Annotated in this window: 88 protein-coding genes, 1 other RNA gene and 3 pseudogenes; 47 read left to right on the forward strand and 45 right to left on the reverse strand. The window is 72.6% G+C overall.

The window, feature by feature from the left end; all coding sequences use genetic code 11:
• The coding region (locus JNW98_RS05960) for an AfsR/SARP family transcriptional regulator (protein WP_223767015.1) at positions 1 to 435 on the reverse strand (435 nt) is incomplete at its 3' end.
• A 127-nt stretch (positions 436 to 562) separates the two neighbouring features.
• On the opposite strand from JNW98_RS05960, the gene JNW98_RS05965 reads away from it, so the two are divergent.
• Positions 563 to 1384, forward strand: coding sequence for a site-2 protease family protein (locus tag JNW98_RS05965; protein ID WP_223767016.1), 822 nt, complete (start codon positions 563 to 565; stop codon positions 1382 to 1384).
• A 22-nt stretch (positions 1385 to 1406) separates the two neighbouring features.
• Here the strand turns inward: JNW98_RS05965 and JNW98_RS05970 are convergent, their stop codons facing one another.
• A complete protein-coding gene (locus JNW98_RS05970) occupies positions 1407 to 1604 on the reverse strand; it encodes a hypothetical protein (protein WP_223767017.1) in 198 nt (65 codons plus the stop codon).
• A 176-nt stretch (positions 1605 to 1780) separates the two neighbouring features.
• Positions 1781 to 2497: an NADPH-dependent F420 reductase gene (gene npdG, locus JNW98_RS05975; RefSeq protein ID WP_223767018.1), complete on the reverse strand. Its 717-nt coding sequence runs from the start codon at positions 2495 to 2497 to the stop codon at positions 1781 to 1783.
• 131 nt (positions 2498 to 2628) lie between these two features.
• Here npdG and JNW98_RS05980 point away from each other — a divergent pair.
• Positions 2629 to 3249 (forward strand): annotated as a pseudogene (locus JNW98_RS05980) (hypothetical protein); the annotation flags it as partial.
• 515 nt (positions 3250 to 3764) lie between these two features.
• Complete coding sequence (locus JNW98_RS05985) at positions 3765 to 5126, forward strand: MFS transporter (protein ID WP_372459172.1); 1362 nt, start codon at positions 3765 to 3767, stop codon at positions 5124 to 5126.
• 54 nt (positions 5127 to 5180) lie between these two features.
• Here the strand turns inward: JNW98_RS05985 and JNW98_RS05990 are convergent, their stop codons facing one another.
• Complete coding sequence (locus tag JNW98_RS05990) at positions 5181 to 5597, reverse strand: SRPBCC family protein (RefSeq protein ID WP_223767019.1); 417 nt, start codon at positions 5595 to 5597, stop codon at positions 5181 to 5183.
• A gap of 105 nt (positions 5598 to 5702) precedes the next feature.
• Positions 5703 to 5933 carry a hypothetical protein gene (locus JNW98_RS05995; RefSeq protein ID WP_223767020.1) on the reverse strand — a complete coding sequence of 77 codons (231 nt, stop codon included), beginning with the start codon at positions 5931 to 5933 and terminating at the stop codon, positions 5703 to 5705.
• Between the two features lie 74 nt (positions 5934 to 6007).
• Between JNW98_RS05995 and map the strand changes: the two genes are divergently transcribed.
• Both map and JNW98_RS06005 read left to right on the forward strand, forming a co-directional pair.
• Entirely contained in the window at positions 6008 to 6865 is an 858-nt protein-coding gene (gene map, locus JNW98_RS06000; protein ID WP_223767021.1) for a type I methionyl aminopeptidase, read from the forward strand.
• A 235-nt stretch (positions 6866 to 7100) separates the two neighbouring features.
• On the forward strand, positions 7101 to 7772 hold the full coding sequence (locus JNW98_RS06005; RefSeq protein ID WP_223767022.1) for a biliverdin-producing heme oxygenase: 672 nt from the start codon (positions 7101 to 7103) through the stop codon (positions 7770 to 7772).
• Between the two features lie 39 nt (positions 7773 to 7811).
• Here the strand turns inward: JNW98_RS06005 and JNW98_RS06010 are convergent, their stop codons facing one another.
• Complete coding sequence (locus JNW98_RS06010; protein ID WP_223767023.1) at positions 7812 to 8381, reverse strand: PH domain-containing protein; 570 nt, start codon at positions 8379 to 8381, stop codon at positions 7812 to 7814.
• Positions 8382 to 8846: 465 nt separating this feature from the next.
• Between JNW98_RS06010 and JNW98_RS06015 the strand changes: the two genes are divergently transcribed.
• Positions 8847 to 9956, forward strand: a complete 1110-nt coding sequence (locus JNW98_RS06015; protein ID WP_223767024.1) for a PucR family transcriptional regulator — start codon at positions 8847 to 8849, stop codon at positions 9954 to 9956.
• A 53-nt stretch (positions 9957 to 10009) separates the two neighbouring features.
• Positions 10010 to 10390 carry a MerR family transcriptional regulator gene (locus tag JNW98_RS06020; protein ID WP_223767025.1) on the forward strand — a complete coding sequence of 127 codons (381 nt, stop codon included), beginning with the start codon at positions 10010 to 10012 and terminating at the stop codon, positions 10388 to 10390.
• 28 nt (positions 10391 to 10418) lie between these two features.
• Here JNW98_RS06020 and JNW98_RS06025 read toward each other — a convergent pair whose 3' ends face one another.
• Positions 10419 to 11081 (reverse strand): PhzF family phenazine biosynthesis protein, encoded by a 663-nt coding sequence (locus JNW98_RS06025; protein ID WP_223767026.1) that lies wholly within the window; start codon positions 11079 to 11081, stop codon positions 10419 to 10421.
• Positions 11082 to 11308: 227 nt separating this feature from the next.
• Here JNW98_RS06025 and JNW98_RS06030 point away from each other — a divergent pair, with 227 nt between their 5' ends.
• The 5 genes from JNW98_RS06030 to JNW98_RS06050 all read left to right on the forward strand — a co-directional run bounded on the left by JNW98_RS06030 (position 11309) and on the right by JNW98_RS06050 (position 14891).
• Positions 11309 to 11446 carry a lasso RiPP family leader peptide-containing protein gene (locus JNW98_RS06030; protein WP_223767027.1) on the forward strand — a complete coding sequence of 46 codons (138 nt, stop codon included), beginning with the start codon at positions 11309 to 11311 and terminating at the stop codon, positions 11444 to 11446.
• 142 nt (positions 11447 to 11588) lie between these two features.
• A complete protein-coding gene (locus JNW98_RS06035; RefSeq protein WP_504754401.1) occupies positions 11589 to 13490 on the forward strand; it encodes a lasso peptide isopeptide bond-forming cyclase in 1902 nt (633 codons plus the stop codon).
• Between the two features lie 3 nt (positions 13491 to 13493).
• Positions 13494 to 13760, forward strand: a complete 267-nt coding sequence (locus tag JNW98_RS06040; RefSeq protein ID WP_223767028.1) for a lasso peptide biosynthesis PqqD family chaperone — start codon at positions 13494 to 13496, stop codon at positions 13758 to 13760.
• A complete protein-coding gene (locus JNW98_RS06045; RefSeq protein ID WP_372459173.1) occupies positions 13757 to 14191 on the forward strand; it encodes a lasso peptide biosynthesis B2 protein in 435 nt (144 codons plus the stop codon). The genes JNW98_RS06040 and JNW98_RS06045 overlap by 4 nt, the downstream gene beginning before the upstream one ends.
• A 43-nt stretch (positions 14192 to 14234) precedes the next feature.
• Positions 14235 to 14891 carry a DUF6875 domain-containing protein gene (locus JNW98_RS06050; protein ID WP_223767029.1) on the forward strand — a complete coding sequence of 219 codons (657 nt, stop codon included), beginning with the start codon at positions 14235 to 14237 and terminating at the stop codon, positions 14889 to 14891.
• 49 nt (positions 14892 to 14940) lie between these two features.
• On the opposite strand, the gene JNW98_RS06055 is transcribed toward JNW98_RS06050, so the two are convergent.
• Positions 14941 to 15882 (reverse strand): oxidoreductase, encoded by a 942-nt coding sequence (locus JNW98_RS06055; protein WP_223767030.1) that lies wholly within the window; start codon positions 15880 to 15882, stop codon positions 14941 to 14943.
• 83 nt (positions 15883 to 15965) lie between these two features.
• Between JNW98_RS06055 and JNW98_RS06060 the strand changes: the two genes are divergently transcribed.
• Entirely contained in the window at positions 15966 to 16604 is a 639-nt protein-coding gene (locus JNW98_RS06060; protein ID WP_223767031.1) for an acyl-CoA-like ligand-binding transcription factor, read from the forward strand.
• Between the two features lie 56 nt (positions 16605 to 16660).
• On the opposite strand, the pseudogene JNW98_RS36825 reads toward JNW98_RS06060, so the two are convergent.
• Positions 16661 to 16873, reverse strand: a pseudogene (locus JNW98_RS36825) (DUF6255 family natural product biosynthesis protein); the annotation flags it as partial.
• A complete protein-coding gene (locus tag JNW98_RS06070; RefSeq protein ID WP_223767032.1) occupies positions 16870 to 17682 on the reverse strand; it encodes an ATP-binding protein in 813 nt (270 codons plus the stop codon). The gene JNW98_RS06070 and the pseudogene JNW98_RS36825, both read right to left, overlap by 4 nt.
• 198 nt (positions 17683 to 17880) lie before the next feature.
• Here JNW98_RS06070 and JNW98_RS06075 point away from each other — a divergent pair, with 198 nt between their 5' ends.
• Positions 17881 to 18735, forward strand: a complete 855-nt coding sequence (locus JNW98_RS06075) for a helix-turn-helix domain-containing protein (RefSeq protein ID WP_223767033.1) — start codon at positions 17881 to 17883, stop codon at positions 18733 to 18735.
• Positions 18732 to 18953, forward strand: a complete 222-nt coding sequence (locus JNW98_RS06080; protein WP_223767034.1) for a DUF397 domain-containing protein — start codon at positions 18732 to 18734, stop codon at positions 18951 to 18953. Before JNW98_RS06075 ends, JNW98_RS06080 begins: the two co-directional genes overlap by 4 nt.
• A 206-nt stretch (positions 18954 to 19159) precedes the next feature.
• Here JNW98_RS06080 and JNW98_RS06090 read toward each other — a convergent pair whose 3' ends face one another.
• Positions 19160 to 19507 (reverse strand): hypothetical protein, encoded by a 348-nt coding sequence (locus tag JNW98_RS06090; protein ID WP_223767091.1) that lies wholly within the window; start codon positions 19505 to 19507, stop codon positions 19160 to 19162.
• Positions 19508 to 19787: 280 nt separating this feature from the next.
• Here JNW98_RS06090 and JNW98_RS06095 point away from each other — a divergent pair, with 280 nt between their 5' ends.
• On the forward strand, positions 19788 to 20345 hold the full coding sequence (locus tag JNW98_RS06095; RefSeq protein WP_223767035.1) for an SMI1/KNR4 family protein: 558 nt from the start codon (positions 19788 to 19790) through the stop codon (positions 20343 to 20345).
• 4 nt (positions 20346 to 20349) lie between these two features.
• On the opposite strand, the gene JNW98_RS06100 is transcribed toward JNW98_RS06095, so the two are convergent.
• Positions 20350 to 21018 (reverse strand): hypothetical protein, encoded by a 669-nt coding sequence (locus tag JNW98_RS06100; protein WP_372459174.1) that lies wholly within the window; start codon positions 21016 to 21018, stop codon positions 20350 to 20352.
• A gap of 55 nt (positions 21019 to 21073) precedes the next feature.
• Between JNW98_RS06100 and JNW98_RS06105 the strand changes: the two genes are divergently transcribed.
• Positions 21074 to 21463: a hypothetical protein gene (locus JNW98_RS06105; protein ID WP_223767097.1), complete on the forward strand. Its 390-nt coding sequence runs from the start codon at positions 21074 to 21076 to the stop codon at positions 21461 to 21463.
• 69 nt (positions 21464 to 21532) lie between these two features.
• Here the strand turns inward: JNW98_RS06105 and JNW98_RS06110 are convergent.
• The 3 genes and pseudogenes from JNW98_RS06110 to JNW98_RS06120 all read right to left on the reverse strand — a co-directional run.
• A pseudogene (locus tag JNW98_RS06110) lies at positions 21533 to 21757 on the reverse strand (helix-turn-helix domain-containing protein); the annotation flags it as partial.
• A gap of 39 nt (positions 21758 to 21796) precedes the next feature.
• Entirely contained in the window at positions 21797 to 22228 is a 432-nt protein-coding gene (locus JNW98_RS06115) for a DUF7878 domain-containing protein (protein ID WP_223767036.1), read from the reverse strand.
• A gap of 274 nt (positions 22229 to 22502) precedes the next feature.
• The gene (locus JNW98_RS06120; RefSeq protein ID WP_223767037.1) at positions 22503 to 22880 is read right to left on the reverse strand and encodes a VOC family protein; all 378 of its coding nucleotides are present in this window, start codon (positions 22878 to 22880) and stop codon (positions 22503 to 22505) included.
• A 33-nt stretch (positions 22881 to 22913) separates the two neighbouring features.
• Here JNW98_RS06120 and JNW98_RS06125 point away from each other — a divergent pair, with 33 nt between their 5' ends.
• On the forward strand, positions 22914 to 23744 hold the full coding sequence (locus JNW98_RS06125) for a S1 family peptidase (RefSeq protein WP_223767038.1): 831 nt from the start codon (positions 22914 to 22916) through the stop codon (positions 23742 to 23744).
• A 106-nt stretch (positions 23745 to 23850) separates the two neighbouring features.
• On the opposite strand, the gene JNW98_RS06130 is transcribed toward JNW98_RS06125, so the two are convergent.
• The 6 genes from JNW98_RS06130 to JNW98_RS06155 all read right to left on the reverse strand — a co-directional run bounded on the left by JNW98_RS06130 (position 23851) and on the right by JNW98_RS06155 (position 30191).
• Positions 23851 to 25197, reverse strand: coding sequence for an FG-GAP-like repeat-containing protein (locus JNW98_RS06130; RefSeq protein ID WP_223767039.1), 1347 nt, complete (start codon positions 25195 to 25197; stop codon positions 23851 to 23853).
• Between the two features lie 269 nt (positions 25198 to 25466).
• The gene (locus JNW98_RS06135) at positions 25467 to 26216 is read right to left on the reverse strand and encodes a dienelactone hydrolase family protein (protein ID WP_223767040.1); all 750 of its coding nucleotides are present in this window, start codon (positions 26214 to 26216) and stop codon (positions 25467 to 25469) included.
• Between the two features lie 138 nt (positions 26217 to 26354).
• On the reverse strand, positions 26355 to 27263 hold the full coding sequence (locus JNW98_RS06140; RefSeq protein ID WP_223767041.1) for a LysR family transcriptional regulator: 909 nt from the start codon (positions 27261 to 27263) through the stop codon (positions 26355 to 26357).
• Positions 27264 to 27273: 10 nt separating this feature from the next.
• A complete protein-coding gene (locus tag JNW98_RS06145) occupies positions 27274 to 28488 on the reverse strand; it encodes an MFS transporter (protein WP_223767042.1) in 1215 nt (404 codons plus the stop codon).
• A gap of 338 nt (positions 28489 to 28826) precedes the next feature.
• Positions 28827 to 29627, reverse strand: coding sequence for a HEAT repeat domain-containing protein (locus JNW98_RS06150; protein ID WP_223767043.1), 801 nt, complete (start codon positions 29625 to 29627; stop codon positions 28827 to 28829).
• A gap of 6 nt (positions 29628 to 29633) precedes the next feature.
• On the reverse strand, positions 29634 to 30191 hold the full coding sequence (locus tag JNW98_RS06155) for a DUF6924 domain-containing protein (protein WP_223767044.1): 558 nt from the start codon (positions 30189 to 30191) through the stop codon (positions 29634 to 29636).
• 335 nt (positions 30192 to 30526) lie between these two features.
• Between JNW98_RS06155 and JNW98_RS06160 the strand changes: the two genes are divergently transcribed.
• The 3 genes from JNW98_RS06160 to JNW98_RS06170 all read left to right on the forward strand — a co-directional run bounded on the left by JNW98_RS06160 (position 30527) and on the right by JNW98_RS06170 (position 33077).
• On the forward strand, positions 30527 to 31561 hold the full coding sequence (locus JNW98_RS06160) for an alpha/beta hydrolase (protein WP_223767045.1): 1035 nt from the start codon (positions 30527 to 30529) through the stop codon (positions 31559 to 31561).
• 172 nt (positions 31562 to 31733) lie between these two features.
• Positions 31734 to 32192 (forward strand): hypothetical protein, encoded by a 459-nt coding sequence (locus tag JNW98_RS06165; protein WP_223767046.1) that lies wholly within the window; start codon positions 31734 to 31736, stop codon positions 32190 to 32192.
• Between the two features lie 105 nt (positions 32193 to 32297).
• Positions 32298 to 33077, forward strand: a complete 780-nt coding sequence (locus tag JNW98_RS06170; protein WP_223767047.1) for a serine hydrolase — start codon at positions 32298 to 32300, stop codon at positions 33075 to 33077.
• On the opposite strand, the gene JNW98_RS06175 is transcribed toward JNW98_RS06170, so the two are convergent.
• The 6 genes from JNW98_RS06175 to JNW98_RS06200 all read right to left on the reverse strand — a co-directional run bounded on the left by JNW98_RS06175 (position 33029) and on the right by JNW98_RS06200 (position 41569).
• Positions 33029 to 34150, reverse strand: coding sequence for an aminotransferase class I/II-fold pyridoxal phosphate-dependent enzyme (locus tag JNW98_RS06175; RefSeq protein ID WP_223767048.1), 1122 nt, complete (start codon positions 34148 to 34150; stop codon positions 33029 to 33031). The two genes, JNW98_RS06170 and JNW98_RS06175, sit on opposite strands and share 49 nt — an antisense overlap.
• A 302-nt stretch (positions 34151 to 34452) precedes the next feature.
• Positions 34453 to 34806 carry a beta/gamma crystallin domain-containing protein gene (locus JNW98_RS06180; protein WP_223767049.1) on the reverse strand — a complete coding sequence of 118 codons (354 nt, stop codon included), beginning with the start codon at positions 34804 to 34806 and terminating at the stop codon, positions 34453 to 34455.
• A gap of 495 nt (positions 34807 to 35301) precedes the next feature.
• Complete coding sequence (locus JNW98_RS06185) at positions 35302 to 35673, reverse strand: hypothetical protein (RefSeq protein ID WP_223767050.1); 372 nt, start codon at positions 35671 to 35673, stop codon at positions 35302 to 35304.
• A gap of 364 nt (positions 35674 to 36037) precedes the next feature.
• Positions 36038 to 38134 carry an alkyl/aryl-sulfatase gene (locus JNW98_RS06190; protein ID WP_223767051.1) on the reverse strand — a complete coding sequence of 699 codons (2097 nt, stop codon included), beginning with the start codon at positions 38132 to 38134 and terminating at the stop codon, positions 36038 to 36040.
• A 409-nt stretch (positions 38135 to 38543) separates the two neighbouring features.
• Entirely contained in the window at positions 38544 to 39374 is an 831-nt protein-coding gene (nadE, locus tag JNW98_RS06195; RefSeq protein WP_308015499.1) for an NAD(+) synthase, read from the reverse strand.
• 128 nt (positions 39375 to 39502) lie between these two features.
• Positions 39503 to 41569, reverse strand: coding sequence for an HtaA domain-containing protein (locus tag JNW98_RS06200; RefSeq protein ID WP_223767052.1), 2067 nt, complete (start codon positions 41567 to 41569; stop codon positions 39503 to 39505).
• A gap of 544 nt (positions 41570 to 42113) precedes the next feature.
• Between JNW98_RS06200 and efeO the strand changes: the two genes are divergently transcribed.
• From efeO to JNW98_RS06220, 4 genes are read left to right on the forward strand one after another with little or no spacing between them, the layout of a single operon-like run.
• Positions 42114 to 43250 (forward strand): iron uptake system protein EfeO, encoded by a 1137-nt coding sequence (efeO, locus tag JNW98_RS06205; RefSeq protein ID WP_223767053.1) that lies wholly within the window; start codon positions 42114 to 42116, stop codon positions 43248 to 43250.
• Positions 43251 to 43263: 13 nt separating this feature from the next.
• Entirely contained in the window at positions 43264 to 44580 is a 1317-nt protein-coding gene (gene efeB / locus JNW98_RS06210) for an iron uptake transporter deferrochelatase/peroxidase subunit (protein WP_223767054.1), read from the forward strand.
• 27 nt (positions 44581 to 44607) lie between these two features.
• Entirely contained in the window at positions 44608 to 45699 is a 1092-nt protein-coding gene (gene efeU / locus JNW98_RS06215) for an iron uptake transporter permease EfeU (protein WP_223767055.1), read from the forward strand.
• Positions 45605 to 46573: an SCO2278 family lipoprotein gene (locus JNW98_RS06220; protein ID WP_504754414.1), complete on the forward strand. Its 969-nt coding sequence runs from the start codon at positions 45605 to 45607 to the stop codon at positions 46571 to 46573. The genes efeU and JNW98_RS06220 overlap by 95 nt, the downstream gene beginning before the upstream one ends.
• 38 nt (positions 46574 to 46611) lie before the next feature.
• Here JNW98_RS06220 and JNW98_RS06225 read toward each other — a convergent pair whose 3' ends face one another.
• Both JNW98_RS06225 and JNW98_RS06230 read right to left on the reverse strand, forming a co-directional pair.
• Positions 46612 to 47343: a bifunctional DNA primase/polymerase gene (locus JNW98_RS06225; protein WP_004938886.1), complete on the reverse strand. Its 732-nt coding sequence runs from the start codon at positions 47341 to 47343 to the stop codon at positions 46612 to 46614.
• A gap of 140 nt (positions 47344 to 47483) precedes the next feature.
• The gene (locus tag JNW98_RS06230) at positions 47484 to 48092 is read right to left on the reverse strand and encodes a TetR/AcrR family transcriptional regulator (protein WP_223767057.1); all 609 of its coding nucleotides are present in this window, start codon (positions 48090 to 48092) and stop codon (positions 47484 to 47486) included.
• Between the two features lie 149 nt (positions 48093 to 48241).
• Between JNW98_RS06230 and JNW98_RS06235 the strand changes: the two genes are divergently transcribed.
• Together JNW98_RS06235 and ddaH are read left to right on the forward strand one after the other, a co-directional pair.
• A complete protein-coding gene (locus tag JNW98_RS06235; protein WP_223767058.1) occupies positions 48242 to 48418 on the forward strand; it encodes a DUF6243 family protein in 177 nt (58 codons plus the stop codon).
• Positions 48419 to 48531: 113 nt separating this feature from the next.
• Positions 48532 to 49356 carry a dimethylargininase gene (ddaH, locus tag JNW98_RS06240; RefSeq protein ID WP_372459175.1) on the forward strand — a complete coding sequence of 275 codons (825 nt, stop codon included), beginning with the start codon at positions 48532 to 48534 and terminating at the stop codon, positions 49354 to 49356.
• Between the two features lie 512 nt (positions 49357 to 49868).
• Here the strand turns inward: ddaH and JNW98_RS06245 are convergent.
• From JNW98_RS06245 to JNW98_RS06255, 3 genes are all read right to left on the reverse strand, one after another.
• Positions 49869 to 51524, reverse strand: coding sequence for a TROVE domain-containing protein (locus JNW98_RS06245; protein WP_223767059.1), 1656 nt, complete (start codon positions 51522 to 51524; stop codon positions 49869 to 49871).
• Between the two features lie 312 nt (positions 51525 to 51836).
• Complete coding sequence (locus JNW98_RS06250; RefSeq protein WP_223767060.1) at positions 51837 to 52874, reverse strand: small ribosomal subunit Rsm22 family protein; 1038 nt, start codon at positions 52872 to 52874, stop codon at positions 51837 to 51839.
• 820 nt (positions 52875 to 53694) lie between these two features.
• Positions 53695 to 55035 carry a multidrug effflux MFS transporter gene (locus JNW98_RS06255; RefSeq protein ID WP_223767061.1) on the reverse strand — a complete coding sequence of 447 codons (1341 nt, stop codon included), beginning with the start codon at positions 55033 to 55035 and terminating at the stop codon, positions 53695 to 53697.
• 202 nt (positions 55036 to 55237) lie between these two features.
• Here JNW98_RS06255 and JNW98_RS06260 point away from each other — a divergent pair, with 202 nt between their 5' ends.
• The 3 genes from JNW98_RS06260 (at position 55238) to JNW98_RS06270 (ending at position 57657) form a co-directional block, all read left to right on the forward strand.
• Positions 55238 to 55879 carry a hypothetical protein gene (locus tag JNW98_RS06260; protein ID WP_223767062.1) on the forward strand — a complete coding sequence of 214 codons (642 nt, stop codon included), beginning with the start codon at positions 55238 to 55240 and terminating at the stop codon, positions 55877 to 55879.
• Between the two features lie 177 nt (positions 55880 to 56056).
• Entirely contained in the window at positions 56057 to 56461 is a 405-nt protein-coding gene (locus JNW98_RS06265) for a hypothetical protein (RefSeq protein ID WP_223767063.1), read from the forward strand.
• 287 nt (positions 56462 to 56748) lie between these two features.
• Positions 56749 to 57657 carry a PhzF family phenazine biosynthesis protein gene (locus JNW98_RS06270; protein WP_223767094.1) on the forward strand — a complete coding sequence of 303 codons (909 nt, stop codon included), beginning with the start codon at positions 56749 to 56751 and terminating at the stop codon, positions 57655 to 57657.
• 229 nt (positions 57658 to 57886) lie between these two features.
• Here the strand turns inward: JNW98_RS06270 and JNW98_RS06275 are convergent, their stop codons facing one another.
• On the reverse strand, positions 57887 to 58180 hold the full coding sequence (locus JNW98_RS06275) for a DUF1330 domain-containing protein (RefSeq protein WP_223767064.1): 294 nt from the start codon (positions 58178 to 58180) through the stop codon (positions 57887 to 57889).
• A gap of 145 nt (positions 58181 to 58325) precedes the next feature.
• A complete protein-coding gene (locus tag JNW98_RS06280) occupies positions 58326 to 59312 on the reverse strand; it encodes a CPBP family intramembrane glutamic endopeptidase (protein WP_223767065.1) in 987 nt (328 codons plus the stop codon).
• A gap of 117 nt (positions 59313 to 59429) precedes the next feature.
• Between JNW98_RS06280 and JNW98_RS06285 the strand changes: the two genes are divergently transcribed.
• Positions 59430 to 59900, forward strand: a complete 471-nt coding sequence (locus tag JNW98_RS06285) for a DUF3592 domain-containing protein (protein WP_223767066.1) — start codon at positions 59430 to 59432, stop codon at positions 59898 to 59900.
• A 24-nt stretch (positions 59901 to 59924) separates the two neighbouring features.
• On the opposite strand, the gene JNW98_RS06290 is transcribed toward JNW98_RS06285, so the two are convergent.
• Positions 59925 to 60938, reverse strand: coding sequence for a zinc-dependent alcohol dehydrogenase family protein (locus JNW98_RS06290; RefSeq protein WP_223767067.1), 1014 nt, complete (start codon positions 60936 to 60938; stop codon positions 59925 to 59927).
• Between the two features lie 142 nt (positions 60939 to 61080).
• Here JNW98_RS06290 and JNW98_RS06295 point away from each other — a divergent pair, with 142 nt between their 5' ends.
• The gene (locus JNW98_RS06295; RefSeq protein WP_223767068.1) at positions 61081 to 61818 is read left to right on the forward strand and encodes a TetR/AcrR family transcriptional regulator; all 738 of its coding nucleotides are present in this window, start codon (positions 61081 to 61083) and stop codon (positions 61816 to 61818) included.
• A 212-nt stretch (positions 61819 to 62030) separates the two neighbouring features.
• Here the strand turns inward: JNW98_RS06295 and JNW98_RS06300 are convergent, their stop codons facing one another.
• Positions 62031 to 63470 (reverse strand): MFS transporter, encoded by a 1440-nt coding sequence (locus tag JNW98_RS06300; RefSeq protein ID WP_223767069.1) that lies wholly within the window; start codon positions 63468 to 63470, stop codon positions 62031 to 62033.
• Positions 63471 to 63544: 74 nt separating this feature from the next.
• Between JNW98_RS06300 and JNW98_RS06305 the strand changes: the two genes are divergently transcribed.
• The gene (locus JNW98_RS06305) at positions 63545 to 64129 is read left to right on the forward strand and encodes a winged helix-turn-helix transcriptional regulator (RefSeq protein WP_223767070.1); all 585 of its coding nucleotides are present in this window, start codon (positions 63545 to 63547) and stop codon (positions 64127 to 64129) included.
• Positions 64130 to 64168: 39 nt separating this feature from the next.
• Here the strand turns inward: JNW98_RS06305 and JNW98_RS06310 are convergent, their stop codons facing one another.
• Entirely contained in the window at positions 64169 to 64603 is a 435-nt protein-coding gene (locus tag JNW98_RS06310; protein ID WP_223767071.1) for a phosphatase domain-containing protein, read from the reverse strand.
• Positions 64604 to 65740: 1137 nt separating this feature from the next.
• On the opposite strand from JNW98_RS06310, the gene JNW98_RS06315 reads away from it, so the two are divergent.
• A complete protein-coding gene (locus JNW98_RS06315; protein ID WP_223767072.1) occupies positions 65741 to 66307 on the forward strand; it encodes a CbrC family protein in 567 nt (188 codons plus the stop codon).
• A gap of 276 nt (positions 66308 to 66583) precedes the next feature.
• Here the strand turns inward: JNW98_RS06315 and JNW98_RS06320 are convergent, their stop codons facing one another.
• Both JNW98_RS06320 and JNW98_RS36070 read right to left on the reverse strand, forming a co-directional pair.
• Positions 66584 to 70930 (reverse strand): hypothetical protein, encoded by a 4347-nt coding sequence (locus tag JNW98_RS06320; RefSeq protein WP_223767073.1) that lies wholly within the window; start codon positions 70928 to 70930, stop codon positions 66584 to 66586.
• A 4-nt stretch (positions 70931 to 70934) separates the two neighbouring features.
• Positions 70935 to 74984, reverse strand: coding sequence for a hypothetical protein (locus JNW98_RS36070; protein WP_263420468.1), 4050 nt, complete (start codon positions 74982 to 74984; stop codon positions 70935 to 70937).
• A 246-nt stretch (positions 74985 to 75230) separates the two neighbouring features.
• Here JNW98_RS36070 and JNW98_RS06330 point away from each other — a divergent pair, with 246 nt between their 5' ends.
• A complete protein-coding gene (locus JNW98_RS06330) occupies positions 75231 to 75578 on the forward strand; it encodes a hypothetical protein (RefSeq protein ID WP_223767074.1) in 348 nt (115 codons plus the stop codon).
• Positions 75579 to 75599: 21 nt separating this feature from the next.
• Here JNW98_RS06330 and JNW98_RS06335 read toward each other — a convergent pair whose 3' ends face one another.
• A complete protein-coding gene (locus JNW98_RS06335) occupies positions 75600 to 75905 on the reverse strand; it encodes a VOC family protein (protein WP_372459176.1) in 306 nt (101 codons plus the stop codon).
• A 158-nt stretch (positions 75906 to 76063) separates the two neighbouring features.
• The gene (yaaA, locus tag JNW98_RS06340; RefSeq protein ID WP_223767075.1) at positions 76064 to 76861 is read right to left on the reverse strand and encodes a peroxide stress protein YaaA; all 798 of its coding nucleotides are present in this window, start codon (positions 76859 to 76861) and stop codon (positions 76064 to 76066) included.
• Positions 76862 to 76976: 115 nt separating this feature from the next.
• On the opposite strand from yaaA, the gene JNW98_RS06345 reads away from it, so the two are divergent.
• The 11 genes from JNW98_RS06345 (at position 76977) to JNW98_RS06395 (ending at position 83380) form a co-directional block, all read left to right on the forward strand.
• Complete coding sequence (locus JNW98_RS06345; RefSeq protein ID WP_223767076.1) at positions 76977 to 78443, forward strand: RNB domain-containing ribonuclease; 1467 nt, start codon at positions 76977 to 76979, stop codon at positions 78441 to 78443.
• A gap of 55 nt (positions 78444 to 78498) precedes the next feature.
• An RNA gene (gene rnpB / locus JNW98_RS06350) (RNase P RNA component class A) lies at positions 78499 to 78902 on the forward strand.
• Between the two features lie 140 nt (positions 78903 to 79042).
• Entirely contained in the window at positions 79043 to 79591 is a 549-nt protein-coding gene (locus JNW98_RS06355; protein WP_223767077.1) for a DUF6879 family protein, read from the forward strand.
• 121 nt (positions 79592 to 79712) lie between these two features.
• Complete coding sequence (locus JNW98_RS06360) at positions 79713 to 79865, forward strand: hypothetical protein (RefSeq protein WP_223767078.1); 153 nt, start codon at positions 79713 to 79715, stop codon at positions 79863 to 79865.
• Entirely contained in the window at positions 79852 to 80361 is a 510-nt protein-coding gene (locus JNW98_RS06365; RefSeq protein WP_223767079.1) for a DUF6879 family protein, read from the forward strand. Before JNW98_RS06360 ends, JNW98_RS06365 begins: the two co-directional genes overlap by 14 nt.
• Before the next feature lie 197 nt (positions 80362 to 80558).
• A complete protein-coding gene (locus JNW98_RS06370; RefSeq protein ID WP_223767080.1) occupies positions 80559 to 80870 on the forward strand; it encodes a hypothetical protein in 312 nt (103 codons plus the stop codon).
• Positions 80794 to 81324 carry a DUF6879 family protein gene (locus JNW98_RS06375; RefSeq protein ID WP_223767081.1) on the forward strand — a complete coding sequence of 177 codons (531 nt, stop codon included), beginning with the start codon at positions 80794 to 80796 and terminating at the stop codon, positions 81322 to 81324. Before JNW98_RS06370 ends, JNW98_RS06375 begins: the two co-directional genes overlap by 77 nt.
• Before the next feature lie 28 nt (positions 81325 to 81352).
• On the forward strand, positions 81353 to 82201 hold the full coding sequence (locus tag JNW98_RS06380; RefSeq protein WP_223767082.1) for a helix-turn-helix domain-containing protein: 849 nt from the start codon (positions 81353 to 81355) through the stop codon (positions 82199 to 82201).
• A 62-nt stretch (positions 82202 to 82263) separates the two neighbouring features.
• A complete protein-coding gene (locus JNW98_RS06385; protein WP_223767098.1) occupies positions 82264 to 82677 on the forward strand; it encodes a hypothetical protein in 414 nt (137 codons plus the stop codon).
• A complete protein-coding gene (locus JNW98_RS06390) occupies positions 82587 to 82811 on the forward strand; it encodes a DUF397 domain-containing protein (protein WP_223767083.1) in 225 nt (74 codons plus the stop codon). Before JNW98_RS06385 ends, JNW98_RS06390 begins: the two co-directional genes overlap by 91 nt.
• A gap of 92 nt (positions 82812 to 82903) precedes the next feature.
• Positions 82904 to 83380: a hypothetical protein gene (locus tag JNW98_RS06395; RefSeq protein ID WP_223767084.1), complete on the forward strand. Its 477-nt coding sequence runs from the start codon at positions 82904 to 82906 to the stop codon at positions 83378 to 83380.
• Between the two features lie 215 nt (positions 83381 to 83595).
• Here JNW98_RS06395 and JNW98_RS06400 read toward each other — a convergent pair whose 3' ends face one another.
• A complete protein-coding gene (locus JNW98_RS06400) occupies positions 83596 to 84405 on the reverse strand; it encodes an alpha/beta fold hydrolase (RefSeq protein WP_223767085.1) in 810 nt (269 codons plus the stop codon).
• 150 nt (positions 84406 to 84555) lie between these two features.
• Here JNW98_RS06400 and JNW98_RS06405 point away from each other — a divergent pair, with 150 nt between their 5' ends.
• A complete protein-coding gene (locus tag JNW98_RS06405; protein ID WP_223767086.1) occupies positions 84556 to 85023 on the forward strand; it encodes a hypothetical protein in 468 nt (155 codons plus the stop codon).
• Between the two features lie 39 nt (positions 85024 to 85062).
• On the opposite strand, the gene JNW98_RS06410 is transcribed toward JNW98_RS06405, so the two are convergent.
• From JNW98_RS06410 to JNW98_RS06420, 3 genes are read right to left on the reverse strand one after another with little or no spacing between them, the layout of a single operon-like run.
• The gene (locus tag JNW98_RS06410) at positions 85063 to 86253 is read right to left on the reverse strand and encodes a bifunctional RNase H/acid phosphatase (protein ID WP_223767087.1); all 1191 of its coding nucleotides are present in this window, start codon (positions 86251 to 86253) and stop codon (positions 85063 to 85065) included.
• An 11-nt stretch (positions 86254 to 86264) separates the two neighbouring features.
• The gene (locus JNW98_RS06415; protein ID WP_223767096.1) at positions 86265 to 87008 is read right to left on the reverse strand and encodes a zinc ribbon domain-containing protein; all 744 of its coding nucleotides are present in this window, start codon (positions 87006 to 87008) and stop codon (positions 86265 to 86267) included.
• Between the two features lie 13 nt (positions 87009 to 87021).
• Positions 87022 to 87876, reverse strand: a complete 855-nt coding sequence (locus JNW98_RS06420) for a Nif3-like dinuclear metal center hexameric protein (RefSeq protein WP_223767088.1) — start codon at positions 87874 to 87876, stop codon at positions 87022 to 87024.
• Positions 87877 to 88038: the final 162 nt, after the last annotated feature.

Raw genomic sequence — 88038 nt, forward strand, 5'->3', positions numbered from 1 at the left:
GGCGAGCGCCTCGTGGCCGGGCAGGTCGGACAGGGCGGGCCCGCGCCACAGCGCGAGCGCGTCCTCCAGCAGCCCGGCCGCCTTCACCGGGTCGCCGTCGGCGAGCGACCGCTCGCCCTCGTCGGCGAGCCGCTGGAAGCGGTGCAGGTCGACGTCGTCGGGCCGGGCGTCCAGCCGGTAGCCGCCCGCCACCGACTCGACCGCGCCGGTGCCGAGCGCCCGCCGCAGCCGCGCGACGAGCGCCTGGAGCGCCCCCGGCGCGTCGGCCGGCGGCTCGTCGCCCCAGACGAGGTCGATGAGCGTGCCGGAGGCGTGCCCCCGCCCCGGGTGGAGGGCGAGCGCCGCGAGCAGCGCGCGCAGCCGCGCGCCGCCGAGGGCGACGGGCCGCCCGTCGTCGGTATGGGCCTGGGTGGTGCCGAGGATGCCGTAACGCACCGGGTCATTGTCCCCGCTCGGGCTCCGCGGGCGTTACGACTTTCCGGCGCGACCAAGTACCGTCCTGCCGGTACCCCCCGCGCCGGAGCCTCCGGCCACCCGACGCAGACCTCTGGAGCGCAGAGCCATGGCATCCGACGCGACGCACGCCGAGCGGCGCGTGAGCCCCGTCTTCCTCGCCCTCGTCGCCGTGATGGCGGTGTCGATGTGGGCGGTGTGGACCGACTACGCGGCGAGCCCCGGCTTCGCCGTGTTCCTGTTCGTCGTCTCCGGCTGGGTCGTCTCGCTCTGCCTCCACGAGTACGCGCACGCGCGCACCGCCCTGCACGGCGGCGACATCACCGTCGGGGCGAAGGGGTACCTCACCCTCAACCCGCTCAAGTACACGCACGCCGTGCTGAGCATCGTCCTCCCCGTGATCTTCGTGATCATGGGCGGGATCGGCCTCCCCGGCGGCGCGGTCTTCATCGAGCGGCACCGCGTCCGCGGCCGCTGGAAGCACAGCCTGATCTCGGCGGCAGGACCGCTGACGAACGTCCTGTTCGCGGTCGTCTGCGCGGCGCCGTTCTGGCTGGGCGCGCTCGACGGCGTCCCGACCGCCTTCCGCTACGCCCTGGCCTTCATGGTGCTGCTCCAGGTCTCGGCGGCGCTCCTCAACCTGCTGCCCATCCCGGGCCTGGACGGCTACGGGATCGTGGAGCCCTGGCTGTCGCCGGGGGTGCGCCGGCAGGTGGAGCCGTTCGCGCCGTTCGGGTTCCTGGCGCTGTTCGGATTCCTGATGATCCCGGAGGTCGGAAACGCCTTTCGTGACCTGGTCTACGACGTGATGCAGGTACTGAACGTCGACGCGTTCGACGCGGCGTGGGGACGGCGGCTGTTCGAGTTCTGGGACGCCCCGGGCTGCGTGCCGCCCGCGGACAACCCTTGGGCCTGCTACCTGGGCGGCTGACCAGCGGCCCCGCCCGGCCGCCTCACTCCGCGGCGGCCGCCGCCCGCTCCGCCTCGCGGTCCATCTTCTGCTTGCGGATGTAGAACCAGCCCATGTTGAAGGCCACACCCGCCAGCAGGATCCAGACGGCGCCGATCCAGCTGCCCCGCGTGAACGAGACGACGGCCGCGGCCACCGCGAGGACGCAGACGGTGAGGGCGTAGAGGGCGAGGCGGGGCATGGGGAACGGCTCCTGTCCGGGGACGGGGAACGTGAACGGTGATCCGGCGCGAGTGCGTACGATCCCGGTCATTGTCCCCCATGCCCCTCGGCGGCCCCACGGCCGCCCCGCGCCTCCACGGCCACCCCGCCCCCCGCGGGCACCCGCCCGCCAGCGGGACCCGGCGGACCCGGCGATCAGACGTCCGTGACCCGCAGCCCCGCGTGCGCCTTGTAGCGCCGGTTGACCGAGATCAGGTTGGCGACCAGCGACTCCACCTGGTGCGCGTTGCGCAGCCGCCCCGCGAAGACGCCGCGCATCCCCGGGATGCGGGCGGCCAGCGCCTGGACGATGTCGGTGTCGGCCCGCTTCTCGCCGAGCACCATCACGTCCGTGTCGATCTCCTCGATCGCCGGGTCGGACAGCAGGACGGCGGACAGGTGGTGGAAGGCGGCCGTCACCCGGGAGTCCGGCAGCAGGGCGGCGGCCTGCTGGGCGGCGCTGCCCTCCTCCGGCTTCAGCGCGTAGGCGCCCTGCTTGTCGAAGCCGAGCGGGTTCACGCAGTCGATCACGAGCTTCCCGGCGAGTTCCTCGCGCAGCGCCTCCAGCGTCTTGCCGTGGCCCTCCCACGGCACCGCGACGATCACCACGTCGCTGCGCCGGGCGCACTCGGCGTTGTCAGCGCCCTCGACGCCGAGCCCCAGTTCGGCGGCGGCGGTCTCGGCGCGCTCGGCGGCGCGGGAGCCGATGATCACGCGCTGGCCGGCCTTGGCCAGCCGGTAGGCGAGGCCGCGCCCCTGGTCACCGGTGCCGCCAAGGACGCCGACCACCAGGTCGGAGACGTCCGGAAGGTCCCAAGGGTCCTTGGCCGCGGGCTTTGTTGTGGCAGCGGAAGTGTCAGCGGAAGTCGTCATGACAGCGATACTGTCACGCCCGTCGCGGGCCGCGGCGGGCACCGCCAGGCGCGGGAGAGCCGGGGCACGAACGGGTGAGCCGGGCCGCTTCCCCGTTTTTCACCCGGTTCGTCGCGGCAGGATGGTGAGCCATGGACGCTGTGCGTGTCGCGCTGTTGCGCGAAGTACTCGCCGGGACCGACTGGTTGCGGGACACGCGCCGTTTCGCGAGAACGCTGCGCCGGTCGGCACGGGCGCACGGCGGGGGCCTGCTGCTCGTCGGGACGGCGGAGTACGAACCCTGGCACCTGGCGGCGCACCTGGACGAGGAGGCGGCCCGCGCCGGCCGCCCCGAGCTGCACCCCACGCTCGTCCGCCACCGGGTGCCGCCGGGCGCCCCGGCGCATCTGGCGACGGGCCTGGACCGGCTGGATCGGCTGAACCGTGCCGGTGGCGCCGGGCGCGGCCGGACGCTGCTGGTGGTGGTCCCGCAGGGCGGGCCGCCGCCCGGGGAGTCGCTGCTGGAGCGGGTGGACGGCGTACGGCGCGGTGGGGCGACGGTCCTCGCGCTGGACGGCGGTTCCCCCGGCGAGGGAGGCCGGGAGGTGCGCGCCCTCGCGCACGAGGTGCTGGCGGCACCCGCCTCGGCCGGGCTGGACCTGGACACGGTCCAGCACCTGGTCAGCGCGGCCGCGGGCGAGGACGTACCGCCCGGGCGCCGCTTCCGCGACGGACTCTCCCGGCTGGCCGCCCAGCTCTCGGCGGCTCCCCCGGAGCCCTGCCCGGACGCGGGGTATCCGGGTGAGCTGACCCCGCACGCGGCGTATCCGGGCGAGCCGAACCTGGGCGCGGCGTATCCGGACGCGGCGTACCCGGGCGAACCGTATTCGCCACAGCCGTCCCCGAGACAGCCGCGCCCAGACCAGCCACACCCCCGGGATCCCTGGTGACCGGGCTCGCGCGGCGCCTCCGGGCGCGTAAGGCGCCTCCCCGGCACTCGGCCCGCTCCTCGTCCCCGTCGGCGGGCCCCGGCTCCCGCGTGAGAACGGTCACGCACCGCCGCCGCGTCACCCACCACGCCCGCGGCCGCCCTCCTGGGCAGCGGAGCTCAGCCGCCCACCGCAAACTCCCGTCCCATCGTGGGCTTTTCGCGACATTCCGCGACTTCACCCACCTTCACCCCTTCCATCCGCTCCGTCCCCTGCGCTCCTTCTGGCGCTCCCGGCCCGCGAGGCAGCAGAGGAAAAACGTTTGCTCGTACCACTACGGCCACGGACCATGGACCCCCGTGACCGAGCTCGACCCTTCCACTCCCTCTCCCGAACCCCCCGCCGCGGCACCCGCCACGCCCTCCACCGCGGGCCGGCTGCGGGCCCTCCTGCCCGACCTGACCCCGTGGCGCTCCTCGCGCGACTTCCGGCGGATGTGGATGGCGGGGCTCGTCACCGTCTTCGGCAGCTTCCTGACCTTCGTGGCCCTCCCGGTGCAGCTCAAGGAGCTCACCGGCTCGACGCTCGCCGTCGGCGCGATCGGCGCGGTGGAACTCGTCCCGCTGATCGTCTTCGGCCTCTGGGGCGGCGCCCTCGCGGACGCCCTCGACCGCCGCAAGCTGATCCTCTGGACCGAGGCGGGACTCGGCGTGCTGAGCGGCCTGCTGCTGCTCAACACCCTGCTGCCGCACCCGCTCGTCTGGCCGCTGTACCTGGTCGCCGGCCTGGTCAGCGCGCTCACCGGGCTCCAGCGCCCGGCCCTGCAGTCGATCGTGCCGCGTATCGTCGCGCACGAGCAACTCCCCGCCGCCATCGCCCTGAACACCATGCGCTGGCAGGTCGGCGCCATCGCGGGACCGTCGCTCGCGGGCGTGATAATCGCCTTCGGCGGCCTCCAGTGGGCCTACGCCCTGGACGTCGCCTCGTACGCGGTCTCGGTCCTGTTCACCATCGGCCTGGCCGCCTCCCCGCCCGCGCGCGACGCGGAGAAGCCGTCGATGCGCGGCATCCTGGAGGGCGCCCGCTACGCCTGGAGCCGCAAGGAACTCCTCGGCACCTACGCCATCGACATGGCGGCGATGTTCTTCGCCTTCCCCAACGCGGTCTTCCCGTTCCTCGCCGACGACCTGCACGCCCGCTGGGCGCTCGGCCTGATGTACGCGGCGCCCGCGATCGGTTCGCTGCTGGTCAGCCTGACCAGCGGCTGGGTCTCGCACGTCCACCGGCACGGCCGGATGGTCGTCGGCGCGGCGCTCGCGTGGGGCGCGGCGATGGCGCTGGCGGGCTGGATGGGCAACATCTGGCTGGTGCTGGCGATGCTGGCGCTGGCCGGCGCGGCGGACACGGTCAGCGGCCTGTTCCGCTCGGCCATGTGGGACCAGACCATCCCCGACGAACTGCGCGGCCGGCTCGCGGGCATCGAGCTGCTCTCGTACTCGGTGGGCCCGCAGCTCGGCCAGGTCCGCGCCGGCGGCATGGCCGCCCTCACCAACGTCCGCGCCTCGATCTGGGCGGGCGGCCTGGCCTGCGTCGCCTCGGTCGGCCTGCTGGCCCTGGCGCTGCCCAAGCTGATCTCCTACGACCAGCGCACCGACGAACACGCGGTCCGCATGCGCGAACGCCGGGCGGCGCGGCCCACGGAGGTCGCGGAGGCTGCGTAGCGACCGGGGCGGGGCCGGGGGACCCCCGGCCCCCGCCCCGGCCCCGCCCTCGCGCTACGCGGACTCCAGCAGCCCCTTCAGCCTCTCCAGATCGGCGACGACCATCCCCGCGTCCCGCTCGAACTCCGCGTCGCTCATCCCCTCCTGCCGCCGCAGGGTGAACACCACCTCGCAGGCCGCCTTCCCGTCGGCGATCACGCGCACCGGGTTGTAAACGGTCTCGCCCGACGGCAGCGTCACGTCGTGGTCGAGCACGCCCCAGGGGTTGCGCGGCGCGAAGTCGACCACGACCCGTCCCATCGGCGAGGACTCGGCCACCCACCGGCCGTCGCCGGTCCTCTCGATCGTCTCCCCCAGGCCGAGGGCCCACGCGGGCAGGTGGGCCGGGTCCGAGGCGTAGGTGTAGACGTCGTCGGCGGTGCGCTCGATACGGATGCCGATGTGGCGCGATTCCCTGTCGTTGCTGTTCATGGCGGCGACGCTAGCCGCCGGCCGCCGCCGTTCTCTTGAACGAATCGGACCTCCCCCGAAAGCCCCCCCCCGGAAGCCCCCGGAAGCCCCTGGATGCCCCTCCCCCTACGCCTCCCCGCCCTCGCCGCCCCGCCCGTCGTTCCAGCGCGGGTCCTGCCGCCACTCCTCCTCGCGCTCCCGCGCCGTCTCCATGGCGTGCGACGCCTCCTCGCGGGAGGCGTACGGGCCGAAGCGGTCGGCGGCGCGGCACTGCGGGCCCTCCTCGACCGTCTTGTGCTCCAGGCAGTAGTACCACTCGCCCGGTTTGCCCGTCGTGCGCCTCTTGAACAGGGCCATGTCTCCTCCTTCGCAGGTCCTCCGCGACCTCTCGCCCCCATGCTCCCCGACCGGCCGTGACTACACTCGCAGGCATGTCTGGCCAGTCACTTCTCGTCCCCGGGAAACTCTCTCCCGCCCGCCCCGTACCCGCGTCGATCCCGCGCCCCGAGTACGTCGGCAAGGAAGCGCCCACCCCGTACGCAGGACCCGAGGTCCAGGACGCCGAAACGATCGAGCGGATGCGGATCGCGGGCCGCATCGCCGCGCAGGCGATGGAGGAGGCGGCCAAGCACATCGCGCCCGGCGTGACCACGGACGAGCTCGACCGGGTCGCGCACGAGTTCATGTGCGACCACGGCGCCTACCCCTCGACGCTCGGCTACCGCGGTTTCCCCAAGTCCCTCTGCTCCTCGGTGAACGAGGTCATCTGCCACGGCATCCCCGACTCGACGGTGCTGCGCGACGGCGACATCGTCAACCTCGACGTGACGGCCTACATCGGCGGCGTGCACGGCGACAACAACGCGACGTACCTCTGCGGCGACGTGGACGAGGAGTCCCGCCTGCTCGTGGAGCGCACCCGCGAGGCGCTGAACCGGGCGATCAAGGCGGTCAAGCCCGGCCGCCGGATCAACATCATCGGCCGCGTCATCGAGTCGTACGCCAAGCGCTTCGGCTACGGCGTGGTCCGGGACTTCACTGGCCACGGCATCAACTCGTCCTTCCACTCCGGCCTGATCGTCCCGCACTACGACAGCCCGCACCACGACACCCTGATCCAGCCCGGGATGACGTTCACCATCGAGCCGATGCTGACGCTGGGCACGTACGAGTACGACATGTGGGACGACGGCTGGACGGTCGTCACCAAGGACCGGAAGCGGACGGCGCAGTTCGAGCACACACTGGTGGTGACGGACACGGGCGCGGAGATCCTCACCCTCCCGTAGACCGACCAGGACGACCAGGACGGCCAGGAGGGCCAGGACGACCAGGACGACCAGGACGGCCCCTCCCGCGGGAGCGGCGACGGCGGTATCGTCTTTCCGACAGTGCGTCGGGAAAACGATTGACTTAGGTAAGCCTAACCACAGACAATCGGCTCACGGGACGCTTCGGCGCCTCGTGGACCGGTTGTTCGTCGCTCGCCCGTCGCTCCCGTCCCCTCGTCACCGGAGGTCCGCCGTGGACTCGCCCGACACGAACCCGCTCACCCCGTTCTCGACGCTGATCCGCACGGCCTCCCACGCACAGCACACCGAGGCCGAGAACTCGTCGTTCATGAGCGACCTGCTCGGCGGCCGGCTCGGCATCACCGCCTACCGCCGCTACACCGAGCAGCTCTGGTTCGTCTACCGGGCCCTGGAGGCCGCCGCCCCGCTCCTCGCCGAGGACCCCGTCGCCGGCCCCTTCCTCCACCCCGAGCTGGCCCGCACCGGGCAGCTCGAACGCGACCTCGCGCACCTGGGCGGCCCCGAGTGGCGTACCGGGCTGGCGGCCCTGCCCGCCACCGAGGCGTACGCCGCCCGGATCGAGGAGTGCGCCCGCGACTGGCCCGCCGGCTACGTCGCCCACCACTACACCCGCTACCTCGGCGACCTCTCCGGCGGCCAGGCCATCCGCGGCACCGCCGAGAAGACCTGGGGCTTCGAGCGCAAGGGCGACGGCGTCCGCTTCTACGTCTTCGAGGGCATCGGCAACCCCGCGGCCTTCAAGCGGCGGTACCGCGAACTGCTGGACGCGCTGCCGCTGGACGACCTGGAGAAACAGCAGGTCGTCGCGGAGTGCCGGCGCGCCTTCGCGTTCAACACGGCGGTGTTCCGACAGCTCGGCGAGGAGTTCCCGCTGAGTGCGTGAGGGGGGCGCCGGACGGCGGACGGCGGGCGCCGGCCGGTCTCAGCTCCCCAGCAGGACGACGACAAGCCCGACGACCACCAGCACGGCCCCCAGGATCATCCCGAACACCCTGGGCGTCACCCGGTCCCGCCACCGCAGCGGCGGCCGGCCCCGGTCGGCCGGACCCGTGGCGGACTCCCACCAGTTGACGACCTGCCGGTAGGCCACGTCGAAGTCGGGGGCGGGGTAGAAGTAACTGTGGTGAAGGCCGTGCAGGGTACGGCGACGCCCGTCCGCGAGCGTGACCCGGACCGCGCGGGTCTTCTCCGCCCCCACCCCGATCTCGCGCACGTCGATCCACCGGATCTCGTGCCAGGGATAGGTCCGGCCGCGCCCGAGCCCCGACGAGGTGGTGATGCCCGCCGACCCGACCACCGTCCGGCACCGGCGCGCATAGAGGACCGCGAAGACGATGAGCACGGCCGTCCCGGCGAGCGCCCAGCGGAAGCCCACTGCGCCCGCCTGTCGCTCGAGTGCCGCCAGTTCGCCGGTGAAGATCAGCAGGATGACCACAAGGCGCCCCCCGCTCGGGCGGTACCTGTCCTTGCCCCGGAAGATCAGCTCGTTCATCGCACGCACACCCCGCCTCGGCTCCGAGGACGCCCGTTTCCCGGCCGGGAGCGTGCGGACGAATGGCCGAGGCCGGACACGTTCATGGGTGCTTCTTTCTTGCGGTCGTGCGAGCGCGGTCGCGCTTTCCTGAGCGGCAACCGGCCGCCGACGGCGGCGGGCCGGTGAGCGGGCGGAGACCGGCGGCCGGGCCTTGGTGCCCGGCCCCGGCTCATTGCCGGGACCGGGCACCAAGGTCACCCCGTTTCCCCCCCGGCCGATGGTGACCTGCGACGACGTCGAAACGCACTGCCGGAACCCGGCAATCTTCAAGCCCCGTTCGCTGCCGCACCCGCCCCCACTTCGACGGAGCCCGGCGTTCCGGGACCCGGGCCGCCAGGGCCCCGAGGAGCGTCTGTCACCCTGATCCTTCGACCGGGCGCGTCAGGGAATCGTCAGGGACGCGCCAAGAAAGCGGGAGGGGACGTGACACGGGAGGCATCACCCGGCACATGGGAGGAAACACCCGACCACTACGTGACGGGCTACGCCGACATCCTCCTCGAAGCCTCGGCCACCGGCCGCCGGCTCCGCCGGGAGGAGCTGGACTCCCGGCGCGCGCTGGGCGAACGCGCCGCGCGCGGCCCGTACGGGTTGCGGACGCTGATCGGCGCGCACCTCTCCGCCACCCGCGCCCTCACCTCCGCCCTCCCTCTCACCACCGGAAGCCGTGACGCGCGGGCCGTCATGGACGGCGTCCTCGCCGCGACGGAGCAGGCCGTGGACGCGTTCGCCGACGGCTACGAGCGGGCGCGGCGCCTCGCCGTCCGCCAGGAGGAGGCGGCCCGCCGCGAGTTCATCGACGACCTGCTGCACGGGCGCGGCGACCTGGGCAGGCTGGCGGAGCGCGCCGAGCACGTCGGGCTGCGCCTCGCCCACACCCAGGCGGTCGCCGTGGCGGCCGGCCCCGAGCCGTTCGGCGATCTGCACCGCGCCGCGCGACAGGTGGAGGCCGCCCTCGGCGCGCGTTTCGACGAGCACCGCGTTCTGCTGGCGACGAAGTCCGGCCGGCTGGTCTGCGTGGCCCCGGGCGAGGGGCGCGACCTCGTCGACTTCTTCGCCGAGCGCGCCCTCGAAGCGGCGGGCGGCCGCGGCCGCGTGGCCGTCGGCCGTCCCCAGCCGGGCCCGGGCGGCGTCGCCCGCTCGTACGAGGAGGCCCTCAACGCCCTCGACCTGGCCGAGCGGATGGCCCTGCCAGGACCCGTGCTGCGCGCCGAGGACCTGCTGGTCTTCCCGGTCCTCACCCGGGACCGGCAGGCGATGGCCGACCTCGTCCGGTCCACGCTCGGCCCGCTCCGGCAGGCGCGCGGCGGTGCCGAGCCGTTGCTGGAGACGCTGAGCGTCTACTTCGACGCGGGCTGTACGGCCGCCGAGGCGGCCCGCCGGCTCTCCCTGAGCGTGCGCGCCCTCACGTACCGCCTGGAGCGCGTCCACCGCTACACCGGCACCGACCCGGCCGACCCGCTGCACCGGTACACCCTCCAGACGGCGGTCATCGGGGCACGGCTGCTGGGCTGGCCGGAGCAGGAAGTCTGAGCACGGCCGCGGCCGTTACGGGAAACGTGCAGACCGACCACAAGGGGGATCACATGCGCATCGGAGAGCTGGCGGAACGCACGGGCACGTCCCGCCGCCTGTTGCGTTACTACGAGGAGCAGGGGCTGATCGCCGCCGGCCGGTCCGCGAACGGCTACCGCGAGTACGACGAACGCTTCGTGGACCGCGTCCTCCAGATCAGAGGACTGCTCGACGCCGGGCTCCCGACCCGCATCATCAAGCAGATCCTCCCCTGCCTCGACAAACCGCGGAACATCTACTTCTCCGACGCCACCCCGGAGATGCTCGGCACGCTGGAGCGGGAGCGGGACCGCATGTCGGCCCGCATCCAGTGCCTGGAGCGGAACCGGGACGCGATAGCGGAGTACCTGGACGCCGTACGCGGCGGCCACCCGGACGAGGCGGCAGCCTGACAGGCCCCTCTCCGAGCCCGACCGTCCGTCACACCACCCGCTCCTCCACGACCTCGGCCCGCCCGCCGACCTCGATCGTCCCGTCCGGCAGCGGCCGCGTCACGATCCGCGACCCGACGCCCTGCCGGATGTCCAGGGCGCGGCCGAGTTCGGCGGTGAGGACGAGGGCGGCGGCGCCCGTCGCCTCGTCCTCCGCGATGGCGTCGCCCCGGCGCGGGAAGGCCCGGGCCCGTACCCGGCCCGCCGCCTCGTCCTCCCAGGCCCAGGCGTAGAGCCAGCCCTCGCCGGGCGGCGGCGCGGGCAGCGCGTCGACCTCCGCCACGGAGGCGTACCGCTCCATGCGCCGGCCCGAAGCCCACTCGGGCCGGCCGGCGATCCGGATGACGTCCCCGTCGCGGCGCACCGGCACCTCGCCGGCGGGCGGCCGCAGCACGTCCACGTCCGGGAGCAGCGAGGCGACGCCGATGAGGGGGTGCCCGGCGAACGGCAACACGACGCTGGGCGTGCGGATGTCGACGACCCCGCGCTCCGCGTCGTCGACGAACACCGTCTCACTGAAGCCGAGTTCGGCGGCGAGCGCCTGCCGCCGCTCCGCACCGGGGACGGACGCTCCGTCGAGAACGACGCCGAGCGGGTTCCCGCCCGCACCGTCGGGACCACGGAAAACGCTCAGTATGTGAATGCGAATCATTTCCCTATTCAACGACACCGCGTGACCGCCGGAATGACGCACACCACATACCGAGCGTTTTCTTGCACCTCCGTTTACCGCCTCGCGCATATGCCGCCCAGCCACTCCACCGCCATTCCGGCATTCCGCCCCGCCCGCGGTGCGACGCAGGTCACAGGAGGCCGCCGGGGCCGGTGCTACCTTCCGTCACCGCTACTCAATTACCCATGCAAACAGGGGAGGTTGTCATGAACGAGCAGTCCGAGCAGACGCAGGCGCCCGCGGAGTACATTCCGCCGACGCTGGTCGAGGTGGGCGAGTTCTCCGAGGACACGCTGGGCTCCAGCGGCCGGTCGCCCGACTGGTTCTTCAACTACAACTGGTAGGTCGTGGTACGGAGTCGGGCGTCCGCGCGAGCGGAGCCCGGCTCCTCCGACCCTCCCGGGGGACAACAGGGACAACAGGGATGACGGAGACGACAAGGACGACGGGGACAACAGGGACGACGGGGACGACGGGGACGACGTAATGACAGACACGACGGCCGGATTCACGGTCCTGCCGGACACCGCCGGCGGCGCGGCGGTCCGCCCGCTCGTGCCGTTCGCGGACGCCCGGGTCCTCACCCACGCCTCCGGACGCCCGTGGCTGGTCGGCCGGTGGCACGACGACGTGCTGGTCGCCGCGGCGGGCGGCGTGCGCCTGGCGGTCTTCGGCTCCACACCAGCCGACGCCGCCCGGCTGGAACGCGTCGCCGCCGCCCTCACCCGCCCCGCCGACCTCGACCGCCACCTGCCCGCGCTGCTGGGCTCCTGCCACGTCCTGGCGTCGGTGAACGGCGGCGTCCGCTCCCAGGGCAGCCACTCCGGCCTCCGCCGCCTCTTCCGCACCCGCGTCGACGGGATACCCGTCGCCGCCGACCGCTCCGACGTCCTCGCCGCCATGACCGGGAGCGGGGTGGACGAGGAGACGCTCGCCCTGCGCGTCGCCTGCGGCCTCCAGGTGCCCTACCCGGCGAACGCGCGCAGCGCCTGGTCCGGCGTGCACGCGCTCGCCCCGGACCACTGCCTGCTGTGGGACGGCGACCGGGAACGCGAGACGGTCTGGTGGCGCGCGCCCGAGCCGGACCACTCGCTCCGCGACGGGATCCCGGCGGTACGCGACGCCCTGACCGCCGTGGTCGACCGGCGGCCGCCGCACGCGGGCCGGCTGAGCACCGACCTGTCCGGCGGCCTGGACTCCACGTCCCTCGCCTTCCTCGCCGCCCGGCACACCCCCGGCCTGCTGACCTTCCGCTGGGCCGAGGCCGAGGCGGGCAACGACGACACCGTCTACGCCGGCCGCGCCGCCCGGCTGCTCGACCGCGCCGAGCACCTGGTCGTCCCGCAGCACGAACTCCCCGCCGTCTTCGCGGAGCCCGGCACCGCGGTCTCCGCCGAGGAGCCCATCTCGCTGACCCGGGCGACCGCCCGGATCCGCCGGAGCGCCCGGCTTCTCGCCGACCACGGCGCCCGCCGCCACCTGGCCGGGCACGGCGGCGACGAGCTCTTCTCCCCCACCCCCGCCTACCTGCACGACCTCATGCGCACCCGGCCGCTGGCCGCCCTCAAGCACGTCCGGGCGTACTGCGCGCTCACCCGCTGGCCGCTGCGGGCGACGCTCGCCGAGGTCGCCGACCCCGGGGCGCACGACGCGTGGTGGCGTGCCCAGGCGGACGAACTGACCGCGCCCCGGCCGTCCCAGCGGCGCCCGGTGCTGGGCTGGGGGCTCGGCCCCATGCGGGCGGCGCCCTGGACGACGGCCGACGGCACCGACCTGGCCCGTACGCTGCTGCGCCGCACCGCCGACCGCGCCCGGCCCCTCGCCGGCGGCCTGGCCGCCCACTCCCTCCTCCTCATGGTCCGCTCCAACACGTCGGGTTACCGGCTGCTGTCCCGGATGTACGCCGAGGCGGGCGTCGCGCTGGACATGCCCTACCTGGACGACACCGTCGTCGACGCCGTGCTCCGGGTGCCGGTGCACGAGCATGCCGGGCCCTGGCGGTACAAGCCCCTGCTGGCCGACGCGATGCGCGGCGTCGTGCCGGATCCGATCCGGACGCGGTCGACGAAGGGCGAGTTCGGCGAGGACGTCCGCCGCGGCCTGCGGGCCAACCTGCCCGCGATCCTGGACCTGTTCGACGGCTCCGAGCTGGCGGCCCGCGGCCTGATCGACCCCGCGGAGCTCCGGCGGCAGCTCGCGCTCCCGCAGCAGGACACCACGCTGCCGCAGGCGCTGGAGAACCTGATCGGCTGCGAGACGTGGTTGCGGGCTGCGGCCGGCGCGGCCACCGGCAGCACAACACCGGCGTGCACAGCCACGTACAGCACCGCCACGTACAGCACCGCGCCGACCCCCGACCGCACCGGCACCGCACCCCGGAAGGGCTGAACCATGCGCATGCGCCTCCACCCCGACGTCTCCATGACCGACACCGACGACGGCACCGTCCTGCTGCACCAGCGCACCGGCCGCTACTGGCAGCTCAACACCACCGGCAGCCACGTCCTCCACCGCCTGCTGGACGGGGACACCCCCGAGGCCGTCGCCGCCGGCCTCGCCGCCACCCACGGCATCCCCGAGGAGCGGGCCGCGGCCGACGTCGACGCCGTGCTCGGCCGGCTGGCCGCCGCCCGGCTGACGGTGGCGGCGGGCTCGTGAGCCAGACCATGGCCCTGGCCGAGCGGCACCGGCTCCCCCTGATCCGGCGCGCCCTGCCGCTCCTGGCCGTCGGGGCCGCGCGGCCGCTCGCCCGGCTCTCCCCCGCGCGGCTGCGCGCCGTCCTGGAGTTCGCGCGCCGCGGGGCGGCACCGGCCCGCGCCGCGCAGGCGGCGGCCGCGCGCGAGGAGGTCGTGGCGGTGAGCATGCGCTGCGCGGGCCAGAACTGCCTCCAGCGCTCCATCGCCACCGCGCTGCTGTGCAGCGCCCGCGGCGTCTGGCCCACCTGGTGCACCGGCGTGCGCACCCACCCCTTCGCCGCCCACGCCTGGGTCGAGGCCGAGGGCCGGCCGGTCGGCGAGCCGTACCCGGAGGGGTACTACAAGCCGCTGCTGACCGTCCCGCCCGCCCGCGCGGCCGGTCGGCGGGCCTGACCCCGTGCCTCAGCCCTTGGAGCCCCTGGGAGGTGCCCCTTACATGACGACGACCGCGCACACCGACGAGCACGAACCGGTCGATACGCCACCCGGCGCTGCCGCCCCGGGCCTCCGCCTCGTCGAGGCCCGGACCCCCGCCCCGACGACGGTGGACGTCACGGCGTACGTGGACGCGATGTCCGCCCACTGCCCGTACCTCGCGCCGTCCGTGGAGCGGGAGTTGACCCACTGGACGATGTACGAGGCCGCCGGGGACGCGGCGGACGTCGAGGCGGCGGTGTTCGAGGCCGGGGTGCTGTCCGCGGAGTGGCTGCGGACCCAGGCCGACCGCCGGCAGGCCACCCTGATGTGCGAGAACATCGTGGTCTCCGGGGTCGGCCGGGAGCTGCTGGCCTGGCCGCACTGGGCCCTGAAGAACCTCTACACCCCCGTCGGGGTCATGTTCGGCAAGTTCCCGGTGGGCGACCAGATCGCCGACCACCACGGCCGCGTCATCCCCGAACCCCCGGTCTCGTTCCTGGCCGTCCGCTTCGTCGTCCGCGCCCGCGACCCCCTCTTCCTCAGCCGCACCCCGGACCTCGCCGACGCCGTCGCGAAGGCGGAGGACGACGGGCGGGACGTCTTCGAGGCACTCTCCCTCTCCCGGGAGTGGAAGGACGTCAAGCTGTGGGCACGGGAGCGGCTGCCGAAGGAGTGAGCGGCGCCCCGGGGCCCCGGGCGCCCGCCCGGCGCGCCGCCGCCACCGGTCACACCGCGGCCGGGAACGCGTACCGCACGTCCGTCGCCCGTTCCGACAGCTCCCACAGGCGGCGGCCGGTGGCGGAGTCGGCGGCGGCGGGGGCGAGGACGACCTCCTTCGGGTCACCGCGCAGTTCGCCCGCGCCGGAAGGCCCGATGAACAGGCCGCCCTCCAGCCCCGGTTCCGTGGCGGCGTACAGCTGCGGCAGTGCGCCCTGCTTGGGCCGCTGGGCGAGGAGCGCGTTGCCGACGCGGCCGAGGAGAAAGCGCTGTAGCGCGCTCGACGACTTCATCTGCAGGCCGCTGGCCGTGTAGCCGGGGTGCGCGAGCAGGCTGCGTACCGGGCTGCCGGCGTCGGTCAGCCGGCGGTGCAGCTCCCGGCCGAAGACCGCGTTGGCGAACTTCGACTGGTTGTAGGCGCCCATCGGCGAGTACCGGCGCTCGCCGGTGAGGTCGTCGAAGTCCAGGCCCGCCTTGCGGTGGTTGACCGAGCTGACCGTGACGACGCGCGGGTCGCGCCCGGCGGCCAGCAGGTCGAGCAGCAGCCCGGTGAGCGCGAAGTGGCCGAGGTGGTTGCAGGCGAACTGCCGCTCGTGCCCCCACGGGGTCAGCTCGCGGGGCAGCGCCATCACCCCGGCGTTGTTGACGAGCACGTCGAGGTGGGCGTGGTCGGCCCGCACGCCGTCGGCGAAGGCTTGGACCGAGTCGGGGTCGGCCAGGTCCAGGTGACGTACCTCGGGCTCCGCGCCCGGCCGCCCGGCGGCGGCGTCGACGGCCGCCTGATGCCCCTTCTCCACGTCCCGGACGGCCAGGATCACGTGCCCGCCCCGGCGGACGAGCGCCCGGGTGGTCGCGAGGCCCAGCCCGCTGTTGGCTCCGGTGACGACGAACACCCGGCCGTCGAGCTCCGGGATCCGGTCGGCGGTCCACTGCCGCTGCTCCTTTGTCATGAGACACACGCTGCCGCGCATGTCACTCGGTGTCAAGATGTCACCGAGTGACGCGTGCGGCACCCGGCCGGTACGATGACGCCGTGAGCCCCGACCCTGCACCCACACCCGCGCCGGCCACCCCCGCCGCCCTCAGCCTCGCCGAGCGCAAACGCCGGCTCGTCTCGGACGAACTGTCGGAGGCGGCGCTTCAGTTGCTGGCCACCAAGGGGTTCGACGCGGTGACGGTGGACGAGATCGGGGCCGCCGCCGGCGTGTCGAAACGGACGTTCTTCCGCTACTTCGCGTCCAAGGAGGACGTCGTCGTCCGCTTCCTGGCCGACATGGGCACCGGCATCCACGCCGAGCTCACCGCCCGCCCGGCCGGCGAGCCCCCGTCCACGGCCCTCCGGCACGCCGTCTGGGTACCGGTCGCCGCCTGCGCGGGTCACTCGGAACGAGCGTTGCGCGTGGTGCAGTTGATCCTGCGCACCCCCGCCCTGCTGGCCCGCTTCCTGGAGCGGCAGGCCGAGTGGCGCGACCACCTCGCCGCCGAACTCGGCCGCCGCCACGGCCTCGACCCCGAGATCGACCTCTATCCCCGCATGGCCGCCGGAATGGCCCTCACCGCTTTCGACGCCGTCCTGAGGCGCTGGAGCGACAGCGAGGGCGCGGAGGATCCCGCGGACCTCCTGGACCGTGCGTTCGCGCTGATCACCCCGGCCCTCGACGCCGTCGGCTGAGCCGCAGGCAGCCAGAACTCGGCCCGACTGCGCCCCCAGCGGCTCAGGTGGCGCACGGTACGGGCGATGACGGTGGCCGCGGCGCGGTCCGCCCGCACGGCGTCTTCCGGAGACGACTCGACGACGGGCGGCAGCTCACGGGGCCGCAGAGCGCCGTAGTCGGTGAACCGACGGGTGCCACACACCCGACACCGCTCCTGGCCACCCGCCGCCTCCCACCCGTCGAGATGCCGGCAATGCCCGACGAGCCTTCCGACGGTCCGCTTCATGATGCCACCGGCCCCGGGCAGCGAAAGGCGCGGCTGCGGCTGGGGCAGGCGAGCAGCATGAGGCGGACGATCCGCCCGTCGAGGGTCGACCACTGCAAGGGCAACTTGCGCAGGCCGTGGTCGAGTTCCCCTTGCGCGTACCCGACGAGCGAGCGCGCCGGGATCCGCGCCACCGGCCGATCGTCGGCCAGCCGCGCCTCCAGCCAGGCGACGCACGCGGCGATGTCGGCGAGCTGACCGGCGTGGAGGGAGGCGGGTTTGCGCACCCATGCGGCGGAGGCGTCGTTGACGGCGGGCGGCTTGGAGGAGTCGGGGTCGGTCTCCTCACCCCGCGTGGGGAGACCGGACCCGGCCCAATAGAAGGCGTGCCAGTGCGACGCGTCCCGCTCGACGCCCAACGACAACCGGCCGAAGACGACCTTCCCCCCGCCGGGTGACCGCTCCGCACCCCACGCACCACCGGTGAGCCGGTCGACGATCAGCAACCCCCGACCCTCCTCACACTCCCGCACCCCGTACGCCGACGGCCACTTCACCGCCGACAACACCGACGACCCGTCCCGCACCCGCACGTGCAACACCCCGTCCCCCACCCGCAACGCGAGCCCGCACTCCCCCTCCCCCACGTGCTTCACCACGTTCGCGAGCAGTTCACCGACGACCACCAACGCGTCGTCCACCACGCCCTCCTCCAGCCCCCACCAGCGCAGTTGCAACCGCACGAAACTGCGCACCTGCGGCAGCTTCGTCGGCGAGGGGACGAGGGCGAGCGACATCTCAAGCTTCATGTCGTGCACGGAGAGGGTCATCGCAGCTCCAAGCGCGGGCAGCGCAACGCACCAGGGCAGAGGCGGACTTCGGGTCACGCCGCGAGTGCGCTGTGTGATGGTGGCGATACTGGACCCTCCGACTTCCCTTAGGCAACTATTCCTACGACGTAGTTCACGAACGAGTGAGTTGGCATATGACAGCTGTGCGCATCCCGACAGGTGGGCCATCATGCAGCCATGCCTCAGAGCGACATGCCCACCATGCGGAGTAAGCGCCTCGGCAACGAGCTGCGACGCCTGCGCCGGGCCCAGGAGCTGACCGTCTCGGAAGTGGCCGACCGCCTGGAGTGCGGCCAGCCCAAGATCTCCCAGATCGAGAACGGCAAGCGCGGCATCAGACCGATCGACCTGACCATCCTGCTCGACCTGTACGGGGTCACCGACGAGAGCCACCGTCGAAGCCTCAAGCAGCTGGCGAAGGACATCCACAAGGTCGACTGGTGGACCTCACAGGGCCCGCTCCTGCACGGGGCATTGAAGGACTACCTCACGCTGGAGGCGGATTCGGAACTTGTCCGGGAGTACGAGCCGTCCGTCATCCCGGGCCTCCTTCAGACAGAGGCATACATGCGGCGACTCTTCACCGCCGTGAAGCCGGCCGACCAAGTCGAGCCCCTCGTGCAGGCACGAATGAGGCGGAAGGAACTGCTGGACAACCACCCCGGGTTCCGCCTGAACGTCGTGATCGACGAGCCCACGTTGCACCGCATCCCCGGCCCCCGCACGGAGGCGAGCGAACAGCTTCGCTACCTCATCGAGGCGGGGCGGCGCCCGAACGTCATGCTCCAAGTACTGCCCCTCAAGGCACGCCTACCTATCGACCAGTACGTCCCGTTCAGCCTGTTTCGCTTCAGGGGCGAGGCAGCGATCGATGTGGTCTGGCTGGAGCACACGAGCGGCGGTACGCTACTTGAACAAGTGTGCGACGTGCAGGTCTACATGCAGGTTTGGTCGGTGTTCACAGCCGCAGCTCTCTCCCCCTCGGCTTCCCGCTCGTTTATCGGGGAGCTCATCAAGGAAAATAGATCATGATACCCAGGCCGCCGATTCCGCTTCCCCCTCGGGAGGAAACTCGCTGGACGGTCAGCAGTTACAGCGGGCGGGACAACAACTGCGTTGAAATCGGCGAACCCTCGTCGCGAACGCAGGCCGTCCGCGACACGAAGGACGCCGCCCGCAGGACCACGCTGACCTTTCCCGCCGCCTCGTGGCAACCCTTTCTTGAAGCGATCGCGCGCGAGACGCTGTAAAGACCGCTTCGACGGGCCAGACGAAGCCCTCGGCCGCTCGCGCGGCGGGCTGACGACGAAAACCCATCGCGCCCCGGCCGGCGGGCGACACCCCCGCACCCGGCCCAACCACCTGAGTGGTGACAAGGATGCGCCGACAGGCGCTCGAAGCGGCGCCCGGCCGTGACAACCGGACAGTCAGACGCCGCTTCCCGTCCGCGTCAGCCTCAGGAGAAGATGACTGACCGAAGCTTCAGACGCTCGCTTCCGTACCCGGTGTGCGGGCGCAGGGTGAACGAGTCTCCTGTGCAGTTCGGCTCGGTGAACACCTTCGCGTATGCGTCGGTCCGGTTGCGCGGGGAATGGGCCGGGGAGCTGGAAGCAGGGTCAGCGACTTCCGGGAGGGTGATGCACTCCCGACTGTCCGGGTCGTCCACAACCGCGACTTGAGGACGGCCGTCGAGACCGCTGTACGTGTACTGAAACTGCCCGTCCGCGGCGGAGGCGGAGGCAGGAACGCTCAGGACCAGGAAGAGGGCGCCCAAGGAGGCGACAGCAGTATCACGCAGACGCATGGCGATGTTGTCCTTTGCCTTCGTGAGTGACAAGTGCGAAAGCACTCTCTCCTCCGGCCATGTCATCCACGCAGTCGTCGTCTGCCAAATCGATTCGCCCTCACCCGTACGAGCGCTCCGTCATCTTCAGCCGGCTCCAGCCCGTTCCGGTGCGCATTCCGCACCACCCGTACCGGACGGATCCACGACGCGCGCGCAGCCATGAAGCAGTGACCCGTCGGAGCCGCGGTGCGCCAAGGTGCGGCGGAGCGGGCCCGGACGTCGTTGCTACGGTCGGCGGGTGGAGAGCTGGGACGAGGGCGGTGTGCGGGCTCGGATACGGGACATGGCCGCACGGGACCCGGGGCGGGCGCACTTCGGGGCGGATACGCACCGGTACGAGCTGGCGCCGGCGCTGCCGGAGGCCGAGATCGGGGCGTTCGAAGAAGTCCACGGCATCGAACTCCCGGCGGAGTACCGGTCCTTCGTCGCAGAGGTGGGCAACGGGCCCGCCGGGCCCGGCCACGGGTTGATGCCGTTGACCGCGCCGCGCCCGGAGGCCCACGAGGACTGGGCGGTAGACGACGAGTGGGAAGCAGACCGGCTGCCCGGCCGACTCGCCCAGCCGTTCCTCCTCACCGAACCGCTGCCCGGCCGGATCGGCGCACCGACCGGTGAGCTGACCGGTGAGCTGACCGGGGGCACGCTCATGCTGGCCGAAGAGGGCTGCGGCATCTACAGCAGGCTGATCCTGAACGGCCCTCGGAGGGGCGAGGTCTGGCGGATCGACCCGGACTGGGGCGGCTTCGTCCCGGTGAGCCCCTGTTTTCGCACCTGGTACACGGAATGGGCGCGGTAGGTGCTCAGCCACTCACTGGCGCCGGCGCCCGATGACGGCGGCCTCGACCAGGGCCGGACCGACGTCTCCCGGCTGCGCCGGCCGTTCTGCCGTCCCTTCGGCCACGGCGAGAGCGGGCACCAAGGGGTGCTGGGGCGGCTGCGGCCGGCCGCGTTCGAAGACGGTTGCTCGTTGCGGGTGGCCGGAGTTCAGGCGGGCGGTGGTGTGGTCGCGGTGAGGCGTCCGGTGCGGGCCAGGGCGTGGACGGCGCCGGCACAGCCGACGCCGGTGGCGGTGAGCGTCGTCCAGACCAGCCATGGGCGCGGTGGGCGGTGGCGAGGTCCCAGAGGGCGCCGGTGGCCAGGTTGCCGAGGGTGATGCCCAGGCCCGCGACAGTGTTGTAGAGCCCGTAGTGGGTGGCGACCCAGCGGCCGCCGGCGAGGGCGACGACGGTGTCCATCTCCAGCGGGTAGATCACCGCGGAGGCCGCGGCGAGCAGGGCGACGGCCGCCGCGAGTGCGCCGAGTTGGGCCGTGGTGCGCCAGGCGCCGCCGGAGGTGGGGACGAGGGTGAGGGGCAGGAAGGCGGCGCCCATCGTGGCCAGCCCGCGGACCAGTGCCTGCGGGGAGGACCAGCGGGCGCGGGCCCAGGAGGTGAGCTTCAGCTGGCCGGCCACCGCCACGGCCGCGGACATTGGACTGGCTGCGCACCGGGGCCCCGGCGGCGGCCGGTCGCTACCCTCGTTCGGTGTGACCACGTCTTCCTGGTACGTCTTCGTCGAAGAGGATGCTAAGGCATGGGATCGTGTCGAGGGAGTGGACCTCTACCTGCATCGCTGGCAGTTGGTGGTCAGTGAGCACATCGACGGTGGAAGGGAAGCCGCCGAGGTACGGGCGGAAGAACTTGCCTCTGCTCACGTACCGGCCTACATCGCCAGGTTTTTGAACCCGGGAGGCCGGCCTCAGCGGAGCGTGTTCCGTATGGTCGACGGCTCTTGGTTGGTCCAGGTGAAGCTCCGGTGGGACGAGACGCATTTCCGCGTGCACGTTGGCCGGTTGACGCTTACCGAAGAGGAAATCGAAGGAGAGGAGCCCTCTCCGCCGGAGAAGAAGCGACTCAAGTGGATCTTTCGGCGGTGACACCGGACCACAGGCAGGTGTGAAAGGTGGTGGCCATAAAGGCCGCCTCGCGACGTTGTGGATAGGTGCCCCGAACAGCGGACCGAGCTGGTATAGCGTCAAGTCGGCGCACCAGTAAGTCGCGATCAACAGGATCTGGCCCTCCAGCGGAAGGCTCCATGGCCGGCCCATTGCCGGACCACGTCCGCTCCCTCACGGCGTAGGGCAGTCACCAGCTTGCGGAAACAGCGAGGGCTCAGCCCGGTGAAATGGAGCTATCCACGACGGTCCAGGCGCGGTGATCACACCAACCACACCCTGATCATTCACCCGGTCGGCCAGGCCGGAACAACGTCAGGGCTCCGGGATGAAGGCGGGATCCACGCCCATCGCGGCAATGCCCTCGCGCACGGAGCGATCGAACTGCTTGATCTCTGCTACGAGAACGTCCCAGGCGACAGGTGAGGTCCAGAAGTCCGGTGTCAAGTTGGAGCCCACTCGCCAGCCCCCATCGGAGAGCACGATGCGGATCAACCCCTCCTCCGCCTGCATCGAGTCGAGCTCGAAGTCTTCATGGCCGGCAGCCGGGCTCCGGAGCCAGAGCGCCAGGTGGTACGCCAGCTCGGCCACGGGGAACGCCCCCTCTGACCACACCTCCCGCGCCTGCTCCCAGATGGACAGCTCTGCGTCGATATCGAGGAGCAGCACCGCCGGGCGCGCCTCCTGCGAGGTAAGACCGCGCCGCGGCATGTCCGACAGCCCGAAGTTCCGACAGACGAACCGCACCGTCTGACCTCCATGAGATCTGAGGCCCTCTGACTGTCCAGGCCGCCCGAATACACACAAATCTACCGACCGGCACTCAGGCGTCCCGCTGAGTCCCCGATCAACGGGACGACTCGCAGGCCCAGTTGCCGGCTCCCATTCTGTCAGCCGCTGTAAGACGTTTCCCTCTCCCCCGGTAACACTGGTCCGTTTCATCGCCGGAAGCATTCCGGGAAATCCTGTCCGTGCCAGTCAGGCGGGGCAGCACAGCGTGACTGCCCCGAGGGCAGATGGCTCACCACGAGTGCGGCGGCTTCCGCGGGCGTCGCGACCTCAGGCGGAGGGAGCCGGGGGGCGGCGGCCACTCCGGCCGGGCGTCGAACATCATCACCGCGGGATCGCTGATCCGTACCTCCGCGTGGGCGATGGCGCCGTCCTCGCCCGCAAGGCACGCAAGCTCCTCCGCGCCGAAGGCCCACTTCATGTAGTCGATGAGCCGTGCCATGTCGCGCGAGACGGGCCGGCCGGAGAGCGTGCCCTCCTCCACCGAGCCGCGCCCGGCGCAAGGCCGCCCGATAGCGCGTTCCTCCAGGTCGTTCCGGGGGCTGGCCCCACCACCGATCGTCCTGATGCCCGGATGGTCCGGGAGACCCCGAATGGCGAGGCTGATCACCTACGGATCCAGCAAGCAAAAGGGGAACCCTCTGTGTTCAGCGACAAGCGGCCGCGCCGCCGTACCGTCCGGACCGCCGCCGTCGGCGCCCTCGTCGCGGCCGCCTGCGCGTCGGCGATGGCCACGGCCGGCAGCGCCGGGGCCATCGTCAACGGGTCGGATGCCACCGAGAGATACCCGTTCATGGCGGTCGTCCCGATGGCAGCGCCGGACCAGGGTCTGCTGGACGCGAACTGCGGGGCGTCGCTGGTCGACCGGCAGTGGGTGCTGACGGCGGCGCACTGCGTGCAGGGCGAGGCCATCAAGCTGGACGGAACCGTGCGGGTCGGCGGCGAGCACCGCAAGAGCGGCGGGACGGTCCGGAGGATCGACCGGACGTTCGTGCACCCCGGGTACGTGAACGGCGACAACAAGGTCGCCAACAAGAACGACATCGCGCTGATCCGCCTGGACCGCCCGGTCACCCGGCAGCAGCCGATAAGGATCGCCAAGCAGGCGGGCCCGCCCGGCACGCCGACCCGGCTCCTGGGCTTCGGGACGGTCGTCGACGGGGAGTTCACGTTCCCGGACCGGCTCCAGGAGCTGGACACCCGTAGGGGCGCGCCGTCCGAGTGCGCGCCGGGCTACGCGGACCGGACGCGGCTGTGCACGGTCAGCACGGTCCCCAAGGCGATGGCGTGCCACGGGGACTCGGGCGGACCGCAGATCCAGCGGGACCGGAACGGCCGTTGGGAACTGATCGGCGTCACCTCGGGCCCGGGTGTCCCGGACGTGCCGTGCACAGAGGGCCCCGGCCTGTACATTAACGCGCCCGCGTACGCGGACTGGATCGCCAGGACGACGAGGACGCACGGCGCCTCGTAGATCAGCTGGGGGGAGCCGGGCGGAGGCCGCCTGCCTGCCTGACGATAGGGCCGGGCCGGGGCCGCTGGACTGTGCCGACCCGGCCGGCCCGTCGAGCGCGCTGGGATCAGCGGGCTCCGAACATCAAGGTGAAGGTCGCCGCGCGGTTGCCGTAGGAATCCACGTAACGACCGGCACCCGGACCCGCATCCTTGAACTTGGGGTTGAGAATGGCGGCGCGATGCGCGTTACCGGCGTAGCCGTTCGCGGGGTCGTGGTTCATCCACCAGTGGACCGCGACCTTGGGGGTGCCAAAGGTCCATCCAGCAGGCACGAAATTCTGGCCGTTGCTCGGGCCGCCACCGTTCTGAGTGTTCTCCGCCGTCAGGGTAGGACCGTAGCCCGACTTGGCGAAGCGATCCTCCGGCCAGGCGTATCCCGCTCGGGAGTCCCAGTGGGCGCATACCAGCGGAGGGTTGTGCGACGGGCAGGATCGATCCGGGCCGGTCGCCCAGTTGTCGGAGTGCGCCCGCGCCTGGGGAGCGAGCTGGCCGTTGTAGCAGAGCGCCGCCAGACCACGCTGCGTACGCTCCGCGTTCACGAGGTAGAGCAGCGCGTGCTCGGCGTTGACGACGTCGGCGTCGGACTGGGGAACCTTGTCGGCATAGCCGGCGTACCGCTCTTCCGCCTTCTGGCAATCCGCACGCCCGGACGTGTCGCCACGTCCAGACGTGTCGCCGTTGGCCCAGGACGCGGCGACGTCGTTCTTCCCGTCGCCGTTGAAGTCCCCGGCGGCCCACTTGGTCGAATTCATCCAGCCACCCGCGTTCGTGGCCCAGTGAGTGCGCTTGAAACCCGAACCGGTCGACAGACTCACCGTGATCGTATTCGAACCGCCGTTGTTCCAGACAGTGGCCAGATCCGCCTTCCCGTCACCGTTGAAATCCCCGGCAACCCACGGAGTCCCGTCAATCCACCCACCATCCCGGTCACTCCACTGCGTCCACCCCGGAAACCGAGAACCATCAGACAGATAAACCGCAGTGGACAGGTTACCGCCGTTGTTCCAGGACGCGGCGAGGTCACTCTTCCCGTCACCGTTGAAATCCCCCGCGGCCCACTTGGTCGTATCCATAAAGCCACCCGCGTTCGTGGCCCAGTGAGTGCGCTTGAAACCCGAACCGGTCGACAGGCTCACCGTGATCGTATTCGAACCGCCGTTGTTCCAGACAGTGGCCAGATCCGCCTTCCCGTCACCGTTGAAATCCCCGGCAACCCACGGAGTCCCGTCAATCCACCCACCATCCCGGTCACTCCACTGCGTCCACCCCGGAAACCGAGAACCATCAGACAGATAAACCGCAGTGGACAGGTTGGCGTCCGAAGTGGCGGGCGGCGTACGGCCGAGCACAAGGGCTAGGGCGACTACCGACAGCACGAGCACAGCCGTGCCCCACGTTCGAAGCTTCAGCATAAGCTCACCTGCCGCGGTAATACGCGATCTGGGATCCGGGATCTGCAATCTGGGATCTGGGATCTGGGTCATCCGGCAGTAATCGGAATGGTCGATGACCAGTAATGCCAGGATCAGCGCCGGCGACTCTCCGTACGTCTGTAAGTAAACGGCAGACCGGTCCGTCACGCCACAGCAGCAACAGGGGGGCAGCGGCCACGCCCGAAGCGTGTCTCAGGTCATGGGCCTGCCGGAGCAGGCCCATGACCGTCAGGCGAACCGGTCCGACATCACCGGATCACGTTCGGCAGCAGGTGCCGGGCGAGGAATCTGCCCGCTTCGTCGCCCGCGAACCGCGGAACGCCTGTGTGCCCGCCCATGTTGGCGTGCAGCGTCTTCTCCTCGGAGCCGAAGGCGTCGAACAGGTCCAGGGACGCCTGCCGGTCGTTGCCCTCGTCGTCCCACTGCAACAGGACGTGCAGCGGGATGGTGACCTGGCGGGCCTCCTCGAAGATGACGCGGGGGATGTAACTCCCGGCGTACAGAACCGCGGCCGAGATGCGCGGCTCGACCGCCGCCAGCCGGGTGCCGATGGAGATCACTCCTCCCGAGTACCCGACGGGGCCGCCGATCCCGGGCAGCGTGAGGAGAGCGTCCAGTGCGGTCCGCCATTCCGGGACCGTCTTCTCGACCAGCGGGAGGACGAGGGCGTCGATGATCTCGTCACCGACCGGCTCGCCGGCCTGCAGGACCCGGCGCAGGTCGGCGCGGGCCTGGTCGAGGGCGGGCCAGACCGGCCGGTCACCGCTGCCGGGGAGTTCGATGGTGGCCGAGGCGAAGCCGTCCGCCGCGGCATGCCGGGCCCGGGCCAGCAGCCGGGGGTACACCTTGCGGAGCCCGAGAGGAGGGGGGCTCAACAGGATCAGCGGCGCCGGCGCGGAGGCGGATTCGGGCGTCCACAAGATGCCGGGAATGCCGCCGAGGGTGAACTCGCGCTCGATGACGCCGTCGTCAAGGCGCTGTTCGGAAGTGAAATGCATGGTCGTGCCTTTCGGGAGTGCACGGAATGGCGCTCCCGGACGACGACCTATCGCCCGACCGTGACCCCAGAGGAGAGCACCCACGTCGTTACGTTCACGGGTACCACCTCCTCGGTCTTTCGCACGGTCACCGGAAGATTAGCAGACCGGTGAGGTCAACCTCCGCGCCGCGACCGGCCGTCCGCCGCCTGCCGCGCCGTCGTCGGCCGGGCCTTGGCGCAGGAGGCGTCCGAAGGTCGCCGCGTGGGGGTGGGGGTCGGTGCGGGGATAGGCGTAGGTGAGGACGGCGGGCGGGCAGCCAGTGAGCGGGAGGTACAGGACGTCCGGGTCGGGGTGCTGGGCGGCCACCGACACAGGGAGCACGCCGACTCCGCGCCGGGCGGCGACGGCGTGGAGGTAGTCCTCGATGGTGGCGGTCTCCGCGCCGATCTCGGGGGTGGCGTCGGCCGGCCAGTCCCGCGGGGTGAGCGTGCCGCTCACGGTGTTGACGACGAGGCAGCGGTGTCCGAGGTCACGCCAGGTGACGCGGTCGCGGACGGCCAGGGTGGAGGTGCGGGCGACCGCCGCGATGTGCGGCTCCCGCAGGATCTCGGTGGTGACCAGGCGCGGATCGCGGACGGTCCCCCAGAGCAGGGCCGCGTCGGCCGAACCGTCGCGAAGTCCGGCGGTGCTGTCGTCTCGGCGCACGGTCTCCACGAGGACGTGGTGCCGCTCCTCCAGGGTGGCCGACGCTCGGCGGCCGCGCTGGAGGGGGAAGCCCCACGCGTAGCCGAGGCGTAGCGAGGACTGCGGCTCGGGGGGCCGGAGGGCCGCTTCCAGCTGGGGCAGCAGGAGTTGGAGATCGGCTCGCAGCCGGGTCCCGTCCGCGGTGAGGCGGGGGTGACGGGTGCTGCGGTCCACCAGGGTCCGGCCCGTGAGCCCCTCCAGACGCTGGATGTGCCGGGTGAGGGTGGGCTGGGAGATGCCGAGGCGGTCGGCGGCCCAGGTGAAGTGCTGCTCCTCGGCCAGGACGAGGAAACACCGCAGGTGATGCAGACCGATTTCCATGGGCACCAAACTAACCAGTCGCCGTTGCCGTCCCGGCCCGCCGTACGGCACCGCGCACCACGGTCAGGTGCAGGACCAGGGCGAGCAGGGTGAGTGCGGCCGTGTAGTACGGCAGGGAGCCCGGGGCCACGCCGAGGCCGAGCGCCACGCCGCCGAGCGCGGACCCGAGGCCGCTGCCGAGGTAGACGGCGGAGCTGTTGAGCGAGACGGCGACCGTGGCCTGTTCGGGCTGGGCCGCGATGAGCTGGTGCTGCTGGGGAACCTGGATGGCCCATCCGGCCGCGCCCCAGACCACGAGCGGGACGGCGGCCAGCGCCACGGCGGTGTGGGCGGCGACGGGCAGGACGGACTGGGCGGCCACGACGAGGGCCAGGATCCAGGCGACCGCGGCGAAGGGCCGGCCGGTGCGGTCCACGACGCGGCCGATCAGGAGGCTGCCGATGATGCCGCCCGCGCCCCAGGCCCACATCGCCCAGACCGTCCGGTCGGTGTGCGCGGCGTCGGCGATGAACTCGGCGAGGTAGGTGTACAGACCGAGGCTGGCGACGCCGCCGAGCAGCGAGACGGAGACGATGCCGGCGACCCGGCCGCCGGCGAGGGCGCGCACGCGCTGCCGCAGCGGCGGCGGCGGGCTCACCGCGACCCGCGGCAGCCGCGCGATCCCGGTCAGGGCGACGACGCCCAGCGCGGTGATCAGCCACAGCGTGCCGCGCCACCCCAGGTGCGAGGCGAGCAGCATGCCGGCCGGGACGCCGATGACGGTGCCGATGCTCAGACCGCCCATGACGGTGGCGAGCGCGCGGCCGCGCCGTTCCGGGGCGGTCAGGCCCGCGGCCGTGGCGGCGGCGACGGGCGAGTACACGCCCGCGCCGACGCCCGCGACCGCGCGGGCGATCAGGAGGACCCACAGACTGGTCGCGACGGCGGTCAGGGCGTTGCCGACGGTGAAGACCACCAGCGCCACACCGAGCACCACCTTCGCCGGCCGCGCGGCCAGGAGGGTGGCGAACACCGGCCCGCCCAGCGCGTAGCAGAGCGTGAAGACGGTGACCATCTGCCCGGCCGACGACGCCGAGATGCGCAGGTCCGCCGAGACCAGGGGCAGCAGTCCGGCCATGACGTAGGCGTCCACGCCCAGCGCGAACGTGCCCAGTGCCAGCAGCGGGATGAACGTGCCGCGAGTACCGCCCTTTTCCGGGGCGGCTGTTGTCCGTGTGCCGCTCATCCGAGGCGCTCCGGCCGTACGGCGGACTCCCCGACGCCCTTCGGCGAACATGACCTTCGGTGCGGAATGGCGGACGTCAATCCCGCCGTGCCGAACGTCTCCGCCGGATGAATTCCGTGCATTCCCCCGCCTTGCAGCAGACCGACATGCGCCGCGTACTCGAGCGCACGTAATACGTGAACGCGGGAATTACATACAGGGGGAATCGCCCCCGCAAGCCGACCGGCTGCATGTGTGATGCGTCTTCTGTATGCCCACAGGTCACCGGAGTTGACGGCGGCCGATGAGATGTCGGCCACACCACCGGTGGCGGTTTCTTCGGAGGGGGAATCGGGCGGTCACTCCGGATCGCGGACCGCTTCCACCGCCTCCCGCACGTCCGGATGCGGATCACCGGCGAGGCCGTCCAGCAGCTCGGTGACGCCCGGGGTGGTCCAACGGGCGACCGCCCACACCAAGTCCTCCCGCACTCCGGGGTCGGGGTGGGCGGCGAGCCGGCTCAGCTCGGCGAGCGGGCCACGCCGGCGCATGCCGAACCAGTGCAGCGCCTCCCGCAGCGCGGCCGGGTCCCCGGGGTCGCCGGCCGCGACCCGGGCGAGCAACACCCCGACGGGCGGCGGCGGACCGTCCAGCGGATGCGGCAGCCGCTCGCGCAGGCGCCGCGCTCCGTACCCGCCGCGCACGCGGCAGCCGAAGCAGGTGCAGGGGCGCGTACCGTGCGCGTCCGGCAGGTACCGCCAGCCCACCACCTGCGGCGCGGTGCGGACCCGGTGCACTTCACGCGGCCGGATCGCCCGCGGGACGAACACCTCCCACCCGCGCGGGTCCTCCAGCGCCGCGATCCGCCGCACGGCCTCCGCCGCGGAGACGGTGGCCTGAGTCCCCCGCGCCCGGTCGCCGTAGCGCCCGACCAGCACGTCCTGGGCGTCGTCGAGCCGTACGTGGACCGCCACCAGCCCGCCCCGGCTGCCGAACCGGGCCAGTTCGCGCAGCCATTGGTGGGTGAGCGTGTACGACGGCAGCACGGGGAAGCAGTACACGCCCCGCGCGCCGCCCTGCCCGTGCCCGGCCGCCCGGATCCCGGACCGCCGGACGCGCGGCGCGTTCGCCGCCGAGGTCAGGTGCACGAACATCGCCATGGCAGGTCAGCCGGCGCCCTCGTCCCCGAGATCCATCTGCCGGAACTCCTCGTACACGGCGGTCCCCGGCCCCGCCGCGTGCACCTCGCATTCCGACCAGTCGGCCCCGCTGAACTCGCGGAAGAACAGGTTGGCGATGCTGTCGTTCATCTCGACCCCGGCCACCTGCAGGGCCGGCACGCGGAACGGCTCCTCACGAGGCGACGGCCCGTCGCCCGCGTCAGCCACATGGAGGTCGATGCCGAGCAGCGGGAGATCCGGGGCGGCGAAGGTCTCCGCGTCGGCCAGGTAGAGGTGGTCGTACGGCAGGTCGTGGCCGGTACCGGGGGCGGCGGCGAGCACCTCCTCCGGCAGCAGGCCCCGGTACTCCTCCTGGTCGACCGGGAGGACGTACGCGACGGCGTGGTCGTAGTCGGCGACGTCCTCCGAGCCCTCCTCGAAGGCGACGGGCGTCTCCAGGGCCTCCGCCAGACGATCCCAGCCGGCAGGGTCGGTGAAGTCGGTCCGGAGGACGGGAGCGACGTCCACGCGGGGCAGGCGTATCGGTCGACGAGCGTGGTCCATGCTGTGAACTCTAGTGCCGGGCACTGACAGCACCCGTGGGCGCCGGGCCAGGCCCCGGCCCGCCGGACGACGAGGGACCGGGTCGCCGCTCGCCGAGTCCCGCGAGTCTGCGCGCGAGCGTGGCCCGCTCCGGTTCGTTGCCCGCGCCTTCCGCCGAGGTGTTCCGAGGCGTCCGTGGCAGGTCTCCGGCCTGGGGCATGTCGTCCTCTCCAGTGGTGTGGTTGGCTACGTCGCATGGGTCTCAGGCAAGCGCCACCACCCCGCGCGGGTGGTCGGCCGAGTGGTTCCGACGGTGGTGCCACGTGGTGTCCCGCCGTCCGGCCGGGAGCCGGGACATGAGCGCCCGTCGCGCGTCGCCGGAACCGCGCGGTGTCCCGCCGCGGGAGGCGTCGGCTCACCTCATCGATCCCGAACTGGCCGCGGTCCTCGCCTCCTTCGGCGAGGCACGGGAGCCGGTCACCCCCGAGAACCTCGCGGAGTGGCAGCGGCGGGACGCCGCGGCCCGTCCGAGGCCGACGGCCGGGAGCCTCCGCGCCGACGGCCTCTTCGAGGTGACGGAACTGTCCGTACCGGGACCGCGCAACGGCCCGGACGTCACCCTCGTGAGCGCGCGGCCCTCCGGGCGGACCGGGCCGCTGCCACTGCTGTACTACCTGCACGGCGGCGGGATGTTCGCGGGCAACGCGTGGTCCGTGCTCCCGCGCCTCCTCCGGGACTGGGCGCTTCCGCTCGAGCTGGCGGTGATCTCGGCCGAGTACCGGCTGGCGCCCGGGGCGCGCTATCCGGAGCCGCTGGAGGACTGCTACGCGGGGCTCGTCTGGGCCGCCGCCCACGCGGACGAGCTGGGCGTCGATGCGGAGCGCGTCGTCATCGGCGGCAAGAGCGCCGGCGGCGGGCTCGCCGCGGCCCTGGCCCTGCTGACCCGCGACCGCGGCGGCCCCCGGCCGCTGGGCCAGCTCCTGCTGTGCCCGATGCTCGACGACCGCGCCGACACCTTCTCCAGCCGGCACCTGTCGGTTCCGGGGGCGCTGGACCGTACCACCAACACCACCGCCTGGCAGGCGTACCTGGGCGACCGCCACGGCGACGCGGACCTCCCTCCCTACGCGGCCGCCGCCCGCGCCACCGACCTCTCCGGTCTCCCCCCGGCCTACATCGACGTCGGATCGGCCGAGATGTTCCGCGACGAGTGCGTGGCCTACGCGAACGGGATCTGGCAGGCCGGCGGCCAAGCCGAACTACATGTCTGGCCCGGGGGTTACCACGGGTTCGACACTTTGGCACCGCAGGCGGCCCTCAGCCGCGACGCCCGCGGCGCCCGTACCCGCTGGCTCCGCCGTCTGCTCACCCGGCCCGGCCCTACCACGTAGCCATGCTCTGTGGCGGATCAAAGCGTCTCATTCGCACTCATTATCGATGAATCTTCGCCATACGGGATTTGGCGGCATACCGCCCTACGCATCGGCGCAATCCGCCGGAAGGGTGGAGAGCACGCGCCGGCGGCCCGTCGGCGGCGGAAGCGTGAGAGAGGACGTGCCCCGCATGGCCCCGATCCCGGTCAAGCCCGGTAAGTACAAGATCCACGCTCATATCATCGGCCCGACGTCCCTGTTGACGGCTACCGAGTACGCCGTGAAGTACGGCGCTCCGGTCATCACCGACCGCCTCAACCCGCTCCCGCTCGAACAGGACTGGATCATCGACGTCGCCGAGCACGAGGTCGTCGGGTCGCCCTACGTGATCCACCTGGCGTACCACCCGGCCGCGGGGCTCGTCGTTCCCGAGGACAAGCTCTACGTGAACAGCGTCCCGCGCGGCGAATGGGCGAAGTTCACTTTCGAGCGGGTGATCGGCGGGATCAAGATCCTCTCCGACAAGGGTCTCGCCCTGCGTGCCGGGCACCGGGGCGCGCAGATCGCCCTCGTACCGCCCCAGCCGGAGTTCCAGGAGACCTGGACCCTGGAATACGCGGGCCCGATCCCGCAGGAGCCGCAGGAGTAGGGGCAGGAGAAGCCGGGAACGCGGGGCGGCCGGGACGGCCGCCCCGCGTCGCCGGATCCGCCGGAACGGCCGCCCGCCGGGCGCCGCGCGCCTTAGAGTCGGAGGGTGCTGTCCGTAGTCGTGGCGCCCAAGGGGCGTCCTCCCGTCGTCGTACGCAACCCCGACGTCCCGCATGACGCCGCGAGCACAATGAAGGTGGCCGTGCTGGCGGCTCTCCACCGGAGCGGGGCGGACCTGGACAAGCCGGTTCCGGTGGTCAACCGCTTCGTCTCCGTGACGGGCACCGACACGTTCGCCAACGACCGTTCCTACGACAGCGATCCGGAGCCCTGGGAGTCGCTGGGCGGCACGGTGCCGCTGCGCCGGCTCGCCGAGCGCATGATCACGCACTCCTCCAACCTGGCCACCAACCTCTGCCTTGCGGAGGTCGGCCACGAGGCCGTGGCCGAGGTGTGGCGGCAGGCGGGCGCGACGGGCAGCGGATGTCCGCGCGGTATCGAGGACCACCCCGGCAGCGCGGCCGGCTTCCGCAACCGGGTCACCGCCGGCGACCTGGTCAGGCTGCTGGAATCGCTGGAGCCGGAGTCGCTCGCCCTGCTGGAGGGCAACGTGCACCGCGTGGACCTGGCGGCCGGCCTGCCACCGGGGACGCGGCTGGCCTGCAAGAACGGCTGGTTCCCCGGCGTGCGGAACAGTGCCGCCGTCGTCTACCCGCACGACGCCGGGCCGTACACGATCGCCGTCTGCTACACCGGGCCCCTGGCCAACGGCGAGGACGTGGACGATCCCGCCGCCCGGCTGCTGGCCCGGCTCTCGGCGCGGGTCTGGGCGGCGCGTCACGCCTTCACGGGCCGGCCGGCCGCCGGCCGCCGTCCCATGGACTGACCGGCCGCGGTGATCAGCGCCGCCACCCCGGAGCGATTGAGCAGGTTGATCCTGACGTACCCGGGGTGGCCGTCGAGTTCGAAGTACTTCCCGTCCATCGCCAGGAACCAGCGGTGCGGCACCCGCGGCCGGGCGAACAGGAAGAAGCCGGTCTCCGCCGGCATCCGCGCGCTCAGCGCGCCGCTGCCCGCCAACGCCTCGTGGCGGTCGCGGACATGCCGTATCAGGGCGCCGTTGCCCTCGCCGAGCATGAGGTCGGCCGCGCGGTGGGCGAAGAGGCGGTCGGAGACGGCCACATCACCATGCAGGTTCATGTGCAACTCGGCCAGTTCCTCGCGCAGGTGGCCCGGTACCAGCAGGTGCGCACAGCGATATCCGTGGATCGACAGGTACTTGGTGGGGCACACCATGCGCAGGGTGAGGTCACCGGGCAGTCGGGCCGCCGACTCCTCGCCGCGCTCCCCGTCCCAGCGCAGGTACTGGAAGGTCCCGTCGACGAAGACGAGGGAGCCCGTCTCCTCCTGCCAGTCCCCGATCGCCTTCAGTACCGCAGACGGAACTCTTCTGCCCGCGTACCAGACGGGATCGGTCAGAACGAGCACGGTCCGCTCATCGGGCAGCCGCAGGTCGAAGTCCGGCTGGTAGGCGTGGCCTCGGGCGACCGGGACGGGTTCGATGCCCATGCGCCGGAAGAGGTAGGCGAGCTTGTAATACACCGGCGGGACGTAGTGGATCCGCCGCCGTCCCGTCAGCAGCAGCCAGGTGGCGAAGGTGCCGAGCAGGCTGCTGGAACCCCCGCCCGGCAGCACGTTGCGCGGCGCGCAGTCGACCCCGTCGTACCGCTGGTGCATCGCGGCGATTTTCGTCCGCAGCCGGACGTCCTCGTCCAGTCCTGAGTAGCGGGTAATGTCCGCCAGCCGCCCGGGAGCGGTGTCGGCCAGCTCCCCGAGGAACTCCTCCACGAACGGATGTCCGCCGTTGTAGTCGGAGACGAAGACCCGGGCGCCCGGCTGCCGCCGCTCGGCCTCGATCAGTTCGTGCCAGTCGAGCATCCGGAACAGTGACGGCGTCACAGGCACCCTCGCTAGCGCGGGCCGAAACGATGGTCTCGTCCCACAGTGTTCCGGGCGCACGGGCGTCCCGGCAACAGGGCCCCGCCTCACAGCGCTCAGCGCGTGCGCCGGGGCGCGGCCGAGTACGCCGGGGCGCGGCCCTCCGGCGGTCCATGCGCGACCCGGCCGATGCCGGACACGCCGGGAAAAGGCATGGCCGGCATCAGGGAAAGACGAGAGCGCATTGGCGTTTCATAACGCCCGGGGAGAATTGACCGCCCGCTGGTAATACCGCCGGGAAGGGCGATGGTGGCGCCGCTTCGTCAGAGGATTTCGATGGCGTTGACCTTCGGCGGCCGGTTCGGGAAGCTGATCTCGTGCCAGCGCTCGATTTTCACCGAGTCTCCGTTGGCGTCGTAGTAGATGAGGTCGTTGTTCCCGGTGGAGATCTTGTCGACCCACCAGCCGCCGAAGTTCATCTTCCCGCGGTTCGCGTAGCAGTCCACGCTCTGCTTGCCGCCGCTGTGGGACCAGATCTTCAGGAAGTTCTCCCCGCCGCGGCAGCCGACATGGTCGATGGCGTAGGCGTTGCCGGTGGGGATGACCGCGGTGAACGCGGCGGCCGCGGCGAAGGCCACGGCGAGGGAAGACACGGACTTTTTTGTTTTCGACAGCACGGGTTCTCCTTCATTCGAATGTCGAACCGGATTTCGTCGACGGCCGCAAAGGGCCGCAGCGTGCCGGACGAGTGTGTTCGCACGGCCTTCGGCAAGGCCCTTGCGCCCTCTCGTCTCGCGCTCGCATAACGACGGTCTCCCGTGATGCCTGTACACAGCAAGCTTCTATTCGTTCACTGACCGGAATACCCCCCTCCGATGTCCGGATCGAGCCCCTGTGGGGCAGTTGACCGGGATGGTCCGCGCACGAGGGCGCCCGCGACGACCGGGCCGTGACGGGAGTACGGAACGCGCGTGACGCGTCCGGTACGACGGCCGGGGCCCGCCTCCCGGACAACCGGCGGACAGGGACCGGAGAGCGGTTCGCCGCGCTCCCCGGCTCTTCGACGCGTCGGCGTTCCGCTACTTCGACCGGGTCGGGACCGGCGAGGGGCCGGCGCCGATTCGGGGCGAGGGCGAGGGCGCGGTGACCCCGGCGCCGGTTCCGCGGTCCGGTTACTTCAGCGCCGCGTCGACGGTGGTCGACAGGCCGGAAGTGGCGGACTGGGCCGCGCTGTTCGCCGTGTCCTTGACGCTGGTCACCGCCCCCGGCTCGGACGCCGGCGCCAAGGGCGGCTGCGCGCCGGCCGACGCCTCCGACGCCGCCGAACCGCCGGACGCCTTGGGATCGTACTGGTAGGTGTCGGTCACCTTGTGCTCCTGGGTGAGCCTCCCCGGCGCCGGCGAGATCACCAGCACGGGGTATCCGTCGTCACCGTGGTGATGGTGATGACGGTGATGGTCGTCGGCCAGGGCGGCGGGCGCCAGGCCCAGCACCGCGGAACCGGCCGCGGCGGCCAACAGTGCGGCCAGGAGACGACTGCGCATCGATGCCATGACGTTCACTCCCACTCGTCCACTCCCACTCGTCCACTCCCACTCGTCCACTCCCACTCGTCGAGGACTCACCGGCTGCCGTGCACGACGCGGGACCGAAAGCCGGGCCGGCGGCGCGGCCCGGAGCACGGGCCGGCACACGGCAGGCCGGGGGCACCGGGGGAACGGACTGCCCGAAAGGCCGGGCGCACAGCGGGCGAACGCCGGTCCACCCCCACACAGCACCCGCGTCAACGGCAGGAACACACCGAGCATGGCATTCCCCTGGCGACGGGCACAGGTGCCAGTGGCGCGCGGAACAGCGCCCGGCGCCTTGTCATCTCGTAGGAGGAATCCAGGGTGCCGGGCGGTGCGATCAGGCCCCGGTCCGCCGCCGGGGGGTGACGATCGGGAAGACCGGGTCGGGGAAGGTGAGGTAGCCGAAGACCGTGTCCACGGCCGCCTTGTCGTCCACCTCGATGGCTCCTTCGGTGACCAACTGGTCGAAGGTGTGCGGGAAGCGCGGGCCGGCTAGGGCGAGTTGGTTCAGGGTCGCGCGGGTGAGGCGGATGGTGGCGGTGGGCTTGCCCGCGAGGGGGTCGGTGCCGTCGACGTAGATGAGAGCGCCGTTCCGGAGGGTCGTGGTGCAGACGTGCTCCGGCTCGGTGCCGTCCTTCACTTCGGCCGAAGCGGTCTCGGAGCGGACGGCCCAGCGCAGGACGATCGGACCGGACTGCTCGGCCGCGGCCTTCGGGCCGTCGACGCTCTTGGCCAGGGCGGCGAAGAACTGGTCGAGACTCATGCTGCGGACGAGGTCGGATGCGCCGTGGACGACCGGCTTCTGCGGGCCGTCCAGCACCTCCCAGGCACCGGTGAGGTAGAAGTTGCGCCAGGTGCCGTTCTCCGCGCCGTATCCGAGCTGGGTGAACGTCTGGGCCTGTAGCTCCCTGGCCTCCGACAGGGTCGTCTCGTCGATCTCGAAGCCGTCCGCGCCGGTCGCGAAGATGACGTGGTTGAGCAGCTCCGCGGCCCACCGGTACTGCGGCGGATCGGCCCGCAGCGCCTCCCGCGCCTGGGTCACGACGGCCTCGGGGCCGCCGATGGCGGCGACGTACCGGGCGCCGGCCTCGGCGGGCGGCAGGGCCCACAGGTGGGCGGGGTTGCCGTCGAACCAGCCGATGTACCGCTGGTAGACCGCCTTCAGGTTGTGGCTGAGCGAGCCGTAGTAGCCCTGGTCGTACCAGTGTCCGGCCAGCCCGGCGGGAAGCTCCCGCAGCTCCTCGGCGATCTCGGTGGGGGTGAGGCCGGCGTCGATCAGGCGCAGCGCCTGGTCGTTGAGGTAGGCGTACATGTCGCGCTGGTTGCCGAGGAATTCGAGGATGTTCGCGTTGCCCCAGCGCGGCCAGTGGTGGGAGGCGAACTCCACCTCGGTGTGCTCGCCGAAGGTCCGGATCGCCTCGGTGAGGTACGCCGACCAGGCGTGCGGGTCGCGGACCTGGGCACCGCGCAGGCTGAGGATGTTGTGCATGGTGTGGGTGGCGTTCTCCGCCATGCACAGGGCGCGCAGCTCGGGGAAGTAGAAGTTCATCTCCGCCGGGGCCTCGGTGCCCGGGGTGAGCTGGAAGACCACCGGGACGCCGTCGATGGTGAGCGCGTACAGGCCGGGCCGCCACGGGATCACGTACTGCGGCGACCAGTCCTGTTCGGGCACCGGCCGGATCTCCGGGCCGCCGACGTAGTGGCGCGGCGGGATCAGCGTGACCTCGCCGGTGGAGATGGTCAGACCGAGGCCGGAACCGACCTGCCCGTACGGGTCCTTGTCCAGCTGGGCGGCGTACATGTACTCCGACCGGCGCGCCATCGCCGGGCCGGCGAACACGTTCTCGCTGATCGCGTGCTCCAGGAAGCCGGCGGGCGCGTAGACGTCCAGGCCGGCGGGCACCTCGTCGTTCTTCTCGGCGAACAGGCCCCGGGATCCGCCGAAGTGATCGACGTGGCTGTGCGTGTAGATGATGGCGCTGACCGGCCTCCGGTCGTCGGTGGCGTTCCGGTACAGCTCCAGCGCGTACTGTGCCGTCTCGTACGAGGCGAGCGGGTCGATGACGATCAGGCCGGTGTCGCCGGTGACGATCGTCATGTTGGACAGGTCGTAGCCGCGCACCTGGTAGACGGCACGGCTGCCCGCCTGCGTGACATGGAACAGTCCGGCGAGGGCCGTCAGTTGCCCCTGCCGCCACAGGCTCGGGTTCACCGAGGCGGGCCGGCCGTCCGAGTCGCCCTCCCTCAAGAAGTCGTAACCGGCGAAGTCCCAGGCCACACGCTCGCCGTCCTTGGTCGGGACGGCTGGCAGGTGCGGAGTTGCGAGGAGGCCGCGCTGGGCGTCGGCGAAGTCGTCGGACGGTGGGACGGTGACGGGGGCGCGGTTCTTCTCCGTGATGAACGGAGACGGTTCGATCGGCTGCCTGTCGGGCATGGACGTGCCTCCTTGAGCTCTTGCGGACGAACGCGCACGGCATCGCGGGCCACGGGATGGTGCGTGACCCGGGCCGGACGTCGATCAACGCTATGAAGTGCCGGGAGCCGGTCACAAGGAACCGATCAAGCCACATTGGCGACGGACTGTGCACGATCGGCACCGAAGAGTGAGGCGGTCTCGCAACGTCCGCCCGCTCGTGGGGTACGCGGCCGTCGGCCGGGCGGGCCGGCCGTTCGGGGGCCGGTCAACCGCCGGCCGGTCGTTCGTCCGTGCCGTCGTCGGGGGCGGCGTCCTGCGCCGAGGGGTGCCCACGGGCATCCCTCAGGGGATGCGCCTTGAGGGGGTGGACCTTAAGGGGTGCGGCTTAAGGGGTGCGGCTTAAGGGGTGCGGCTTAAGGGATTCCCCTCAGGGGGCGTACGGCAGTTGGCGCTTGTGGTCGGTGAGGCGGTAGCGGCGGACGATCGTCTCGAAGGCGCGCTCCTCGACCGGCTTGACCTCCAGGAAGTCGTCGATCTGGTCGTACGTGACGCCGAGCGCGTCCTCGTCGGCCTTGCCCGGGTCGAGGGTCTCCAGGTCGGCCGTGGGCGTCTTCCACACCAGCTCGGCGGGGGCGCCCAGGGCGTCGGCGACGGCGCGCACCCGGCGCTTGGTGAGGCCGGTCAGCGGGACGAGGTCGGCGGCGCCGTCGCCGTACTTGGTGAAGAAGCCGGAGACCGCCTCGGCGGCGTGGTCCGTGCCGACGACCAGGCCCTCGTGCGCGCCGGCCACCGCGTACTGGGCGATCATGCGCTGCCGGGCCTTGATGTTGCCGTGCACGAAGTCCTGGTGGTGGGCGTCGCGGAAGCGGGTGCCGGCGGCGAGCGCAGCCTCCAGGGCGGCGTCGCTCGCGGGCTTCACGTCCACGGTCAGCACGTGGTCGGCGCGGATGAAGGAGAGGGCGAGCTGGGCGTCGTGCTCGTCGGCCTGAACGCCGTAGGGCAGCCGCATCGCGTAGAAGTGCGCCTCGTGGCCGGCGGCCCGGGCCCGCTCGACCGCGAGCTGGCAGAGCCGGCCCGCGGTGGTGGAGTCGACGCCTCCGCTGATGCCGAGGACGAGGGAGCGCAGACCGGTGGAGGTCAGCCGCCCGGCGAGGAAGGCCACCCGGCGCTCGATCTCCCGCTCGGCGTCGAAGTCCTCGGTGACCTGGAGGTCCCGGGCTATCTCCTGCTGGAGGGCGATGGACGCCGGCTCGCTCACGTCTGCTCCTTGGTGCGTGCGGTTCCGCGTGGTGCTGTCCCGCCAGCCTACCCAGCGGGCGCACGGGCCCCGGGGCCCTGTCCCCGCCGCCGGGCGGCGACGGGGACAGGGCGTGGCGGGAGCCGGGGTCAGCCGGCCAGCTTCGCCGACTTGCGGCGCGCGGTCCACACCGCCGCACCGCCCGCGAGGACGAGCGCCGCGGCGCTGCCGACGAGCGGGCCGGTGGGGGTGTCGGAGCCGGTGTGGGCGAGGGTGTCGTCCGTACCGGAGCCGGTGCCCGTACCCGTACCGGACGAGCCGCCGGTGCCGGTCGTCCCGGTGCCGGTGCTCGGCGAGCCGCTGCCGTCGGTGTTGGTGCCGGTGGAGTCGTCGTCGAGCTTGGCGTCCTTGTTGACCGCGATCTTCGCGGTCACCGGGTCGAGGCCGTCGCCCTGCTGGAACTGGCCGCTCTGGAGCTCCAGCGCCTCCTTCCCTTCCTTCGTGAGGGCGGTCTGCACCATGTTCAGCGTGACGACGCCGTTGACGGGCTTGAGCGAGTCCTCGTACAGCGTCAGGTCGGCCAGCGCTATCTCCTTGCCGGACAGCTGGGGGGCGGCCTTCTCGTCGGTCTTCTTGGTGACCTGGGCCAGCAGCTGTCCCTTGGTCCCGTCAGCCTTGATCCGGAACTTCGAGAGGGTCAGCTCCACCTTCTTGGCGTTCGCGGGGTGTGCGGTGAAGCGCACCGTGCCGTTGAAGGTGGCGTCGAGCTTGGGCTTGTCCCCGCCGCCGTAGCTGCCCGACGCCTTAGTGAAGCGGAAGCCGGTGCTCTGCTGCTGGGCGCCGTCCGAGACCTCGAACTTCCCGTTGAGCTTCGTGCTGATGTCGGTGCGGAAGGACTCCTTGACGCCCCAGTCCAGGCGGCCGTCGTAGATCGTGGAGTCCGCGGCCAGCTCCTTGGGCGACTCGGAGGGGCTGCCGGTGGTGCCGGGAGTCTCCGTGCCGCCCGTGGTGCCGGTGCTTCCCGTGGTCCCGGGGGACGCGCTGGAGCCGCCGGTGCCCTCGGTGCCGCCCTTCGGGTCGCCGGTCACGGGGATGAGCGACTCGTCCTCCGGGCCCGTGACCTTGCCGTCCTCCACGCCCTTGTCTTCCGCGCCCTTGTCCTCCGCGCCCTTGTCCTCCGACTCGGGCTCGGGCTTGGGCTCCTCGGAGTCCTTCGGCTTGGGCTCCGGCGCGGGGGTTTCCTTCTGCTCCGGATCCGGCTTCGGCTCAGGCTTCGGCTTCTCGGGGTCCGCCGGCTTCGGCGCGGGGGCGGGCTTCTTGTCGGGATCGGGCTTGGGCTTGGGTTCAGGCTTGGGCTCGGGGGCCGGGATCGGGGCGCCCTGGTGCACCGAGAGCGAGAGGGCGTCGAGAGAAGCCCCGGCCTTGACGAGCGAATGGCCCTTGTACGTGAACGCCTTGGCGCCCTCCGCCGTCAGGGTCACCGGCACCTTGGTGAGCGACGGGACGTCGTTCTTGCTGTCGTTCTTGGTGCCGTCCTTGGCGTCGGGCTTCTCCGCGGACTTCTCCGCCGACTTCTCGTCGGACTTGGATCCGTCCTTGGCCTTGCCCTTGCCCTTGTCCTCGGCCTTGGCCTTGTCGCCGTCCTTGGCCTCGGACTTGGCGTCCTTGGTGTCCTTGCCGTCCTTCCCCTCCTTGCCCTTCTCCCCCGCGAGGTCAAGTGTGGCGAGCGTGACGTCGTCGCGCGTCTTGCCGGACTTCGTGACGTCGGCGGTGACACGGCCCTTCTCGCCCTCGCCGATCACCTTGAGGTCGCTGAACTTCAGGTCCAGCCCCCAGTGCTTCTTCTTCCCCTCTCCCTTGGCGTGGCCCAGGAAGCGCACGCTCCCCTTGAAGGCCGTGGTGAAGGAGTGCTTCTCGCGGTCGTAGCTGCCCTTGCCGCCGGAGAAGGTGAAGGCGCCGTTGTCGTCGGCCTGCTCGGCGCCGTCGGCGACCCGGATGCTGCCGTCGGCCTTGTCGCCGGTCACGTACTGGCGGAACGATTCCTTGATGCCCCAGGTGAGGGCGCCGTCCTTGAGCTGGAACCCGGTCGGCGACTTGGCTGCCGCGTCCGGCTCCTCACCGGCGGCTCGGGCGGGCAGGGTGAGCACGGTGGCCCCGAGGGCGATCGCCGTGGCGACGGCGGCGGTGAACGCCGTCCGTCTCTGAGTTACGGCCATGTGTCAACTCTCCTTAGGGGTAGTGCGGCCGGTGCCTGCCGGCACATGAAAGGTAGTCAGTCGAATGGATGCGCGGAAAGCGGAAAAGGGTCCCTCGCACGGCACATGAGACGTCACACGAGTTGCCGTCCGTTCCGTGCGCACCGCCGGACGACCGCACACGGCCCGCCCGGGCCTTGCCGCCCGCGTGGCCGCGAAGTGGCCGGAATGGCCGGATCCATCCCCCTCCCCCGGGTGCACTTCCGATCAACACCCAAAGCACCCCCGGGGTACCCCCGGAGCACCCCCGGCTACCCCCCGACCACCCACCACCCCGCCGTGACGCAAGAGGCAGGACAGGCTCAAGTGATCAAGAAAACGGGTTGGACGAGATTTTGCCGCGTGAGAGCAGGATCACGTGCACTTTGGGGAACGACTCAGGCAAGGCTCAGATAAGTTAGGTCGGCCTTATTAGAGGTGTCTTTTCAGCCACATCGCCTCCCTTTGTGACGGAGATGTGATGAAAAGGCAGGTATTCCGACTTCCAAGCCCGCCTGGAGCCCCTATGCGAGCCTTCCGCTCCTCCGCTGTCACCGTCGTCGCCGCGGCGGCGGCCCTGGCCGTCGTGTCCGGTTGCGCTGAGAAGTCGGACGCCGGCGACGACGACGTGATCCGCGTGACCGCCTCGGACGACAAGTGCGAGGTTTCGAAGACCTCGTTCCCCGCCGGCGACGTGAAGATCAAGGTCCACAACAAGGGCTCCAAGGTCACCGAGGTGTACGTCTACGCCGCGGACGACCGGATCGTCACCGAGCGGGAGAACATCGGCCCGGACTTCAAGACCGAGATCACCGCGACGATCAAGAAGCCCGGCTCCTACGAAATCGCCTGCAAGCCGGGGATGAAGGGCGACGGAATCCGCCAGAAGATCACCGTCACCGGCGGCGACGGCAAGGAGAAGAAGACCGACCCGGCGCTCGACAAGGCCGTCGCGGAGTACCGCAAGTACGCCCAGGAGCAGGCCGACGCGACCATCCCGCTCGCGCAGAAGTTCGCCGACGCCGTCAAGGCGGGCGACCTCGACGCGGCGAAGAAGGCGTACGCCCCGTCCCGCCTCGGCTGGGAGCGGACCGAGCCGGTCGCCGAGTCCTTCGGCGACATCGACCCCAAGGTCGACGTCCGCGAGGACGGCCTGGAGAAGGGCCAGAAGTGGACCGGCTGGCACAAGCTGGAGAAGTCGCTCTGGGACGGCAAGAAGATCACTGACGAGGACAAGGCCCTCGCCGACCAGCTGATGAAGGACCTCGTCGACTGGCAGAAGCGGGTCGGCAAGGCCGACATCACCGCCACCAGCATGGCCAACGGCGCCAAGGAGCTGCTCGACGAGGTGGCCACCGGCAAGGTCACCGGCGAGGAGGAGCGCTACAGCCACACCGACCTGGACGACTTCCAGGCCAACGTGGAGGGCGCCGAGAAGTCGTACGAGCTGCTGAAGCCCGTCGCGGCCAAGAACGACGCCGCGCTCGTCAAGGAGCTCGACAAGCAGTTCGGCGACCTGAAGAAGCTGCTCGGCGACTACCGCGACGGCGACTCCTTCAAGGCGTACGACTCCGTCGGCAAGGACGACCGCAAGAAGCTGTCGGACGCCGTCAACGCCCTCGCCGAGCCGCTGTCCAAGCTCGCCGGCGCCGTCGCGAAGTAACCGGGGGCAGACGATGACCGACGCGATCGACACCAAGGCAGAAGACCGCCCCGAGGAGCCGGCGGGCGACGGCACGGACGAGAAGCGCACCGGCCGGAAGCCGTCCCGCCGCACCCTGCTCGGCTGGGGCGGCGCCGGGCTGGCGTTCGGCGCCGCCGCGGCCGGCGGCACGGCCGCGGCCCTGCGGCTCGACGACGACGCCGCGCCGGCCGCCGCCGAGGGCGAGGCCGTCCCGTTCTACGGCCCCCACCAGGCCGGCATCGCCACGCCCGTCCAGGACCGGCTGCACTTCGCCGCCTTCGACGTGCGCACGGACGACCGCGAGCAGCTGATCAAGCTGCTGAAGGAGTGGACGGCCGCCGCCGCCCGGATGACCGCGGGCCACGAGGTCGGCGAGGGCGCGATCAGCGAGAACGACGAGCTGCCGCCGGACGACACCGGCGAGGCCCTGGGCCTCAAGCCGTCGCGGCTGACGCTCACGTTCGGCGTCGGGCCGACCCTGTTCGAGAAGGACGGCAAGGACCGGTTCGGCCTCAAGGGCCGCCGCCCCAAGGCCCTGATCGACCTGCCGACGTTCCCCGGCGACAACCTGGACGCGGCCCGCAGCGGCGGCGACCTCTGCGTCCAGGCGTGCGCGGACGACCCGCAGGTCGCGGTGCACGCGATCCGCAACCTGGCCCGCATCGGCATGGGCCGGGTGGCGATCCGCTGGTCGCAGCTGGGCTTCGGCAAGACCTCGTCGACCACGCCGGACGCCATGACGCCGCGCAACATGATGGGCTTCAAGGACGGCACCCGGAACATCGCGGGCACCGAGACCGACCGGCTCGACAAGTTCGTGTGGGTCGGCGAGAAGGACGGCGACGGCTGGATGGCCGGCGGCTCGTACCTCGTCGCCCGGCGCATCCGGATGCACATCGAGACCTGGGACCGGACCTCGCTCAAGGAGCAGGAGGACGTCTTCGGCCGCGACAAGGCCGAGGGCGCGCCGCTGGGCAAGCGCAAGGAGCGCGAGGAGCCCAACCTGCGGGTGATGAAGCCGGACGCGCACGTCCGCCTCGCCCACCCCGACAGCAACGCGGGGGCGACGATCCTGCGCCGCGGCTACTCCTTCACGGACGGCACCGACGGCCTGGGCCGGCTCGACGCCGGACTGTTCTTCATCGCCTACCAGCGCGACGTCCGGGACGGCTTCGTGCCGATCCAGACCCGACTGTCGCGTTCGGACGCCCTCAACGAGTACATCCAGCACGTGGGTTCGGCCGTCTTCGCCGTCCCGCCGGGCGTCCGCGACAAGGACGACTGGTGGGGCCGGGCGCTGTTCGGCTGACGGCCCCGCACAAGAAGGAGGCGCCGCGTGTTCGGCAACTACCTGATCGGCCTGCGCGAGGGGCTGGAGGCCAGCCTGGTCGTCTGCATCCTCGTCGCCTACCTGGTCAAGAGCGGCCGCAGGGACGCCCTGCGGCCGGTCTGGCTCGGCATCGCCGCGGCCGTGCTGCTCAGCATGGGCTTCGGGGCCGTGCTCCAGTACGGCTCGCGGACCATGACGTTCGAGGCGCAGGAGATGCTGGGCGGCTCGCTGTCCGTCATCGCCGTGGGCCTGGTGACGTGGATGGTCTTCTGGATGCGGCGCACCGCGCGGCACCTGAAGCGGGAGCTGCACGGCAAGCTGGACGCGGCGCTGGCGATGGGCACCACCGCGCTGGTGGTGACGGCGTTCCTGGCGGTGGGCCGGGAGGGGCTGGAGACCGCGCTGTTCATCTGGACGGCGGTGCAGGCCACCGACGACGGGGTGCGGCCGCTGGTCGGCGCGCTGCTCGGGCTGCTGACCGCGGTGGTGCTGGGCTGGCTGTTCTACCGGGGCGCCCTGAGGATCAACCTGGCGAAATTCTTCACCTGGACCGGCGCCATGCTGATCGTGGTGGCCGCGGGCGTGCTCGCGTACGGCTTCCACGACCTCCAGGAGGCCGACGTCCTGCCGGGGCTGAACGCGAAGGCGTTCGACGTCAGTGAGCAGGTGCCGGTCGACAGCTGGTACGGGACGCTGCTGAAGGGCGTCTTCAACTTCCAGCCGGATCCGACGAAGCTGCAGGTGTGGGTGTGGGCGCTGTATCTGGTGCCGACCCTGCTGCTGTTCTTCCGGCCGTCCCGTCCCGGTAGTGTGGCGCCGTCCCGAGCAGCCACCGCAGCCACCGCAGGCAGCGCAGCCACCGAGGAGGCCAACGCCGATGCGACGTCGGACGCGTCCGCGTCTTCCGCGGCTCCCGCGTCTTCTGCGGCTCCCGCGTCTTCTGCGGCTCCCGCGTCTTCTGCGGCTCCCGCGTCTTCTGCGGCTACCGCCGTGGCCGGCTCGGCTGGTCCCGCTGCTCCTGCTGCCGGCGCTGCTGACGACCGGCTGCATGACGGTGCACGGCGAGCGGGAGATCGTCCCGGCGGTGGACAAGGCTGAGGCCGCCAAGGTCCTCGGCGACTTCACCGCCGGCTACACCAAGGCCTACCGCGCGCTCGACCCGGCCCTCGTGGACCGGGTCGAGACCGGCGCCCTCGCCGAGATCGGCCGCGCCGACGTGACCGCGCAGCGCAAGCTGCTGCCCAAGGGCAACCCGGGCTATCCCGCGCTGGAACTGCGGGACGCCCGGTTCGCCATTCCCAAGTCGGCCGGCTGGCCCAAGTTCTTCGTCGCCGACACCCTCAGCAACCGGGACAGGAACCGGTGGCTGGTGGTGTTCACGTGTGACAGCGCCAAGGACCCGTGGAAGGCCGCCTACCTGACGCTGCACGCGCCGGGCACGGTCCCGGCGTTCCGGACGGACGGGGACGGCTGGGCGGAGGCCGTGCCGGCGCGGGCCGACGAGCCGTCCGGACTGGCGCTGGACCCTGACGCGGTCAGCGGCGCGTACACCGGCTTCCTGCGGACGGGGAAGGGCGACGCCTTCGCCCCCGACCTCGCCACCACCCAGCTGCGGGCCGACCGCGCCAAGCTCGCGCGGACGCCCACGTTCTGGACGGACTGGATCGACACCCCCGAGCGGTCGCCCGGCTTCCCGCCGCTGGCCCTGCGCACGGCCGACGGCGGCGCGGTCGTCTTCTTCACCGCCCACCACCGCGAGAAGCGGACCATGGCGAAGGGCGTGCGCCCCGCCGTCACCGAGCAGCGGACGAAGTCGCTGCTGACGGGGCGGCTCTCGACGGCGATCACGTACACGCGGGTGTCGGAGTCGGCGGTGCGGGTGCCGGCGAAGAGGGAGCGGGTGAAGGGGGCGGCGTCCCGGGTGAGGTTCCTGAACCGGATCGAGTCGCTGATAGCGGCGAAGGGCGAGTAAGGGAGCGCGGAGGCCGTCAGCGGCGAGCGCGGAGGCCGTCAGCGTCCGATGGGCCAGGCCGCGTGGTGCTCGTGGTCCGGCCGGTCGCCCGCGTACTGCGCGCACGCGTCCGTCAGCGTCTCCAGCAGCGTCAGCGGATCCGGCAGCGGCCGTTCCGGACCCAGCAGCCAGGCCACGTACGCGTCGTCGCCGGGAAGGCGGGAGGGCGGCAGGAGGACGTAGCTGCCGCGGCAGTGCCAGCGCAGCCCGGGGTGCTCGTCGAGGGTCTCGGGGTGGCAGTCGAGCTCGCAGGGCCACCACTCGTCCTCGTCGTCCGGGGTGCCGCGGGTGGCGGTGAAGAAGAGCATGCGGTCGGGGGCGACGGTGGCGACGGGGCCGACCTCGACGCCGGCGGCCGTGAGCCGGTCCAGCGCCTTGCGGCCGGCCTCGGCGGGGACGTCCAGGACGTCGTGGGCCATGCCGGTGGCGGTGACGAAGTTGGCCTCGGGCTGGGCCCGGAGCCATTTGGCGACCTTCTCCGGGTCGGTGGTGGCGAGGGTCTGCCAGGCGAAGGAGACGGGATGTCGCCCCGGGGTGGGACAGCCGATGCGTTCGCACGAACACCCGTAGCCGGAGGGGTGGGCGGCCGGGGCCAGGGGGAACCCGGCGGCGGCCGCGGCCAGGAGCAGTTCCTCGCGGGCGGCACCGGTGGCCGCCCCCGCACCCGTATCGCCGCCCGCTCCGCTCCTGGGGCGGCGCAGCCACTGGGAGAATCTGCTCTTGCGTTCCATCTATCCCCTCACTTCGACCGCGGTCTCCGCTCAATGCTGCCACCATCCGGCGCCCGGCGTGACCGTCGGGCGCATCCGGGGGTGTGACACGGACCGCTCCCGCGGCTCGGCGGGTGGGCGAGCCGGGCTGAGCACGGGGCTCAGGGCCGCGGGGCGAGTCCGCGCAGGGTGATCTCGACGACGGCGTCGGCGTAGGCGTGGGTGAGGGGCTGGGTCCGCAGCATCCAGCGGTGGGCGAGCGGGCCGACGAGCAGTTCCAGGGCGATGCGCGGGTCCACGTCCGGGTCGGCCTGTCCGGCCTCCTGGGCGGCGCGCAGCCGGGTGACGTACAGCTGGAGCTGCGGTTCGAGGACCGCCCTGGTGAACTGCGCGCAGAGGTCGGGGTTGACGACGCTCTCGGCGGCGAGGGCGCGCGAAGGCGCGTCGTAGCGCGGACTGTTGAGTTCGTCGACGGTGGCGCGGAGGACGAGCTTGAGGTCGGCCTCCAGGTCGCCCGTGTCGGGGAGCTCGGTGTGGCCCTCGGCGGCGTCCTCGCCGAGGGCGACGAAGGCGTCGAGGAGGACGGCGGCCTTGGAGGGCCACCAGCGGTAGATCGTCTGCTTGCCGACGCCGGCGCGGGCGGCGATGGCCTCGATGGTGAGCCGCTGGTAGCCGGTCTCGCCGGTGAGTTCGAGGGCGGCTTCCAGGATCGCGCGACGGGAACGCTCGCTGCGACGGTTGGCGTCGGGCGGGGTCTTGGTAGTGGCCATGGGGGCAGGGTAGCGGTTGAGTGAGGCGAGACGTTTCGTCTCGTTGGGGGTTGACGGGGCGGGGTGCGGCATGGCCTAATAACGGAGTCATCGCGAGACGAGACGTCTCGTCTCAAGCAAGTGCGAGACACCGACGGAAGGAGCCCGACATGACCCGGGGAAACGGCGGAATGCTCGGCGTGGGCGGAACCCGCAGCAACCTCTCGCGCAAGGCGCTGCGCGGCGGCGGGTCCGGCGGGGCCGGCCGGGGCGCCGACCCCCTCGCGCAGAAGCGGGAGCTGCTGCGCGCGTTGCGGGAAGGACGGGGCGGTACCACGGGGGCGTGACGCCCCGTGCGTAAACCACCCGTACGGTTCATGCGCGATCGCCGCCCAGCGTGGACGATTTGGGCACGTACGCTCGTCGCGTACGTGCCCAACACCACCGTGAGGAGCGCGACTTGCGTACCGCAGCACCACGGGCGGCGAGTCCCCGCCGTTATCTGATGTGCCCGCCCGCCCACTTCAAGGTCACCTACTCGATCAACCCGTGGATGGACCCGGCCAAGCCGGTCGATCTGCCGCTCGCCCTCACGCAGTGGGAAACCCTCCGCGACCGCTACCGCGCCCTCGGCCACACCGTGGAGGAGCTCGAACCCCGCCCGGACCTCCCCGACATGGTGTACGCGGCGAACGGCGCCACCGTCGTCGAGGGCCGCGTCCTCGGCGCCCGCTTCGCCCACCCGCAGCGCGCCGCCGAGGCGGCGGTGCACGCGGAGTGGTTCCGCTCGCACGGCTACTCCGTCGTCCGCGAGCCCGAGCACATCAACGAGGGCGAGGGCGACTTCGCCGTCACCGACTCCTGGCTGCTCGCCGGCCGCGGCTTCCGCAGCAGTCCCCTCTCGCACCCCGAGGCACAGGAGTTCTTCGGCCGTCCCGTCATCGGCCTGGACCTGATCGACCCCCGCTACTACCACCTCGACACGGCCCTCTGCGTCCTCGACGCGGCCGCCGACGAGATCATGTACTACCCCGGCGCCTTCTCCCCCGGCAGCCGGGCCGTCCTGGAACGCCTCTTCCCCGACGCGCTCGTCGCCGACGCGGAGGACGCGGCGGCGCTCGGCCTCAACGCGGTCAGCGACGGCCGCCACGTCCTCCTCCCCCAGGCGGCCGTCGGCCTCTTCGGCCCGCTCCGGGAGCGCGGCTTCGAGCCGATCGGCATGGACCTGGGCGAGCTGCTGAAGGGTGGCGGCAGCGTGAAGTGCTGCACGCAGGAGCTGCGTTGACGCGCTGACCGGGGGCCTTCCGGGTGCTGCCGGTCGGGCCGGGGCGCGGCGGACGCGGCGGACGCGGCAGCGGAACCGGGCGCCGGTACCGGCCGGACCGGTTGGGGGTACGGGCATGGGGCCGCTCGGGCAGGTGGACCGCCCGGAGCGTCGGGCGGGCGCCGACGTCCGGGTGGCTCCGCCGGGTGACACGCCCGTGCGGGCGGCGGCAGGGTCCGGATCCCCGCCAGGGCGAACCGGAACGCGAACACGGCGAGGACGATCATCACGGCCGGCGCTCCCGGGCGGTGGCGGAACCGGGTCCCCTGGCCTGACCGGCGTTCCGGCGGGCCGCCTCCGGCCTTCGGCGGGCCGTCTCCGGCGCTCCGGCCCGAGCGTGGGCGTGGGCGTGGGGGACGCCCCGTCGGCCACCGCCCGGCGGCCGGTTTCCCCGCCGGCCCCCCGGCAACTCCGGGCCGCCGCGCGTCCACCCTGCACGCCGGCCGGTTCGTGCCGTCGCGGTACGCGCCCCCCTACCCCGGAACGGCAGCCGGTTCACCGCCCGGTGGGGCCGGATCGACGGCAGCCCACGGCCAGGCCGTCTCTCTCCCGGCCTCGATGAGGCCGACCATGCGGAACGCGGCGTCCGTGAGGCCGCCGAAGGTGTGGCGGTGGGGGCCGGTGGGACCGTGGGCGGGCTGGTAGCCCGCCAGGTTCCAGGTGTAGACGGGGACGTCGGCGGGGATCGCCTCGGTCGGCCCGCCGGGGCCGTAGGGGGCGTAGGAGGGGGAGATCTGCTCGTCGGTGACGATCAGGACGCGGTCGTGGTGGCCGCGGAAGTGGGCCCGCACCGCCTTCGCGGTGTGGGTGCCGCCGAGGCGGTGGAACCGTTTCAGCACGTCGAGCACCGGCTCGCCCGGCGCGAACGGCACCTCTCCGCTCCCCCAGCCGAACTCCACCAGGTCCGCCCGCTCGGAGCGCAGGGCAAGGGCGGTGCCGAACACGGCCGCCGCGTCCGCCCGGGTCAGCTTGGACCGCTCGGAGACCGTGTCCCAGAACATCGAGTCGGACCGGTCCACCAGGATCAGCGTCCGGCCGGGCAGCGACGGGACGTTGGCCAGGGAGTGGCCCAGCGCCCGTTCCAGCGCGTCCGCCCAGCGCGGCGACGGCGCGTGCCGGTGGGCGGCCAGGTAGCGGAAGGGGAACTGCCGGGACCGGGCGACCTCGGAGGCGTCCGAGAGCCGTTCCGCGACCCGGGCGGCGACGTCGTCCGGGACCCCCGCCTCGTCGAAGTTGCGCAGGTTCCGCAGCAGCGCCATCGGGCCCATCGAGGGGATCACGGCCTCCCAGACGGCGGCGTCCAGCGGGCCGCCGAGCCAGCCGGCCAGCGCCTCCCACGTCATGCCCGCCGCGGCGAGCCGCTCGGCGCCGTCCGGCCCGGTCACCAGCGCCCGCCGCTCGTCCGCGGGCGTCTCAGCGAGCGCGCGGTGGGCGGTCAGCAGCCGGTCGGAGGCCGGCGGAACGGACTGTTCCGGGTGGTGGCGGCGGTCCAGGGCGTACCGGAAGAGGTCGCCCTGCCAGGGCTTGGCCGGGTCGGGCGCGGCGTGCACGAGGTTGAGGACGTCGCCGAAGCGGAACGCCTTGGACGCGGTGTCGTACTTGAGCACCGACCGGGACGTGTACAGCCGGCGGACGGCGTCGGCGACGCCCCGCTTCACGGGCTGCGGAACGTTCCGCCCGTACGCCGCGGTCCAGTAGGCGAGCAGCTCGCCGGGCTCGTCGGCGCGTTGCAGCACCGAGTCGATCACGGACCGGTTGGACGGGCCGTCCTGCGCTCCGGCTTCGAGGCGGGCCCGTACGTACGCGGCGGCGCCGACCAGGGACGCCGTCCGCAGGTTGCCCTCGCCGCGCAGCCAGCGCAGCAGGCCGGCCGTCCACGCGGGGTCCCGGACGGCGAGTTCCCCGACGAGGCGGGTGTAGCGGCCGTCCCGCTCCTCGCCGCTCTCGTAAAAGGTGTTCTGGGAGACGAAGTTTGCGACCGCGAGGAGGAAGAGCTCCTCGCGCGGCTCCCGGACGAAGGCCGGGCCGCCCTCGTACGTACGGAGACCCGGGACGGCGGGACCGTGGTGTGTCCGTGGTGGGGGCTGGGAGCGGGCGGCCGCCGCCGCGATGTGCGGGGCCACGAGCATCTCGGGCCAGTGCTTGGAGACGCGCGGGGTGTGACGAGGCAGTGAATCCCCCCGGATTCAAAGGGTGGAGCGCAGGAATACGGAGGCGCCCGCGCCTGCCGAGATCAGAGAGGGCCGCGGCGTCACTTGGTTTCGGAAGGAAGTAGCCGCGGCCGAGCGCATCGGAGGCGCGGTCGCGTGGCCACCGTACAAGGGCGGCCGGGCTGCGGACCAGCGAATATCCCGGGCCCGGCTCCGCCCGGCCAGCCCCGGCTCCCGCCCCTCCCGGTCCCGGCCCTCGCCCTTCCCGGGTCGGCCGCCGCCCCTCCCGGGTCAGCCCTCGCCGTCCTCCGGCGGCCACGCGTCGCCCCAGTCCGCGTCGCGCGCGGCGCGGTAGAGGTCGCCGTGGCGCTTGGTGACCGTCTCGCGGCGCAGCCCCTCGTCGCGGGTGCACAGCTCCAGGAGGACCTGCCCCTTGCGGATCTGCGGGCGGCGGACGACGCGGGCGCGGGCGCCGGAGAGGCCGCTCGGGCCGTCCGTGCCGTCGCCGGTCCGCACGGCGGCGACGTACGAGAACTTCTCGTCCTCGTACGCCAGCGAACCGCCCTTGACCTGCCGGTGCAGGGAGGAGCGGCTGACGCGGGCGGAGAAGTGGCACCAGTCCGCGCCCGGCACTATCGGGCAGGCGGCGCTGTGCGGGCAGGGGGCGACGACCTCGAAGCCCGCCGCGATCAGCCGGTCGCGGGCCTCGATCACCCGGCGGTAACCCTCCGGGGTGCCCGGTTCGACGATCAGCGCGGCGCGGGCGCGGGCGGCCTGGTCGACGACGGACCGCCGGGCGTCGTCGGTGAGTTCGCCGAGGACGTAGGAGACGGTGACGAGGTCGGTGCCGTCGGGGACGGCCGGGCCGCCGCCGATGACCTGCCGCTGCCAGCGCGCGGCGCGCAGCGCGGGCGAGGCGGCGGTGCCGGCGAGCTCGGCGCCGAGGGCGAGGGCGGGTTCCGCCCAGTCCAGGACGGTGGTCCGGTGCTCCCCCGCCGGCCACGCCGCCGCGACGGCCCAGGTCGCCGCCCCCGTACCGCCGCCGAGGTCCACGTGCGAGGCGGGCGCCCAGTCCGGCACCCGGTCCCGGAACGCCTCCAGCGCGTGCCGGACGGCCTCGAACGTCGCGGGCATGCGGTAGGCCGCGTAGGCGGCGACGTCCGAACGGTCGCGCAGGACCGGCGCGTCGGTCGGGGTCCGCCCCCGGTAGTTGGCGATCAGCCGCTCGACGGCCCGGGCGGCCTGCCGCGGCGGCAGACCGTCGAGCAGTCCGGCGAGCGCGGCGCGGAGGTTCTCGCCGGTCGGCGGCGTGTTCTCGGGGGCGTGCATTGGGTGGATTTTACGGGGTGGGGGGCGGGGCCCCGGTCCGTTCCTTCCCGAGCGGCGCGACTGCCGGGGCGGCGGGGCTGCCGGGTGGCGGGGCAGCCGGAATGGCAGGGCGGCCGGTGGTGCGGCGCGGCAGCCGGGGCTGCGCAGCAGCCGGGATGGCGGGGACGCGGGTCGCCCAGCGGACCTCGGGTCGCCGGGCGGCGTGACTGTGTAGGACTCGGCCGACAGCGCGGCCCGCCGGAGGCACGGGCTGTCAGAGGGCGCGCTGCGATCCGACGGCGGACGCCACACTCACCACCGGGGCCGGCTGCCGAACGGCGCGGCTGCGCGGTCTGGGCCGCAGCCCGCCGGAGGCACCGGCCGTCAGGCGGCGCGCCGCGGACGGACCGGCGCCGCGCCCGTCACCGGGGACGCCAGCGCGCGCGGCGGGCGGTGCCCGGGGCGGCTTATGGTGCGCCGGCGGCGGGGTCTGGCGCACGTGCCGGCTGTCCGCGTCGGCCACAGCCGGGCCCGGCTCCGGTCTTCGTCCCGGGGAGCGGGGCGGCACGTCCCGTCCCGCCGGTTCCCCGTCGGCTCGGCTTCGACCGCTTCGCGCATGGCGCGGACGGGCGCGCTCGGCCGCCCGGCCCGGCGGAACGCGGCTGCTCGGCCGCCAGGCCGACGCCTTCCCGCCGGCACCGGTCTCGTAGGAGGCACAGCACGCGCGTCGGCCGTTCCCGGGATGCCGGGGTGCGCTGCCCGAGGGCCCCGAGCGCCGCGGGCCCCGGGCCCTCGCCAAGACACACGGCGCGCAGGCGTGCGGCGCGGCGCGCGGGCCGGGCTACTCGGTGGCTCGGGCGCCGGCCGCGCCCGTCGTCTCCGCCGCGCCCCCGCGCGAGCCGCGCGAGCCCCGCGAGCCGCACAGCAGCGCGAAGCTGAGTACCGCCGCCACCGCGCAGGCGAGCTGGACGGCGGCCATCGGGACGGCCGTGTGTTCGCCGGCGATGCCGACGAGGGGGGAGGCGATGGCGCCGAGGAGGTAGGTGGAGGTGCCCAACAGGGCGGAGGCGGAGCCCGCCGCGTTGCCGGAGCGCATCAGCGCCTGGGCGTTGGTGTTGGGCATGGCCAGGCCCATGGCGGCCATCAGGACGAACAGGCCGGCGGCGACCGGGGCCAGGCCCGGCTCGCCGAGCACGCCCGAGGTCATGACCAGGAGCGCCGCCGCGGCCAGGGTGATCACGGCGAGGCCCCAGCCGAGGGTCTTGTCCAGGCTGACGCGGCCGACCAGCAGCTTGCCGTTGATCTGGCCGACGAGGACCAAGCCGATGGAGTTGAGGCCGAACAGCAGGCTGAACGTCTGCGGCGAGGCGCCGTAGATGTCCTGGATGACGAACGGCGACGCCGAGATGTAGGAGAAGAGGGCGGCGAAGGCGAAGCCGCCGGAGAGCATGTAGCCGGTGAAGGCACGGTCCGCGAGCAGGCCGCGCATCGCGCGCAGCGTCTCGCCGAGGCCACCGGACTGCCGGCGGCCGGGCGGCAGGGTCTCGTCGAGGGAGCGGTACACGAGGAACGTGAGGACGAGCCCGATGCCGGTGAGCACGACGAAGACGCCGCGCCAGTCCGTGAACCGCAGCAGCTGTCCGCCGATGAGCGGCGCGACGACCGGGGCCACGCCCGAGATCAGCATCAGGGTGGAGAAGAAGCGGGCCATGGCCACGCCGTCGTACAGGTCGCGCACCACGGCGCGCGCGATCACGATGCCGGCCGCCCCGGCCAGGCCCTGGACCAGGCGGAACGCGATGAGCAGGGGCGCGTTGGGAGCGAAGGCGCAGAGCACGGTGGCGACGACGTAGAGCGCCATGCCCGCGAGCAACGGCCGGCGGCGGCCCCACTTGTCGCTCATCGGGCCGACGACGAGCTGGCCCACCGCCATGCCCATGAGGCAGGCGGTGAGGGTGAGCTGCACGGTGGCCGCGGGACTCCCCAGCGATTCCGTCACCTCGGGGAGCGCCGGCAGGTACATGTCCATGGACAGCGGGGCCACGGCCGTGAGCCCGCCCAGGGCGAGGGTGACGAGCAGCCGGTTCCGGCGGCCGGGCGACGTCCCGGCCGAGGAGGATATGGGCTGGTCGGACGTGGTGTCCCCGGGCGCTTCCAGCGCAGCGGTGGCGGGCTCCTTCATGCGTTACTCCATGGCTAGTACAAGTATTTCTCCATGGTGTCATGGACGTAACCGGAACCGGTCCCTTACAGGGGCGTGCGGCATCCGGAAGGGCGCTCGCCCGTGCGCCTCATACGCCTCCCTGAATGGCTGATTCCGGGAGTAGCGTCCCGTCACGCTCGGCCCAAAGGCACATGCCGGGGCCATACCGAGGGGGACGGATATGAGCGCCGGAGACCCACCGCACGTACCCGATCCACCGGGGAACCCGTTCTGGCACCGCGTCTGGGCCTACTGGGTCACCGGTGGGCTGGCCGTGGTGCTCGGCGCGCTGCTGCCGGTACTGCTGCAGAGCCATTCCGACGACGGCAAGGCGCAGCCTCCGACGCCCCCGCCGCCGACCGGCCCGGCGGTCGGCCCCTCGACGTCGGCCTCCTCCGGCCCGTCGGCGTCCCCCTCGTCCTCGCCGCCCTGGACGCCCCCGTCGACCACCCCGCCCCCGTCGACCCCGCCGCCGTACACGACCGCGCCGGCGCCCCTGCGCGTCTCGGCCAGTGTCACCAGCGTCCTCTCCCTGGGATCGGCCGGCACCGGCCTCACCAAGGTGCAGGTGAACGTCACGTTCAACGGCCTGAAGGGCAGGACCGCCTACATCAGGTGGCACACGTACAGCGACCTCACCAAGCAGACCCTGAGCATCGACAGCATCGTCCGTTCGCCGGTCCTCAACTGGGACGTGACCAACTGGCATCCGACCTTCGTCGTGGTCAACCCCGCCGTGCACTGGCAGCTCCAGGTGACGGCCTACGGGCCGGACGACCGCCAGCTCGCGACGAACCACTCGAACTTCTCGTTCTCGTCGTGAGGCGGCGGGAACTGGCGGGAGTTGGCCGGATGTGACCCCTGCGGGCGCCTCCGACGCGTTCCTCGGAAAAGAGTTCGATGCACGGTGCAACCGACATCGCTCTTTTCCCGTATTCCCCAGTGAAGCCCCGCCATCGGGTCATCGAGACCCATCGGGTCCATCAGGGAGGAATACGTCATGAACCGTGCCTACTGCTTCGCCATAGCCGGCGCCCTGACCGCCGGTCTCGTCGCCGGGGGTGCCGCCGCCGCCTTCGCGTCCCCCAGCCCCATCCCCGCCGCCTCGGCGGCCGCTTCCGCCCCGGCGGCCAAGCCCGAGCTCACCGCCCAGGCGAGTGTCGCCTCCGTCGCGGCGTGGCAGGAGTTCCGCGTCAGCGGCAAGGCCACCGGCATCAAGGCGGGAACGACGGTCGTCCTGCAGCAGAAGCAGGGGGCCAAGTGGGTCTCCCTCCCCGCGAAGGTCGCCGTCAACAAGAACGCCGCCTACTCGATGCGCGTCAAGCTCGGCATCAAGGGCAAGAACGCCCTCCGCGTGACGGGCGGCGGCGCGGTCTCGGCGCCGGTCTTCGTGACCGTGCGCTGAGGCGTGCGTGTGCTGGGGCGGGCGTGCGCTGAGGCGGCCGTGCGTTGAGGCGTGCGTGTGCTGAGGCGTGCGTGTGCTGAGGCGGCCGTGCGCTGAGGCGTGCGTGTGCTGAGGCAGGCGTGTGCTGAGGCGGCGTGCGCTGGTGCGGGCCGTGCGCTCGTGCGCTGAGATGACCGTGCACTGAAGCGGCGGACGACGCCGTTCACCCGGGCCCCGCACCGGCACGGAAAGCCGGGCGGGGCTCCGGAATACCCGGTACCCACGCCCGGTTGGTGGTGTCCATGACGATGACCGACGGCACCGCCGCTCCCGCCTCTCCCGTGGCCCCCGCCTCCTCCGGCACCGCCGAGGTCCTGCGCTACACCGCCTTCTCCGCCGACCCGGCGGGCGGCAACCCCGCCGGCGTCGTCCTGGACGCGGCCGGGCTCGACGACACGGAGCTGCTGCGCATCGCCGCCGAACTCGGCTACAGCGAGACCGGGTTCCTCACCGCGCCGCCCGAGGGCGCGGCCGAGCCGGACCGGTCGTACACCCTCCGCTTCTTCAGCCCGCTGGCCGAGGTCTCCTTCTGCGGCCACGCCACCGTCGCCACCGCCGTGGCCCTGGCCGAGCGGCGCGGCGCCGGGGAGTTCGTCTTCACCACCCCGGCCGGCACCGTCCCGGTCTCCGTCACCGAGCACGACGGCGTCCTGCGCGCCACCCTCACCTCCGTCGAGCCGCACACGGAGGAGGCAGCTCCGGAGGACGTCGCCGAGGCGCTGGCCGCCCTGGACTGGCCGGCCGCCGACCTCGACCCGGCCTTCCCGCCGCGCGTCGCCTACGCGGGCGCCCGCCACCTCGTCCTCGGCGCGGCCACCCGGGAACGCCTCGCCGACCTGGACTACGACTTCGACCGGCTGGCCGCGCTGATGCGGAAGCTGGACCTCACGACGGTGCAACTCGTCTGGCGCGAGGGCGAGTCCGTGTTCCACGTCCGTGACCCGTTCCCCGTCGGCGGCGTGGTCGAGGACCCCGCGACGGGCGCGGCGGCCGCCGCCCTCGGCGCGTACCTGCGGGAGCGGGGCCTGGTCGGCGACGACGCGACGCTCACCCTGCACCAGGGCGACGACCTCGGGCGCCCGGGCGTCCTGGAGGTCACCCTCCGCCCGGGCGACCCCCGGGTCCGGGTGTCGGGGACGGCGGCGCGGATCGGGTGAGGCGGGTGGGGTGAGGCGGGCGGGTGAAGCGGGTGGGCTGACGTTGGGCGGCCGCCCGTGCGCCGACGGGCAGCGGCCGCCCGATGGCGCCGTACGCAGCCGGGCGCCCCGCCTCGGCAACCGCGTCCCGCCTCGGGGATCGCGCCCCACCGCGCGGCGAACGCCACGCGCCCGCGTGCCGCCCGGCCGGTGCCAAGGCCCCCTGCTCCGCCTACCTCCCCTACTCCGCCTACTCCGCGACGCCGTCGGCAACGACCATCCGCAGCCGCACCGCCGTGCGCCGGAGCTCCCGCGCCCGGGTGTACTCGGGCGAGGCGTACCACCGCCTGATCCGTTCCCGGTCCGGGAACTCGATGACGATCAGGCGGGCCGCCGGCCGCTCCCCCTCGACGGCCTCGGGCGCCCCGCCCTTCACGAGGTAACGGCCGCCGTGGGCGCGGATGGACGGCTCGGCGGCCCGGTGGTACCGGCCGGCGGCCTCGGCGTCGAGCACGTCGGCCTCGACGATGACGTATGCGGGCATGGGTCTCCTCCATCTGTTTCTCGGTCGTCGGTTCCATCTGGTCTCGGTCTCGGTTTCGGGGTCGGCCTCGGTCATCGGTTTGGGACTTCTCATCCGGTGGCCGCCCCGAATCCCCCCCCGGCCACCGGTCCTTGGCGGGCTCCGGTCAGAACCGGTCCAGGACGGCCGGCCCGCTCGCGTCCGTCCTCGCCCCCGCCCCCGCCCCGGTCCGTGTCCCGTCCACCGGCCGGAGCCGCCCCGTGCGGGCCAGAAAGGCGACGAACGCGGCCAGGACGATCCAGCCGGGCCACCCGGTGAGCCCCATGTGCAGCGGATCGAGCGCGGCGCCCGGGGCGGCGAACCGCTTGACCATGCCCACGCCCAGAGAGCTGACGAAGGCGTGGGCGACGACGGCGGGCACCACCGAGCCGGAACGCAGCCGCAGCCAGGTGAGGACCGGCAGCACCAGCGTGCAGCTGACCACCATCGCGGGCACGGACACGTACCAGGACCGGCCCGGGTACTGCCCGCCCATGAGCAGCATGGGCAGGTGCCACAGGGCGAAGGCGGCGCCGGTCAGCAGGTACGCCCGGAGCGGGCGCGTCCGGCCGTCACCCCGCAGGAGGCGGGGGAACAGGTAGCCCTGCCACCCCAGTTCCTCACCGAAGAACAGGGGCAGCGACAACACCATGCCCACCAGCCCGCCGGCCGCCCAGCCCGTCACGTCCCCCAACCCCACCTCGCCGACGGGGTACCGGCCGGCGAGGGCCCCGAGGGCCAGGGCCGCGGCGGTGAGCCCTGCGGGCACGGCGACGGCCGTCAGACACTCCCGCACCGCCCGTCCCCACGGCCTCGGCCACCGCAACGCCAGCGCCTCGCGCACCCGCCCGACCCCGCCCCCACCCCCGCGTACGTACCGCACGGCGACGACCGCGCCGAGCGCGGGTGCGAACATCGCGGCGCCGATGCACAGTTCCTCCAGCAGGCCCGTCCCCTCCCGGGCGTCGCCACGGCGGTAACCGGCGACCAGCAGCGGCAGCATGGCCAGCCACATGCCGGCGTACGCCACGCCGAGATAGAGCACCACGTCCCGTCGCCGGGCCGCCCACGGCGTCCGACCGGAAAGGGGCTCGGCCCCCGTCGATATCGTCATGCCGCCGACGCTACGAAGCGGCGCGCCCCCCGGTAATACGGTCAACTGCGCTTCTGAGGTGCAGTTTTCTGCACCTACCCGCCCCTTGTCGGCCGACCGCCCAGTTAGCATCCGGCCATGACGCTATTTCTGGCGCCACTTCTCATTTCCGCATGCTTCTTGATCGTGTGGTCCCTCTGCTACATCCCCTGGTGGCTCGCGCGCGAGACGGTGAAGGTCCATCGCCTGCGCACCCATGGCCCGCGGGTGACCGGCGAAGTGGTCTCCGTGTGGATCACCGCGGACGGCGACGGAGACCTTCAGCACTACCCCGTCGTGTCGTTCACCCTCAAGGATCCGCCGTATAGCGCCGTCGAGGCGAAGTCCGCGACCGGTTCGCCGCATCAGTGCCGTCTGTCTCCGCGAGACGAAGTGGAGGTCGTCTACGACCCGGAGGATCCGGAACACATCATCGTCGTCGAGCACGACTGGGTCGCGACCCCGTTCTGGTACGGGTTCGCCACGCTGGCCATCGGGGCGCTCTGCGCGAAGGGGCTCACCCCGTTCGCCAAAGCGGTGTACAGGTTCGGAGAGCTCGTGCTGTGGTGACCCGTTCCGCCCGCCTCACCTTTCCTACGCGGCTCCCCCGTCCTCCCGCCCCACCGTGACCACGATCTTGCCCACCTGCCCGTTGCCCTCCATGTGGCGGTGGGCGTCGGCGATGGCCTCCAGGGGGAAGGTGCGGTCGATCAGCGGGGCGAGGGCGCCGGAGCGGAGGCCCGACTCGATGAAGACGACCGCGCGGCGCTTGCGGTCCTCGTGGCCGAGGACGGCCGGCAGGGCGAAGCCGTAGACGGCGAGCGGCCAGTGCATGGGCAGCGGGGTGGGACGTCCGTCGAGCCAGCCGTAGACGACCAGGGTGCCGTCCCGGGCCACCGTCCGGGCCAGTCGGGGCAGTTCGGGGCCGCCCACCGCGTCGAAGACCACGCGGGCGCCCGCGCCGTCCGTCAGCTCGCCGAGGCGCGTGACGACGTCGTCCTCGTCCAGGCAGATCACCTGCGCGGCACCGGCCTTGAGGAGCTGCTCCCGCTTGGCGGCGGTGCGGGTGACGGCGATCGGGACGGCGCCGACGAGGTTCGCCACCTGGATCGCCGCGACGCCGACGCTGCTGGAGGCGGCGGTGATCAACGCCGTGTCGCCCGGGCCCAGCCGGCCGACCTCCACGAGGGCGCCGTACGCGGTGAGGTACGACAGCCAGGTCGCGGCCCCGGTGACCGCGTCCACCGACGGGTGCCGCGGGAACAGCGTGCTCGCCGGGACGTTGACGCGCTCCGCGTAGACGCCGTAGGGGGACATCCCACCCGTGGCGGTCACCAGCACGCTCACCGGGTCCCCGGCGGCGAACCCCTCGACCTCCGGGCCGACCGCCTCGACCACGCCCGCCGCTTCCGCACCGATCCGGGACGCGGGCAGGTCGGGCTGGTAGTAGTACGCCCCCGCCCGGAACAGGGCCTCGGCCCGGTTGAGGCCCACGGCCTCCACGCGGACGCGGACCTCCCCCGACCCCGGAGCGCCGAGCTCCACTTCCTCGATCCGCAGCACGTCCGGACCGCCCACCTCGTCGAACAGCACCGTTCTGGCCTTCATCGCCCCACCCTTCATCGCCCCGCCCATCGTCGCCCCACCCTTCGTGGCGCTCGCAGCGCTCCCGATCCAACACCGAACGTTTTCCGAACGGCGTTCAGTTTTCACTCGGTGCACTGTAATGCAGCGCTGTAAAGTGTCAAGCGTGATCCAACAGACCCAGGGCAGAAGGGCCCGGCTCCGCGCCCAGACCACGGCGGAGATCAAGGCGACGGCGCTCCGGCTCATGTCGGAGGGCGGCACGGACGCGATCTCGCTGCGCGCCATCGCCCGCGAGATGGACATGAGCGCCAGCGCCGTCTACAGCTACTTCGCCACCCGGGACGAGCTGATCACCACGCTGATCAACGACGTCTACTCGGAGCTCGTCGACCGGGTCGAGGCCGCCCGGGATGCCTGCCCCGCCGACGACCCGGCCGCCCGGCTCCAGGCCTGGTGGCGGGCGCTGCGCGACTGGGCGCTCGCCGAGCCGGACGGCTTCCGGCTCGTCTACGGCGATCCGGTGGCCGGGTACGTCACCCCCGTCGGCGGCCCGGCGCCCCGCCCCTCGAAGCGCGCCTGCCTGGGCCTCGTCGAACTCGTCGCCGCCGCCTGGCCCCAGGCCGCGCCCCGGCAGCCGCCCGTCGAGTTCTCGTGGTCCGACTTCACGCCCGAGCTGGCCGACGAGATCCGCCGGCACCTGCCGGACGTGTCACCCGGCGCGGTCGCGCTGGCCTTCCGCGTCTGGGGCCGGATGTACGGGCTGATCGGGCTGGAGATCTACGGCCACCTCCGCCCGAGCCTGCCCGACCCGGGGGCGCTCTACGAGGCGGAGCTGCGGGACTTGGTCGTCTCCCTCGGCCTCGTTCCGCCGGGGCAGGCGGACGGAGCGGCCGGGCACTGAGGGGGCGCCGGACGGTGGCGGAGGTGCCGGACGGCGGCGGAGGCGCCGGGCGTCGGCGGAGGCGCCGGGCGTCGGCGGATGTGCCGGGCGTCGGCGGAGGCGCCGGGCGTCGGCGGATGTGCCGGACGGCGGCAGGAGGTGCCAGGCGTCGGCGGAGGTGCCGGGCGTCGCCGGGGCCCTGAGGCACTGACGGCCGCGCCGTACCGGAACCCTCACCCGTCCCCCCGCTCCCGGCACAGTGCGACCACGACGGCCCCCGCCAACGTCAGCCCCCCGGCCGCGAGCGCCGCGCGGCTCATGCCGAGCGCGGCCTCGTGGGCCGCCCCGCCGCCGTGCGGGACGGCCGCCATGACGGCGGCGACCAGGGCGACGCCCACCGACGAACCGAGGTACCGGGACGCGTTGTTGGCGGCGGATCCCACGGCCACCCGGTCGGCCGGCACGCTGCGCACGGCCAGCCCGGCGAGCGCCGCGTTCACCACCCCGCTGCCGACGCCGGCGACGACGAGGCCGGGCAGGAACCGCCACCACGGCGCGTGTTCGCCGATCCCCGCGAGCGCGAGCTCGCCCGCGCCGCAGACGGCCAGCCCGGCCGCGACCTGGTGCCGGTCCGCCACCCGCCCCGCCAGCCGGCGGGCCTGCGGGGCGACGACGAACGACAGCCCCGACCAGACGCCCAGCAGGGCGGCGCTGCGCAGCGGCCCCATCCCGAACAGGCTCTGGGCGACCATCGGGACGTACGTCATGAGCCCCACCACGCCGGCGCCGATCACCAGGGCGCCGACCGCGGAGGCGGCGAAGGCGGGCCGCCGCAGCAGGCCGAGGTCCAACAGCGGTGCGGCGACCCGCCGTTCGACGACGACGAACGCCGCCAGCAGCGCCGCCGCGGCCACCAGGAGGACGACGACCCGCGGCCGCCCCCAGCCGCCGCGGCCCTCGACGAGCGCCCCGACGAGCAGGGCGACACCCAAGCCCAGGGTGAGCACGCCGGCGGCGTCGAAGCCGTGCCGCCGTTCGTTCCGCGACTCCTCCAGGGCGACCGCGCCCCACAGCGTGACCGCCGCCGAGAGGACGGCGAGGGCGACGTAACAGGCCCGCCAGTCCAGGCCCTTGACCAGCAAGGCGGCGAACACCGGCCCGACGGCGATGCCGCCGCCCACCATGGCGCCCCACAGGCCGGTGGCCCGCGCCCGTTCGGGGCCGGGCGGGAAGGCCCGGCCGACGAGGCCGAGGCCGGCGGCCAGCAGAGCGGCGCTGCCCGCGCCCTGCGCGAGCCGGCCGCACACGAAGACGACGGTGCCGGGCGCCGTCGCGCACACCACGCAGGCCAGGACGAGCAGCAGGCCCCCGGCCACGAACGTCCGCTTGCGGCCCCGGTCGTCGGCCAGGCCGCCCGCCGCCATCAGGCTGGCGGCGAGCCCGACGCCGATGCCACCGAGGATCCACGTCCGCCCGGAGGCGCCGGAGCCCAGGTCGGACGCGATGAGCCCGGCGGTGGGCACGGTCGCGGTGAAGTTCATGAGGACGAGCAGGGTCGCCGCGCACGCGACGGCCAGGGTCGTACGGGCGGCGGCCCGGTGTGCGGTGTATCCACCGGATTCACAGGGTCCGCCCGATTCGTCGGATGTGACGGGTGTGACGGTCACCGTCATGGCTACCCCCCAGGGTCGGCTTGGTTCACTGATTGAACCACATGGTTCGGTGAATGAACTGCTAACCTGAGGCGGTGGGATTGGGACGCGGATACACGGATCAGGACTGCTCACTGGCGCGCGCGCTGGAGGTGGTCGGCGAGCGCTGGACGCTCCTCGTCCTCCGCGACTGCTTCTACGGGGTGCGGCGGTTCGCCGACTTCCACGCCCACCTCGGCATCCCGCGGGCCGTCCTCACGGACCGGCTCAAGACGCTGACCTCGATGGGCCTCCTGGAGCGCCGCCCGCGCGCCACCGGCGTGGAGGTCGACTACCTCCTCACCGAGCGCGGCGTCGACCTCTGGCCGACGGTCTACGCCCTGGCGCAGTGGGGCGAACGGTGGCTCACTCCGGACGGCGCGCGCCGCCTCTTCAGCCACGCACCATGCGGCACGGACGTCACGCCTCTCGGCCTCTGCCCCACCTGCGACACCGTTCCACCCGCGGCCGACCTCGTCATCCGGCAGGGCCCGGGCGCCGATCCGACGCTCCGCGACGACCGGGTGAGCGAGGCGCTGCGCCGGAAGCCGCACCGGCTGCTCACGGACCTCTTCCCGGAGCACCCGGAGCACCCGGAGCCGGCGGCGGTGCGGGCCGGAGCGCACCGCACCGCGACGTAACCAGGGGACCCCTCACACCCCATCAGTCACTCAACCCTCTCAGCCACCGCCGAACCGGCGGACGTAACGCTTCTGCCAGGGCGTCTCGACGGCGCGCCGGTCGTAGTGCCGCCGCACGTAAGCCACCGCCTCCCCCGCCGGGACCCCGTCGAGCACCGCGAGGCAGGCCAGCGCCGTACCGGTCCTGCCGCGCCCGCCGCCGCAGGCCAGTTCGACCCGCTCGACCCCGGCCCGTTCCCAGGCGGCCCGCAACACCGTCCGGACCCGTTCCGGTTCGGCCGGCAGCCGGAAGTCCGGCCACCGCAACCACTCCGCCTCCCAGGCCACTTCGGGAGGCCGCTCGCCCAGCAGATACACGGCGAACTCCGGATCCGGACCGTCCGGCACCGGCCGTCGCAGCGCCCGTCCGCGCACCGTCCGTCCGGAGGGGAGCCGGAGGAGGCCGGGGGTGCCCTCGGGCCACGTGGGGTTCATGCGATCACCCTAGGCGGCAACGGGAGTTGGCAGCAGATCAGCGATCCGCGACCCGCACCCCGACAGGTGACCGGTCCACTCTCACGGACGACCGAAAGAGCTGAACTCCCCATCGAAAGAGTGCGTTTAATGTCGCTTGCGTCACGACGGGAGTGCACAGAGCCTGTGAGGTGCATCACTTTCACATGCTCGCAAAGCATGCGACCTGCACCTATGACTGCGCGTCACCCTCACCTCACGCCGATCGACATCGGACCGCCTGTCGAAATCGATCTTGAATAACGGGCAAGATGGACCCGTTGCATCAGCGCGGGGGTGACGTAGATCACAATCCTGCGGATCGGCTTGCGCTCTTGGTGACGCCAGTACTGCGGAAGGGCGAGAGCCCCATCCCTGAGCCCGCGAAGCCGTGGGGATGAGGCCCTCCACCACCCACCGCAGCGGGGCCTCGGTCCTCAGGGACCGGGGCCCTGTGCATGGTGCAGGCGGATCACATCCAGTCCCACACCGCCTTGAAGGCGGTGTAGAGCGGACCGATCCAGCGGACACGGCGGTAAAGCCGGTCCCACCTGCTGCCGCCGCGGTGACCCTCCGGACGTGTGGCCATCGGGCCACCCCCTTCCGGGGTCCAGCGTTCGTGGACCCCATGGAGTGCTCCACGAAGCCGTCGCTTCCCCGGAGGGGTGGTTGGTAACGCATCACCCTAGCGGTCGGAGTTGACGGTGGGACCCCACCACCGTCCAACCACGAGCGCCCGCCAGAGCACCCCACCAGGCACCGAGTGCCGGAACATCCACGTGTTCGATGGAACGGTCGCTCGAATCACCCTTCCGACCAGGGCGGTTACCGAGGGACACGGTGATGCGGAGTGCCAGTTCCCCTGACGCCCGTCACCTAAATCACATTCGCGGCCCGCCTCTTGCCCGGAAGGCACGAGGAAGCTTCGCGCGCAAGCCCAACGACCGCCGGGCCGACCGGAGTCGATCACCGCCAAGCCCGTTGTCAGTGCCGGGTGCCATGCTTTTCCCATGGAGAACGACGTGCGGAGGAACGAGGGGACGGACGGCACGGCAGCCCGCCGGCCCGCCCCCCTCGTCCGAACGCGCGCCCGGTCAACCAGCGTACGGAGAACGACCCGTGGACGATCTCGTGAACGACACTGTGAGCACCGCCCTCCCCGTCTTCCCCTACCATCCCGATCCCCTGGCCACGGGCTCCGTCGCCCCCGACCCGCACACCGTCTGCCCGTGCTGCGGCCGCGCCCGCGGCCACGTCTACGCGGGTCCGGTGTACACCGCGTCCGAGGAGGACCTGCACGGCCGGCTCTGCCCCTGGTGCATAGCGGACGGCAGCGCCGCCGAGCGGTACGACGCGCACTTCTGCGGGGTCGTGGCGGGCGACGTGCCCGAGGCCGTCCGGGCCGTCGTCGACCGGCGCACCCCCGGCTTCTCGGCCTGGCAGGAGTCGGTCTGGCTCTCCCACTGCGGGGATGCCGCCGTCTTCCTCGGCCCGGTCGGCAGCGCCGAGTTGGCCGCGTACCCCGAGGCGGTGGACGCCCTGCGCCGCGAGGCCGTGGCGTGGCAGTGGTCCGCCGACGAGATCGAGCGGTACCTCGGCTCGTTCGACCGCGAGGGCCGGCCGGCCGCCTACCTCTTCCGCTGCCGGGTGTGCGGGACGCACCTGGCCTATTCCGACTTCACGTAGGTGACCATGAACAGCTCGGACTCCCGCCGTCCCCGCGCTCCCGGCCGCGCTTCCGGAACCGCTTACGGCCGCGCTCCCGGCCGCTTCCGCGTCCTCGGCCGGCTCGCCGCGCGCCTCCGGGGCTCGCGCCGTCCCCTCCGACTGCGCGAGCCCCGAAAGCCACCCGAGTCGCTCGCGTTACCCGCGTCCCCCACATCTCTCGCATCACTCACATCTCTCGCGTCACTCACGTCACTCACGTCACTCACGTCACTCACGTCACTCACGTCACTCACGTCACTCACGGAGGATGATCCGCCCCAGCGGCGTGACGGCCAGCGCGAACCGGTCCGCGTGGACCAGCCGGCGGCTCACCGGCACCGCCGTGCCTCCGCCCGCCGGGGTGACCGTGCCCGTCGCCGTGCTGCTGTCCGTCGCGTAGACCTCGTGCTCCTCCACGACCAGCCGGTACTCGGAGAGCGGGATCAGCTGCGGCGCCGGGGGCACCAGGTCGCCGGACCAGACGAACGTGGACCCCTTGGGCACGCAGGTGAGTTCGAGGACCGTGCCGGTGCCGGCCCAGTCCAGGTCGCCGCTGCCCACGGCCCGCCGTTCGACGGTGGCGAGCACCCGGCGGCTGGCGGCCATCGCGGCCTGCCCGGTCCCGACCCGCTTGCCCAGCGCGTTCAGCGCGACCGGGCCGCTCAGCTCCAGCCTGATGGCGCCGGCGGCCGTCATGGTCGCGGCGATCGTCCGGTCGGGCAGCAGCTGGAGGAAGTCCGCGGTCACCACCTTGGACAGGTGCAGCGGGTCGACGGAGTAGGGCTGGTAGCGGGCCAGGGCCAGGCGCAGGTACGGGAAGTAGGCCGTGGCGCCGGCGGCCGCCCCGAGGTCGACGTCGATGTCGCAGGTCCACAGCCGCAGCCCGTGGTCGTAGCCGGGGGCGAACGCGGCCACCGAGGCGGTCGCGGCCGCGCCGCCCACCGGCTCGGCGAGCACGCGCCCGTCGGCGGTGAGGACGGCGCCCGGGAAGTTCGCCGGGGTGAGCCGGGGCAGGGCCGTCGGGTCGGCCCAGACCGGGTCGGTGCCACAGCGGGTGACGAGCTCGTCGGGCAGCGGGGTGCCGGCCCCCGGGCCGCCGGCGACGGGGTCGAGGACGACGGCGAGCAGCTCGTCGTCGCCCGACGAGAACCACGGCCGGCGCAGGTGCGCGCGGAAGCCGGCGTGCCGGCGGGTGCGGGTCACCCGGTGCCGCTCGTGGTCGACGGTCTGCTGCCAGCGGACGGTCGGCACCAGGTGGCTGACGTCCGGCGGTTCGGGCCGGCGGGAGCTGGGGACGTGCCAGCCGTGGCCGTCGGGCCCCGCGCTCGCCGGGCCGGTCCGGGTGATCAGCGCGGGCTGGTCGGTGATGGCCGGGTGGAAGTACTCGCGGAACCGGGTGGTCGCGGTCGGGGTGTAGGTCACCGCGCGGTGCAGGGTGTCGCGGAACTCGTGGCGGAGCCCGGAGAGGGAGCGGTCGTTCTCGTAGGGTTCGAGGGTGAAGTGACCGACGCGCTCGTGCCGTTCGGCGCGCTGTGGGGCGTCCTGGGCGACGTCGTCGTTCCATTCGTGCCAGGTCGCGTCGATGTCGACGCGGCCGGTGCTGCGCGCGTGGCTGCGGAGGCGCCCGGAGAAGCGGGTGGAGGTCTGTTCCGCCTCGCGGGGGAAGGTGAGCGGCCCGAGTTCCGGTTCGGCGAGCGGCTTCTCGACGGCGTGGATGAGGGTGAGTTCGACCCAGGGGGTGAGCATCCAGTTCTCGCCGTTCGCCGCGGCGGTGGTCAGCTCGTCCTTCTTCTCTTGCGGCAGCCCGGTCGTCGGGTCGGGGTCGTTCCACAGCTTCGAGGCGGTCAGCAGCTGCCAGGCGTTGAAGAGGGTGAGGTCGGCGGGGTCGAGGCGGCAGCTCATCCGGACGGTGGCGACGGTGGCCTTGGGCAGCCGCACGGTCAGCTCGCGCTCCAGCAGGCCGCTCCAGACGGGCGGCCCGTCCCCTTCGACGATCTTCAGCCGCAGCGGCCTTGCCTGCGGCCAGGGCCCGGGGAAGTCGTAGGTGGCGTTGGGCGGCGCCCCCGGCAGGCCGCGCAGGGACACGCCCCGGGCCGGGACGTCCGGCAGATAGGGCAGCAGGAGCTGCGCCCCCCGGTGGACGACGTACTCGCCGGGCCGCAGGCCCTGCCCGCGGGGGACGGGGAGTTCGGTCGGCGGTACGGGGTCGTGGACGTCGTGCTTCGCGACCTTGATCTCGCCGAGGAGTTTGAGGTCGGTGGTGACGTCGGGGTTCTCGGGGAGGCTGACGACGGTGTCCAGATAGCTGCCGGCCTCGCGGGACGCGGCGGCGAAGTAGCGGCGGCGGACCACATCCGCCTTGGCGGGGCCGAACACGGCGTCGTACACGCCGTGTTGCTCGGCCGTCTGGAGCGGCGTCTTGGGCGGGCTGACGTGCCGCTCGTCCCAGCCCCGGTAGCGCCGGTCGAGCCCGTCGACGGGCGACTGCGCCCGGTGGTCCGGGACCTGCCCGTTGCGCAGCGCGGCCCAGACGTCGGGCGGCACCGGCGTCCCGTCGTCGTGCACCGTGCTGCGGATGACCAGCCGCGGCTCCGACTCGCCCTCCAGGAAGGGCCACCGGGGCACCAGCGCGGGCGGCGGCACGGGCTCCCAGCGCCGGTAGGTGACGGGCACGGTGGCGGTGCCGTCGGGGGTGTCGGCGCCGGGGCCGAGGCCGTTGCCGGCGAGGTCGCAGAGGCGGGCGCGCAGCCGGTACGTCCGCCCGAAGCGCAGCGCGGGCAGCGAGCCCTTGACCGGGCGGAAGGTGGTGTCCAGCGGGAAGACGGGCGACACCTCGGGCGCGGGCACCCGGGGCCGGTCGTCCGGCCCGAGGGTCCGGCCGGGCGGCGGGGCGGCCAGGGACCAGCCGTGCCAGCCCGCGACGGCCTGGTGGACGTAGAGCTGGTTGTCGTCCCGCTTGTCGTGGGTGACGGCGCTCGCCTTGACGTGCCCCTCGTCGGGGGCGACGACGAGGGGCACGACGGGCTGCCCCGGGCGGCGGATCGCGTAGCCGCCGGTCCGTGCGCACAGCGGACGCCAGGTGGTGGCGGGGGCGTCGGTCCCGCTGTCCGCCGGGGCCGGGGCGTCGGTCCCGCCGTCTCCCGGGTTCGACGTCTCGCTGCCGCCGTCCCCCGGCGCCTCGCTGCCGCCGTCCCCCGACGCCTCGGTCCCGCCGTCCGCCGACGCTTCGGTCCCGCCTTCCGCCGGTGCCACCGTCTCCACCAGCCCCACGTCGACGCGGTAGCCGCGGACGAGGTCGGCGGCGTCGAGGACGGCGACGGCGGGCGTCTGGCCGGTCGGGGCGACACCGGCCGTGTGCCGGGCGTCGGCCTCCATCCGGTCGGCGAGCTCCACGTCCCGGCTCTCCCGGAAGACGGTGAGGCCGGCGCTGTGCAGGGCGGGCGTCGCCGTGCTGTCGGGGGCGACGGACAGCTTGGGGTCGCTCCTGGCGGCCAGCGTCTGCTCCACGATCCGGGAGAACTCCACGAACTTCATCGCGGCGCCGTCCACGTCCAGGTCGGTGACCAGGATCCCGTCCCCGCCCAGCCGCAGCATCCCTCTGCCGTACGGGCCGTCGTCCGCGGCGTACGGCTCGAAGCGGCTCCCGGCGACGTAGCGCAGGGCCGTCCACGGCCGCAGGTGCTCGTCCTCGTTGAGCTGCCCCTGAGCCGCGGTGAAGAGCACCCGCGCCTGCCAGCGGTCGGCGAGCGCGGGCGGCGGGGCGACCAGCAGGTCGACGGCGAGGCCGAAGCGGCGCAGCAGTTCGGGGTAGTCGGCGAGCAGGGCGCAGGCGTTGTGGAAGTCGACGTCGGGTGCCGTGGGCGGGGGTGGCGCGGGCACCTGGGGACGGTCGTAGAAGCGGTACGCCTCGGCGAGGTTGTGGGCGGCGGCGTTGCCGCGGTAGGCCTCGCTGTTCCGGTCCATGTACCGGGGGCGGAACGGGTTGTCGGCGATGGCCGAGGGGCCGCCCGTGCCGTGTTCGATCAGCTCGTCGAGGCCGGGATAGGCGGCGGCGACGCCGCGCGCCAGGTCCAGCAGCGGCCGCGGGAGCGGGGCGCGGAGGTCGTCGGCGGTGGGGTGGTCCCAGGTGCCGGGCGGCGTGGCGGCGGCGCCCTCGCCGCTCTCCGGGAACGCCTTGCGGTAGGCGGTGGCCGTGGCGACGGTCTCGTAGAGGGTGCCGATCCGGTCGTGGACGGCGCGGCCGGGATAGGAGCGCAGGATGGGCGGCACGGCCGCGGCGGCGGCGAAGGCGCCGGCCGGCGGGCGGACGGGGGAGGAGGTCGGGAAGAGGGCCTTCCACAGGTCGCTGTCGGCGGGCGGGTAGCGGTCCGTCCGCGGGGCGGTGGGCACGGCGGTCCCGGACCCGGTGGTGCCGGGCGCGCGGAACTCGACCTGCAGGGCGGTCGCGTACCGGCGGAGGGTGTCGGGCCAGTCATGGAAGGCGGGGAAGGCGTCGAGCGTGGTCCCCCCGGTGAGGCGGGGGCTGACCAGGACGGTGAGGCGGAGCCGGCCGTCGGCGGCGGTTCCGTCGGGCAGTACGGTCCACCGGATCGTCTCGGGCATGGCGTCAGCTCACTTCCGCGAAGGCGGTGCAGTACTCGTCCACCGGGTTGCGGGGCAGTCCGGTGACCGGGTCGGGGTAGGGCGCCATCATCTGGGCGAAGGAGGGAGGTCGGACGGCCTCGTCGGCTGCGCCTGTCACCCCTGCCACGTCGGTCACACCGGCCGCGCCGAGCGGGGCCGCAGAGCGCCCGGCGCCCAGGAACCGCTTCTCGCACTCGATGGTGACCGACTGGGACCAGAACCCGATGTGGATGCTGATCGAGATCCGGGCGCGGCCGTAGACGGTTCCGCTGTTGCTCTCGTAGGTGAGTTCCAGGCAGATCTCGATGGAGGCGGAGACGATGCCGAGGACGTCGACCTCGCCGCGGGCGCGGAAGTAGCCGGTGATCCGGCATTCGGAGGTGGCGAGTTCGAGCCGGAAGTAGATGCCCGCCATCACGGACAGGCTGCCGCTGGCCACGCCGAGGTTCATGGAGACGGCGGCCCCGAACTCCAGGGCCGCTTCCAGGACGGCGACCTGCTTGGGGGTGATGACGATGCCGAAGAAGCCACCGCCGCCGAGGAGGGAGACGGTGAGCCGGAAGGGGGCCTGCCGGCTGCAGAAGGAGAAGCCGATCTCCAGCGGCCGGCCGATGAACGGGAGGTCCAGGTAGGCGTCCAGCCGGATGTTCTCCAGGCTGAAGACGCCGATCGCGAGGTTGGGGAGGGGGATGCCGTAGCGGGCGGTGATGCCGGACGAGGTGACCTGGATGCCGGGCGGGTCGCTGAAGCCGTCGACGGGGATGAGCTGCCGCAGGGTCTCGACGAAGGACAGCGGGCCGATGAACTCGACCTTCCGGAAGCCGACGTCGATGTCCGGTTTCTCGCCGGCGCGCATGCGGAAGCGGACGCGGTCGAAGGTCAGCCGCAGGGCCTGGAAGGAGGGGATGAGGACGAGGTCGAACTTCTCCAGCGAGCAGGTGACGTCGGCTCCGGAGGAGACGTCCGGGCGCAGCGAGCCGCGGAGGTCGACGACGAGCGAGAGCCGTCCGACGGTCCGGGTGCCCTCCTTGTGCGGGACGAAGATCGGGTCGCCGGTGGAGGGCCATGCCTGGATCTGCGGGTTCCACTCGATGCGGGTGCTGACCGTCTCGGGGAGCTTGAGACCGCGGCCGGCCTGTTCGAGCGCGTCGCGGAGGGAGGGGATCCCTCCGGCGGCGGTGGTCCAGGTGTCGGCCTGTTCCCGGACCCGGGTGAGGAGGGTGCGGAGGCCGGGGTCGGCGGTGGCGGGGAGGGAGGTGAGGAGGCTGGTGAGGGCGGTGGAGAAGGCGGTGAAGGTGTCGTCGATCTGCCGGAGGGTGACGGGCGGGTCGGCGGCTTCCTGTGACGCGACGGCGGGCGGGTCGGCGGGCGGGTCGACGACGGCCGGATCGGCGGCTTCCTGTGACGCGACGGCGGGCGGGTCGGCGGGCGGGTCGACGACGGCCGGATCGGCGGCTTCCTGTGACGCGACGGCGGGCGGGTCGGCGGGCGGGTCGACGACGGCCGGATCGGCGGCTTCCTGTGACGCGACGGCGGGCGAATCCCCGGCGGGCGGCACGGCGGTGGGGAGCGCGGTGGTGGGGAGCGAGGGGTGGGCGAGTTGCTGGGCGAGGTAGGTGGCGACGAGTACGGCGAGCCGCTTGGCCGTGTCGGCCACCTGCCGTGCGGCGGGCGGCAGGTCGGGGGCGGCGTTGCCGGCCAGGTCGCGGACGCGGCGCAGGTCGGTGAGGAACCCGGTCACCGAACTGATCGTCTGGGTGACGAAGTTGGGGACGTGCAGGGCGGGCAGCGCGTCGCTGGGCAGGAGGTGCCGTACGACGTCGGCGAGGGAGAGGACGCCGAGGAAGTTGACGCCGAGGGAGCCGAAGAAGTCGGCGGGGTCGAAGTCGCCGCCGGCGATGCGGTCCAGGGCGGTGGCGACGGGCCCGGTGCCGGCGACCGGGCCGGTGGCGCGGGACAGGCCCGCCACGTCGAAGCTGGGCGCGACGAGCGCGCCGGAGCGGTCGCGGTGGCTGTCGAAGTCCATGGCGAGCTTGGCGGCCCCGGTGGGCAGCAGACTGAGGAAGACCTCGCCCGGGTTGCCCTTCCTGGCCCCCTGGGTCGCCGCCGCGAAGCCGGACAGGGCGTACCGCCGCGCGTAGGTCACGGGGACGGCGGCGGCGCTCCCGGTCAGCGCGCCGACGGCGGGGACGGCGGCGTTGGCCCAGCTCAGCTGCGGGATGAAGTGCGCCTCGGCGGGCGCCGGGTGGGCCGGGTCCGGGACGGCCAGGGCGGGCGGCGCGGCGGCGCCCCAGACGAGGTGGGCCACGTCGACGCTGGTGTCGTCCGGTTTGACGGGCGGCGCCAGCGCCACGGACTGGCCGAGCAGGGCGGCGCTGGTGAAGGGGTATTCGTCGATGACGGCGGTGGCGGCGAGGCCGCCGTCGGGCGGGGAGCCTCCGTCGGGCGGGGGCGCCGGGGGCCGGGACCGGCGGTTGTAGTCGGCGAGCGCCTCGGCGAGCAGCGGCCCCCGGCTGAAGCGGTCGGGCAGGAACATCAGCGGGGTGCGGAACTCGACGATCCGCCCCTGGTGGTCCACCGCCGTGACCTTGAAGAGGAACGGGGCCTCGGTGGCCGTCGCCGGGAAGAACCAGGTGGTGGGCGGCTCGGGGACGAGGTTCGGGGTGACGAGGGTGTCCAGCCGGACGCTGGTGAACGGGAAGAGGAGGTTGGTGAGGTCGGCGGTCGGGTCGCCGTCCCTGGCGGGCAGCGGCCGCCCCGGATCGTAGGTGCGCAGCGGCTGCCGGACGACCACGTAGAAGCGCTGGAAGAGGAAGGCGGCCCGCGGGTCCTTGAACTTCCGTTCGGTGACTTTGACGAGGGTCGCCCGGTGCCCGAAGGGGCACAGGTACCCCTCGTACATCACCCGTACGTAATGGTCCCGGCCCAGGGTGGTGTGCTGCCGCCAGTCCGACAGGTCGATCCCCGCGGGCCGCTCGGGCCACTGCCCGATGCTCTCCAGCCAGCCGCCGAGCGCCGAGAGCATCAGCGTCCGGGCTCTCACCGGCAGCGGCGTGAACGGCTTTCCCTCGGGTGTCGACAGCCCGTCGTGCGAGGTGAGTTCGACGATCTCGGTGCGGTCCTGAGGGGTCAGCGGCAGTCGCGTCACCTCGGGGGCGGGCGTGCCCGGATCGCGGTCGCGGTTCCACACGGCGCGGACCGTGCCGCCGTTCAGCCGGGTGTGCCACAGCTCCACCCGCTCGTCCGGCCCCGGCTCGTCCACCGCGTCCCGGTGGATCCAGCGGGCCTGCTGCGGAGGCGACAGCAGGAGCCGGTACGGCATTTCGATGCCGGTGCGGGGGCGGGCGGGGTCGGCGAGGGGGTTCTCGGGGACGCGTGGGGCGGGGGCGGGAGCGGGAGCGGGAGCGGGAGCGGCGAGAGAGTCCTCGCAGGCGGTGGCCGCGAAGGTGGCGTCCACGCCGTACCGGGCGCTGAGTTGAGCGGTGGTGCGCAGCAGCCGTACGAGGGCGAGGGCCCGGTCCGTGGCATCATCGTCGGCCTTGGCTCCCCCGCCGTCCGCGCCCCTCGTTCCCCCGTCGGCCGTTCTCCCGTCGACCGTCCCCCCGTCGACCTGCGAAACAGCCTGCGGGACGGCCTGCGGGACGGCCTGCGGGACGGCCATCACCGCCGCGGCGGCCTCCCGGGCGGCGTCGACGACGCGCAGCGGCAGGGTGCGCATGGCCGCCAGCAGCCCCGCCTCCGAGTACCCGACCACGTCCCCCGCCCCGACCTCGAAGACGAGGACGCTCCGGCCGCTGACGAGCGACCCGACCGGCACGTCCCGGGGATCCGGATCGGGTCCCTCCTCCAGCAGCGCCTGCTCCGCGACGTGCTGCGGCCCGAGGGTGACGACGAGCAGCGCGTCCTGCTGCGGATCCGCGCGGACGAGCCGACGCGGCCCCGGCCGGTCGTCGAACTTCAGCCCGACGAACGCGAAACCGAGGTCCAGGAGATCCGTGCCGCGCAGTACCCGAACCGGTGCCGGAGTGCTCATGCCGTCCCCTCTCGCGCTGCCCAACCCCCTGCTTACTCCGGTAGGAGCAACAGGTGTATGACCCGAACGGGTGATGGCGGAAGGTGATGCTCCGAACAGGTGATACCCGGGCAGGGCCCTTCCCTTCCGCGCGGAGGGGACGAACCATCCCCTTGAGGGGCGGAACGGGCGGCGCGCACGCGGTGCCGCCGGCCGTCGGAGGCCGGCAGTGGTCCACCCGCGGTCCGCCCGCGAAGGGGGTTCACCGTGTCCACATCCTCACGGCGCCGGGCGACGAGACCGTCTTGGGTCCTCGCGGCGGCCCTGGCCCTGATCACCGGCCCGACCGTCGGCCTGGCCACCGCCGCGCCGGCGGCCTCGGGCGAGTTCATCTACCAGAGCCGCGCCACGGGCTTCACCCGCACGTTCGTGGATCCGACGAACAACGTCTGCCTCTTCTTCGAGTTCGGCGCCAACAAGGTCGTCAACAGCACGAACAGGACGGCCCGGGTGTACCTCAGCACCGTCTGCGGGGAAGGCGGTTTCACGGACGTGCCGAAGGGCGGTTCGAAGACGGCCTTCCTCGACGACTTCCACAGCGTGAAGTTCCTGTGACCGCCCGGCCGGGGGGCCGCGTCAGCCGCCGTGCTCGGTGTCGTGCTCGGTGTCGTGCGCGGTGAGGACGTAGCCCTCCGGCCCCTCGAAGGAGAACACCGGCCCGAAGGGGCCGTCGGCGAGCGGGGCGAGGATCCTGATCCCGGCGGCGGCGAGCCGGTCGTGGAGCACGCGGGCGTCCGACGTCTTGAACCAGAGCACCGTCCCGAGCCCGGGCCGGGCGACGTCGGCGAGGTCGACGCCCGGGAGGAGCGCGCGGACGGCGAACGGGACCGGCCGGGTGTCGAACACGACCGCGTGCGGCATCGCGGAGGCACTGGAGCTCACCAGCCCGTCCGGCGTTTGAGGACGAGCGGCGGAGCCACGACACGGGGGTCTGGGGGCGCAGCCCCCAGGAATCGGCGAAGTGGGGGTGCCCCCTCTGGGGGAGGGACCGGGGCGCGGCCCGCCGCAGGCGCCCCCCTAAGCCCGACCTAAAGCCCGACCTAAAGCTCGGTCACCACCACATCAAGCGCCCAAGCCCGCCCCGCCTTCTCCGGCGCGCCCCCCTCGACCACGTACCCAAGATCCCGCAAGACCCCGACCAGCTCCGCGGGCCGGACCGGAGCAGCGCCGGAAACGAGGAGATCCCGAACCATCCGCCCCTTGGTCGCCTTGTTGAAGTGACTGACCACGGACCGCTTCTCCACCCCGCCCACGACCCGCGACTGCAGCACCCGCACCGTGACGGTCCGCTCCGCGACCTCCCCCTTCGGCTTCCAGGCCGCCGCGTAGGCCGCCGACCGCAGGTCGAGCACCAGCCCGTCCCCCACCGCGGCCGGCAGCGCCTCCGCCATCGGCCCGCGCCAGAACGCACCGAGCGCGCCGAGCCCCGGCAGCTTGACGCCCATCGAGCACCGGTAGGAGGGGATGGCGTCGCCGACGCCGACCGCGCCCCACAGCCCGGAGAAGACCAGCAGCGACCGCTCGGCGGCGCGCCGGGCCACGGCCGGCAGCGAGCCCAGGCCGAGCGCGTCGTAGAGGACGCCGGTATAGATCTCCCCCGCGGGCCGGGTCCCGGCCGTCCGCAGCCCGGCGTTCTTGGCGATCTCGCCACGCAGTCCGGGGCTCAGTCCCAGCACGCCGGCCGCCTTCTCCTCGTCGCCCGAGCACAGCTCCACGAGCTCGGCGAGCACGGCGTCCCGCGCGGCGGCGAGGTCCGGGAGGGAGAGGCCGCCGGTGTCGACCGGGGCCCCGGTCCCGCCGGTGGCCTTCCCCTCGGACGGCGGCAACAGCACGAGCACGGCGCGTTCTCCTTGTATCTGCGATTTGTATCTGCGATCTGGGGTTCCCGGCGAGCCTAACGCCGTACGCCACACTCACCGCGCCGCCCGCCCGCCCCGCCCATACGCTCGGATCATGCCCCGCCGGACGATGCGGGTGACGGACGAGGACCGCGCCCCGCTGCAGAGAGCCCTGCGCGAACTGCGCGAGCGGACGCACGCCCCCGCCGGCTTCCCCGCGGACGTCCGGGCGGAGGCGGACCGTGCCGCGCGGCGGCGTCCCCGCGTCCCGCCGTACGACGCGACGGCGCTCCCCCTGTTCACGATCGATCCGCCCGGGTCCATGGACCTTGACCAGGCCCTCCACCTCGCCCGCCGCGCGAAGGGCGGCTACCGCCTGCACTACGCCATCGCCGACGTCGCGTCCTTCGTCACCCCCGGCGGCCCCCTGGACGCGGAGACCCACCGGCGCGCGGTGACCGTCTACTACCCGGACACCCGCGTCCCCCTCCACCCCGCCGTCCTCTCCGAGGACGCGGCGAGCCTGCTGCCGGACCGCGACCGGCCGGCGCTGCTGTGGGAGTTCGACCTCGACGCGGACGGCGCCGTGGTCCGTACGGACCTGCGCCGGGCCCTCGTCCGCAGCCGCGCCCGGCTGGACTACGCGGGCGCCCAGCGGGCCCTGGACACGGGCACGGCCGACGAGCCGCTGGCGCTGCTCCGGGAGACGGGCCTGCTCCGGCAGGAGCGGGAACGGGAGCGTGGCGGCGTCTCGCTGGACGTCCCCGAGCAGGAGATCGTCCGGCAGGACGGCCGCTACGTGCTGGAGTACCGGACGCCGCCGCCCGTGGAGGGCTGGAACGCGCAGCTCTCCCTGCTGACCGGCATGGCCGCCGCCGACCTGATGCTGGCGGCTGGCACCGGCGTCCTCCGCACCCTGCCGGCGGCCCCCGAGTCCGCGGTCGCCGCCCTGCGCCGGACGGCCCGCGCACTGGGCGTGAACTGGCCGGACGACATGCCGTACGCCGTCGTCCTGCGGGCCCTGGACCCGGCGCACCCGCAGCACGCCGCGTTCCTCCAGGAGTGCACGGCCCTGCTGCGCGGCGCCGGCTACGCGGCCTTCGACCGCGAGCGCCCCGCCGAGCGACCACCGCCCGCGCACCCCGCCCACGCCGCGGTGGCCGCCCCCTACGCCCACTGCACGGCCCCACTCCGCCGCCTGGTCGACCGCTACACCCTCGAATGCTGCCTCTCCGCGGTGTCCGGCACCCCCGTCCCCGAGTGGGTGCGCACCGCCCTCGACGCCCTCCCCGCCGAGATGGCCGCCGGCGCCCGCCGGGCTGCCGAGGCGGAGCGGGAGTGCGTCGACCTGGTGGAGGCGGCGCTGCTCCGCGACCGGATCGGCGAGGTCTTCGACGCGTACGTGGTCGACGTGATCGAGACCCGCCCGACAGCCGGCACCGTCCACCTCTACGAGCCGGCGGTGGTAGGCCACGTCGAAGGCGACCCGGACGGCCCGCCCCTCCGCCTCGGCCACCGGACCCGTGTCCGCCTGATCGAGGCGAACCCGGGCCGCGACAAGGTCTGGTTCGCCCCCGCGTGACGCCCCGGCGTCCCCTCCTCCCCCGACCGCCCGGTACCATGGTCGACACGGCGGACGAGCCGGCCGGGCGGCCGCGTGGGATCTTCGGATCCCCCGAGGAACGTCCGGGCTCCACACGGCAGGGTGGTGGGTAACGCCCACCCGGGGTGACCCGCGGGACAGTGCCACAGAAAACAGACCGCCGGGGATCTTCGGATTCCCGGTAAGGGTGAAACGGTGGTGTAAGAGACCACCAGCGCCTGGGGTGACCCAGGCGGCTAGGTAAACCCCACCCGGAGCAAGGTCAAGAGGGGCCGCCTTCACCGGCGGCCCTGCGCGGACGATCGAGGGCTGCCCGCCCGAGTCCGCGGGTAGACCGCACGAGCCTGCCGGCAACGGCAGGCCTAGATGGATGGCCGCCTCGCCAGGGCCCGCAAGGACCCTGGGCGACAGAACCCGGCGTATGAGCCGACTCGTCCGCCCCTCAGCCATCACGAGCCCCGCCGGCCCCGGAATCCCCGGGCCGGCGGGGCTTGCGCACTGTCCGGCTGCACGATTACCGGACCGCTCGCGCGGATATATCCGAAGCCTGCCCGTTTCCCGAGACGAAGGGCTCGTCCATGCTCCTGGACGGCGACGAGTGGAGCGCCAAGTTCCGCGACTTCCGAAGCGAGGCCTGGCGGTTGGAGACCTTGCCGGTCTACCGAGTGCGGCAGGAGGAGGAAGAGATCCGGCGGTTCCTCGCCGGTGAACGCATCGACCCTCACGCCTACTCGAACGAGTACACCGACGACCTGAAGCGGGTGCGTCGCGAGGGCAAGGCGAAGGGCCGCGTGCACATCGTGACGCGTCCGCTCTCGGAGTACCTCCAGTACGAGTTCACGTACTACGAGCCCCACGTGTGGGCCGGTGAGCACATCCGCATCATGGATGTGACCGACAGGGAGAACCGGCTGGCCGGAGTCCAGGACTTCTGGATGTTCGACCGCTCGGAAGTGGTCCTGATGCACTACGCCCCCGACGGCACCCAGCTCGGCCGGGAGCTGCACGAGGGCGACCCGGAGCCGTTCAGGGAGTACCAGCGGATCGCGCTGGCGGAGTCGGTGCCCTTCGAGGAGTACCTGAAGGGACGCGCGGCCTTTCCTGTTCCGGAAAGCCCGTCCCCTTGACCTCGGTCCGACGCGGTCGGAAGCATCGACACGACGCTGCCGGCACCGAGAGGGAGTCATGGCCACACCACTGCGGAAACTGTCCGGAGACCCTGACTGCAAGAATGGAACGTGCCCGACGTTGTGGGGCACGGAGGCCGGTGACAGCTACGTCGTCCAGGGATACGTCGAGACCGACCCGGCGCGGCTGGCGCAGCTCGACCTGCCCGAGGGGGAGACGGCCGTCGTCGTGCCGGCCGCCGTGCTGGAGGAGTACTTCCGTGCTCACCGGTGAGGAGTTCGGCCGTCTCTTCGAGACCTTCGAGCGGACGGCGTTCCGGCTGGAGACGCTGGACGAGTACGACGTCGAGGAGGAGCGCGAGGAGATCGCGCGGTTCCTCGCGGGTGAGGACATGGGGCCGGACTGGGCGGACAACCCGTGGGTCCGGTCGATGACCGACAAGGGCAAGCACGTGTCCCGCGTCCACGTGCTCCGGTCACCACTGACCGACTACCTGCGCTACGAGCTGTCCGCGTACCCCGGCAACATCAAGGCCGGGGAAGTGATCGGCATCGTCGACCTGTCGGAACAGACCGTCACCGACCTTCCCGACCACGACTTCTGGCTCTTCGACGACCGGGACGTGTACCGCATGCACTACACCGAGACCGGTGTGTTCATCGGCGCCGAGCCGCTGCCCGCGGACCTGCTCCCGGAGTACCGGGGCTACCGCGACCGGGCCATGGCCGCTGCCGTGCCGTTCACCGCCTACTGGGACCGCCACCACTGACCACAGACTCCCTTGGAACAGCCCTGCGGGTACTACGAGATACATCCACAAAACGATGACGCGGTGTCTCTACGGAGAGCTGAAAAAGGGGCGCGACTCAGACCGTGCGCCCCTACTTCACGCCCTCTTGACCGGGGCAGCGCCGAAGCCTGATGGTCATCCAATCGAGCGGAAGCCGGTGGACACAGGAGATCGCCATGCCACTTGATTTCATGGGGATGGACCCTGATACGAAGGAGGAAGGGTCCGCTACGGTCTGGGTGCACCACGAGCAGAAAAAGATCATCATCCAAGGCGTGACCGCTGACGAGGGCCTCACAGACGAGATCGGGAGCATCGAGTGGGTCCCCGGACACGTGGTGGGGGTACCGGCGCACGAGTCGGTGATCTCCCTGCCTCTACGGATGGTGCCGATCTTGAGGAAGGCGTGCGATGCCGCAGAACGTGCCGGACTTTCCGACGCTGCTCCGGAGCGCGCGGAGGACCGCTGTCCATCTGGAGATGCGTGACAGCTACAGCGTCGCGGGCGAAGCAGCGGAGTTCGAGCAGTGGAAGCGCACCGGTCAGGTGGACCTTGACCCGGACTCCGAAGGCTGGTCCCGCTGGGTGTCGATGGTCCGTGAGGCCACCGGCAGGGGCGTGGTCATGCGGCGCGCACGCATCGTCTCCGAGCCGGTGAGCGAGTACATCAAGTATGAGCACGCCACCACCGCCGTCAACGTCGCCGTAGGTGAGCAGGTCCGTTGGCTGCCCCGTCGAAGAGCTCTGGGTATCGCGGTTCCGGCCGCCGACTTCTGGCTGTTCGACGGTCGCCTCGTTCGGTTCAATCTCTTTGCGGGTGATGGCGGCTGGGCTGATCCCCAGTTCGAAGTAACCGAGGACCCGGCCGTGGCCCAACTGTGCTCCTCAGCATTCGACGCGGTGTGGGAACGGGCCATTCCGCACGAGGAGTACAAGGTCTGACCCACACACCGTCACAGAACCGCCGGCCATGTCCACCTCGCCTTCTTCCAGCGCTCAAGCTGCCCGCCAAGCCCTCGCCGAACGGCTGGTGGAGATCCGTAAGGACGCCGGCATCACCGGCCAGGAACTGTCCCGGCGGTGCGGCTGGCACGCGGCCAAGACGAGCCGTATCCAGAGCGGCAAGGCAGCGCCCACCGACGCGGACATCCGCGCGTGGTGCGCTGCCTGCGGAGTGGCGGACCAAGCGGCCGACCTGGTCGCCACGGCCCGGGCGGCCGACTCCATGTACGTCGAATGGCGCCGACGCCACCGCACCGGGCTCCGGCAGGCTCAAGAGCGGCTGATCGGCGGTTACGAGAAGACCTCGCTGTTCCGGATCTACGTCTCCAACGTCATCCCGGGGTTCTTCCAGACCCCCGAGTACGCTACGGCCCTCATGCGGTCCATGACCGACTTCCACGAGACGCCGGACGACGTCGCCGAAGCCGTACCGGCCCGATTGGCCCGGAGCCGCCTCCTCTACGAGGGCGGGCATCGGTTCGCGGTGCTGATCGAGGAGTGGGTGCTCCGGAGCCGGATCGGCGACGCCGGGACGATGGCCGGGCAGCTTCGGCACCTGCTGTCCTTGATGCCGCTGGCGTCAGTCTCACTGGGGGTGATCCCCTTCGCAAGGCAGCGCAAAGTGTGGCCGCTGGAAGCGTTCTACCTGTTCGACGACCGACGAGTCGCCGTCGAGAACCTGACAGCCAAGGTCAATGTGGTGCAGCCCCGCGAGATCGCCGAATACGCCAAAGCCTTCCGCCAACTCTCCGCCATGGCCGTCTACGGCCCACGTGCCCGAGCCCTGATCACGGCCGCCCTCGAAGCCCTCGGGTAACTCGTGCGCAAGAAACCGCAAGTTCCTCGCTGGTAGGACTCGCCGGTCCCTAACTTCGCCGCATGACCTCGGACATCGACGCAGCAGCGCAGCAAGCCGCAGCCTTCATGGCGGGCAAGAAGAAAGCCGACGAGACGGCGTTCATGCTGGCCCAAGTGCTGGCGATGATGGACGTCAGGGTCGGCGACAGGCGCTCGTGGCCGCAGTTGGCGGGGCGGGCCTCGCTCTCCGGGGAGCCGTCCGTGTATCTGGGGACGGTGCCGATGGAGACGGTCAAGAAGCTGATCGAGGCCCTGATCTACGCGGAATCGGCGAAGCGGTACCGATGGAGCTTCGCGCCGGTTGCTGACGAGGTGTCCGCCCCCGTCTATCAGGAAGGTTCATCATGCCCGACCTGTACAACCTCACCATCAGCGGCGTCCGGTTCTTCAAGGCGTGCGGAGGCAACACCCACCCCGACGGCGAAGCGTGCGTGACGCTCGCTCGGATCGGTGACGACGCCTGGGCCATGGGCGACAGCAAGCGGCCCGGTGCGGAGCCGCTGAGGTTCACGACCGCGGAGCTGGACGCGGCGGGTATCGACCCGGCGCGCTTCGACCTCATGGCCTGACCGACGGCCTTCACGGCCACTCGTCGACCGGCGGCCTTCACTCTCTGGGGAGGGTGGGGGCCGTCTTCATCTGCTCTGGACGGGAAGGCCAGTTGCACGTTCACGGGTATCTCTGGACCGGCGAGAAGACGGCGTTCGACAAGGAGAGCATCCGCCGTCCACCGCCGTTGTCGGCGCCGACGGCCACCAGTCCCGACGAGGTACAGCAGCGGTACCGCGAAGCCGTCGCGGAGTGGAAGACCACCGACGTTCCGCCGATCGAGACGGCCTTGTGGCTGCTGAAGCCGGCCCGGCTCGTCCGGGGCACCTGGGACGAACCCAAGGAGGCCGCGGACTGGCTGCGGCAGCAGCTCGCCGAGCACGCGCCACGCTTCGCGTCGCAGCACGACCAGGACACGACCCGGCTTGCCGTTCTCACCACCTCCGCCGCTGAGCGTCTGGCCCTCGGCGGGGATGTCTCACTCGGGTTCTACCTGCGAGGGAGCTTGTTCCTGTCGGTGGCGCTGGCGACGTGCTCCCCGAGCCGCGCCGAGCCTGAGCTGCCCTGCCCGGTGGGGCGAGCCCGGTAGCCCGTAGGCGGCTCGGCCGGATTCAGGCTCGCGGGGAGGTGACGCGCGTTTCCTCGCCGTATCGCTGACGGTGCCACTCCCCCCGGTGCCGCCTCGCCTGCTCCCGTCTCCCCTGCTCCCGTCTCCCCTGGTGGGCGGCCGGCGGACCCGCGCCCGTGGCGTGCGTGCGTCGCCCGCGCGCGGGCCGGGCGGACCTCCGCCGCCGCCACGCCCCCTCAGCCGCCCGCGATCTCGTCCAGCAGCGCCGCCAGGTCCGAGGGACGCGAGAGCATCGGCCAGTGGCCGGTCGGCAGGGGGCGGAGGTCCATGTGGGCCAGCGGGGCGAAGACCGGGTTGCCGGTGGCGGCCAGAGTGCGGGCCTGGTCGGGGGTGAAGGTGCAGGTGATGACTGTGGTGGGGAGGTCGGCGGGGAGTGTCGGGCGGGGCAGGGGCTGGGTCACGGTCGCGAAGGGCTGGGGGGTGGACAGGGCGCGGAGGCGGGCGAGGTGTTCGGGCGTGAGGCCGGCGAGGTCGTCCGGGGCCGTCGCCGGGTCGAACGGCGGAGACGAGTCGAACGGCGGAAGCGAGTCGAAGGGCGGGGCCGGGTCGAACGGCGGGGGCGGGAGGCGGAAGCCGTCCCCCTTCGCTACCTGCTCGCGCCACTCCCCCTGCGTCCGCGGGTCGTTGAAGTCGATCACCGCCATGTCTCCCGGCAGCGGGGCCGTGTCCACGTACACGATCCGGGCGATCCGCTCCGCGACGCGGTCCGCCGCGCCCGCGACCGGTACGCACGCGCCGCTGTGCCCGACCAGCACCACGTCCCGGAGGCCGCCGTCCTCGATGACGCGGACGATGTCGTCGGCGTGCGTGCGCACGTCCACCTCCGGCGTGGCCTCGGCCGCCCGCTCGGCCAGTCCGGTCAGCGTGACCGGGTGGACGCCGTGCCCAGCCGCCCGCAGGCCGCGCGCCACGTCCTCCCAGGCCCACGCGCCCAGCCAGAACCCCGGAACCAGAACGAACTCCGCCATCGCCGCCTCGTCTTCCACTCTTCCTACGGTGTCCGGCGAGCGTAGGCGGGGTGGAGGACAGTACGCGTCCTATATGCGCGCGCCGGCTCGCCGCGCGCCCCCGAGCGTCAACTCGCCGCCGTGCCAACGGTGATCATCGGGTGCGAACGGCGATAGCCTGCCCACGCCATGAACGAATTCGCTGACGAGGCACGCTCGCGCGTCGCACACCTGCTCAGGATGGCCAACACGACGGACGACGAGGTGAGGGCGCGGCTCATCGCGTACGCGGACGCCACGCCCGAGCCGCCGATCATGGACCGGGCGGGGATCGTCACCACGGGCTGCGCCCGGTGCCGGGGGACGGCGTGGCGGCGGCAGGACAGGGAGGGGCCGGTGTGGGTGTGCGGGTCCTGTGGGTACGTGGAGGGGGTGACGGTGGAGTGCCCGCACTGCGCGGTGGACATGGAGCCGCCCCTGCCCGGCGCGCCGGACCTGTGGTGCTGCCCCGAGTGCCCCCGCACGGCAGCCACCGGCGAGGGGCCGCGCGAGATCGAGGAGCGGGAACGGAAGCGGGAGCTCCAACGGCGCCGCGGGGGTGGGCTGTTGGGGCGGACCGTCGTGGGGACCGGGGTCATGGGAGGCGGCGATCCCTGAGATTCCTGAGATCCCTGAACGAGACGGGCCGCCCCCGCCTCAGCGCAAGTGCGACGTGTCGTTCAGCAGGCGCAGCGACGTGTTCCCGTCCGCGTAGTACGCCACCGCCGACAGCGACGCCGCCGACAGCTCCATCTTGAACAGGGACTCCGGAGGGGCCCCGAGCGCCAGCCTGACCAGGGACTTGATCGGCGTCACGTGTGACACCAGCAGCACCGTCCGTCCCGCGTAACGGGCGAGGAGCCGGTCGCGGGCGAGGGCGACGCGGCGGGCGACGGCCGCGAAGCTCTCGCCGTCGCCGGTGGGGGCGGCCTTGGTGGAGGCGAGCCAGGCGTCGAGGTCGGCCGGGTGGCGTTCCTGGACCTCGGCGAAGGTCAGCCCCTCCCAGGCCCCGAAGTCGGCCTCGCGCAGGCCCTCTTCGACGCGGACGTCGAGTCCGAGGCGGGCCGCCACCGCGCCCGCCGTCTCGCGGCAGCGGCGCAGCGGCGAGCTGACGACGGCCTGGATCGTGCCGCGCGCGGCCAGCGCGGCGGCGACGGCCTCGGCCTGGCGGCGGCCGGCGGGCGACAGCTCGGGGTCCGAGCCGCCGCTGCCGGAGAATCGCTTCTGCGGGGTGAGCGCGGTCTCGCCGTGCCGGAGCAGGACGAACGTCGTCGGCGCCCCGAGGTCGGCGGGCGCGGCCCAGCCGAGGGGGGCCGCCTTCGGCTCCCCGAGCGGTTCCACAGGGGCCGGACCGACCGGCGCCGGCTCCACCGGCGCCGCGGCGTCCGAGGCGCTGACACCGGGCCGCGGGCGCCCCGAAGGCTCCCACGGCAGCCCCCGCTTCCCCGCGTCCATCGCCTCGTTGGCGAGCCGGTCGGCGTGCTTGTTGCGCTCGCGCGGGATCCACTCGTAGCCGACCCGGTCGGGCGGGAAGACCAGCCGGGCCCGGGCGGCCAGCGGCCGCATGTCCGGGTGCTTGATCTTCCAGCGGCCGGACATCTGCTCCACGACGAGCTTGGAGTCCATCCGCACGGTGATCTCCGCGTCCGGGTCGAGCGCCCGCGCGGCCTCCAGACCGGCGATCAGGCCCTTGTACTCGGCCACGTTGTTGGTGGCGGTGCCGATGAACTCGGCGGCCTCGGCGACGACCTCACCGGTCGCCGCGTCGAGCACGACCGCGCCGTACCCGGCGGGACCCGGGTTGCCCCGGGAGCCGCCGTCGGCCTCGACGACGAAGCGGTGGGACATGCGCCGTCCGCCTACAGCCCCGACTCGGAGGTACGGACCAGGATGCGGCCGCAGTTCTCGCAGCGGACGACCGCGTCCGCGGCGGCGGCGCGCACCTCGTTGACCTCGGTGATGTTGAGCTCCAGGCGGCAGCCCTCGCAGCGGCGCTGGTAGAGGCGGGCCGCGCCGACGCCGCCCGCCTTCTCGCGCAGCTTGTCGTAGAGCTTCAGCAGGTCGGCGGGGACGGAGTCGGCGACGAGGCCGCGCTCCTTCGTCACCTTGGCGGCCTCGGCGTCGATCTCGGCCAGGACCTCGTCGCGGCGCGCGACGGCCGCGTCGACCTTGGCCTGGACGGCCTCGACGCGGGCGGTCAGCTCGGTGACGCGCTCCTGGGCGGCCTCGCGGCGCTCCATGATCTCCAGGACGACGTCCTCCAGGTCGCCCTGGCGCTTGGCGAGGGAGGCGACCTCGTGCTGGAGGTTCTCCAGGTCCTTCGGGGTCATCCCGGCGCCGGAGTCGAGCCGCTGCTGGTCGCGGGCGGCGCGCTTGCGGACCTGGTCGACGTCCTGCTCGGCCTTGGACTGCTCGCGGGCGGTGTCGCTCTCCTCGGTCTGCGCGGCGACGAGGAGGTCGCGGTGCTGGGCGAGGTCCCCTTCGAGGGCCTGGATCTCGGCGTGCTCGGGCAGGGACCGGCGCTTGTGGGCGAGCTGACCGAGGCGGGTGTCGAGGGCCTGGAGATCCAGGAGGCGGATCTGGTCGGCGGGCGCGGCGTTCAGTTGGGGGCTCCTCTTACTGGTGATCGGAGTGATCGGTGGGGGCGGAAGACGCCGCGTGGGCGGTCCAGGGGTCGGTGACCAGGCGCGAGACGTGGGTGCGCAGGCCCCAGCCGTGCCGGTCGGAGATCTCGTCGAGCTGGGCGGCGGCCTGCTCGCACCAGGGCCACTCGGTGGCCCAGTGCGCGGCGTCGACCAGGGCGAGCGGGCTGTGCTGCCGCGCCTCGGAGACGGGGTGGTGGCGCAGGTCGGCGGTGACGTACGCGTCGACGCCCGCGGCCCGGACCTCGTCGAAGAGGGAGTCGCCGGAGCCGCCGCAGACGGCGACGGTCCGCAGCACCCGCCCCGGGTCGCCGGCGACGCGGATCCCCTGCGCGGTGGCGGGCAGCCGGGCCGCGCAGCGCTCGCCGAACTCGGCGAGGGTCAGCGGCGTGACGGGCTCGCAGATGCGGCCGAGGCCGCGGCGGCCGGTGGGGTCGGTGGGGTCCGGCACCAGGGGGCCGATGATCCGCAGGTCGAGCGCGCCGGCGAGGGCGTCGGAGACACCCGGGTCGGCGCGGTCGGCGTTGGTGTGGGCGACGTGCAGCGCGATGTCGTTCTTGATCAGGGTGTGCACGGCGCGGCCCTTGAAGGTGCCGGCCGAGACCGTGGTCGTCCCGCGCAGGTAGAGGGGGTGGTGGGTGACGACCAGGTCGGCGCCGAGCTTCACGGCCTCGTCGACGACCTCCTGGACGGGGTCCACGGCGAAGAAGACCCGGCCGACGTGGGCGTCGGGGTCGCCGCAGACCGTACCGACGGCGTCCCACTGCTCGGCCCGCTCCGGGGGCCAGAGGGCGTCGAGGGCGGCGATGACTTCAGACAGTACGGGCACGGGGAAAGGCTACCTGGCTTACGGGGGCGGGAGACTTGCCTCCCGGCGGGCGCCTGCGGCGGGGGGTGCCCCGGTCCCGCCCTTTCTCCGTTTCTTGCGGGGGGGGCCGGCCCCCCCCGCAAGAAACGGAGAAAGGGCGGGACCGGGGCACCCCCCGCCGCA

It is taken from the genome of Streptomyces huiliensis (genome assembly GCF_020037025.1).
GTDB lineage: Bacteria > Actinomycetota > Actinomycetes > Streptomycetales > Streptomycetaceae > Streptomyces > Streptomyces huiliensis.

Excerpts from the sequence above, each read along its gene's own strand:
- JNW98_RS05965 (WP_223767016.1), top strand. The coding sequence starts at position 563 with ATGGCATCCGACGCGACGCACGCCGAGCGGCGCGTGAGCCCCGTCTTC.
- JNW98_RS05970 (WP_223767017.1), bottom strand. The coding sequence starts at position 1,604 with ATGCCCCGCCTCGCCCTCTACGCCCTCACCGTCTGCGTCCTCGCGGTG.
- npdG (WP_223767018.1), bottom strand. The coding sequence starts at position 2,497 with ATGACGACTTCCGCTGACACTTCCGCTGCCACAACAAAGCCCGCGGCC.
- JNW98_RS05990 (WP_223767019.1), bottom strand. The coding sequence starts at position 5,597 with ATGAACAGCAACGACAGGGAATCGCGCCACATCGGCATCCGTATCGAG.
- JNW98_RS05995 (WP_223767020.1), bottom strand. The coding sequence starts at position 5,933 with ATGGCCCTGTTCAAGAGGCGCACGACGGGCAAACCGGGCGAGTGGTAC.
- map (WP_223767021.1), top strand. The coding sequence starts at position 6,008 with ATGTCTGGCCAGTCACTTCTCGTCCCCGGGAAACTCTCTCCCGCCCGC.
- JNW98_RS06010 (WP_223767023.1), bottom strand. The coding sequence starts at position 8,381 with ATGAACGAGCTGATCTTCCGGGGCAAGGACAGGTACCGCCCGAGCGGG.
- JNW98_RS06020 (WP_223767025.1), top strand. The coding sequence starts at position 10,010 with ATGCGCATCGGAGAGCTGGCGGAACGCACGGGCACGTCCCGCCGCCTG.
- JNW98_RS06025 (WP_223767026.1), bottom strand. The coding sequence starts at position 11,081 with ATGATTCGCATTCACATACTGAGCGTTTTCCGTGGTCCCGACGGTGCG.
- JNW98_RS06030 (WP_223767027.1), top strand. The coding sequence starts at position 11,309 with ATGAACGAGCAGTCCGAGCAGACGCAGGCGCCCGCGGAGTACATTCCG.
- JNW98_RS06035 (WP_504754401.1), top strand. The coding sequence starts at position 11,589 with ATGACAGACACGACGGCCGGATTCACGGTCCTGCCGGACACCGCCGGC.
- JNW98_RS06040 (WP_223767028.1), top strand. The coding sequence starts at position 13,494 with ATGCGCATGCGCCTCCACCCCGACGTCTCCATGACCGACACCGACGAC.
- JNW98_RS06050 (WP_223767029.1), top strand. The coding sequence starts at position 14,235 with ATGACGACGACCGCGCACACCGACGAGCACGAACCGGTCGATACGCCA.
- JNW98_RS06055 (WP_223767030.1), bottom strand. The coding sequence starts at position 15,882 with ATGACAAAGGAGCAGCGGCAGTGGACCGCCGACCGGATCCCGGAGCTC.
- JNW98_RS06070 (WP_223767032.1), bottom strand. The coding sequence starts at position 17,682 with ATGACCCTCTCCGTGCACGACATGAAGCTTGAGATGTCGCTCGCCCTC.
- JNW98_RS06075 (WP_223767033.1), top strand. The coding sequence starts at position 17,881 with ATGCCTCAGAGCGACATGCCCACCATGCGGAGTAAGCGCCTCGGCAAC.
- JNW98_RS06080 (WP_223767034.1), top strand. The coding sequence starts at position 18,732 with ATGATACCCAGGCCGCCGATTCCGCTTCCCCCTCGGGAGGAAACTCGC.
- JNW98_RS06090 (WP_223767091.1), bottom strand. The coding sequence starts at position 19,507 with ATGCGTCTGCGTGATACTGCTGTCGCCTCCTTGGGCGCCCTCTTCCTG.
- JNW98_RS06100 (WP_372459174.1), bottom strand. The coding sequence starts at position 21,018 with ATGTCCGCGGCCGTGGCGGTGGCCGGCCAGCTGAAGCTCACCTCCTGG.
- JNW98_RS06130 (WP_223767039.1), bottom strand. The coding sequence starts at position 25,197 with ATGCTGAAGCTTCGAACGTGGGGCACGGCTGTGCTCGTGCTGTCGGTA.
- JNW98_RS06135 (WP_223767040.1), bottom strand. The coding sequence starts at position 26,216 with ATGCATTTCACTTCCGAACAGCGCCTTGACGACGGCGTCATCGAGCGC.
- JNW98_RS06140 (WP_223767041.1), bottom strand. The coding sequence starts at position 27,263 with ATGGAAATCGGTCTGCATCACCTGCGGTGTTTCCTCGTCCTGGCCGAG.
- JNW98_RS06145 (WP_223767042.1), bottom strand. The coding sequence starts at position 28,488 with ATGAGCGGCACACGGACAACAGCCGCCCCGGAAAAGGGCGGTACTCGC.
- JNW98_RS06150 (WP_223767043.1), bottom strand. The coding sequence starts at position 29,627 with ATGGCGATGTTCGTGCACCTGACCTCGGCGGCGAACGCGCCGCGCGTC.
- JNW98_RS06155 (WP_223767044.1), bottom strand. The coding sequence starts at position 30,191 with ATGGACCACGCTCGTCGACCGATACGCCTGCCCCGCGTGGACGTCGCT.
- JNW98_RS06160 (WP_223767045.1), top strand. The coding sequence starts at position 30,527 with ATGAGCGCCCGTCGCGCGTCGCCGGAACCGCGCGGTGTCCCGCCGCGG.
- JNW98_RS06165 (WP_223767046.1), top strand. The coding sequence starts at position 31,734 with ATGGCCCCGATCCCGGTCAAGCCCGGTAAGTACAAGATCCACGCTCAT.
- JNW98_RS06185 (WP_223767050.1), bottom strand. The coding sequence starts at position 35,673 with ATGCGCAGTCGTCTCCTGGCCGCACTGTTGGCCGCCGCGGCCGGTTCC.
- JNW98_RS06190 (WP_223767051.1), bottom strand. The coding sequence starts at position 38,134 with ATGCCCGACAGGCAGCCGATCGAACCGTCTCCGTTCATCACGGAGAAG.
- JNW98_RS06200 (WP_223767052.1), bottom strand. The coding sequence starts at position 41,569 with ATGGCCGTAACTCAGAGACGGACGGCGTTCACCGCCGCCGTCGCCACG.
- efeO (WP_223767053.1), top strand. The coding sequence starts at position 42,114 with ATGCGAGCCTTCCGCTCCTCCGCTGTCACCGTCGTCGCCGCGGCGGCG.
- efeB (WP_223767054.1), top strand. The coding sequence starts at position 43,264 with ATGACCGACGCGATCGACACCAAGGCAGAAGACCGCCCCGAGGAGCCG.
- JNW98_RS06225 (WP_004938886.1), bottom strand. The coding sequence starts at position 47,343 with ATGGAACGCAAGAGCAGATTCTCCCAGTGGCTGCGCCGCCCCAGGAGC.
- JNW98_RS06230 (WP_223767057.1), bottom strand. The coding sequence starts at position 48,092 with ATGGCCACTACCAAGACCCCGCCCGACGCCAACCGTCGCAGCGAGCGT.
- JNW98_RS06235 (WP_223767058.1), top strand. The coding sequence starts at position 48,242 with ATGACCCGGGGAAACGGCGGAATGCTCGGCGTGGGCGGAACCCGCAGC.
- JNW98_RS06245 (WP_223767059.1), bottom strand. The coding sequence starts at position 51,524 with ATGCTCGTGGCCCCGCACATCGCGGCGGCGGCCGCCCGCTCCCAGCCC.
- JNW98_RS06250 (WP_223767060.1), bottom strand. The coding sequence starts at position 52,874 with ATGCACGCCCCCGAGAACACGCCGCCGACCGGCGAGAACCTCCGCGCC.
- JNW98_RS06255 (WP_223767061.1), bottom strand. The coding sequence starts at position 55,035 with ATGAAGGAGCCCGCCACCGCTGCGCTGGAAGCGCCCGGGGACACCACG.
- JNW98_RS06260 (WP_223767062.1), top strand. The coding sequence starts at position 55,238 with ATGAGCGCCGGAGACCCACCGCACGTACCCGATCCACCGGGGAACCCG.
- JNW98_RS06265 (WP_223767063.1), top strand. The coding sequence starts at position 56,057 with ATGAACCGTGCCTACTGCTTCGCCATAGCCGGCGCCCTGACCGCCGGT.
- JNW98_RS06270 (WP_223767094.1), top strand. The coding sequence starts at position 56,749 with ATGACCGACGGCACCGCCGCTCCCGCCTCTCCCGTGGCCCCCGCCTCC.
- JNW98_RS06275 (WP_223767064.1), bottom strand. The coding sequence starts at position 58,180 with ATGCCCGCATACGTCATCGTCGAGGCCGACGTGCTCGACGCCGAGGCC.
- JNW98_RS06280 (WP_223767065.1), bottom strand. The coding sequence starts at position 59,312 with ATGACGATATCGACGGGGGCCGAGCCCCTTTCCGGTCGGACGCCGTGG.
- JNW98_RS06285 (WP_223767066.1), top strand. The coding sequence starts at position 59,430 with ATGACGCTATTTCTGGCGCCACTTCTCATTTCCGCATGCTTCTTGATC.
- JNW98_RS06290 (WP_223767067.1), bottom strand. The coding sequence starts at position 60,938 with ATGAAGGCCAGAACGGTGCTGTTCGACGAGGTGGGCGGTCCGGACGTG.
- JNW98_RS06300 (WP_223767069.1), bottom strand. The coding sequence starts at position 63,470 with ATGACGGTGACCGTCACACCCGTCACATCCGACGAATCGGGCGGACCC.
- JNW98_RS06310 (WP_223767071.1), bottom strand. The coding sequence starts at position 64,603 with ATGAACCCCACGTGGCCCGAGGGCACCCCCGGCCTCCTCCGGCTCCCC.
- JNW98_RS06320 (WP_223767073.1), bottom strand. The coding sequence starts at position 70,930 with ATGCCCGAGACGATCCGGTGGACCGTACTGCCCGACGGAACCGCCGCC.
- JNW98_RS36070 (WP_263420468.1), bottom strand. The coding sequence starts at position 74,984 with ATGAGCACTCCGGCACCGGTTCGGGTACTGCGCGGCACGGATCTCCTG.
- JNW98_RS06345 (WP_223767076.1), top strand. The coding sequence starts at position 76,977 with ATGCCCCGCCGGACGATGCGGGTGACGGACGAGGACCGCGCCCCGCTG.
- JNW98_RS06355 (WP_223767077.1), top strand. The coding sequence starts at position 79,043 with ATGCTCCTGGACGGCGACGAGTGGAGCGCCAAGTTCCGCGACTTCCGA.
- JNW98_RS06370 (WP_223767080.1), top strand. The coding sequence starts at position 80,559 with ATGCCACTTGATTTCATGGGGATGGACCCTGATACGAAGGAGGAAGGG.
- JNW98_RS06375 (WP_223767081.1), top strand. The coding sequence starts at position 80,794 with ATGCCGCAGAACGTGCCGGACTTTCCGACGCTGCTCCGGAGCGCGCGG.
- JNW98_RS06380 (WP_223767082.1), top strand. The coding sequence starts at position 81,353 with ATGTCCACCTCGCCTTCTTCCAGCGCTCAAGCTGCCCGCCAAGCCCTC.
- JNW98_RS06385 (WP_223767098.1), top strand. The coding sequence starts at position 82,264 with ATGACCTCGGACATCGACGCAGCAGCGCAGCAAGCCGCAGCCTTCATG.
- JNW98_RS06390 (WP_223767083.1), top strand. The coding sequence starts at position 82,587 with ATGCCCGACCTGTACAACCTCACCATCAGCGGCGTCCGGTTCTTCAAG.
- JNW98_RS06405 (WP_223767086.1), top strand. The coding sequence starts at position 84,556 with ATGAACGAATTCGCTGACGAGGCACGCTCGCGCGTCGCACACCTGCTC.
- JNW98_RS06410 (WP_223767087.1), bottom strand. The coding sequence starts at position 86,253 with ATGTCCCACCGCTTCGTCGTCGAGGCCGACGGCGGCTCCCGGGGCAAC.